Below are 115343 nucleotides of genomic sequence, written 5' to 3'. Positions count from 1 at the left end.
GGCAGGTGGAGCCCTCTTGCAAGCGCTGCGATCCCGCTGATGAACGGACCGTCCAGGGGCTCTGCCACTTCCGCGAGGACGCTGGGCGGTTCGGTGCCGGCGTACAGGCTGGACTCGGGAAGCACCAGCAGGTCGGCGTTATGCAGCGCGGCAGTTTCCATCAGCTGTTGTATCTGCACCAGGTTCCGCTGTGGTTCCCTGCCGGCGCTGAACTGCCCGGACGCAATCCTCACTTCGGCCTCCTGCCACCGTGAACGCCCCCTCACAAAGGTTCGCACAACACGGTCTGCGCGAACAGCCCCGGCGGCACCTCCGCGGCCAGGCTCCCTGCTGACCTGCGCAAACGTCGGGGAACACTTGTCAAAACCTTGACGATTTACCCATGAGTAATTTGAGTTGCCTCCGCCTACTGGACGGCGACCGGGACGGCAACGCCACAACCACGGCCGGCACCTCATCGAACTTCACCATCGCCAGTTCAGTTGCCGGTGACCCGCTCTCCCCCAATGGCCCCATCCAGACCGCTACCTTCACGGTGACGAACCCGGGAACGGGCGTCCAGAAGCTGACCAACGTTGTTGTAACTGTCGCCGGCACTAATGGTGCGGCGTGGACTGCTGTCTCCGGGTGCTCCGCCGATGACTTTGTTGTGGGTAAGCCCAACTTCACCACTACCGGGATCGAAGCTGGTAAGTCGGTAACCGGCACAGTGACGCTTCAGATGGTCGACCGCCCCGGCGTCAACCAGGACGGCTGCAAGGGCGCTGCCGTGCCCCTGCACTTCGCGGCCAGCTGAAGAGGGCAGGAATCACCTTCCTGGAGCAATCCCTCAGCTTCATAGCCCCATGGTCAGCCCGCCTAAACGCTGTCAAGCCCGATTTTCCGGAAGGTCCCCGTGCCCACCAACTCCAGCTCCCCCGAAGCCACCCCCCGGCTTCGGCGGGAGCTGGTTTGGCTTAACGGGGTTTTGCGGGGCGGGGTACTGGCCGTCGTGGTCCTGCTCATTGCCGCTTTCGCAGGCGCTGTTCCAGCATCAGCACACTGGCGGGCTGCTGGATCCGGAAGTACGACGGCGTCAGTCGCCACGCTGCTTCCGCCCACCAACTTTTCGGTCCCGGCGAGCAGCAACTCAAACGTTGCCGTGAGCTGGACCCGGTCCGCCGGCGCTGTGGTCCCGACCGGCTACTACGTCACCCGGATCACCGGTTCCACAGCCGTGGCCGCTTGCGGCTCCAGCCCGGCCGCTCCGATCGCAGGCATGACCTGCACGGACACATCAGTCCCGGAAGGCACGCACAGTTACCAGGTAACGGCCGCGCACCGTTCCTGGACAGCAGCAGGCCCCGTCAGCGGAACCGTAGCGGTGACCAGCCTTCGTGACCTCTCCTTCGACTCGCAGCCGTCCGTTACCGTGACCGCCGGCTCACCGGTCATGTCTTTCAGCGTGCAATTACGGACCATCTTCGGGCTTGAGGTGCGGGAACGCGGAGTCCCGGTCACCATCAGCCTTGGCGCCAATCCGGCTGCCGGGACGCTTTACGGAACGGTAAGCGCCATCACCGATGCGTGGGGCGCAGCCACGTTCAGCGGCCTCTCAATCAACAAGGCGGGTGCGGACTACACGCTGACCGCTTCCAGCCCTGGTTACGCCGGCGCCGCCAGCAGCACGTTCACGGTGGTTCCGGCCGCAGCGAGCAAGCTGATAGTCACCAGCGGCGCCACGCTTACCGGTCCGGCCTCAAGTGCCGCAACCCTTGGCCCGGTGACGCTTCAACGCCAGGACGCTTACGGCAATGCCGTTACTGCCGGAACTTTTAGCGTCTCGCTCGCCACCAGCTCCGCCGGAGCCACCATCTTTGCTGCCACGGCGAACGGTGCGAAGGCCTCCACGGTGACCATCCCCGCCGGGTCCTCGTCGGCGTCGTTCTTTTATGGGGACACCAAAGCCGGCACCGCAACCATCACTGCAGCTTCACTGGGTCTGGCCGCTCCCGCACCGGTCACCGCGACCATCACGGCCGCAGCACCGGGCCGGCTTAAGTTCGACGCCGTTCCAACCGTCGTTTCCAAGAACACACCCATCACCCCGCCGGTGACCGTCCATGTCCTGGACGCCTTCGGCAACCCCGCTGATAGCTCAGCGCAGGTCATGCTCCAGTCCAACTGCAGCATCAAGGGCACGCTCACGCGGGCAGCAGCATCAGGCGCCGCCGCTTTCCCCGACCTCGAAATCGCCGGAAAAGCTTCTGGCTGCGTCCTGACGGCCAGTAGCGGTACGCTCGCCACGGACACCAGCAACCCCTTCAACGCGGACTAGCAACGCAGACTAGGATCGCTAAGACCAGGCGGAAGAAGGACTGTATGACCGGCGCCGGCAGGCAGGAACAAGGACCCTCCGGCGAAAGCGGGCCGCCGGACCTGCAGCACCCCCGCTTCGCCCGCGCCTACGCCCGGGCCGTGGAGGAGATGAACCGCCGCGGCGGCACGGAACACCGCCGAACCATCCTTGCAGGCCTGAGCGGGACCGTCATCGAAATCGGTGCCGGTAACGGCTCGGCCTTCGCCCTTTACCCGGAAGCGGTCACCCAGGTCCTGGCCATCGAACCGGACGACTATCTCCGCAACCTCGCCCAGGCCAGCGCGGCCTCCGCACGGGTGCCCATAACGGTTCTGGCCGGCGCCGCCGAACAGATTCCCGCGGAGGATGCCAGCGCGGACGCGGTGGTGGCCAGCCTCGTCCTGTGCAGCGTGCCAAACCAGGCCACTGCCCTCGCTGAAATCCGCCGGGTCCTGCGCCCCGGAGGGACGCTCGCCTTTTACGAGCACGTCCGGTCCGGCAACGGCCTCCTGGCCGCAGCCGAAGACCTGCTCACCCCGGCCTGGCAGCGGATGGCCGGCGGCTGCCATCCCAACCGGGACACGCTCCGGGCCATCACCGCGGCGGGATTCACGGTGCAGTCCAGCCGGCGGTTCGGCTTCTCGGCAGGTCCGTTGGCCCCTCCCGTCGCGCACATCCTGGGCACAGCCACCAGTCCCGGCCCCGGCGACGCTTGACGGCCTGCGCGCTCATAAATTCCACGAGACCCCTCCGGCAAGCGACTGCCTAGGAGGCCGGGGAACCGGCCCGGCGCAGCCGGTGCGGCGGGTGCAGGTCGATGATCGGCAGGTGCCCGTCGGTGCGGATGGCGTCGCCGCCGCCGTTGCGGTGGTGGTAGCCGCTGGAGTAGTGGAGGATCACGTGCACGGACTCAACCGCGTTGGCCGAGCGAAGGGTCTCAATGATGAAGTCGCGTTCCTCGTCCGTACGGTCGGCGATCTTGTGCGTGATCTGGAACGTGAACAGGGAAAGGCCGACGCTTCGGTCGTAGGTCCCTGCCCCCACCCAGTCCACCGCCAGCCCGCCGGGCAGCATCCAGCCGGCCGGGCACTTCCAGAACCGGACGTGGTGGCGCTTGCGGGGATTCCCGTCGATTTCCCGCTGGAACGCAAGGTCCTGCTTGTTGCCGAACACATACAGCGAGCTGACCGGGGCCTGCGGGTAGCTGCGCCCCAGGACAGTCGAGGTCAGGGTCCGCCAGGCGGTGGCCGGGGTAATGGGATCGGCTTCCACCCAACCCGCCTTCCGCATCGCCTGGCGAAGCTCCTCCTCGGGCCCCACTACGGCGAGGTTCACGGGGTCGCCCAGTACGCCGTCGCCCGTCCTGGTCCGCCCGATGAAGTAGTCCGGTATGTACAGGCTGCTGAGGATCTTGTGGATGCGCGGCAGCAGCGCGTAGGCCAGGATCAGCCAGACCGGCAGGAACACCCACGCCTGCTCCGGTCCGCGCGAAAGCCGTGCGAGCAGGAAGTAGTAGACAGCCCAGCCCACGGCAATGGTCACCACGAGGTAGAGCAGCCGCTGCAGGACAGCGAGGACGGTGGCCCACCTGCTTTGCCGGCGCTCCACCGCGCTGCTGGAACGCGAGTGGTCCGGCTCTTCCGGAAGGGCCCGCTTTCGGCCGGCGTCGCCAGTGGACGTCACAGTGCTTCTCCTTTCGGTCGCCAACCCACTGACCAGCCTAAAAGGTGCAGCCGGAAGCCTGCACCTCCCGCCGGCGGGATCAACGGAAACCCGGTTCACGCCGGAAGGTTCAATTGCTCCACGATGATCCGCGACGTTTCAGAATGCCCCAGGATCCGAAAGTGCCCGGCCGTGGGCAGCTCGATGTTGGTGGCACCCGGCAGGACACTGCCCTCGGGAATATGCGGATCGAACGGCCCGTAGATGGAGGTGATGCGGCTGTTGATGGTTTCCTCACGGGCCAGCTGGAGGGTCAGCGCGTTGCGCGGGGAAAAGATCCGCAGGCTGGGCAGCAGCATGTACTTGGCGTAACGCGACCCGGAAAACGGGGTGCACACCGCGATCATCCGCTCAATCCGGTGCTCCGGATCCAGGTTCAGCATCGCGTACTTTCCGATGAGCCCGCCTTTGCTGTGCGCCACGATGGCAGCGTCCCGCAGGCCCGCCTCCTCCAGGTGCTGAGCCACGAGCCTGGCGGCAGCGGGGACGTCCAGGCTGTTCCGCTGCAGCACGGTTACGACGTGGACGGGATGGCCGGCGTCGTGGATGCACTGGATGAGGGGCAGCATAAACTGCCAGTTTTCATACACGCCGGGGATGATCACTACGGGTGCCCGGTGGCCTTGGTGGAAGGAGCCGGGCTGCACGCGGGAGAGGACGCCGCGTACCTGCCAGACGCCGGCATAGAGATAGTCCTGCAGCCACCACATGCCTTTTTGCAGCCCGCTGATTCGAGTGGGCGTGCCCGTTTCACTCATCTGTTGAGGATAGCGCCCCGTCAGTAGTTCCGCCGGTGCTTGAGCCGGGGAATCACGACGGCGAACACGGCCGCCGCCGCGAACCCCAGTACGCCCGTGGCTGAGATCCCGGCGCCAAGGGTTGCCAGGGCCGTCACCGCGGAGAGCAGGACAGGCCCGCCGGTGGAGCCGGCGTCAGCCATGAACCGCCAAAGCCCCAGGAACTGGCCGCGGCCCCGGTCCGGGGAGAAGTCCGCGCCCAGCGTCATCACCAGCCCGGAACTGATCCCGTTGCCGAACCCGATCAACAGTGCCGCCAGCAGAAGCCCAACAAAGGACCCCGTGAGCGGAATCAGCAGCAGCGCGGTGCCCATCAGCAGGGTGGACGGGACGGCAACAAACTGGCGGCCTTTCCGGTCCATGAGCTTGCCGGCCGGATAAAACACCAGCATGTCGATGGCCCCGGAGAGCCCGTAAATCAGGGAGGCCGACGTCGCGTCCATGCCCAGGTGGTCGGCCCACAGCGGGATGACCACCTGGCGGGACGAGCGCAGCGCGCTGAGCAGCAGGATCCCGACGCCCACGCTCAGGAAGACGCCGGCGTGGGAAACCGCCACACTGCGGAGGGTGGGCTCCGGGCCGGCACTCCCGCCGTCGTGCGTATCCGCCAACTCGAGGTCCGGGATGGTGAGGGACAGCAGCGCTGCGGCGGCCATCGCCACTACACCCACCCAGTACGCCCCGCCGATGCCGGAAAACTGCATCACGGCCGCGCCCAGGAAGGGGCCAATGAACACGCCAATCCGGTTCACACCGCCCAGCGTGGAAAGCGCCCGCGCCCTGAAGGCCACGGGAACGGCCTCGGTAAGATACTTTTGCCGCGCCAGTCCGAACACCGCGCCGGACATTCCGACGACGGCCATCGCAGCCGCGAGCAGCCACAGTCCGTTGGGGACCAGGGAGGACAACCCGGCTGCGGCCAGCGCCAGCCCCGCCGCCGTGGCGGCGCCCACGATGGCCCAGCGTTCGCCGAATTTGAGGGTCACCAGCGATGCGGGCAGGTTGAAAGACCACGAGCCCAGCCCGATCAGCGTGACGATCAGTGCCGCGACGGCAACGGAGGCACCAAGGTCGCGGGCGCTGAGCGCCACTACCGGAAGGATTGCTCCCGTCCCGATTCCGTACAGCAGAGTGGGACCGAAAGCGGCCACCGCGATGGCACGCAGGCTGAAGGGCTGGGAGTCGTCCGGGGAAGTCATCAGATTTATCCTAGGGTGGCCTGCTGCGGGGAAATGAAAGGCAAACATTTGGGGGTCACAAAACCCTTGCGAAGGACTACCGTTTGCCTTATGGGGTGCTGATTCGCGCCCACTGCCAAAGGGGAGGTTTTTCCATGGGTGAAGTGTGGATCCGTACGCTCGGCAACGGGCTGGTCCGGGCAGACAGGGTCACCGAAATTTCAACAACCCGGGGATCCCTCCATGAGGACCAGGGGTATTCGCTCAAGGTCATCGTGGACGGTAAAGGCCATGCCCTGATTGACGACGGCGACCTTCAGGGAACCTTGGCCGAGCGGCTCGAATACGCGCGGCACCTTGAGGACGCGCTCTTGCTCGCCATGGATGAGGCGCGGGAGAGGGACACCTCCGTGGTCATCTCCTATGAGCCGGAGCGTGAGCGCTGGTCGTCGGCTCCGGTGTCGGCGTTAACCGGAAGACTTCCTGAAGCGGTGGGCTGAGCCCATTTGGTCGGGTAGCTCGACGGCGGCGCGTGGCGGCTTGAGCGGCCGGTACTTCCAGGCTGCCTGCACCGTTCACCGTGCTGCACCCCAACGCGTCACAGGATTAGCATGAACATTCGCTGTAATAAATACGTAACTGTTGCGTGGGTCACATTCGCCCCTTACTCTGGATAAGGCTTAAGAAACAGGCCATAGCAAGAAGCTGCAGCGTCGCAGCCAATGCCGGGGAAGGCTTTACAACTTGAATTCCAAGCTCAACATCGTTGTCCGTGTAGACCTCGACCACGCCAAGGCTCTGGTGATTGCAAAGGGGCATATCACCGTCCACAGCGTGAACGCGCTTTATGTAGTAGTTAAGCGGGCCAATTCCTTGAAGGAAGGCCTTGACCTGAAGCTGGACATCAGCCACGCAAGGGTTGATGAAGAAGCCCTGGAGATGCTCCATACGGCTTCCGAAACGCATCACCTGCCAGCCAGGATCGATCCGCAGCAGGCACCTTGTACCATCAGCGTCCTGGCACCGCGCCGGGAGCACGCACCCGCAAGGCGCGCACTGATCGCGGCCTAAAAGCTTTGCAGGCAAGGCACCCGAAGCGCCCACCATCGGGCCAGGATGCCAGCCCCAGACATTTTCTTCCTGATTTTCCACAAACTTTGAGTGCAGCTGTATCCGAATAGACGGGTAGCTGCACTCTTAGTTTGCGGGAACGCTTCAAGCGGAGACCGGTTCACCGCCCCCGTGTGCGTCCAGCCATTCCTTGAGGAGCGGGGCGGGCAGCGGGCGGGCGAAGTGGTATCCCTGGGCGAGGTCACAGCCCATGGCCTTGAGCGCCCGAACCTGGCCGGAGGTTTCCACCCCTTCGGCCACGGCCCGGATACCTACCGCGTGCGCCAGGTCGATGCAGCTGCCCACAATGGCGGAATCACCGGAATCCGACCCCAGGCCGTTGATAAATGACCTGTCGATTTTCAGTTCGTCGATGGGAAACTTCTTCAGGTACGTCAGGCTCGAGTAGCCCGTACCGAAGTCGTCAACAGCCAGGCCTACGCCCAGTTGCTTAAGGGCCTTGAGTGATTCGAGGGCGGTGGCGGGGTCCGCCATAAGGGCCGTCTCGGTAATTTCCAGCAGCAGGAGTGCGGGGTCGATGTTCCGGAGCCGGAGGCCGGCTTCCACCATCGGAACCAGTTCGGGATCATTGAGCTGGCGGGCGGAGAGATTGACGGCGAACTCAAGGCCGGCGCCGCGGGGGCCCTCCCGGCGCCAATGGTCGGCCTGTTTGAGCGTTTCGCCCAGGACCCACGCGCCCAGCTGCCGCACCAGTCCGGATTCCTCGGCCATCGTGATGAACTCCGAAGGCGGCAGCAGTCCACGGGTGGGGTGCTGCCACCTGACCAACGCCTCCACGCCCCGGGTGCGCCCGGTGCGGAGGTCTATCTGGGGCTGGTAGTGAACCCGAAGGGCCCCTTGCCTGATTCCACGCCGGAGCTCGCCCAGCGCGCGGAGCCGGTCCACCGTGGGATCCGTCTCCGCGGGCTCATGCAGTTCCCAGCGGCTGCGCCCCAGTTCCTTGGCCCGGTACATGGCGATATCGGCGCGGCGGATGAGGTCTTCAAGGGTTTCCCCGTCATCCGCAGCCGCGGCCACTCCAATGCTTGCGGACGTGACGATTTCCAGTCCTTCAATCTGCATCGGTGCCTTGAGGACATCCAGGAGACCGGCAGCGAGCGCAGTGGCTTCCGCCGGGTTGGCAAAGGCACCCACCACAACGAACTCGTCGCCGGAAAGCCGGGCCACGGTGTGTGTTCCTGCAGCCAATGACGTCAGGCGCTGCGCGACGGAGACCAACAGCTCGTCCCCCGCGGCGTGCCCCAGGCTGTCGTTGACGGCCTTGAAATGGTCGAGGTCCAGAAACAGGACCGCCAGCCTGCGGGTTCCGGCGGTGCCGCCGGCGGGAAGTTGGTCCAGCCCCACCTTCAGCCCCGCCCTGTTGGGCAGTCCGGTGAGCGCGTCGTGCAGCGCGAGGCGGTGCAGTTCCTTTTCCGCCTCGGCACGCCGGGCCTCGGATTCTTCCGCGGAGCGAAGGGCCGCCACCAGCTCCCTCTCGTACATCCGGCGTTCGTGGGCGCTGAAGATGATCACCCGGACGACGGCGGGCTCCCCGCCGGAAGCCGGGGAACGTGACGCCGAGAGCAGCGCCGCCCGGCGCTGGCCGTCGGCGCCGATGATTTCGACAGCTATTTCCGACACGGCGCCGGTGATTCCCAGCTTTGGAATGCAGTGGGTTGAGTACAGGATCTGGTCACCCACCGGCATCAGGGACTGCAGGTTGGACCCGAGAAGGTGGGCCCGGCTGTACCCCGCCCAGCTCACGAAGGTGTCGTTGACCGCGGTGATGCGGCCGCCGTCGTCCGTCAGCAGGTAGCCGCACGGCGCCTGGTTGAACAGCGCCTCGAAGCCGCCCGGGTCCGAGGTGCCTGTCACGGGCGGGAAGCGAGATAGTGCAGGATGGCGCCGGCTGTAGCCTCCGGTGCGCTGACGTGCGGGCAGTGGCCCGTGGCCTGCAGGTGCACCAGGGAACTGCGTTCCAGGTGCTCGTGCACGTAGGTTCCTACCCCCAGCGGCGCGAGCAGATCATTGGAACACTGCAGGATCAGGCTGTCCGTTGGCACCTTTTCCAGCAGGCCGCGTGTATCTGAAAGGAAGGTGACGCGGGCAAGGTGCCGGGCGATGGAGGGATTCGTCCGGCAGAAGCTGCTCCGGAGTTCCTCGGAGAGTTCCGGAGTCTCCGGATTGGCCATGGCCATCGGAGCCAGCGCTTCAGCCCAGGCGAAATAGTTGCTGTCCAGGGAGGCGAGCAGGCCCTCGATGTCCTCCTGCGAGAACCCGCCCACGTAGCCCTCCGCAGGGTCATTGGTGTAGCGCGGGGACGGGGCCACCAGGATCAGCCGGGAGAACCGCTCCGGGTCCCGCGCTGCAGCAATCACCGCAATCATCGCGCTGACGCTGTCCTGGTCGCACCCGTAACTATGGGCAAACATCATCACCGGCCCGTCAGCCCGCCCGGACGCCGTGACGTTGTTCCGCCGGATCACCGTGGAAACCGCTGCGGTTGCTGCTTCGACCATGTTTGCTGCCCTCTGCCCAGGGTGACCTTGTCCTGCATCAGATACTAACGGCGGGGGGACGCGGAATCCTAGGACCAACTGAGCAACATTAGGGCACGCAACAGTTCCGTAATTCATGTGATGCTGATCACTTAAAGCGCTTTCCCGCTTCTACCTTAGGTTTGCCTACCCTACAGTTCCTCGGGTGGGCATCTTTCCCCAAGGCCCACCAGGACCCCGGTCCGCCCCACTCTTCCCCAGAAAGCAGTGCCTCAATGAAGATTCGCAACAGCGCACTGGCGGGCATCGCACTCGCCGCCAGCGCCGCACTCAGCCTGTCGGCCTGCGCCGGCCCGGCCACGCCAGCCGCCACTGGTTCATCCTCCGCGTCCGCCTCCGCTGAAGCAGTTTCGGGTGAAATCACTGTTTACAACGCCCAGCACGAAAGCCTGACCAAGGAATGGATCGATGCCTTCACGGCGGAGACCGGCGTCAAGGTGACCATGCGGCAGGGTTCGGACACGGAACTGTCCAACCAGATCATTCAGGAAGGCGCGGCATCCCCCGCTGACGTCTTCCTCACCGAGAACTCCCCCGCAATGACGCAGGTGGAGAACGCGGATCTTTTCGCTGACGTGGACACAGCCACCACCGAGCAGGTGCCTGAGGAATTCCGGCCCTCCACCGGCAAGTGGACCGGCATCGCTGCCCGCTCCACGGTCCTGGTCTACGACAAGGCCAAGCTGACCGAGGACCAACTGCCCAAGTCCATGCTGGATCTTGCCAACCCCGAGTGGAAGGGCAAGTGGGCAGCTTCGCCGTCCGGCGCGGACTTCCAGGCCATCGTCTCTGCGCTTCTCGAGCTCAAGGGCGAGGCTGCCACCAAAGAGTGGCTGGCGGGCATGAAGGAAAACTTCAAGGCCTACAAGGGCAACAGCACCGCCATGAAGGCAGTCAACGCCGGTGAAGTGGATGCCGCGCTGATTTACCACTACTACTACTACGGCGACCAGGCCAAGACCGGCGAGAACTCCAAGAACGTCACCCCGTACTACTTCAAAAACCAGGATCCAGGCGCTTTCGTCTCCGTTTCGGGCGGCGGTGTGCTGAAGACTTCCAAGAATGAGGCGGCAGCGCAGGCATTCCTGAAGTTCATCACCGGCAAGAAGGGCCAGGAAGTCCTGAAGGAGGGCACCTCCTTCGAGTACGCCATCGCTTCTGATGTCCCCGCCAACGAGAAGCTGGTTCCGATCGCTGACCTGCAGGCTCCCACTGTGGACCCGGCGAAGCTGAACTCCGAGAAGGTCACCGAGCTGATGACCACGGCAGGACTCCTCTAATTTCGTGACTCCTGATCTATCGGCTCCCCCTCACGGGAGCTCGACGACGGCGGGCCGGGGCAGCAGCCCCCGCCCGCCTTTCGGCGTTTCAGCAGTGTCCATCCTGGCGGTGCTGATCGCCCTCTTTTCCCTCGTGCCCCTGGGGTACGTGGTGTACATGACGGTGGCCACCGGGTGGGACACCGCCATCGAACTCATCTTCCGGCCGCGTGTGCTCGAACTGCTGCTGAACACCCTCCTGTTGACGGCCTTCACCGTCCCGCTCTGCCTTCTCCTCGGCGTGGCAGGCGCCTGGCTGGTTGAACGGACCGGCCTGCGCGGGGCCAGGATCTGGGCTGTCCTGCTGGCCGCCCCGCTGGCAATACCCGCGTTCGTGAACAGCTACGGCTGGGTTTCGGCCGTCCCTTCCCTCGGCGGGCTGGGTTCCGGAGTACTCATCGCCACGCTCTCCTATTTCCCGCTGGTGTACATTCCCGCCTCCGCCACGCTGAGCCGGCTGGATCCGGCCATTGAACAGTCGGCAGCGGCGCTGGGGCTGGGCGCCTGGCGGACATTCTTCCGGGTAGTGCTCCCCCAGCTTCGGATCGCCATGACGGGCGGGGCCCTCCTGGTGGCGCTTCACCTGCTGGCCGAATACGGTGCGTTCGCGATGATCCGCTTCGACACTTTCACCACCGCAATCATGGTCCAGTACCAGTCCACGTTCAACGGCGCTGCCGGGAACATGCTCGCCAGCGTCCTGGTGTTCTTCTGCCTCCTCCTGCTGCTGGCCGAAGTACGGAGCCGCGGGACGGCCAGGTACGCCCGCATCGGTTCGGGCGCCCAGGCGAAGGCCCTGCGGCTGCCGTTGCGTTCCTATCAGGTCCCGGCCCAGCTCTTCCTGCTGGCACTCACGGCTTTGGCCTTCGGGCTTCCCCTGTTCTTCGTGCTGCGCTGGACCGTGGCGGGAGGGACAGACATCTGGGCTGCGGACGAATTCCTGCCCGCCCTGCTGACTACCCTCGGCTACGGCCTGACGGGAGCCTTGGCCACCACCGTGGTGGCATTTCCCCTTGCCTACCTTGCAGTCCGCCACCCCGGCTGGTTCAGCAAATCCCTGGAGCTCTCCAACTACGTCACCAGTTCTCTGCCGGGAATTGTGGTGGGCCTGGCCTTTGTTACTGTCAGCATCCGGCTGGTTCCCGGGATCTACCAAACGGCCGGGGTGCTGGTGGCGGCCTATGTCCTGCTGTTCCTCCCCCGGGCCCTGGTGAACCTGCGGGCGGGGCTGGCCCAGGCGCCCAAGGAACTCGACGAGGCCGCACAGGCACTCGGTAAGCCGCCGCTGCTCTCCTTCATCCGGGTCACCCTGCGGCTGACGGCACCCGCGGCAGCAGGCGGAGCGGCCCTCGTATTCCTCGCCATCGCCAACGAACTCACGGCCACCCTGCTCCTGTCCCCCAACGGAACCCGTACGCTGGCCACCGAGTTCTGGAGCAAGAGCAGCGAGATCGACTATGCGGGAGCGGCCCCCTATGCGCTCCTGATGATCCTGCTCTCCGCCCCCATGACCTACCTCCTTTTCCAGCAGTCCAAGAAAGTAGCCGGCCAGTGACCGAACAATCCCCTCCCCGGCTGCCGGAACCGCGGATCGCCCCGTCGGTGGCACCGTCCACCAACAGCCACCTGGAGATCACGGAAGTCACGCGCAATTTCGGCACTCAGGCCGTCCTGAAGGGCGTTAACCTCTCCGTCGCCAAGGGCGGAACCACGGCCATCGTTGGCCCCTCCGGCTCCGGCAAAACCACCCTGCTGCGGCTGATTGCGGGGTTTGAGCAGCCGGCAACCGGCAACATCTCGCTCAACGGGAAAAAAGTGGCGGGCGATGGGGCGTGGGTTCCCGCGCATAAACGGCATATTGGGTACGTGGCCCAGGACGGCGCCCTCTTCCCGCACCTCACTGTGGCCAAAAACGTGGCCTTCGGACTGGACCAGGCCAACCTTGCCGGCGGACGGCGGGGCGTGGCGGACCGGGTCCGCGAACTCCTCGAGATGGTCTCGCTTGATCCGGACATGGCAAAGAGGCGCCCTCATCAGCTCTCCGGTGGCCAGCAGCAGCGTGTGGCCCTGGCCCGGGCCCTTGCCCGCGAACCGGAACTGATGCTCCTGGACGAGCCATTCTCCGCGCTGGATGCCGGCCTCCGCGTAGCCACCCGCAGGGCTGTGGCCAAGGTCCTGAACCAAGCGGGCGTCACCACCATCCTGGTGACGCACGACCAGGCGGAAGCACTTTCCTTCGCCGATCAGGTAGCGGTGATGCGCGGCGGGAAACTGGCGCAGATCGGCAACCCGTTTGTGGTGTACACCCGCCCCGCAGACCGTGCCACCGCCGAGTTCCTCGGTGATGCCGTGATCCTGGACGCCTGGATGGAAGGTTCCCTGGCAACGTGTTCCCTGGGCGGCATCCCTGTCCGCCGTCCGCCGGCCCAAGGCCGGGTTCAGCTGATGCTTCGGCCCGAACAAATCCGGATCGCCGAGGACGGCCCCATCCGCGGAGTAGTGGTGGAGACGGACTATTTCGGCCCTGAAACCACCGTGCGGCTCAAGCTTGCGGTTCCGCCCGAACTGGCCAGCCGCGCCGACCACCGCTATCCGGGCGGCGGCGAGATCATTACCATCCGGCACTGGAACGCCTCCCTGGCCCGGCCGGGAATGGAGCTTTGCCTGCGTGTGGTGGGCGAAGGCGTGGCTTTCCCCTCCGACTCCTGACGGGCCGGAGGGGGCCATCTCAGCGGTTCCAGTGAAACAGGACTTCAGTCCCTGCGCACCTGGCTCGTGGCCATTCCCCCGCGGCTGGATTCGGCCCTTACGGATGTGACCTGTTGACGCGGGCCAGGCTTGGCCTGCAGGGACCAACTGCCAAGGGAGTTGATGGAGACGGTGCCCAGCAGGGTTTCAGCACGTCCGGGCGTGATGTCATAGACCTTCACCGAAGCTGAACCGGACGGGACGGCCCCGCCGATCCTGGAGGTTCCCGCGAACTCCATGTCCTTATTCAGGCGGTGCCGCGCGGTGGTGATGGTGAGGACCTCTGCCTGCGCCGTCGGTGTTGCTGTCGCCGTCGGCTCTGCCGGGGCAGTGGTGGCCGCATTCGTTGGTTCGGCAGTCGCTGTTGCGCTGGTGGTTGGTTCAGGAGTTTCCGGTGTGGGCGCGTCCGAGGGTTCGTCCACCGGTTCCTCCACCCGTGCAACCTGGTCAATCGGATGCGGCCGCGAGGCCTCGATGGGATGGTTGGGGTCGGCTTCGTTCGGGTCGATGCCCACGCTGAACTGGGCCATCATGTCGTGATCCTCATGGGGGAGGTTGTGGCAGTGGATCATGTACCGGCCACGGTGGTGCTCAAACTTCATGAGCAGCCGCACTGTCTCGCCTTCGCCGACGTACACCACGTCCTTGGGCCCGCGTTCGTAGTTGAAGGGTGCCCTCCCGTTGCGGCTGAGGATCTGGAAGTCCACGAGGTGGATGTGCACCGGATGGAACCATCCCCCGGAGCTGTTCTCGATGGTCCAGATCTCCACATCGTCCAGATCCGGATCCGCCAGGACTTTCCGGTAGCCGCTCTCGACCACTTCGTCCCACGTCATGCCGCCGAAGGTCCAGATATCGTTGTCCCGCTTCACGCGCATGTGCCGGTTCTTCACGGACTGGGAGGGCGTCAGGCTCATCGGGGTGCTCGGTGTGAGCAGTGTCGGCATCACCTTTGCGGCCGGTCCGGACGTATCCACCGGTTCATCCGTCACGTCAAAGGCCATGACCCTGCCGGTGTTGTCGTAGTCCACATTGTTGTCATTGGACAAGTTGCGCAGTTCCACCCGTTTTCCAGCGGGGTACTTGGAGAAGTCGATGAGGACTTCGTAGCGCTCCGCACCGCTGTGGCGCCATGATGTTACCTGCTGGGCAGCAGGCATCAGGCCGCCGTCCGTGGCGACCATGGTCACGGGGTCCCCGGTGCTGAGGGAGAAACGGTAGGAGCGCGAGATTGAAGCATTGAGGATCCGGAAGCGGTAGATCCGCCGCTGGACCTTCATGACCGGCCAAGGGGCGCCGTTCACCAGGATGACATCACCCCACAGGCCGGAGTGGGTGTTGTCGTCATAGGCCAGGGAGCCGTTGGCGGCGAACATGGCGTCGGAAACGGTCAAGGGCACGTCGAACTTGCCTTGGGGAAGCAGGCTTCGTTCAACGTTGTCGTGCAGGTGATAGTGGCCCGCCAGTCCGGAATAGACACTTTGCGAAGTGTTGTGGACAGCATGGTCGTGGTACCAGAGAGTCCGGGCCGGCTGGAAATTGGGGTACTCGTAGTCCTTGCAGTAGCCGAGCCCGGTCAGATCGTTGGCATACCCGTCGAACTGCGGCAGTGAGGCTGAACCGTGCAGGTGGGTGGACGTATCGAGCCGGTACCCCCACTGCGGATGGAGCAGCGGCAGCACGTTGTCCATCATCAAGGTGATGCGTTCGCCTTGGTCCACCTTGATGGTTGGTCCAGGGAATGTCCCGTTATAGCCAAGGATGGGCGTGCTCAGCCCGGGAACGATATTCGCCGAGCTGAGTTTCTGCTGGATGCGGTAGTGGTGCCTTGTGGAGCCGTCGGCGTCCACAGTGGTTTGGTGCGGCCGAAGGACCTCAGGGATAGTCAAAGCCCGCTGGTAGGGCTTGGGCATGTTGCGGGGATCCAAGCGGCTCGCGGACTTGGCGTCGACCGATTGCAACGGGACGGCAAGCCCAAAGGCGCCGATGATTCCGATACCACCTATTTGCATTGCCTGCCGGCGTGAAATGGACATGCCTAAAGAGTGGAGGAACCACGGTGCGAAAAAGTTGGGGAAATCTGGGGACCCGTGATGCCAAGGATTTCCCAAGCGGCCCACGCCAAGCTGGCATGACATAAGAGGCCGGGTCGCTGTGCGAACACGACCGGGGCCGGTGAAGCGGCGGAAGGGGCGCGATGTCGCTGGGAACTCGGGTAATGGCCACGCTGGTGCTGCTGGCGGCGGGGCTGCTGTCGCTGGTCTGGGCCTACGTCTACGGCGGCGGCGCGGACACAGGCCTATTGGACCGGGCAGGCCCGGCCGTGACCTGGGGACTGCCTGCCGCGAAGTTGGTGTTCAACCTCGCCAGTGCCGGCACCATCGGCGCGCTGGTCCTGGCAGCCTTCGCACTCCCCCACCGGGGCTCCGCTTATGAACGGGCTCTTCGGCTGGCCGGATGGTGGGCCGTTGTTTGGGCCGGGGCCGCCGCGGTCCACACGTCCGCAAGCTTCCTGCTCCTGGCCAACAGGGCGCCTACGGCCGCATTTGATGCAGCCTTTTGGACCTACCTGGCCACGATTGATGCTGGCCGCGCAGGTGCCCTCAGCGTCCTGATCGCCGGAGCCGTGGCTTTTTCGTGCTTTAGGCTCAGGAGCCCGCGCCTTCTTGCCGTCACCGCCGTCGCGGCTTTCTTAGGGCTGGTGCCGCTGGTCATGAAATCCCATGCGGCCGGCGGCACCGACCACGCGGATAGCACCACCGCCCTGTTTGTGCACGCGGGCTCCGCAGCGGTGTGGCTGGGCGGTCTGCTGGCACTGGTGGTGCTGCGCCCGGTGCTGCCGGCGGGTCGGCTTGGTGTGACGGTGCGGAGGTACTCCACGTTGGCGTTGATCAGCTTCATCGCCCTTGTGGTTTCCGGGTTCCTGGGGGCACTCACGAGAATCAGTACGGTCGAGGCCCTGCTGAGCCCCTACGGCGTCATCGTCCTGGCCAAGGCCGGAGTCTTCATCATCCTCGGGTTGTTCGGGGCGCTGCACCGGCGCTGGTCGCTGGGCCGGATTGATAAGGACCCGGCTCGGGGTGGCAGGCACTTCGCCGCGCTCGCCGTCGTCGAACTCGCAGTGATGGGTGCCGCTTCAGGGATGGCCGCCGCACTGGCGCGGACAGAACCGCCGCCGGCCGCCGGGTCCGGAAAGACGTCCGCCGGGGACCTCGCCGCCGGGCTGCCTGAGCCCGGCCTCTGGGAATACCTTTCCGGCTGGGCCCCCGACCCGTTGTGGAGCCTGGCCTGCGGTTTCGCCGTCTTCGCGTACCTGGCCGGGGCGCGGCGGGTCCGGGCAGGGGGCCGGGCTTGGCCCGCCCATCGCACTGTGCTGTGGCTGGCGGGGATAGCGGTCCTGTTCGTTGTCACCAACGGTGGCGTGCACCTCTACCAGGGCTACCTGTTTAACGCCCACGTCCTGACCCAGATGGTACTCACCGCCGTCGTGCCGTTGCTGATCGTCCCGGCCGCGCCGCTGACCATGGCCCAACTGGCCATCAGGCCCAGAACGGACGGCAGCATGGGGATCAAGGAATTCCTGGAACGCTCGGCGCAACCGCTCCTGGCAGCACTGCGCAGGGATCCGGTCCTGACCATATTTATCCTCGCTGCATCACTCCTCGTCACCTACTACACCCCCCTGCTCGAGTGGGCAGCAGTGGGACAAATCGGATACAACTCCATGACGCTGCTCGCCCTGCTGAGCGGCTCTCTTGCCACCGCCGCACTTACCGGCGCCCCGGATGCCGGCACCCGCAGCGTGGCCCGTCAGCGGATGCCCGTCCTGGCCGGAATAGCCGCCGTCTACGCTTTCGGCGGCTGGAAACTGACGGAGCAGGCACCGGCTATGGAATTGCCCTGGTACATCTCCGTCGGCCATCCTTGGGGTCTGTCAGCGGCTGCGGCCGCGGAGCTGGGCGGGCCCATCATGTGGTCCATCGCAGCCGTATCACTCGCCATCACGGCCACCATGGCCGGCAACCGCCGCGGCCAGGGTCCACGGAACCAGCATGTAAGGCACACGGCCGGCGCAGCCCGGGTACCTGCGGGTTGAGTGCACCGGTGCTGCGCCTCAGGCGTCCTCTTCTGGTGACCGGAGCCGTTTGGTTGCTTGCGGCCGGTGCGCATGTCCTCGGTGGAGGCACGCTTCCGGCTGCGGAGACCTCGACGGCGCTGATCGCGCTGCTCCTGCTGGCCGTCATGGTGGTCCTGCGCCGCCGGATATCCATGGCGGGAATGGCCGCCGTCGTTGGAATCGGGCAGGTACTGCTTCACCAGGCCCTGAGCCTCCTTTCCCAGGAGACCCCCTGCGCGGCCTCGGCCCACGGTACCCCGCAGCATGCCGCCCCTGCGGTCGCGTGCCCGATCGATGCCCACGAAGCCCTCATGCACGCGGACCCGGGGACCGCCATGCCGGTGGCGCATGTTCTGGCGGCCGCTGTAACTGCAACCCTATTAGGCAGGGCAGAAGCAGCCCTTTGCCGGCTCGTCGATTGGTTTCGCCCCCTGACGCGGGCCCTCCATCCCGCCACCATTTCTTTGTCCGGCCTGCCCCGTAGTGCATGCGGATCCGGGCCAGTAGCTACTCCCTGGCGAAACCACCGTGCTGACGGCATTCGGGGGCCGCCGGTGCAGTGCGTTCCTTTCACCTCGCCTCTCTGAGAGCACAGGCAGGTCAAAGGAAAGCTGCAGCCGCCAAGCCACACTCCGCTGCCCGCCGGCTCTTTCGACCCGCGGGCGGCCCCAGCAAAGGACTTTTCCCATGAAGACCAGGACCCCGAATTCCCTCAAAGCAGCAGCCATTGGGGTAGCCACAGCCACTCTTATGACCTTTGGCCCCGGCGCGGCCACCGCCCACGTGACCGTCACACCGGACGCGCCCGCCGAAGGCGCCTCCACGCAAGTTACCTTCAGGGTGCCCAGCGAATCGCAGACTGCAACAACCACGAAAATCACCGTGGCTTTGCCAACAGCTACACCGTTCACATCGGTCCGGGTGAAGCCTGTTCCCGGTTGGACCGCCGAGGTGGCCAGGGGAACGCTGCCCCAGCCGGTGACCGTTGACGGCGCCACCGTAACCGAGGCGGCCTTGTCCGTATCCTGGACCGCCAGGGACGCAGCAAGTCAGTTGACAATCGACCAATACCAGATGTTCTCCGTGTATGTCGGGCGCCTTCCGAAAGCCGGCACCACCGTCATGCTGCCGGTGGCGCAGTCCTACTCCGACGGCAGTGTCCGGACGTGGGATGATCCGGTGGTGGAGGGCCAGGGCGAACCCGAGGACCCCGCCCCATCCTTTGTGACAACTGCCGCCACGTCGGCAGAACATGGCCACGCCGCCACCGCTGCTGCAAACCAGGCCACTGAAACAGTAGCCTCAGTGTCCTCGGACGCGTCCACTCCCGGACTGGTCTGGGCGGCGTTGGCGGCCGGGCTGGTCGGACTCGCCGCAGGTATCGCCGGGTTCTTCCGCTCGGTCCGAACCAGGAAGAGCTGATTGCCTGGCCCCGGCCCGGCGTTGTCCCGTCAATCGCGGGAAGCGAGGGCCTCCTGACCGGGATGAGCATAATCGCCACGCCGGTACCGGAGGCCCCCGCCCCGTAATTCACGCCAAACTGTTTACATTCTCGTAGTGGGCTACACCTGGATAGCACTTGGTACGGGTGGCTTTCGCCGGGAGGATGTGGCAGCGTGCCTGCCGGCAAAGCTGGCGGCGGGCGCGGCCGCGCCGAAGGTGGCCGTCACGGAAGTTCCGGCCCCTGGTGTGGAGCGGACGTCAAAAGTGCCCCCGGCCTGCTGGATCGTGTCCCGCAGGATTCTCAGGCCAAGATGGCCTTCCGTGCGCGGCTCCCCCGGGTCGAAGCCCACACCGTCGTCAGACACTGTGATCTGGGTGCGCTGGCCGGCCTGCCAGACCCGAATATCAACCGACTGCGCTGCGGAATGCTTGCCCACATTGACCAAGGCTTCGCGTGCCACCCGGTACAGCAGGACAGCCCGGTCCCGGTCCAGCACCAGCTTGTCCGGAATCTCAACAGTAAGGTGAATTCCCCGTTCCACAAGGGGCGCCTCCAGCCTCACTAGGGACGCCTTGAGCCCCAGCTCTTCGAGGTCGGGCGGATAAAGTTCGCTGGTCATGGCGCGCAGGGTGCGGATGTTGTTTTGGAGCATCGTCCGTGCATTCGTAAATACAGGCTGCAGCTCCAACGGGCCGCGGCGTTCCTCCGATTCCAAGGCATACGCCAGTCCGGACAGGTCCTGGATCACCTCGTCGTGGAGTTCGCCGGCGATCTGGCGGCGCTCCTGGTCCGAGGCCTCGATGGCACACCGCAGCGATGCGTTGCGTGCCGCCTGATGGAACTGCATCCTCCTGGCCAGGCGGACGGCCGGAACCAGTTGCGTCAACTGGAGGACCGCCAATGACAGCGCCATGGGCGGCACCATCCCCATCAGGACTGCCTGCTGTTCACGGCGGACTCCGTCCCCGGAAGTGTAGGTTTCGAAAATCATCGGGGCTCCGCTGTGGGAGGCGGAGCGGGCATAGACTTCCACAAGTTCGCCGGAGTCCGCCTCAAACTCGTTTTCTTCCCCGGTCTGGGATTCAAAGGTAGCCGTGGCCGGACCGCCTTCAAGGAGTTCGCGTGCCCATTCCTCCTGCTCGAAATCCTGCCCGATCAGCGATTTGATATCCGAGTAGACCACGCGGCCGTGCTCGTCCCATACCTTGATCCTGGTCACACCGCTCTCAGCCAGCCACGGCGCAAGCCGCTGGTCGAGCAGTTCCAGCGCCGCAGGGTCCCGAGCAAGAAGCTGGTCAGTTATCAGCGGCCCAACCACGTTATCGGCGAGGCGCTGGGTGATGTCCCTGGCATTGGCCAAGGCGTGCCGTTCCGCTTCGGCCTGGACCCAGAAGGAAACGGGAACTGCAACCAGGACCAGGGCGGCGAAACCGGCAGTGAGAAAACGGGCAACAGCTGCCCTGACCTCGCGCCGCTCGGCGTCCTCACGGCTGATGTTCGCGGCCGGGGCGGGCTCCCCCGCAAAGAATCTGCGCACAGTGAGGCTGCCCGGTCAATTTCCCGCAGGTCCCGGTGCAGGCGAGACGGCGCTCCCCCACCTCGCCACCAGGGACGGGTTCACAATCATGTTGCCGGGGTGGGCGTGCCGCAGGGTGTCCAGCATGACTCCCAGGGCACCGTCCTTGGGGAGGAATCCGCAGATACCCATTCGGGCGGCCTCACGCAGCGCTTCCTGGGACGGGTTGCCTGTCAGCATCACAATCCGGGTTTCCGGTGCTTCGGAAAGAATGCACTCGGCAGCCTTGAGCCCTGAGCCGTCAGGGAGGTACAGGTCCATGATGACGACGTCGGGCCGGAGGTCCTGGAACAGGGTCACCGCAGTTGCAACGGACTTCGCCGCTCCTACACTTTGCAGGTCCGGCTCGCGGTCCAGCGCCCCGGCCAAAAGGTCGGAAAACGTGGTGTGGTCATCAACGATCAGGATTCGCAGGCGCCCCGTTTCCTGGGTGGCCACCCTGGCCACGGGACGGCTCTCGGTGACCACCTGGATGGGGCCAATGGGCTCCGCCGGCCGGGATGTTGCCGCAGTGCTCCTGAGGAGCCTGGTTTGTGCTTCCCTCAGCCCGGGCCCCGGGGCGCAGCCCAATTCCTGGTCCAGGGTTCTGCGGCAGCGCTCATAGGCCCGCAAGGCCTCAGTATTCTCGCCGTTCTGCTCAAGCCCAAGAACCAACGCGGTCCATGCCCGTTCGTTAAGTGGATCCTCTTTGACGGCTTCACCGCCCCAGGCAATGGCCTTGCCGGCTTCCCCCACGGCGAGCGCGGTTTCCGCAGCCGCAACGCGGGCCAGGCCCACCTGCGCTGCATGCGCGGCCCGCTCCTCCTCCGCCCAGGCGGGCAGCAGTTCGTCCCCGAGCAGCGGAGCTGAGGCCAGGTCGAGTGCTTCCGTCAACAGTGCGAGCGCCGTGCGGGGCTCCGCCTGGCCGGCCATTTTGGTCAGTGTCTCGAAGCGGTCCAGGTCCAGTTCGACCAGTGACCGGTCGATGGCGTAGCCCCCAGTGACGGTGCGCAGGGGACCCGTTCGTCCGGTGCCGGGCTGCAGGTGGCGCCGAAGGACACTGACATAACTTTCAAGGGTGGGCAGTGCAACGGCCGGGTGGTTGCCGCCCCACAGCAGGTCCATCAGCCGGGTCTTGGAAACTGCCGAGCCAAAATTCATCAGCAGAATTTCGAGGACCTGGCGGGGCTTGGGCCCACCAAGATCGTTGGCGCTCAGCTCTGTATCGCCGCGGCGGATGGTCAACGGGCCGAATACTGAAATTTGAAGCGCCGGTGTCTGCGGCGATACTTCGGGAACAAGGCCTTCCTGGCCGGTGTTGTTCGGCAGTTCCAAAGTAATCACGGTGATTCCCCCAGGTTGTTCGGTGGTGCGTGGTTCTCATTGAAGGGGGAGGGCAACAGGCGAACAACAGTGTTGATTACTCACTTCTGGAAGCGCCCGGTACTTGGTTCCATGGCGTATACGCAGAGTTTATTGGTCGAAGACCGAACACAACCTTTGGCTAAGCAGCGCTCCTGACACGTTTTCGCTGGTGAACCAAAGAATCGGTACCCGGTGCAAAACATTGGGAAAACCCTAGGTATCCCGGCGTATGAGGTTATTCCATTGCCGAAGATTTCCCCAAGCCGGCCTACCTAACTTGTAAGGAAACAAGTAGAGCTCGTGTGCAGGCGGCGAATGTGACGGGAACAAAATGACATCGCGGACGGCGAAGATCCACAAATTCTCCGTCAGTTTGCCCATGGGGAAACTGAGCCAGGGCTGGCATGGAGTACGTGCGGAACTGCGCACTGTCCGCGTTCGCGTACTCGCCACAGTCCTGGCTTTCCTGGCGGCCGGACTGCTGGTCACGGGAATCACCACCCTCGCCCTCGACCTTCGCAACCTCAACAGCCGTGTCAACGCAGAGCTCCTGCTTCACCCCGCGCGGCTCCAGGCCATTGTGGAGCAGGGCGTTCCGGGCCGAGGGCCGTTTACCTCGCTTGACGGGCTTTTCACCGTCTTCCTTCAGGGTGACGCCCCGGGCAGGTACGAATCGGTGATGGCCACCGTCAACGGCGGCAAGACCTTCCTGCCGGCCGGAGAGCAGCCAAGTGATCTTGCTACTCCCCAACTGCTTGAAACCGTGCAGGCCGAGCACATTGAGAACAGCACGGTACTCCGCGACGTGGCGCTGGACGGGCGGACCGTGCGCCTGGCCATCACCTCAGTATCACTGGGCGACGGCGGCGCCACGGGGTTGCTGGTGGCAGCAGATGAAATCGGGCGGCAGCGTGAGCAGATGATTGGGTCCTTCGGCACGTTCGCAGCGGCGTCGCTGGCCACTCTGCTGCTGGCCGGGGCCGTGGGGTTCACGGTAACGGGCCGTCTCTTTGTTCCTGTGCGGCGCCTGCGCCAGGCCACCGGGTCCATCACCTTTGAGGACTTGAGTACCCGGGTGCCGGTCCCCTCCGGTGACGACGACGTGTCGCAGCTTGCATCTGACTTCAACCGCATGCTGGACCGGCTGGAAGCAGGTATCGCGGACCAACGCCAGTTCGTGGATGACGCCAGCCACGAACTCCGAACACCGCTGACGATCATTGGCGGCCATCTTCAGCTGCTGCAGGCAGGAGACCCGAAGGACGTCAGCGAGACCCAGGTGCTGCTCCTGGAGGAACTGGACCGGATGCAGTCCCTCGTCGATGAGCTCCTGCTGCTGGCCCGAAGCGGCCGCCCGGACTTCGTCCGATTGGACTGGATCGACGCCGATTCCTTCCTTGAAGCGGCCATGGACAGGATCAGGGTCCTGGCGGATCGCCGGTGGCAGATCGAAAGCATGCCTGGCGGCCAGTTTCGTGCCGACCGCAACCGTCTGACCCAGGCGGTGGAGCAGCTGGCAGCCAACGCAGTGCAGTCCACGCGCCGGCATGACGTTATCTCCCTTGGCGCAGCGTGGACCGGCACCGCCGGCGGCACCGCACCGCCCGGTCATCAGGAGCCGTCCCTTGGTGTTTTCGAAATCTGGGTTGCCGACTCGGGTTGCGGAATCAGCCCCGCGGACCAGGAACGGATCTTCGAGCGTTTTGCCAGGGCAGGGGTCTCACGGGGCAAGGAAGGGTCAGGCCTGGGACTGCCGATCGTCAAGGCTATCGCCGAAGCACACAGCGGAACACTTCGGGTGATGTCGCGGGTCGATGAAGGCAGCCGCTTCGTGCTCTCACTCCCAGGAGGAACCGCATGACACGGATATTGATCGCCGACGACGAGCCACGGATCGCCAGCTTCATCACCAAGGGCCTCACTGCGGCCGGTTTCACCACGTCAGTTGTGGGGGACGGCATCCGGGCCCTGGACTACGGCAGTTCAGGCGAGTTTGACCTCCTCATTCTGGACATCGGCATGCCCAGGATGGACGGGCTCGCCGTGCTGTCGGCCTTGCGAGCCATGAAGTGCACTGTTCCGGTGATTGTCCTGACGGCCAAGGATTCGCTTCAGGACACCCTCGCAGCGCTCGACGGCGGTGCGGACGACTACATGACCAAACCGTTCCGGTTCGAGGAGCTGCTCTCGCGGATCCGCCTGCGGCTCAGGGATAGCCCCGGGGTCCAAGCGGCACCGGAGCCTGCCGCCGGCGACGTCAGCCTGGACGTTGACCTTCGCAGTGCCAGGGTCCACGGCCGTAGCGTGCCCTTGTCCGCCCGCGAGTTCGCCATGGCCCGGGCCTTCGTGGAGAACGAAGGCCGGCTGCTGAGCCGCGAACAGCTGCTGAGCCGGGTGTGGGGATACGACTTTGACGGGTCCTCCAATGTAGTGGATGTCTATGTGGGATACCTGCGCAACAAGCTTGGCCCCGAAAGATTCTTGTCTGTTCGGGGTGCCGGGTACCGCTTTGTGGCCGCCCCTGCTGCCCCCTCCCAGCCTCACTCCGGTTAATGAGAGGTCTCTCATAAAAGTCTCACCCCCCTCTCACCGGGCCCGGGCAGAGTGGGAACACAAACCAAGAAAGGTGATCCGATGAAGAATTATTGGTACCTCCCCATCGCAGCTGTAGTAGGTGCTACGAGCCTTACGGTCTGGGGCCAGGCCAACGCCGGCCCGCCCCCTGAAGTCACTCCCGGCGTAGTGGTGACGGCCGATGTGACGCCCGGCCCCGCCACAACGGAGGACCCGGCCGAGCTGGTTCCCACGCCAACCCCCACCGCCAGCATCACCGCGATCCCCGACCACGCAGCCCCGCAAACCCAGCTGGTCACCGCAGAACCACAGACCTACGCACCGGTACCAACGGGCGGACCCACCCACGATCAGTTCGATGACAAGGGCGGACTCCGGAGCGACAACGTTTCAGACGACCCGCCCGGCGACGACAAGGGCGGACTCCGAAGCGACAGCGTTTCAGACGACCCGCCCGGCGATGACAAAGGCGGGCTCAGGGACGACCACGTGTCGGATGACGCGCCAGGGGACGACAAGGGAGGCCTGAGGGATGATGGCATCTCCGACGACGCTCCCGGCGACGATAAAGGCGGCGACCGGTAGCACCTGACTATCCCCACCAAGGTTTTCCCTAGGACGCCCCTGCAGCATTGCCTTGTTTCGCCGACTCTACTGGGGAGTTGGCCCCACAGGGGGAGCAGATTGCAGGATGAAGGCTTCATCGCGTAAACCAACACAAAAAAACAGCACTCGCCCACGCCTCCGGTTCCTGGCCGCATCGGGGGCGGTGGCGTTGGCCGCATCCATGGGCTTGCCACCCATCGCCGCCAATGCCGTGCAGGCTCCGGTGGGCGCCGGTTTCACTGTGACGCCGGCGGACTTGTCCTTCATCCTGAAGCAGATCAAGATTGCCGAAGCGCACGTAGCCAACACCACGTCAGAAACCGGTCCTTGCGGGGCCCTTGTGGGAACCGGCCCCAACCAGCTTGCCAGTCCCCTGCTGTCCCACGGGCTGCGTACGGTTGACGGAAGCTGCAACAACCTTCAGCCGGGCCAGGAGACCTTTGGGGCATCGGACCAGGTGTTCCCAAGGCTTGGGTCCAAGTCCTTCGGCGCCGCCGAGAGCGGGTCCTTCGGCGGACCGCCCATGGCCACGAGCTACACCCAGAAATCGGGAAGCGTCTTCGATTCCCGGCCGCGCATCATCAGCAACCTGATCGCCGATCAAACGTCCACCAACCCGGCGGCTGTCGCCGCAGCCGGCTTCCCGGCACGGACGCAGGGCAACGAGGGCGTGGTGCCCTGCACCACGGACCCGGATCCTGAGGCAACTCCCCCGGTCGCAGCTGTGCCGGACGGCTGCGTCCCCTCGCACAACACGCTGTTCATTCCCAACGTCACTACCGACGTCGGACTTTCACCGCCCTACAACTCCCTGTTTACCCTCTTCGGGCAGTTCTTTGACCACGGCATCGACCAGACCGTCAAGGGCGGCGGCACGGTCTACGTACCGCTCAAGGCCGATGACCCGCTGATCGCAGGACCGGACCACATCTTCGGCAACGCCGATGACCTCAATCCGCGAATGCGCTTTATGGTCCTTACCCGTGGCCAGAACCAGCCCGGCGCGGACGGCAAAGTGGGCACCGCTGACGATGTCCAGGATGCCCTGAACACCAATTCGCCGTGGGTTGACCAGAGCCAGACCTACTCGTCGCACTCCTCCCACCAAGTGTTCCTGCGTGAATACGCCAACAACCCTGCCGGCCGGCCCGTATCAACCGGCAAGATGTTGGGCGGCCCCGAGGGCACGCCCACGGCGGGTGGCATGGCCACCTGGGCTGACACCAAAAAGCAGGCACGGGAGCTGCTGGGCATACAGCTGCTGGACAAGGACGTCCTGAACGTCCCGATGCTGGCCGCTGACGCCTACGGGAAGTTCATTCCCGGGCCAAAGAACGGGCTCCCGCAGTTTGTTACGAAGTCCGGGCTGGTGGAGGCGGACCGCACCGCGAACGAGGGTCGGGGAACCCTCGTTCCCCAGGACGTGCTGTACTTCAGTACTCCGTTCCTGACGGACATCGCGCACAACGCCGACCCGTCACCGCAGGACGCCGACCACAACCCCGCCACACCGCCGGCCGCCCCGGCCCCTGACGCGGACAAGACCGCCTCCGCCGATTTCATGAGCCAGGTCCCCGGCACGTACGACGACGAGATGCTGAACGCGCACTTCATTGCCGGCGACGGCAGGGTTAACGAGAACATCGGGTTGACCGCCATCCACCAGGTCTTCCACTCCGAGCATGACCGCATGGTGGCTGACATCAAGCGGGTCCTCGGCAACGACACCTCGGCAAGGGGTGTTGCCGCCCTGGCCGAGTGGAAACTGGCCGAAGGCGCAGACGGGTGGAACGGCGAACGGCTCTTCCAGGCCGCACGGTTCGTCACGGAGATGGAATACCAGCACCTGGTGTTTGAGGAGTTCGCACGGAAGATCCAACCCGCCCTCAACATCTTCGAGCCCTTCGCCTTCGCCCAGACGGACATCAATCCGGCGGTCAGCGCTGAATTCGCCCACGCCGTGTACCGCTTTGGCCACTCGATGCTCACGGAAACCATTTCCCGGCGCAATGAGGACAGCCCGGGAGCCGACAACGTGTTCGGAACGTCCGACGACGTCCGGGGCTCCCAGAACGACATCTCCCTCCTGGAAGGGTTCCTCAATCCGCCCGCCTACACCGACGGCGGCACCGCCGGAGCACTGACGCCGAAGGAAGCTGCGGGCAGCATCATCATGGGAATGTCGGACCAGGTGGGCAGCGAACTGGACGAGTTCGTCACTGATACGCTGCGCAACAAGCTGCTGGGACTGCCTATGGACCTGGCCGCGATCAACCTGACGCGTGCCCGGTCGGAAGGCCTGCCCACGCTGAACAACCTGCGCCGGGAAATCCACAACGCCACCAACGATGGCCAGCTCAAGCCGTACACCAACTGGATCGACTTCGGCGAAAACATCAAGCACCCGAAGTCCCTGATCAATTTTGTGGCCGCCTACGGCAAGCACCCCTCCATCCTGGGAGCCACCACGCTGGAGGCCAAGCGCACAGCTGCGCGGCTGATCGTGAGCCCCGATGCCCTGGCCGGGGAGGTTGCCCGCGAGGACGCCGTGGCGTTCATGAACAGCACCGACGCCTGGGCCAACAACGGAACCTCATCCATAACAGGACTCGATGACATCGACCTGTGGATGGGCGGCCTGGCCGAACGCACCAACCTCTTCGGCGGGCTCCTTGGCAGCACCTTCAACTACGTCTTCGAGAGCCAGATGACCGATCTGCAAAACGGTGACCGGCTCTACTACCTGGCGCGCACGCCCGGCATGAACCTGATGGCTCAGCTCGAAGGCAACTCCTTCGCGGAGATGATGATGCGCAATACCAACGCCCAGGCACTGAAGGCCGACGCCTTCGCTACGGCTGACTGCAAGTTCGAGCTGAAGAACCTCAACGGAACGGCACAGGGCTTCGCGTCCGCCGGCAACGCCGTCGCGGACGATCCTGCCTCGGAATGCAACGAGTCAGCGTTGCTGATCCGGATGCCGGACGGCACCATCAAGTACCGGGCATCCAACTCGGTGGACCCGGCCGGCATCAACGGCCAGGCCGTGTACAACGGGTCCGTCAACACCGACCGCATCCATGGCGGCGTGGACAACGACACCATGTGGGGCGGCCCGGGCAACGATGTCATCGAAGGCAATGACGGCGCTGACACCGTCCTGGGCGGCGACGGCAACGACATCATCACCGACTCGGCCGGAGACGACATCCTGAAGGGCGGGCCGGACAACGACGCGATCGACGGCGGCCCGGGCCTGGACCTCCTCCTCGGCGGCGACGGAAAGGACTTCATCAACGGCGGCGCAAACTCGAACGAGACCTTCTCCGGTGAAGATGACGACTTTGTGATCGCCGGTGAAGGGCTGGACGCCGTGTTCGGCGGTGGCGGAAACGACTGGGCGGAAGGGGGCGACGGCCCCGACCTGCTGATCGGCGACTCGAGCAACCTGTTCTTCCTGGATGACTCGCAGAAGCCCGGCAACGATGTCCTGGTGGGCCAGGGCGGCGACGACGACTACGACATGGAAGGCGGGGACGACGTCGGCATTGCCGGACCAGGCGTGGAGAAAGTGGCGGGCGCTTCCGGCTACGACTGGGAAATCGGCGCCTACGATCCCCAGCCGCAGGACGCCGACCTGGAACTTCCGATCGAACCGCTGGACATCCTCCAAGTGGGCGTCCGCGACAGGTTCAACGAAGTCGAGGCGCTCTCCGGTGGTCCGTTCGACGACAAGCTCCGGGGCGACGACATCATCCCCAAGGAAATGGGTGGCGGAGGCTTCATCGGCTGCGATGTCCTGGACCAGGCCGGCGTGGACCGCATCGCGGGACTCAACCAGCTCATCACGTCGCTGCCTACTCCCCTTGCCGACGTCGTCAATGCCTCGGCGTCCAAGGAATGCCCCGTGCTGACCGGCCCCCAGGTGTGGGGCGAAGGCAACATCCTGCTGGGCGGCGGCGGCAACGACCTCCTTGAAGGCCGTGGCGGCGATGACATCATCGACGGCGACCGTTACCTCAACGTCCGGCTGAGCGTCCGCACAGATCCCAACAACGCGGCCACTGAGATCGGCAGCGCCACGGGAATGAACGCCCAGTACCAGCGCACTTCCGACGGTGCGCTCACGGGCCCGACGCTCCAGCAGGCGGTGTTCGCCGGCAGCATCGATCCCGGAAACATCGTTATTGTCCGCGAAATCCTGGCATCCTCCGAAGGAACCGACACCGCGGCCTTCTCGGACTTCGAGTCCAACTACACCATCACCACAACCGGCGGAGACGGCACCATGGGCTCTCCTGGCTCTGTCACCACCGTCCAGCACATCAGCGGCGAGGATGGCACGGACACCCTCCGCAACATCGAACAGCTCGTCTTCGGCGACGGAACCGGCGGTGTCGACGACGACGGTGAGGATGAGGTTGAGGACGGCGTTGACGAGGTTGAAGACGACGTCGACGAGGTTGACGAGGTTGACGAGGGTGCTGACGAGGGTGAAGGCACCGACGGCGGCGCCAACGACGGGGTCGACGAAGTCATCCCGGGCGATGGCGAAGTCATTGTGATTGTGAACCCGACACCGGACACACAGCCCGCTCCGGGCACTACCCCGGTGGATCCCGCACCCGGGAACCAGGCACCGGTGGACCAGGCACCCGGGAACCAGGCACCAGTGGATCAGGCACCCGGGAACCAGGCACCCGTGGACCAGACACCCGTGGACCAGACGCCGGTGGACCAGACGCCTGCCAACCCCGCACCCGGGAACCAGGCACCTGTGGACCAGACGCCCGCCAACCCCGCACCTGTAGCCCCGGCCGAGGTGCCGGTCTCTGTACCGGTGACCGGAGGCTTCTTTGTCCGGACCGTCGACTCCACAGGGGCGCAGTTTGGTGACATCGTGACGGCGGAACCCGGTGCCACGAGAATAGTGGTTCGTGGGTTGGAGAACGGTGCGGCTTACCGGTTCCAGGTTGCCCCAGCCGACGGCGGAAGCGAACCCCAGTTCTCCGAACTGAGCGGACCTGTTGTCCCCGGTGTCATGGAAGACGAGCCCCGCGCCTTCGACCAGGACCCGGCGGTGCGGTCCGAGGCAGGGCCCGTGGCGGATCAACCGCTGGCACAGGTACCTGGCGTGGCACCTTTCGGTGGGGCCCTCGGAACCGCCACGGCGGTCAGCTTGGCAGCACTGGCCCAGTACCTTGTGACGGAACCCGGCACAGCGGTCCTTGCCATCACGACAGGTGGCCTGCTGGCTGCCTGCGGGCTGCTGGCGTTCAAACTGTACCGTTCCCGGGCTAACGCCAGGAAAGCACTGTTAGCCGAGGCCAGGACTACCACCAAGGCCTGAGTGGCGCGGGAGCACGCCCCAGCGTGATGCCACAGCAAAGGGTGGCCTACCCCCGTAAGGGGTGTAGGCCACCCTTTGGCTTTATGCCGAACACAACGCCAACTTGGCTACGCTAGTCCCGGTTCGCCCCGTTTTTCCAAGTCCGCCAGCGGCAGCGGCGGACTTCACTCATCAGCCGGCTTCGTTCCGAGGGTAAGGGCAATCGCTGGCTTCGCCTCTGGCTGGCACCCGGCGCAGCATGCTTCGCCCCGCCACGCGTTGATGCCTTCGCGGACGGCTATGCCGGCGATAGCGAGGGCAGCTCCGGCGTCCGCCCACCACCAGCCCAGCGTACTGTTCAGGACCAAGCCAACCAGCAGGACGGCCGACAGGTAGGTGCAAAGCAGTGTCTGCTTCGAGTCAGCTACCGCTGTGCGGGAGCCGAGTTCACGGCCGGCCCGCCGCTGTGCCCATGACAGGACGGGCATCACCACCAGGCTCAAGGCCGCGATGACGATTCCGGGGGTCGAATGCTGCGCCTCTCCGCCGCCGCTGAGGGAACGGATTGCGTCCGCGGTGACGAACGCCGCGAGGGCAAAGAAGGAAATGGCGATGATCCGCAGCGTCATCTGCTCGCGCCGTTCAGGGTCCTTGGCCGAAAACTGCCAGGACAACGCCAGCGCCGAGGCCACTTCAATGACGGAATCCAACCCAAAACCGATCAACGCCGAGGAATCAGCGACACCTCCGGCCCAGAGCGCCACCACGGCTTCAATGACGTTATAGGTGATGGTGGCGGCGGCGAACAGGCGGATCCTGCGGGACAGGACCGCCCGGCGCTGCTGCGTGGGGGTCTGCAGCACGGCCGTCATGCCACGCACGTCCCGTCCGGCGCGCAGCAGGCCGGGTCGACGGCAAGGACCACACCGAGCAGATCCCTGATCGCATGGCCCAACCGGGCATCGGCGAGTTCGTACCGGGTGCGTCGTCCATCCGCCACGGCAACCACCAGGCCACAACCCCGCAGACACGTCAGGTGGTTGGACATGCTCTGCCGGGAAACACCCAGGGCCTCGGCCAGATCCGAAGGGTAGGACGCGGCGTCGGCCAGGGTTAAAAGGATCCGCGCCCGGGTCGGATCAGAGACCGCATAACCGAAACGGGCCAGGACCGGTGCCTGCGTGAGCATTTCCATGCTCCGACGGTACATGCGCCTGTGTATTCATTCAATTCTGAACGGAGACCCTTCCGGGAGCCTGGAGCCTATTTCCGGTCCGTCAGCAGGGTGCCCTGGATCGCCGTCAACGGCACTGCTCCGAAGTCCCTGGAGTCGATGGAGACGCCGCGGTTATCCCCAAGCACAAAGACGCTTCCGGCGGGCACCTTCTCGGGCCCAAAGTATGTTCCGTCGATGCGGCTGTGGTCGATGAAGGGCTCCGGAACCGCTACGTCGTCGACGTACAGCTCCGCGTCGCGAATGGCAACGGTCTGCCCCTCCCGCGCGACGACCCGCTTGATGGCTGTGTGGCCGTCAGCGGGGCTGGTGAAAGCAACCACTGCGCCATTCTGAATCCAGCCTGCCGCCGCGGCCGGTTTGAACAGGAGCACCACGGTGCCCGTTGGAATGATCGGTTCCATGCTGTCCGATGACACGGTGAAAGGTTCCACCAGCCACGCGCGGACGGCCAGAATAACCACGACAGGAATCAGCCCTACCGCCAGGGTGCGGGGCCAGCGTCCTTTCATGAGCCGGTCCCCGTCCGGGTGGTGCCGCCGGGCCTGGAGCATCATGTTGTGGTCCTCGTGCGGCGGGGTGTGCGCTCTGAGGCCGCGAGCAACACAACCTGACGGGGTGAAATTGCCATAGTCGGTCTCCTTGGTGGGATGTCCCGACTGTGCCTTAAAGAGCTTGTGGATTCCCTGCACTGTTCCCCAATCCTTCAAGACGTCCGGGAAAGCCGAAATTTGCGGGAATCTTGAGGAACTCTTGACCCTACCTGCCGCAGCCCTTGAGCCAGGCAAGGCACAGTATTCCGTGTAAGGCCGGAAGCGCAACGCAAGTTGCAACCGGGACTGGGACCCAGTAAGCCAAGGCCTTCATTGGGGGAAACAGAGTCTCAGGGCTTGGCGGTGTCGAGAAGCCGGCACCGCCAAGCAGAGCTCCTGCCCATTCAAATCGTCGGGCCCTCCACGGCCCAAGTAGTGGACCGCCGGAAAACTGAGTACTCCCTACTCGTGATCTCCAAATCCCGGCCCCGTAACGTCCTGCATAGTGTCGCAGACGGCACTCTTTCAGGTTCGACTGTCAGGGGGGGCAGGTTATGGGGACGAATCTTCGCGTGTGGAAAGCGCACCATCAGACTGGGGCCGATGGCGGAGGCGGCGGTACAGCGTGGTTCCGCAAACAGTCATCGGCCCCGACAACGACCGGGCCTCTCCTTGATTTTCGGGCCGGCAGTGACCAGGATTCCCTGGACCTGCTGGCCTTTGCTGCTGTGGCAGCCCTGCCTGATTCCGGAGCCGTCCTGGACTGCGCGGTTATTTTTCCACGGCCCGGGCAGGCGTTCCTGGCATCAGGCACCAGTGATCGCGCCGTCAGCCTTGCTCGGCAGGACTACGAATGCGGGGACGGACCAGTTTCCCACGCACTCAGCGGGGAATCAGCAGTAGTCATCGCCAACAGCTACACGAGGCATCCCCACTGGCCCACGTACTGGGAACACTTAGCGGAGGCCGGTTACCGTTCCCTGGTGTCGTACCCGCTTGCCCTGGAACCGGGAAGGCTCTCGGCGCTGACGTTCGTGTCCGACCGGGACGGCGTCTTCACGCCGGCAACACTCGCCCACCTGGAGGAATTCGCTCCACTGGCGGCCAGCAGCTTCCTGATGGCCGCCGAACTCAGAACCGCCCGGACCACAGTGGATAATCTGCGGTCGGCCATGCAGGGCCGGACCTCCATCGACGTAGCTTGCGGGGTCATCATGGGTCAAAACCGGTGCTCCTACCAGGAGGCGTTCCAAATCCTCGCCAACGCCTCAAGCCACAGGAACGTCAAGGCACGGGTGGTCGCCGAGAACATTTTGAGCGCCCTGCCGGGCGGACCTCCCACCACGCATTTCAAGGGTTAGAGCGGCCTCCTGGCGGAAGGACAGCAATGACGCAGTACGACGGCCATACCCTGCCGCTCCTGGACAGTACGGTGCTGGACAGGTTGCGGTTGGAACTGGACTACGACGAGGGAGTCTGGAAGGTATTCATTCAGGACTTCGTTGCACATCTCCCCTCCAGGATGGAAAGGCTCCGGCTGGCCCTCACCACGGGTGATGCTGTCACCGCAAAAGATGCCGTGCTTAGCCTAAAGACCTCAAGCCAAATGGTGGGCGCGGAGCGGCTGGCGGACGTCGCCCTCGATCTGGAGTGGTCCCTGCGGATCCAGCCGGGCGACGGCGATCCGTCAGTTGTCCTGCCCAAGCTTGCGGCGACGCGTTTGGCGGGTGTCAGGCAATGCGCGCAGCAGACGGCGTTCGTCCTGAAAAGGCACCTGCTTCAGGCCTCACGCCGGGTTCAGGTACCGGGCCTACAGGACTCCGCCGGACCGTAGCGAAGCCAGGCGGGCAAGGCTGCGATGAAGGCATCCCGGACCGCCGGGGTGTTGGTCACCGTCCAATCCACCCTGCCCCCGGCTTCTTCCTCTTCCCTGTCCCACTCGAACCAGTTGATCATCTTGAGCTGGGGGAACCGTGCGGCCGTGGCTGGAGCGAAGAGCTGGTTCCACCAGGCCTGCTTGATGGCCAACTCCCCCTCCCCGCCGGCAGCCGGGGCGAAAAGGGCAGCCGTCTCGGGGATGGCCACCGGCTTGCCGTGCACCTCCCCGTACACCTCGTAGAAGTCAGGCAGCTGGGTGTCATCGCCGTTGGCACCGGAGTAGTTGCCGGTGAGTTGGTCAGCGAACTTGTTCGGCTCGGGAAGCTCGTTTTCACCCCAGGGGTACTCGCCGCCCCAGTGGTAGAGCGACATGCCCACCCAGTCCACGGCGTCATCGCCCGGATAGTAGGGGGCATAGGCGTCGTCGCTCATGGTCAGGGCACCATCCGCGTCGGTATCCAAAGAAGTGAAGTCGGCAGTTCCGGGTTGGGCTTCATACTGGCCGCCCCCGAGCTGGTAGCCGCCACCGTAGTTCGGTGCCCACATCATCGCTGAACCGGGAGCAAGGGTGTGGACGGCGCCCGCGAGGGTCCGGAAGGCTTCGATGTAACGGGCGGGCTGCTGGGACCAGGGATACCAGGAGCCGTTCATTTGGGGGCCGAAGCGCACCACCACAGGGACGCCGTCGCCATTGAACTCAGCGAGGTCTCTTGCCAACGCTTCGGCGGACTCGGCAGTAACCTCTGACAGTCCGTTGGCAGGCTCCAGGGTCAGCAGCATCATCTGCCCGTTGGCACGGATCTGCACGACGGCGCGCCGCAGCTCAGTCTTTTCCTCCTCTGTGTAAGGAAACCCAGTGAAGGACACGCTGACGGCGGGCTTGTGCTTCAGGTCGAAGGCGTAGCGCTCCAGGGACTTGGCCCGCCAGTCCAGGTTCACGCCGAACAAGGCACCCGTGGTTGGCGCCATTGCCGACCGGTCCATAACCTGGCAGGCCCGTGCAGTTGGCAAGGATTCCCGGTTCTGCACCTGGTCGCGTTCAGCAAAGTTGCTGTAGAGGCTGGCACCACCCACTCCCGCCACAATCAAAGCTATGAATCCCACGAGAACCACAACCCTGCGTGTTCCCGTTGAAACCCCTTGGTTGTTCTCCTTTGGTGTCCCTACTGACATGCGCGCACATTACGCTCTCACGTTCCCTTCCTGCAACGGGCACACGCGGGTACTCTGGAGGAATCAGCGGCCTGCTTAGTCTGAGGGGTTTGCCTGGGCTCGTGCAGGAGGGCTGGTTGCTCCACATGCCTGCTGGACCAGCGTCAACGGTTCGGATGGCTTCCTCATTGGAACTGCCATGAAACCTGCAACAGATCAGCCCGGCATTCCTCCGGCCGGCCGGCCCCGCCGCACGTTCGGCGTTGAAGAGGAATTCCTGCTCGTCGATCCGACCACAGGCCAACCTGTGCCCGTGGCCGAACAGGCGTTGCGGCACGCCGTAAGGAATCCAAGAACCGGGCAGGGACCAGCGCTGGCTCTGGAGGTCAAACAAGAGCAGCTCGAGGTTGTTGGTCCTGTTTGTTCCACCCTGCAGCAGATGACCGAGGCCATCCGGCAGGGCCGGGCCATGGCCGATACAGCCGCCCGGGCAGTTGGTGCAAGAGCGGCGGCGCTGGCTACCAGCCCCTTGGCCGCCACCCCCACACTGGTGCCGGAAAGGCGTTACCTGAACATGGCGGCCCGGTTCCACCTGACCTTCAGGGAACAGTTGACCTGCGGCTTCCACGTCCATGTCCATGTGACCTCAGGAGACGAAGGAGTGGCGGTCCTGGACCGTATCCGCGTTTGGTTGCCGGTGCTGCTGGCGCTGAGTGCGAACTCCCCGTTCTGGCAGGGAACCAACAGCGGTTACGCAAGTTTCCGCTACCAGGCGTGGAGCCGATGGCCGACGGCGGGACCTTGCGAACAGTTCGGATCCTTGCAGGAATACCGCCGCCACGTGCAGGATTTGCTGGCCACCGGCGTGCTCCTGGACGAAGGCATGGTGTATTTTGATGCGCGGCTGTCCCGCAATCACCCCACCGTTGAGGTGCGCATCGCTGACGTCTGCATGGAGGCGGAACACGCCGCAGTTCTTGCGGCCATCGTGCGGGCACTGGTGGAACGGGCCGCCCAGGAATGGCGGGCCGGAATTCCGGCGCCCCGCCTGCCGGCCGCGCAACTGCGCCTGGCGGGCTGGATGGCCAGCGAAGCCGGCGTCGACGGCAACCTCCTGCATCCCCTGCGGAACTCGCCTTGCCCTGCGACGGAGGCCGTGCAGGACCTACTGGCACATATCCGGCCCGTCCTGGCCAGCTTCGGGGACGAGGACCAGGTCACGCTGGGACTCGCCCACATCCTGGCCTCCGGTAACGGCGCCCGCAGGCAACGCGAGGCGATGGTCAACAGCCAGAGCCTGACCGCGGTGGTAATGGACGGCGTCGAACGCACTCATGCAGCAGCCGCAACCCCACACCGCCGTTCGCGGCACCTCTACGCCACGTGACGCCGATGAGTGGAAGGCTAAGGCAATGTGTGCTGGGATGAAAGCACTAAGCAGCTGGTCCACCAAGGGCCAAGACGCTGGGAATGGAGCCGTACATGGACACTGAGTTGCCGCTGGCCGACGAGCTGGCCGCGGTTATAGCGCGGTTTTCCAACGTCCTCCTGACTGAGGAGACCGTTTCCAGCGCGCTGAAGCTCATCACCGAGGCTGCAGTCCTGGCCGTAAATGACGCTGCTGGAGCAGGCGTATCCCTCTTGGATGCGAGCGGCAACCGCAGCAGCGCCGCTTCGACGAGCCCGATCGTGGCACAGGCGGATGCCCTTCAATATGAGCTTGGACAGGGCCCCTGCATCAGCGCCTGGGCGTCGGGATCCCCGGTGGACATTGCAGACGTGCGCACCGACCTGCGCTGGCCTGAATGGGGCATGGCAGCAGGCGATCTGGGTTTACGGTCGTGCGTCAGCGTCCCCCTTCTTTCCGGGGATCTCGCTTTCGGAGCCATCAAGATTTACTGGGACAAACCGAAGGCAGCTTCGCACCGGCTGACCCGGCTCCTGGAACTGTTAGCAGCCCAGGCGTCGATCTTCCTGGTCAACGTGCAGGCACGGGAACGGGCCCAAATGCTGAGCGATCAGCTCAAGTCGACCCTGGCGCAACGCGATGCCATCAGCACCGCCAAGGGGATCGTCATGGCGAGCCTCGGCATGGGCAGCCATAACGCAATGCTGCACCTGATGACTCGGGCACTGAACGAGAACAAAACCATGCAGGAAGTGGCTGAAGAAATCCTCGAGTCCACGCCGGGACTTGATTCATGACCGGGGGTGAAGGATGGCCCTCCCTGGGGACGAGGACGAACAGCGCCAAGGATTCCGGCTAGCATTCGAGGCTGCACCATTTACCCTTGAGCAGATCTGGATGAAGTACTTCGGAATTGGCGGAAGAGCCGGCTTGACCGAAATCCAGGCCTACGTGCACGGTGCCATGAGTCTTCCTCCGATTGAGAGGGATATGCTGGCGCACGCTCTGAACGAGTCCCTGAACAGCCTTGGTGTCAATGGGCGCCGTGCCGGCTACAGCCAAGCCATCTTCCTCCAATCAGGCGAGGGTGAGCTCCAGTCGGACCAGGACGAGAGGGACGCAAGCTAAGGGCCTCGCATCTTCATACCGCAGCCCCTCAAGAATGTTCAGTACTCATGGGTGCCGCGCCGTGGCAACGGCGTACGCTGGGGAAACCAACTTTTCCAGGGCCTGACCCGTCGTGGGGTCGAAGGGTGTAACTGATGAAAGCATTAGTCGGGGCAATCGTTGCCGTCGCCATAGTCCTCCTCATTGTGGGCCTGGCCGTCGAAACGCTGGGCTTCCTCCTGGGGGTGGCCCCGGTGCTGCTGATCGTGGCTGTGGTCCTGCTGCTCCTGAGCCGGTTCAGGGGACGCCGCATCCCCCGCTGACAGTCACATCGAAGGGCGGTCAGTTTGGGGCCGTTTGGGTCCGCTGAAGGTTCGTGGCTCCCCGGTCGAAGTGGGTTTGCGGCTCCTCACCGGAAGCACCGATCACAATTTCGACGGCGAGATCGCGGAGTTTTTGGTTCCGGGTGCTGGAAGCCTTGGTCAGGATCCTCATGGCTTCGCTTTGACTACACCGATTCTGGGCAATGACGATCCCGCAGGCGAGGTCGATGGCCGTCCGGCTTTTCATGGCCGATTCCATGTCCTGGGCGACCCCTTGAATGGTCGCGACCTTCACGGCCAGCCGCACCGCATGGCCGGCGATCTCAGCGAACCCCGCGGCGTCGCGGACCGTGGCCTCGCTGAAGACGCCGGCGTGGGACGCGAAGAAATTCAACGCAGCAGACGCCTCTTCGTTCAGTTCCATCGGGACGCCAAGGGACGTGAAGCATCCGTGGTCCATCAACTGCTTTTGGTACTCCGGCCAGCGCGGGTCACTGCGCGTATCTCCCAGCAGCACTGGGGACTTCGTCCGCAGTGCGCTCATACAAGGACCTGGGCCGGCCTGCTGCTCGATCCTGTCCAGATCCATCGCCCGGTCGCTGCTGCCGCCTACGGTGACAGAAGCCCGATGACGTCTCAACGTCACTCCGCACTCCACCGCAGTCCCCGCGCTGCGACTGATCGTTGCAGCGGCTACATCGGCGAGGCTACCAAGGAACTCCGCGACGGAATCCGTACCGATAATGAGGTCCTGGAGCTGGACGAGCAGCTCTTGTTCAGGGGAAGTGGCCATATCTCAACCTAGATCAATGCCAGCATGGCGACAACAGCGTGCACGCTGGCCACGTGGTCGCCCATGCCGCCTAAGTGCCGGGCACACGCGCTTTCCCATAATCCTCCATGGCCCAGGCCAGGATCTTCAGATCAAAGGCGTCCAGGACGAGGAGCCCGTGAAGGTAGGCGTCAAATTCCTCCAGCCGCGCCTCGCCGCCATTTGCCCTATACCAGACCCATAAAAGACAGAGTGACGAATGATCATCGCGGACCAAAAACTGCGCCTGCGGCCGTGGATCCTGCATTGGAAAACCCTTGCTACTGCCGCCGGCACCAGCGCAAGGCAGGCAGTAATTAAATACCCCCGAACTCGAAGCAGGCAGATGACGGGTGAACTCCCGAGCACCTTGGTTTCGCGAATCCGAGCCGTGGGCTCGACCGGTTTTTCGCTCTCCTCCTGCCATCATGGCGCCTTGGTGCGAAATAGCCAGCCCGGCTGTTGATCTCAAGACTGAACGGCGGCGGGCACGGATTCGAATACAAGTACTTATCGCCCATATTCCCTGAAAGCACGTGGTCAGCAGGCCCGGAAACGAGTAATCCGTGCTGGCGTCCTCGCGCCTACACTTAGCCATGGACATGCTCCCGGCGGTAATCCTGATTATCGGTGTGGCTTTCGCCTGGGTGGGCCTGACGGTTTTTGTGCTCCTCAGGTTGCGGCGCCGCAGGAGCGGCTCATCGGTGGTAGCTTCCGCTTCCACTCCCGCTGACGCCGGCACCACCCACGCGCACAGGCCTTGGCGCCGCCTGCGCCCTGTTACTGGCCAGGCCCCAGCCCGACGGCGCAGAATGACTGTTAGGAGGGTCCGCGGGTAAAGGCTTCCCGCGGACGTGGAGCCGGAAGCGGGCTACCTGGATGGCTTACACGCCGCCCGGATGTTCGGCCAGCAAATCGGCCAGGGTCTCCAGGTTTGCGCGCACGGTGCGGGCATGGGCCTTCTGCACCAGCGGATCTGCAAGTTTGCCAAAGAATCCACCCATGCCGCTGTCAACCTCAACGCGGTAGGTGAGGCGTGTTCCCCCGGCCTCTGGTTCCAGGACGTTGCTGATAGTGAAGTCGAACTTGCCTTCAATGGAGCGGATGACCGACTGCTTTGGTGGGTCAAAGTGGACGTTCTCAGTCACCCAGTCAAACTGCCTGCCCAAAACTTTGCTGGTTCCCCTGGAGCGCGTGCCAACTCCGACCGGACCGTCACCCACCTGTTCAGCCTGGATAACGGAAGAGTCCCAAACAGGGATGTTCTCCGTCCTGATGAGGAACTGGAAAACCTCCTCTGGCGGACGGTTGATTAAGACGCTTTCTTCTATGACAGGCATTCTTACCACTCCTTCGATAGGCAACCGCACTACGTCCGTGCGTCTATATGGCTCTGGGCAATCGCTGCGAGTGTCCGGAGTACCTGCTGATCAGATGGCGGAAAGGCGCGGGGTTTTTGGTCGATGATGCACAGCGTTCCGATATTCCAGCCGCGTGGCCCGTGCAAGGGATAGCCGGCGTAGAAGCGGATGTGCGGCTCCCCCACGACGAGTGGATTGGAGGCGAATCGGGCATCGGTACGTGTGTCGTTGATGATCAGCATCGAATTTTGTTCCACCGTTGCCGTGCAGAGTGCGATCTGCCTCGGAGTTTCGTCGCGGAGTGGCCCGAAGACAGACTTGAAGTACTGGGCATCTTCGGCGATCAGCGACAATGATGCAGCCCCCACATCAAAGTACTTCCTGGTGGCAGTCACAATGCGATCAAATGCTTCCTCCGCCCCGCTGTCAAGCAGGTTCGTCTCATGCAGTGACTTCAGGCGTTCTCCCTCTGCCTGCTCAGGGGTGAGCAGGAACTTACCGGCAGCTCCCAGGGCGGACAATGACTGCTCACGGGGCCTCCTCCGGTCAGCCGGGTGCTGCTGCCTGGGTCCTCCCCCATGAATGACCGGCGAAAGAGCCTGCTGCCGTCCCGCTGTTTGTCCTTCACTTCCCTTGCCGGCACCACGGCCCCGCTCAAGTTTGCGCCAGGCCATGCCACCATGAAGGTAAGCATCCAATTCGAACTCCGACCACTGGGATTTGCCCGAGCTGCCAGGGAGTAGTTTCCGGGGATCCATACCGATCGTGGCAGCGAGCTCAAGCCGCCGCCGCACCTCGTCATCCACGCCGTCCATCTCCAACCGACTCGCCGAACCAAGCATTCCGCAGCTGCAGGAACCCGTTCATAAGGGTACTTACTACTTTGCCTTGATGGCTACCTCTCCGCCCAAACGGCAGGGCGCCCTTCTTCGGAAACTGCCAATCGAGCCCTGGCCACTTCGTCCGCCTCTACAGGATTAGGATTTCTTTCATGAAGATTGCCGTTGCAGGGGGAACCGGTACCGTCGGGCGCCACGTCGTCGAGACAGCGAAAGAACGCGGGCACGACGTCGTCAGCCTGAGCCGTTCGGAGGGGGTGGACCTCGTGAACGGCCGCGGCCTGGACCAGGCGCTCGAAGGCGTGGAAACCGTCATCGACGTCTCGGGGGTCAATACCACCTCCACCAAGAAAGCCGTGGACTTCTTCACCAATGCCACGCAGAACCTGCTGGCGGCGGAGAAGAAGGCGGGCGTGCGGCACCACGTGGCGCTCTCCATTGTGGGCATCGACAAAGCCACCTCGGGTCTCTACGCCGGGAAGCTGGTGCAGGAGGATGAAGTCAGGCACGGGGGCCTTCCCTGGTCCCTCCTCCGGTCCACGCAGTTCCACGAGTTCGTGCCCATGGTGGTGAAGGCCGCCTCGGCCGGCCCAGTGGTGCTGGTCCCGAAGATGTTCACGCAGCCGGTGGCTGCCCGGGAGGTAGCGGCTGCCCTGGTCACCGCCGCAGAGGCAGGGCCCAAGGGCCGCCTTCCCGATCTCGGCGGGCCCCGCGGTGAACAATTGGTGGACCTTGTCCGTGCCTACCTGAAGAAGACCGGCAAGCGGAAACGGATCGTTCAAGTGCCTGTTCCGGGCCCGATGGGTACAGCGATGCGCAAGGGCAAGCTGATTCCCAAGGCGGGTGCCGCCGTCGGACGGCAAACGTTCCTTGAGTGGCTGGAAACGCAGCCAAACAGGTAGTCCCCGGGAGGCACCCGGCGAATTTCAACTGCTGCTGTGGCGCTCACCGGTTCCGTCGGGGTTCAATTCGATTGTGCCGCCATGGTGGCTTCTGCACAGCGGGGTCCCGTCCACGCGGCCAACAACGGCAGGGCCGCTGCCCTTGCCGCCGTGGAGCAGGATCTCCACGACGGCCCGCTGGCCCAGGCGGTGGACGCAGGGGATCCGGTTGTAGTGGAGTCCGACGGCGGTACTTCCCTGCGGTGGCAGGCTTACCGGCGCCGGTTCCTCGACGCCGGTTATGGCGAGGTCCTTGCCGTTCCGGTCCGGCTGGACGCGGGCATGTCCTGCGCTCTGGCCTTCTTCGCCCCCCCGGACATCCGGTTTGCACCGGAGGCGGTCAGCCATGCCGCCTGGTTCGCAGGAGTGGGAAGTGGCAGAGGGCATCCTCAGGAACCCGCCGAGCGGGGCACCGGGAACGCGGTTCGTGATCTGAGCGGGCGGTTCACGCCGGTATCCGAGACTAGCCTGTAGTGCCCCCTACACTGACGGCATGGAAGTTATGGTCGGTGAAGTGCCAGTGCATTATGCCGAACACGGCCGCGGCACACCTGTCCTCGCCCTGCACGGGGCGGGTGTGGATCATCGCGAACTGGCCGGCGCCCTTGAACCGGCATTCCTGGATGCTCCCGGTTTTCGCCGCCTCTACCCGGACCTTCCGGGCATGGGCCGCACCCCTGCACCCGGGACGATCACGGGCAACGATGACGTCCTGGATTTGATGCTCGGGTTTATCGACCGCACCCTTGGCGAGGAACCGTTCCTGGTTGTCGGACACTCCTACGGCGGATACCTCGCCCGCGCGATTGCCGGCCTGAGAACCCAACAGGCCGTAGGGCTGGCGCTGATCTGCCCGGTTGGAGCGCAAACACGTGACGTTCCCCCGCACGAGGTCCTGATCTCCTCGGCCGATCCGGCAGGCGGACTGGACCCGGACCTCGAGGCAACCTACCGCGATTACTTCGTTGTCCAGACCGCTGAAACCCTGCACCGGTTCCGGGAGCACGTTGCTCCGGCAATCACGCTCGTCGACGAGCCCGGCCTGGCGCGGATCTTTTCGCGCTGGAAGCTCAGGGACCGGCCGGAAGCTGCGAAAGCCTATCCTCATCCGGTGCTGATCCTTGCAGGGCGGCAGGATGCCAGCGCCGGGTACAAGGGCCCATGGGAGTTGATGGAGCACTATCCCCGGGCCACCTTCGCCACACTCGACCGCGCCGGCCATGCGCTGATCCACGAGCAGCCCGGCCTCGTACAGGCACTTTTTACTGAATGGCTGTCGCGGGTCGGTGAGCACCCAGGCTAGGTTTGCATTCCGACCACCCGCGGCGGCCTGGGTGTGTCGAGGTGTGCCTGGAGGGCGTAGGCAGTCTGTCCGGCACGCTGCTGGATCCGGTGCAGGTAGTCCACTGCGAGCCGGGGCAGGGCGACAGCTGGGTCGGCGATCCGGATACCTTCGCGCTGGGACACCTCGAGGTCGAGTGCCAGTGCGGCGAGGCGTTCGGCACCGATCATCTGGCTGGCCGTCTTGAGGCTGAGGACCGCATCCATGGCGCCTGCTGCATCCCCGGTAGTCAACGCCATCCGCAGCTTCTCGATCCTCAGAGGCAGGGCGGCGATGAAGTTCTGCACAAACACCCGCCAGACTTCGTACTCCCGAAGATCCTCGCGCAACCTCTCCAGCACCACATGGTCAAGGAGGGGCCGGGTGGGGCCTCCGGCGCTTGTCAAGGGTGACGTTCCGGCGGGTTCGGGGCGGCTCGCCTTGTGCAGTGGAGTGGTGGTAGTGGTCATGCCTGGACAGTACGGAGTGGATATTGGGGGAACCCTGCGGCCGCACCTTGGGGTTTCCTAACGTCATCCAAAGGTCTCCTGTTTGGCCCTGACGCCGGCGCTCCTGATACTCTGGCTGCTCGCTTGCTGTCCAGCGCAGGGCATCAAGTTCGGCTGCTGTAGCCCAATGGCGGACCACTTCACCCTGTTGAGAGAGCCCTACGGCGCAACCATAGTTTGACCAGTTCCTACCCGAACTACCTGCCGTCCTGGCGAACTACCAGTCCGTGGTTTAAGCGGATCCCTCAGATATTGAATCGCTGCCCCGTGCTTCCATCCGAACACCAGATAGACCGAAGGAAACCCAGAGCATGACCAACACCACCACGCCCAATGACGGACGTCCCGGCCCGCTCGGCATCGAGGATCTTGACCTCACCCCGGCCGGCCTGGCCGATGCCCCCGCAAACGAGCAGGACCGCGACAGCATCGTGCACATCGGCAACAGCTAAAATCCTGCTGTTTGCCATACCCATAGGTTCAGCCCGAACAAAGGGAAAGCCCCTCCTAGGAGGGGCTTTCTTCGTAGTGGTCAATGGTCATCTGGTATAGGTCAGCGGTGATGCACTCCCCCTTCCCGGACGCCCCCGAGCGTCCATCCGGACTATGACAAGAAAAAACTTTAGTGAGCGGCGCCATGCCCGTAAAGGGGTTGTGCTGTAGAAATTTTCAGCCGGGGAGGAAGTAGCCGGAGACGTCCGCCACCAGATGGGTCCTGCCTGGTGAGCGGTTATAGAGGAGTACCTTCCGGAACTGCCCGACCGGAACCAGCACCGAGTTCGGCACGATCTGGCCGGCGCGGAAGTTCACGTTGGAGGAGTCGGGCCGCACTGGTTGCATGGGGTAGGCGGTGATGTAGCCGTGTGCGTCCGCGTGGGCCACCGTCAGGTTGAACACAATGGCGGAAGCATCAACAGGAACCCCGTGTTCCCCGGTCGCCTGGAAGGATGCGGCGGTGTCCGGGGCGGCTGGGTAGCCGTCGCGGGTGTCCAGGAAACGCGTGGGTGCAATGGGTTGGAAGGTGCCGCCGGCAATTGGAGTACCTGGCAGGTAATAGCCGGAAATATCGGCCACCAGATGCGTGGCCCCGTCGGAACGGTTGAACAGCGCCACTTTTCCATCCGTTCCCACTGGAACCGTCACGGAGTTCGGAACGATCTGGTTGGTCCGGAAATTAACGTTGGACGCGTTGGGTTTGTTCGTTCTGGAGGCAAATGCCGTGATGAAGCCGTGGGTTTCGGCTCCCGCGACTGTCAGGTTCATCACGACGGCGGAGACGTTTGCCGGGAGGCCGTGAGCGCCGCCCACCTGGACGGTGAGCGTGGAGTCCCGGCCTACCGCGGTGGAGTTCCTGGTGTCCAGGAAGCGCTTTGGTGTTATTGCCTTGAAGGCTCCGGCCGCCGTCGGGGTTCCGGGCAGGTAGTAGCCCGAGACATCCGCCAGAAGATGGGTTGCCCCTTCGGACCGGTTGTAGAGCGTCACTTTTCCGTCGGCGCCCACCGGAACGGTGACAGCATTGGCCACGATTTCGCCCGCGTTGAAGTTCAGGTTCGAGGCGTCGGGACGGGTGGTGCCGGAGGCGTAGGCAGTGACGAAGCCGTGGGAACGGGCCTCGGCAACGGTCATGTTGAATACCACTGCCGAGACCTGGGCCGGGATCCCGGGTTGTCCTGCAACCTGGAAGGAGACCGTGGAATCACGGCCCACCGGCGGTCCGCTGCGTGTATCCAAGGCCCGGAATGGCGTGACGGGGATGAGCGAGCCCGGCACCGGCGCAAAGGTGGTGGCGAACGTGAGCGACCACTGGGACTGCGCCCCTGCCGCCATGGTGTATCCGGGCTGTGCCCTCGCCGAGACCGTGACGTGGCCGGAACCGGGGTGCGCTCCTGCCGCCACCACAGCACCCCCGGACAGGTATTCAACGCCCTTGGTGGCCGGAACCGTGAAGGTGTCCTGAGCCGTGCCGTCGTTGTCGGAGAACGTGACGGCGTCGGGCATTACCGTGTTGGCGGGCAGATCTGCCCCGGACAGGTTGAGTGCCGTGGTTGCATCAAGCAGCCCTGCGCCGCAGCCTTCGCCACAGGCTACGGCCATGGGACGCGCGGTAGCCTTCAGCCGCTTCTCCACCATGTCCGGAGTGTAGGTTGTGCCCACCTCGGACATCAGCAGCGCGGCAACGCCGGCCACGTGCGGTGCGGCCATCGAGGTGCCCTGCAGGTGCTCGTAATATTCTCCATCCAGCGGTACGGTCACTCCGTAGTTGGACGTGGAATAGATGCCGGACGAAAGGCCAGCGGAGGTGTCGCCACCGGGTGCCGTGATGTCCACGGCGGCACCGTAGTTGGAATACGGGGCGCGGGCGCCGTTGCGGCCGGCCGCTGCAACGGTGATGACGTTCTGGCAGTTTGCCGGGCTCATCTCTGCAGCAGGGCGGCCAGAGTTGCCGGCGGCCACCACTACTGCGGCCCCTGCGTTGTACGCGAAGTTGATCGCGTTTTGCTGGGTGATGGAGCAGGCGGCGGGACCGCCCAGGCTCAGGTTGATGACATGTGCGCGGTTGGGGTTGAGGGGTACTCCCGGCACTTGGCCGCCGGCGGCCCAGATGATCGAATCCGAAACGTCAGAGGCGTACCCGCCGCATAACCCGATAGCCCTGACGGGAAGGATTTTCGCTTCGGGGGCAACCCCGGTGATGCCGTTGCCGTTATTGCCGATGGCAGCGATGGTTCCGGCCACGTGGGTGCCGTGCCAGGAAGAGATCCCCTCGGGCTCGCCCTCACCGCACTGGCCCGCCGCTGTCCAGTCCCCCTCGTCCTGCGGGTTGGCGTCCCGCCCGTCCCCGTCCCGTGCCCCGGCTGCGTCGGACATCATGTCGTAGCCCGGCAGCACTTTGCCGCTCAGCTCAGAGTGATCGGTGATTCCAGTGTCCACGATGGCCACTACAGTGCCCTGGCCGCGGTTGACGTCCCAGGCTCCCGGGGCGCGGATGCCTGCCGGTTCCTCCCATAGGCCCCATTGGACCTGGTAGCTGTCATCATTCGGGGTGGCGGTGGGATGCATCATGACATCAGGCTCGGCGTACTCCACGTCCGGGTTCGCACGGAGCGAGGCCAGGAATGTTCTGGACTCGGCTTCCGCCAGCCGTTTGCTGGTCTTCACCACCTGCGCTCCGGCGGCGGTGCTCCTGATGTTCCGGGCCGCTGCCCCCACCTTGCCCGCTGCTGCCGTGGCTGCCTGCGCCGTGGTCGCGGCTTCTGGGGCTATTCCCGGACGGCTCTTGGTTTTCACGATGAACTGGTCAGTGGCAGCAGCGGCGGCGGGTACCTGAAGGGCGCGGGGTGTGGCCTTCCTGGTCTCCGCGTCGTCGGCTTGCGCCGGGAGTGCCTGAAGGCTGGGGGTGGCCAGGACGGCGGCCAACGCCATCCCGAGGGTGGTCAACGGACGGACACGCAGGAGCTTGGTCAAGGCAGGGACATCCTCAGGACGGGCGCCGCCCTTACAGATGGGCCGGACGCGGTCAGCCGGGAATCACCAGCCGACCCCCCGGACTGATTCTAGCCAGAGGAAAGCCCATCCCGGAACGCTGGAGGAGATCTAATTCGAATCCTTGGAAAAACCTTCGCCAAAGGCGTGCTTCGGGTGATGACAGCCAGAAGCCGCAGCTCCAAGGGAGTGCGGCTTCTGGGAGAACCGTTGGAGTGAAGGGGCCGGCAGTGCGCTGGCCCCTCACCACCGGATCAGTTGGGAAGGAAGTAGCCCGAGACGTCCGCCAGCAGGTGGGTGGATTCTGCGGACCTGTTGAAGAGGTTGACACGGCCGTCCGCTCCTACCGGAACCGTCACTGAGTTGGGCACGATCTGACCGGTGCTGAAGTTCAGGTTCGAAACAGCGGGCCGGGTGGTCCCGGAGGCGTGGGCGGTGATGTACCCGAAGGAGTCCGCTTGTGCCACCGTCAGGTTGAAGACCACAGCCGCAGCGTTAACGGGGATCCCGTTGGCGCCTCCCACCGCGAAGGAGATCGTGGAATCCCTCCCTGCCGGGGAAGCAGTATCCCGGGTGTCGAGGAACCTCTTGGGTGTAACCGCCTGGAACGTTCCCGCCGCCGTCGGAGTCCCGGGCAGGTAGTAGCCCGACACATCCACCACGAGATGCGTGTTACCGGAGGACCGGTTGAACAAGGTCACCGTCCCGTCAGCTCCTACCGGCACGGTAGCCGCGTTCGGGATGATCTGCCCGGCCTTGAAGTTCACTGTGGACGAATTGGGCAGGTCCGCACCCGTGGGGTAAGCGGAGACGAAACCAAAGGAACGTGCCTCCGCGACCGTCAGGTTCAACACGACGGCCGACACACTGTCGGGTAGCCCGTACGCGCCTGCCACCTGGAAAGTCGTGGTCGAATCGGGACCAACCGGCTCGCCGCTCCTGGTGTCCAGGAACCTGGTGGGGGCGAGGGCCGCAAACGCGCCCGCCGCCGCCGGAGTCCCCCGCAGGTAGTACCCCGAAACGTCCGCCAGCAGATGCGTGGCTCCGTCGGACCGGTTGAAGAGAGTTACTTTACCGTCAGCACCCACAGGCACGGTGACTGCATTCGCAACGATCTGGCCGGCATCAAAGTTCAGGTTGGATGCAGTCGGCTTGTCCGTCTGGGAGGCATAAGCCGTGACGAACCCGTGCTTCTTCGCCTCCGCCACTGTCATGTTGAAGACCACGGCAGACACTTCGCCGGGAATCCCGTTCACCCCCGCAACCTGGAATGAAACGCTCGAGTCCGGCCCAACAGCAGCACTGTCACGGGTATCCAGCGCCCGGAACGGTGTCACCGGAATCAACGAGCCGGGCACAGTCGCAACCTCTCCGCGTGCCGGGCAGCCGCCCATGCCGGGGCCGCCAACCTCGCGGAACTCGGAGATGGTCAGGCCCTGCCGGTTGTCGGCGGCGTCCTGCTCCTCCCAGGCCATGGCGCGGGCACCGGCGGCGTTGGCGGCAATCTGGGCCGTCGCGGCATCTTGGAAGACGTAGGTTGCGGTGAAGGTGTTCGGCCCGTCGAGGTCGAATTGCAGGCGGGAGGAGTAGCCGTCATCGGCCGTCAGCGGTCCGGGGAGTGCACGGATGTCACGGCGGCCTATAGAGGTGTCCTTGAGGGCGGGCTCCACGATGCGTTGTTCCATCTGGTCCCTGTTGACCCCTGCAGCGACGTGGCCCTTCACGGTCACGGTGTTTCCGTTGAGGATTGAGTCGGCAGTGACGTAGGTGTCCTGGACCGTGGTGGCCCCTGCCTCGGTGGCCCCGAACCTGATGGATACAACGTCTCCGGGTTTGATGTCCGGGGTGACATTCAGCCCGGTGCCTGCGCCCCAGCACACTCCGCCAGGGTGGTTGATTTCAAACGCGACGTCCCCTGCCGCGACAACACTCTGGGCGGAACCCACCACTCCGCCACCGCGGGTAACCTCAACGGTGGCGGTCTCGCCGATTCTGTCCTGGTAGCCCTCGATCGTGATGAAGTCACGATCGGGGAACACCACCAGGTTGTCCGGGAATGCCGGAACGGCCGCGTTCGCGGTGGGAATGGCTAGCAGGGATGTGGTGCAGAGCACGGTAGCAACCGTGGCAATAATTCCAGCCCTGCCATGCCTGGAGACGCAAAGTTTCGCGCCCCCTGTTTCGTACAATTGCCTATTCATGACAACCTCACTGATCCTGAGTCCTAGCGTATGGCTATACGCATGGGCACAAGCTAGGCCTGCCACCTTGGGAAATGCTCGTCAATGGGCCTCTGAACAGGGCGAACCCGGGCCGCCTTCTCCTAGGAATTTGCAGGAACTGGCGTGAGGGGCTGAGGGCAGGTGCCTGGGGCACAGGAAGGGCTGCCGGTCCTGCCCAGGTGCCGCAGCCGCGGTCCTTATTCCGTCAGGCCGGCCCAGGCCTCCAGGAACCGCTCGGCAAGGTAAGCGTGGCCGGCGGTGTTGGGGTGGGCGCCGTCGGAGTTGAAGTCCGGGCTGTTGGCACTCGTAAACCAGCCTGCCTCGGCTGCGTCGATAAAGGGAGCGTTGGCAGCTGCGGCCCCGGCCCGGACGGCGCCGTTCACACCGCGCAGTTCCTCGGCAAGGGGCTGGGGAGCCGACGGTCCCAGCACTACCACCTGAACCCCTGGCCAGAACCTGCGGGCCGCCTCGATGGTCTGCGCCGTGGCGGTTTCAACTTCTTCCGGATTGGGGACCAGGGCATCATTCTGTCCGCCTTGAAGGATGAGGACGTTGGGCACGAAGGCGGGATCGGCAGCGATGTCACGCAACCGGACTTCGTACTCACTGCCCAACTCATCCTGGGCCCCGCCGCCCCAAGCGAACCCTGTTCCGGACACGCCGTCGATGTTGGTGGGGTAGCCGAGCTCCCCGGCAACGAGGTAAGCCCAGCCCTGGTCCTCCCGCTCTGCACCAACACCGGCAGTGTACGAATCGCCAACGATCAGGAGGACAGGCTCGGCAGGCAGTTCGAGGCGCGGCTGCTGCGCCGTTGCAGAGGCCGTGGGTGTGGGAGATACCGTAGCGGTGGGTGTGGCCGCCTGCGGACTGGCTGGCGCGGGGACGGCTTCGCCTGGGCCGCGTGGTCCCATCAGGGCGATGGCTGCCACCCCGAAGGCGGCCACTGCCAGCACAAAAAGTGCAGCGTACTGGATCCACTCCCGTTTGCTAATGCTGGGGCGCCTGCCGTCTCGGGTCACCGGCACATCTTACCGGCCCTTTTCGTCGCAACCGTGAGCAAGGCGTACGACGGCGGCACGCACCGCCGTCGTATGCCTCACTTGCGGCCGTGGCTGGAGCATGGCGCGACGTTTGACCGCCTACCCAAAAGATCAGGATCAAGGACCGTTCACTTGCCGAAGTGCGCCGTCGGGGCGCCCCCAGGCAGGGACTCAAGAATGCCTTCGGCTACTTGGCGGACTTTGACGTTTCTGTGGCTGGATGCCTTGGCCAGAATGGCGAAGGCATCCTGGTATGAGCATCGGTTTTGGGCCATGATGACGCCGCAGGCGGTGCTGATGGAGGTCCTGCCGTCCAGTGCGGCCTGCAGGTTTTTCGCCGTCGCCACCGCCGCCTGAACCCGGAGGGCCGATGTCAGGCTGCGGGAGGCGACGTCAGCAATCTGCGTACCCCGCCTGATGGCCTGTGGGCTGAAGACATGGGGTTCAGTTGCGAAGTAGGTCAAGACACACCGTGCGCCTGCTTCCAGCTGGATCGGGATGGAAAGGGCACCATGACATCCCCCGGCCAGCAGCAGCCTCTGGTAGGCGGGCCACCGGACATCCCTGCTTGCATCGCTGAGGGATATGGGTATCCGGCCACGCATGGCCTCGGTGGCGGGCCCCGTTCCGCTCTTGGTTTCCAGCCCCGCGGAACGGAGGGCAGCCTCATTGTTTGCTACGGTCAGCGGAGCGTGGCCTGTTTGCAAAAGAGTTGCGGCGCACCCCACCGCCGATCCGGTGAAAGAACTCATGGCTGCCGCTGCTATTTCTGTCATTCGACGCAGCGATGCCAAACTCGAAATACCGTCGCCTCCGAGGTCAAAAAGTACCCCGGACTCATCTCCCCAAAGATCAGTCATGCCTAGCAATCTACAGGTCTTTCGGCAAGCCTCCTTCTTAATCCAGTTCTGGCAGGGTATGAGGGCCGGCTGGGAGGCGATTTAGCGCGTGGCTTGAAGACCGCGAAACCAATGGGTAGCCTGACCCACAGTGAATCCAAACGCTGGGGGGGGCGAAAGTCATGCATTCAGGGGCGCGAAAAAAGTCGAAAACGGGCTCGGGAAGCAGCGCCAGGCAGCAAGGATCCGGGCCTAGTAAGGCAGCTGACACTGCCGGCCCGTCCCGTTTCAAAGTCACCGACTGGCCGGACGAGGCCGTGCCCGCCTCAGCGCAGGAGCCGGAGGCTGGGACTTCCGCCGGCACTGCATCCGGAGCAAGCAGCAGCGGGTCCAGCCCATCGTTGGGGTTCAAGGACTTTGTCTGGCCGGAAAGCAGCGGGCAGTGACAGCGGCGTCCAGCCAGCGGGACGCTCTCGCGCAGAGGCTCCGCGACCTACTGGCCTCCTACCAAAACGTGCGTGAAGTGCGCATGTTCGGCGGCTTGTCCTTCATGGTGGACGACCGTATGGCTGTAGCCGCCGGCCGCGACGGGGACCTGCTCGTACGCACCGATCCGGCAAGCTACGACGACCTGCTCAAGCGAGGCGGAGAACCGGCTTACATGGGGAAGGACCGTCCGATGGGGCCCGGATGGCTCAGAGTGCAGCACGAACGGGTCCAAGACGATGCGGATCTTGAATATTGGCTTAAGGTCGGCATCGACTCCCGCAACGCGTCGAACTGAAGGGTTCGGCTGCCCAGCTAATGCGTGTGCCCGATATGAGGGCGGCGGTTTTGTAGGGACGCCCTTCCTGTAACGCAGTAGTAACGGCTGAGGTGTTCTGCTGTCCCCAGCCAGCAGACCAGAGCAATTCACTGGCCTAGAACTTCAGCATTGGACATGCCGTGACTCAGTTCCTGCCGATCATTTATGTGCGCGGGTTTGCCGGTGGCACGCAAGCAATCGACAAGGCTGCCGACGACCCGTTCTACGGGTTCAACGAAGGTTCCACCCATGTCCGGATCGGCGCCCACGGCAATCCCCACTTCTATCAGTTCGAGTCCCCGCTGCTGAGGCTCATGATTGACTACAAGTACGAGTTGAAGGTCGACGGGAACCAACAGCGTCTCCTTCAGGAGGCCGCCAGCGGAACGTTGCCGGCGCGAACCATATGGGTGTACCGCTTCTACGATTCCAGCGCCTCCACTTTCGGGAAGCCTCCCACCCCTTATCGGATCGAAGAGGCTGCCAAGGGGTTGGCTGACTACATTTCCCAGGTCCTGGACAAAACCAGGGATGCGGACCAGGTCTATCTCGTGGCCCATTCGATGGGAGGATTGGTTTGCAGGTCCGCCATCCAACGGTTCATGTACCAGCCGAACAGGACACCCACCCCGGATCAGATCATTGCTGGCGCGGGTTCGGTCCATGATCCTTCTGACCGTGCAGCCCCATCACGTCGCCAGTCGGCGCTTCGAAGGCTTCTATCGTGGATCCTGCCCGGCGCGGAGGCTCAGCACGAGCCGGGGGCAGGCACTAAGGCTAAGCCCCCGAATCCTGCCCGCAGAAAAGGACACCAACCCGGCAGCGCACCAGGGGCTTTCCCGGTCTCCAAGGTGGTTACCTACGGAACACCACACGGTGGAATTGATATCGACCTCGGCGGATCGGTCGGTGACTGGGTGATGGAGACTTTCGGGCCCAACGGCTCAGACATCTTCAAAGAGCCCCGCATGCGTGAGTATCTTTGTCCCGAAGGAATGGAATCCTTCGAACCCCAAGGCGGCTGGGATTCCCGTGTCCCATATTTCAGTGCGCTGCCCGCTGAGCGGTTCCTGTCGCTCGTGGGGACAAACCCCGGCGACTATGACGTGGCCCTGGGCTGGTCTTCCCGTGCTGTTGGGGTCAAGAGTGATGGACTCGTCCAGATCCGAAACGCCTACGTGAAGGGATCCAACAGGGCATATATCCACCGTTCCCACTCCGGACGCTATGGTCTTGTGAATTCTGAAGAGGGCTACCAGAATCTTCAACGGTTTCTCTTCGGCAACATCAAGATAGTTCTTAATTTCTCGGGCCTCGACCTGGACACCTCCAATGAGACAGTGTGGCAAGCAGATGTCGCGCTGGCCATCCGCAAAGTTCCTGTACTCATGCATTACCAGTCCGCACGCACCCACTGCCCTGTGGTCCTAAGTGAGGAGAACCGGGACGCACCACTTAACCCGGTGCCACTGGTGACCGCCTTCCTGCTGCCGAAACCGACAGCGGGGCCGCGACGGTACACGCTGGATCTGCGGGTCTTTGCCGTTCGCGAAGAGGGCGGGTTTCTTTCCTTCGGCTCCCATTTTGAACAAGTGGCTGACTGGCAGGACACCCTGCTGATGGATGTCTACACCGAGCCTGACGGGACCGTCCAGAAAGCCCTCTACCAGTGGAATTCGACGATTGAGGGACCGATCGCTGAGGCCGGGCCGCTGAAGAAGCAGCTCTCCTGGGCCAAGGCACCCGAACACACCAAGATGGCACCGAATTGGGCCGCCAGGATAGATTTCCCCCCGGTGGCCTCCAAGATCCTGGGGAAAAAGGCCCACCTCGACATGAGGATCGCCCCATGGGAGTAGAGACCGGCCCCGCACACCTCAGGCCGGCCCATGCCGCTGACCAATCGAAGGGAGAGGAATCATGAAGAAACCTTCGCCTGCCCACGCTCACACCCGGACGGTTTTTGCGGGGCGATTGGCGGCGCTGGCCGTGGTTCTCGCCGGGCTGGTGGCGGGCTCCCTGGCTGCCCCGGCCGCCGCACATGACTCCGAACCGCTGGACTACGTCGCCTTCGGCGATTCCTACACCTCGGGCATCGGCGCGCCGGATGTCAGCACGTCCCCGCTCTATCCGGCTGCTCCGCAACCCTGCTTCCAGGCATCGCCAGGCTATGTGAACAGGCTGGACATGCGGGATGACGTCGAGCTCAGGGCCAACGCCGCCTGCTCCGGCTGGACCGCTGTTATGGTGCCCCTCCAGGTCCAGGTGGCGTCGGCTGCCGGCCTGCTGAGCGCAGAAACGGACCTGGTCACCATCACCGCCGGCGGCAACGACGTCAAGTTTTCGGAGGTGCTGCAAGCCTGCCTGTTGCAGTCCTTGATGGAGTGCAGAGCTGCAGTCGACGCCGGCGAAGCCGTTGCCAAGACCGAGGTCCTCCCGGCCCTCACCAACGCCTACGCAGCCATCCGGGCCAAGGCACCCAACGCAAAGATTGTGGCGCTGGGGTACCCGTACCTCTTCTCCCCCGGGTTCCGGGACAACCGCTTCATCACGGACGAAGCGGCCACAGTCTTCAACAAGGGCACGGATACCCTGAACAAGGTCATTAGGGACGCAGCCGGGAAGTCACCCGGAACCGTCTATGTCGACGTCACCGACGAGTTCGCCCGGCACGGCGTCGGCTCGCCCCATCCCTGGCTCGTTTTCAACCCGGACGACCCGTTGAGCGGGGCGGCCTTCCACCCGACGGCCGAGGGCTACGCCAAGGGCTATTACCGCGCCGTGGTTCGCGAAGCGGGAATCAGGGCGCTCCGGGACTGAAACCTAAAAGCAATGACACTTCAAAAGCCGCAAACTGACATCAGCGGGCCGAGCGGGACCGCAGCGTTGGGACACCGTCCCCAGCCAAGTCATCGCAGTACATTTCGCGGCCCGCCATCGCCATCGTCAGTGCCAGGGTTGTCCCGGTAACCAGCGGTCCGGAGCCGAATTGGAAGGGCCCGTCCGTCGCTTCCAGGCGAAGACCCTTCACCGCGGAATGGCTGTTCACAGCGAAATCCCGGGCGGCGTAGAACTCCGCCACCTCGGTAACGGCATCGGCTGCCGGGGTTCGTTGAAGCCCGAGGGGCCGGCGGATGTCCTGGCTGTGCACAACAACTTCGCCCAGCCACGCCGCGGTGTGTTTTGAGGGCGCCTTGGTGCTTCCAACGACGTTCCGGAACCGGCTCAATGTTTCGCCGGGGTTGGCCCCGCGCTGTTCCTCCAAGCGGCGCTGGTTGTGGAGATCGGCGTCGAACCGCGCCGCGAGAATGCTTCCAATCCACCGGAACGAACCGATGCTCGCAGCTGCGCTCAAGTGAGCGACCACCTCTTCCACCACCCACCGCCCGCACAGTGACGGTGCACCCCACTGCTCTGCAGTCAGACCGGCCAGGTCTTCGGCCAGTGCCGCCCTTTCAGCATGCACTGCCGCCCAGGGGTCCCCGCTGTTCATTGGCTTCACGGCTACATTCAATCACTGCTATCAGCTTCGCCCGGCCTCGGTGCGGATACAGCAGGTGCTCATCCTTCGGCCCCGAACCCCGGACCGAGAAGGGTTAGGCAACCGTGACCTTCGGGGCGTTCCTTCGCCGCGAAACACGCATTACTGTCAGGTGCACCATCCGGGACACGACGGAAGAGGCACGATGAGCATCGACATCGAGATTGGTAGCAGCCTCAGCAACGAGGACGCCGCGCACTTTGCAGCCAAGACGGAAGCAATCACCACAGCGATGCAACAGGTACAGGCACAGCACGCGGCATACAGCTGGGTCTGGACAGACGAGATCCGCTGCCGGGGATGCAATGCCAGCCTGGACATACCGATCCTCGCCAGTACAAACGCCAACGCGGACAAGGCTTTACAAGCACATCAGTCCGCCCAGCTCGATGCGCTCTTGGCTGCTGGCGGCGGGGGCGATCCGTTAGCGGCGCCATAGGCGAAGCGCGTACGACGGCGGCACGCGCCGCCGTCGTATGCCTCCCATTTCCGGCGCTGGCGTTTTAGTCCATCGACGCCGACCTGCACGTAGCCCCGCGGCTCGCTGGGGCGGCCACATATTGACTATCGATAGAAAAAGCTGAACTATGGGGGCATGTCTATCGTAAGTCGATTGGTCCTCCCGCTTCGGGTCCTCCTTGTTATGGTCTTCCTCGGGCTGCTGGTCGCCCAGGTCATGTCGTTCCCGGGCGAATTTCTCTTCACCACCGAGGAGGGGCCGGAAATGGATCCCTGGCGATGGCCCCTGCTGTTGTTCTTCGAACTGGAAGCCCTGTGCCTGCAGGTTGTCATCGTGTGCATCTGGCGGTTGCTGACCCTGGTCCAGCGCGACCGGATCTTCACCACTGCCTCGCTGCGGTGGGTGGACGCGATCGTGTGGGCATTCGTGGTGGCGTGGCTGCTGCTGGCGGTCATGGCCGGTTCCCTCATCGCGTACATCTACTTCGCCCCGGAGCTGCGTGACCCCGGGACCCCTGCACTGTTGATCGGCATCACGCTGATCGGTGCCGTGCTGGTCCTGCTGATCGTGGTGATGCGGGATCTGCTCCGGCAGGCCACGTCGCTGCGGGCCGACATGGACGAGGTGATCTGATGGCGATCGTGGTGCGTATCGACGTCGAACTGGCCAAGCGCAAGATGAGTGTCGGGGAGTTCGCCGAGCGGGTGGGGATTACACCGGCCAATGTGGCGGTGCTGAAGAACGGCCGCGCCAAGGCGGTCCGCTTCAGCACCCTGGACGCGATGTGCCGTGTCCTGGACTGTCAGGTGGGCGACCTGCTCGAGTGGGTCGACGACGCCGCCGCCGGTGACTGGACGGAAGACCCGTGAGCTGGTTGACCTCGTTCCTCGTCGTGGCGCTCGGCGCAACACTCTTTGTGCTCGGCGGAGCCGATGATTCCCCGGGCCTGCAGGGCATCGGGGCGGTGCTTGTGGCCGGCGCAGCCACTCTCCGCGTGAGGGACATGCGCAGGGACCGCCGTCGATAAGGCGCCGAACCCTTGGTGACCGCGGCTCGCCCCGCTCCCACCCCTGAACGGAAGGCGCTACCGACGTTCGCCGGAGAACAAAACCGAGGCAACGCCCCGTGCGGCTTCCCGCGGATCGGCCGGCAGGCCGGGAGGCAGACTGCTGCTCAGCCAGAGCGTGGCGAAGCCGTGGACCAGGGACCAGGCTGCCAGCGCTGCCTTCTGTTCCGACGCGTCTGATTCCGAGGCAGCGAACGGCGCCACCCCTTGATGGAGGGACTCCCCCGCGCGCACCTTCGCATCAATCAATTCCGGGTCCTCGGCCCGGTATAGCTCCGGCCGGAACATCACGGCGAAGTGGGCGGGATGCCCGACGGCGAAGCCGACATAAGCTACGCCCACCTCCAGGAAGTCGCCGGTCTGCCGTTGCGCCTCAGCCAGCGCGTCCGCCAGGAGCCCAAAACCCTGCACCGCCACGGCCGTTAAGAGACCTGCCTTGTCGCCGAAATGGTGGGCAGGAGCGGCATGGGACACCCCGGCCCGCCTGGCCAGATCCCGCAGGCTCAGCGCTGAGGGTCCGGACTCCGCGATGGCTTCGAGGGCAGCACTGATGATCGTCGCCGGAAGGTTCTTGTGGTGGTAGGTCCCCTGAGTGCTCATGGTCCCAGCCTAACGCCAATCTAGCCATTGACAAGTTTCTGGTTCTGAGTAATCTAGTCAGTGTCAAGATTATGTCGATGCACCTGGAAGGAAGCATCATGGCACCCCTCATTACCCTCCTGGCCGCCACCCTCCTACTGCGCGCTGCCGGCGCTGCCGGCATCAGGGGGCTGCGGTCCTGGCACACCAGCCTGCGCGGCGGGCTGGCGGCAATGTTTGTTATCACGGGGACGGCACACTTCAACCACATGCGCGGCGACCTGGTCGCCATGGTGCCGCCCGCCCTGCCCTACCCGGAACTGCTTGTCACACTGACGGGCGTGCTGGAACTGCTGGGGGCCGCCGGCCTGCTCCACCGCCGGACGGCGCCGTGGGCAGCCGCCGGACTGGCCCTGCTGATGGTGGCCATGTTCCCGGCGAACGTCTACGCCGCACTGGCCGGCCTCACGCTCAACGGGGCTCCGGCCACCGCGCTCCTGCCGCGGACGCTGATGCAGCTGGTTTTCATCGCCGCCGCGATTGCAGTGGCACTTCCCTACATCAGGACTCTGAACCGCAACCGCTCAGCAACTAACCGCCTGCCACTGCGGGCCGGGAAACCACAAGGCCTCCACCACTGAGGCACGAACCGGGACGGCGTCCACCATCGGAAACCTTCCGGTGGTGGACGCCGTCTCAGTCCGCGGGTCAGTACATCTAGTGCTCCCGGCGGGTCTCCTGGAGCCGCTTGATGAACCAGCGCGACTGCTCTGGCCCATAGGGCAGAACCGGGATGGCCTTGGTGGCATCGGAGGGGGCCTCGCGGATGGAACGCTGGGCCTGGCGTACCGCCGTGGTCATGGTGTTCGCCATGGTCTTGACGAACTGGTCGCTGCACGGCTTCCCGTGCCCGGGGATCAGGAACTCGTAGCGGTGGCGAAGCGCTGAGATGTGCCGGAGCGCGTCCGCCCAGTCTTCCGGGTAGGAGTCTTCGAAGGATGGGTGGGCGCCCTGCTCCACGAGGTCACCCACGAACAGGGTGGTGGGGGTGCCCACCAGCAGGTCGCCGTCGGTATGGCCGCGGCCCAGGTGGAACAGGGTGACGGTCAGCCCGCCCAGGTCGACCAGCACCGGCTGGTCCTTGACGATGGCGTTGGGGACCACGAGTTCCACGTTCCGGCCTTCGCCGGTGGACATCTCCGGTTCCAGTGTCCCCACAAAGCGGCGCTGGAGGTCCCCGCGTTCATCGATTTCCCTGGCGCAGTTCTGGTGGGCCCAGAATTCGGTGACGCCCGCTGCCGCGAACACCGCGTTGCCGAAAAAGTGGTCGTAATGGGCATGGGTATTGACGACGACGAGCGGCAGCTGGATCTTCTGCCGCACGGCGTCCAGGATTTCCTGCCCCTGCCGGGGCCCGCAGCCGGTATCGATCACCATGGCCCGTTCGGATCCGACGATCAGTCCGGTGTTCAGCAGCGATCCTTCGGTGACCAGCACATAGTTCTCCGCGCCGACTTCAAGCCATTCCGACATTGTTTCTCTGTACCTCCGGCAAAGCAGTGTTCATTCGTCTGGCCCCCGATTCTACCCACGCCTTCGTGGTCGAGCCTTGCGAAACCCGGAAAAGCGCACGAACCCGGCTGCTGGAACCGGCCTGTTGGTGGCCCTGACAAGCAGGACCTGGAGGTCCAGTAACGCGGCAGTAACGCCTGGGGTGTGGACTACCATAAGTTGCAGCAGCCCAACAGCAGTTCCGTACTCGTGTACAGGAGGGGCCATGCCACATTCATGGCCGAACCTTCTCTTCCGCCTGTTGACCACGGGCGTATCTTCCGCGGCTGGAGCAGCGGCAAGCGCTGCAGCCGTGGCGAATCCAATTCTTGGGGCAGCGGCCAGTGCAGCTGCCCAGCAACTGGCCGAACAGTTGCTGAAACAGTTCCTGCCGGCACAGCAGGAAGCCGTGCAAAAGATGGAACTGCTGCAAAGGGACATCCACTCGCTGGCCGGTGATATTGGTACTCGTGTGCGGTCCCTGCAGGAGGGACCGTGGCGGGCTGCACGGCTGCACATGGAAGATGCGGCGCTTCATCCGGACAGGGCAGCCGAGGAACTCCAGGCAGCAAGAGGGCTGCTTTATGAGGCCTGGGGTGCTGCCACCGACCCAGCCCAGCGTTCATTCGCGTCACAGGAGCTAAGCGGCGTTTACGCGTTCCTGGGGCATCATGATGATTCAATTCGATGGCTGGAACGGTCACTTCCGGATAGCGACTTGGCCGTTGCTGCGGCTATCAAGACTTTTCTGTTGTCCGTTGATCAATTGCCGGATAAAGCGCCGTCCCGGGCGGGTGCCAACGAATTCATCGAAATAAATTTGAGGCTCAGGCGTGTCTTTGCACCCGCTGAGAAAATTGTGCCCGCGGTACGGGGGCTTGCGGAAGCCTGTTATGACGCACTCGACCTGCGGAAGCGGGCAACAGCTGTAGGTGCGGGCAGACCATGGCCCTTGGCGGGCAGCAGGGTGGAGCTCTGCCGCACCGGCGAGATCTTATTCAGTGCACCCGGAGAAGGTGCCGCTGTAGACCTTCAGGAATACGGCGGCCAAGCACTCGATCCAGGGGTCCGTGCCATGCTCCGCGCAATACAAACAATGCAGTTTTCCATCTCGGACGGCCCCTGGTTGAAGCGCGCCGGCCGGACATATGTGGTGGGATCATCTCCGGAACTAGGGGAATGGCAGCCTGACCTTGCGATCCAACTGGCCCCCCGGCCAAGATCCAGCAGCACCTTATCGTCAACAGTTTGGACCTTGCAGCGAAGCACCCAGGAGGGCGTCATCCAAGTGCTGGATGACGGGAACGCGGAGATCAGGTATTTCTTTGTTCCCGACGATACTGGGGCCATCATCTGGGAACCGGGAACCCGCCACGCAAAGGTGTATGCGCCTTCGTCCTTTTATAAACCGTCCGCCATGTTTGCTCCCGCCGCGGATGTTTGGGGCAATGCTTGAGAAAAGGGTGATCAACCGGAAAAAGGGGGGCAAATGGCGATACAAAGCCTTGAGGAGGGATAAGTAACAGGCTTAAAGTAATTTAACGGACAAAGCTGTCCTGGCAGCGAGGTTTTTAATGTCTTCGCATTCCGATGAAAAGCCATCAGGGCTATTCACCCTCATCTACTGCGCGCCGGCCGTTCGCGAACCGTACTGGTCAATGTCCGGCTGCCGAATTTACTGACCCACCCCGCCTTTTCCCAATGGGAGGCTCCCCATGCTGCACAGGCGAAACAGCACCATCCTGGCAGGAATTCTCGCCATTACTTCACTGACGGCGGCTGCGAGCCCGACGCCGACACCGTCTCCCTCCCTCAACAGCGGAACAGAGGGAGCAAAGGCAGCCTTGGTCCGGATTGAGCTTGTGGCTCAGTCCGAGATCGCGCACGTCAACAGCTCCTCGGGACGGGCGGAAATTGCGCGTGGAAGGTCCGAAGTACCGCTGGGAGCCTCCACGGGCGTCCTGGTGTCGGCAGACGGGATAATAGCCACCACCTGGGAAAACCTCGCGCTTGACGAAGGTGCGGTTGCCGTCCAAAGTGCCAACGATCTTTTTTCCAATGTGATCCGTGTACCCATTGTGGGTAATGACGGTAATGCCCTGCGGCGCGGCTCAACTCCAGACCAGTTCTGGGCGCCGCACTTGCAGCATTGCTATGACCTGGTGGACCATTGCATCCTCTTCAAGGTTCCCCAATACAGGATCAGGACCTACACGTCAGAGCCCGGCAGTGTTTGGGCCGAGCTTATCAACAAGCCGTCTGCACCCCACGACGTTGCCTTGCTGCAAATCGCTGGCGGCGGTGGAGCACCAACCGCTGCTCTGGCTCCGCCGGCTGCCGTACCGGGTGAAGGAAACACGATGCTGGGCTTCGTCAGCCAGCCGACATCCGCGGATCCCGCCGAGCTTCCGGTGAAGGTCGACATGGCCGCAGGCCGCATCGGGTCGGAACACGCCTTGGGGGCATTATTGAACGCGGGCGCCTCCGGAGGGCCGGTCATCGATAAGGGCACCGGCCACATCCTGGGCTTAGCGGGCCCGCTCCAACCTGACGGACAGGCGGTATTTACACCCGTTACTGCCATTCAGGCTGCCATGGCTGACGCCGGCGTGGAGCCTTCGCTGTCCAGGTTCGATGTTGTATTCCGCCGGGGTATCGACAACCTCGCCGCAGGCAACCAAGGTGGATCAGCGGTAAGCGCCCTCGAGGAATCGCTCACATACTACGACTCGAAGTTGGCGGCCGACCGCCTTGAAGAAGCCCGTGCAACGGGAACCCACAACGCCGGGCCTGCTGCTGAGGCTTCCTCTTCCGACTCTGCCAGCTCATTTCCAACCGCGCTCCTTGCCACGCTTGCGGGGATCATTCTCCTGGGTGGCATCCTGGCCGTCGTGGCCTCCCGCCGTCGCAAGGCTGCGATGGTTTCAAGCAGCCACGTGTCCAATCCCGACGGCGGGGCGCGCCACGGGTCCGGGACGAACATGACGGCGCCAGGTGCCCGCGCCGCCCATCCGCCTGGCGACAAAGGGCAGGCGGCCGGCGCTCCACCATTTGGAAGCGACCGCCAGCAGGCGCACCCGCCCGGGGAGGGCCGCGACGCGTCCGCTTCGGATCCCACCAGGGCAGCAGGTCCTTTTGCCCTGCGTGCTGCCCACCAGCAACAGTCGGCCGGCGGACAGTCCCAGGCGTCCTGCCCCCACTGCGGTGAGCCGGTGCAGCCAGGAGCACGGTTCTGTACGGGCTGCGGGCAGCCATTGGGGTGAACCTGGTGGAGCACCTGCAGACTGATCTCGCGCCGGGAGAGAACTTCGCTGGTTACAGGGTGGAGTCCTTCATAGCACGCGGCGGCATGGGAGTTGTCTACAGGGCGCTCGACGTACAACTCGGGCGCCCTGTCGCGCTCAAACTCCTGGCCCCCGAACTTTCCTCCCATGAGAAGTTCCGTCAACGCTTCGTCCGCGAGTCCAAGCTGGCTGCCTCGGTTGACCACCCCAACATCCTTCCCATCTACGCCGCCGGTGAATGGTCCGGCGTCCTGTACATAGCCATGCGCTTCGTGCACGGCACGGACCTCAAAGCAGAACTTGACCAACGGGGCGTCCTTCCCCTGCCCGAGGCACTGCGGATTCTGGCCGACACCGCCGCGGCCCTGGACGCAGCCCACAAGGCCGGGCTGGTGCACAGGGACGTCAAACCCGGCAACATCCTGCTGTCCAACAACACCGAGGGACGGCGGCACATTTACCTCACCGATTTCGGCCTTACGAAGCGCGCCACGTCCGCTACCGGAGTCACCACCGTTGGCCACTTTCTGGGCACCTTGGATTACGTAGCTCCTGAGCAGATCCGGGGCCAGGACATCGATGGCCGTGCAGATGTGTACGCCTTGGCCTGCGTTGCCTACACCCTCCTTGCAGGGCACCCTCCTTTCGATCACGACGACGACTCCGCCCAGCTCTGGGCGCACATGGTCGAGGACCCACCATTCCTGCGCCGCGAGCGGCCGGAGTTCCCTGAATCCGTCGAGCGGGCCATCCGGGCAGGAATGGCAAAACAACCGGATGACCGCCCGCCCTCCTGCGGGGCGCTCATCGAGATGATGTCAGAGCCGGCCGTCCCGGGTCCCCGCCTCCGCCTGCCAACCGGCAAGAAGCAAGCCGCGCCTGTGGCGGCCGAAGTGCAGCGCTCCCCTGCCACCTTTGAAACTGCCCCCGCCTCCGAAACAGGAGGCGGATCCACCGCTGACCATCACCGGCATCGCCTGAACAAGAGAGGCAGGAGGCTCATCACATGGCTGGCCGCGGCGTTAAGCGCAGCCGCCCTGCTCGCGGCCGGGCTGCTGCTCCCGCCGCTCTTGACTGAAGACGGCCGGCAGACATTCCGGGAAGAGGGCATTCCTTACACTCTGGAAATCCCGAACAGCTGGACGCCCAGAACCCGCGAAGCAGGCAACAGTACCGTCAGCGTTATGGCCGGTACCGACCTCACAGCCCTGTTCGCCGATGAAGCAAATGCTCCAGCAGAGGCAGCCCGCGCCGCGGCCGACCCGGAGAATGTGGTCGGCCTGGCCATCTACCACCAGCCTGCTCGGCTGGCCGGGCAAAACGCGGCCGCCAGGGTTGCCATTGCCGAAGCACTCCTGCCGGGGCGCGACGCGCGTCTGGTCGACCGGGGGCAAGCAACTGTAGGGCAGGTCAAGGCCCAGGCCATGGAAGGGAGCATGCCCCTGTCCCCCGCAGTCACCCTCCAGGTCCGCGTCTACGTCCTCGAGACCGAGCCTGTCCAGCTGCTGGTCTTTTTCGCACTTCCATCGCTGTTCGAGCAGCGGACTGCAGTCTTCGACGAGGTAGCCGCTTCACTCCGCACAAGTTAGTTGGTTTGCCATGCCGGAACCTCTGCAATTGTCGACGGGAGAGAACCTCGTCATCCACTCGGACGGGCGCGACTGGAGCTTTGCGCCGTCGGCAACAGTCCGGGTAGGAAGGGATGCAGGAGCCGACGTGCATCTGGATGACGACCGGATCAGCCGCAGGCACCTCAAAATAGCGCACACGGATGGGCTCTGGTGGGTGGCCGATGAGGCCAGTCATAACGGCACCTGGGTGGTAGGCCATGACCGGGTCTTGGACGAGCCAATGCCGCTCCCGCCTGGAGGGCTCCGCCTGCGCCTGGGCCACGTGGACGGACCAGAGCTGCTCCTGGAGACCGTTTCCGTTAAAGCGCCACCCGAAGCGCGAGTGCTGACTATCGGGCGGTCACGTTCGTGCGACATCACACTGGATGACCCGCTGGTCTCACACCGCCACGCCCTGATCGAAACCGGGGAACTCGCCGTCGTACGGGACACTGGAAGCTCCAACGGGACGTTCCTCAACGGCCATCGGGTTCAAGGTGCTGTGCCGCTCTCGGCCGGAGACCTCATCGGGGTGGGCAACACTACCCTGACCTGGGATGGTTCGCGCGTGGTCACACCGCAGCCCCAACGTCCTGTGTTCAGTGCCCGCCATCTTGAGGTCACCACCAAAGCCGGCGCGCACTTGATCGATGACCTGTCGTTCACCGTTCCCGCAGGTTCGCTGGTGGCGGTCATAGGACCCTCCGGAGCCGGCAAGTCCACCCTCCTGGGAGCCCTGACCGGCCTGCGCCCCGCCACCCGCGGGAGGGTCACATGGAACGGCCGGGACCTCTATTCGGAGTACGACCAGCTCCGGTTCCTGGTGGGGCTTGTGCCGCAGGAGGACATCCTGCACCGCCAGTTGACGGTACGCCGCGCGCTCCAGTTCGCAGCCCGGCTGCGCCTCCCGCCGGACACCAGCAAGGGAGAACGCGACGACCGGATCAACCAGGTAGTTGCCGAGGTGGATCTCACTAAACACATTGATCAGCGGATCGATTCGCTCTCAGACGGGCAGCGCAAACGGACTTCAATTGCCCTTGAACTGCTGACGGCACCGCAACTAATCTTCCTGGACGAACCCACATCGGGGCTGGATCCGGCCCTGGATGTGCAGGTCATGCGGAGCCTGCGTTCACTGGCCGCAGCCGGACGCGTCATCTTCGTCGTCACCCACAGCGTCCTGGCCCTGAATGAGTGCGACCGGGCCCTGGTACTCGCCCGCGGCGGGCGGGTGGCCTTCTTCGGACCGTTGTCAGGCCTGCTCCCTTTCTTCAATGTGAAGGACTACCCGGCCGTCTTCGCTGCGCTCGAGGATCAAACCTGGGTGGGCAGGTACTCCCGGTCCCCCGCCCGTGAGGCATACGGAGGGGGGACGGCGGTGTCCGTGGTGCCGGTTCCGGCAGCGGATTCGCCCCCACCGCCGCGGGAGAAACCGCTGCGTCAACTCTCGACGCTGATTCGGCGCGACGCAGCAGTGCTTGCAGCCGACCGGCTTTTCATTGCGCTCCTCCTGGGCATTCCGGCGGTGCTCGCTTTACTGGCCCATGCCTTTCCCGGCGGCGCCGGGCTGTCCGTGCGGGCGGCCCAAGGGGAGTATCTCCAGGTCCAGCACAGGTTGATCGTCCTGGTGGTAGGTGCCGCGCTGATGGGTGCAACCCTTTCCATCCGGGAGTTGGTTGCGGAGCGCCCGATCTATCACCGGGAGCATGCCGTGGGGCTGTCGCCCTGGGCCTACCTGCTCAGCAAGGTGCTGGTGCTTGGCCTGCCTGTCGCTGTGCAGTGCTTCCTGTTCACGATGCTTGCACTGCTCGGTCAGCCCGGACCGGACCAGGCCCTGGTGCTCGGCAACGGGGTGCTGGAGATCGCCGTGGCGGTGGCCGCCGTCGGGTTCACCATGACCGTCGCAGGGCTGGCCGTTTCCGCAGCAGTCGCGTCAACGGATCAGGCCATGCCTGCCCTCGTAGCGCTGGTCATGTCACAGTTGGTCCTGTGCGGCGGGTTGTTCTCCATCGCCGGCCGCGCCGTGATCGAGCAAGTGTCCTGGTTCCTGCCGGCCCGCTTTGGGTACGCCGCCACGGCCGCCACCGCCGGGCTCCAGCGGTCTCCTTCGCCGATCAAGGATCAACTCTTCGAGCCAACCGCCCAGCAGTGGTTCCTGGATATGGGGTTGCTCGGCGTTCAGTCGTTGCTGTTCGCCGTGTTGGCAGCGTGGGCGCTGCACAACTCCACTAAACGAAACAGGCGCCGGGGACGCATCTGATGCTCCACCCTGTCCGCGGGCGGCCTTCCAGGAGGGGGTTAAAAACAGTACGACGGCGGCAATCGCCGCCGTCATACTTGCTGGCTGTGAAGGCAGAACCTATCCGGCGAGGAAGTAGCCGGAAACGTCCGCCAGCAGGTGCGTTGCTCCTGATGACCTGTTGAACAGGTTGACCCTGCCGTCGCTGCCCACGGGGACAGTCACCAGGTTCGGCACAATCTGCCGCGCATCGAAGTTCACGTTGGAGGCGTTCGGCCGGTCCGTGCCCGACGCGTGCGCGGTGATGAAGCCGAAGGATCGGGCGTCGGCCACTGTGAGGTTGAAGACGACCGCGGAGGCGTCCGCCGCAACACCATATGCGCCGCCTACCTGGAACGAAACCGAACCATCGGCCCGGGCCGGCACAGAATCACGCGTGTCAAGGAAGCGTGTGGGTGCCACCGCCTTGAAGGTTCCGGCCGCCGTCGGCGTCCCGGCCAGGTAGTAGCCCGCTACGTCCGCCAGCAGGTGGGTGGCGCCCGCGGACCGGTTGAACAGTGTCACCTTTCCGTCCTCCCCCACCGGCACAGTGACCGCGTTGGGGATGATCTGTCCCTTGTCGAAGTTCACGTTCGAAGCGTTGGGGCGGGCAGCTCGTGACGGGTAGGCAGTGATGAAGCCGAACGACCTGGCCTCCGCCACCGTCAGGTTCAGGACCACGGCCGAGACCTTGGACGGTATGCCGTTGACCCCGGCCATCTGGAACGAAACTTCCCCGTCCGGGCTGACAGCCGCGCTGTTCCTCGTGTCCAGGAAACGCGTCGGTGCCATGGAGGCGAAGGCACCTGCCGCCGTCGGCGTCCCCGGAAGGTAGTAGCCCGAGACGTCAGCGAGCAGGTGCGTGGCCCCCGCGGACCGGTTGAACAGCGTTACCTTGCCGTCCGTGCCCACCGGTACAGTCACCGAGTTGGCAACAATCTGGCCGGCGTCAAAGTTCAGGTTGGAAGCGTCAGGACGCTGCGAGCCGGACGCGTAGGCAGTCACAAAGCCATACGACTTCGCCTCCGCAACAGTCATGTTGAACACCACGGCCGAAACACCCTTCGGCACTCCGCCCACGCCGGCCACCTGGAAAGAGACCGTGGAATCGGCGGCGACCATAGCGCCGTTCCGGGTATCGAGCGCACGGAACGGCGTCACCGGCATCATGGAACCGGGCACCGCGGGGTGCTTGGCGGAGAACGAGTGCGACCACTCTGTTGCTGCTCCCGCTGCCAGGACATAGTCAGCCGTGGCACGCGCCTTCACCGTCACCGTTCCCGAGCCGGGATAGCTCCCCGCGGCAATGACTTTATCGCCGGCAAGGTATTCAACACCTTCAGTCGCGGGGACTGTGTAGGTGTCCTCTGCGGTGCCGTCCTTGTCGGTGAAGACGACGGCGGCAGGCACCGCCGTGTACGGCGTTGCCTTGAACGCGTGGGTCCACTCAGAGGTAGCGCCCGGGGCCAAGACATGGTCCGTCGTGGCGCGGGCTTTCACCGTCACCGTTCCCGAACCCGGGTACGTCCCTGCAGCAGTGACCGTTTCTCCCACCAGGTACTCGATGCCTTCCATGGCCGGAACGGTGAACATATCCTCGGCGGTGCCGTCCTTATCAGAGAAGACGACGGCGGCCGGCGTCACCTGATACGGCGTCGCCTTGAACGCGTGGGTCCACTCAGCGGTAGCGCCTTCAGCGAAGACATGTTCCGTCGTGGCGCGTGCTTTCACCGTCACCGTCCCCAACCCCGGATACGTCCCGGCGGCAGTCACCTTGTCACCGACCAGGTACTCAACACCCTCCTTTGAAGGCACTGTAAAGGTGTCTTCTGCGGTGCCGTCCTTATCGGTAAATACGACGGCGGCCGGCGTCACCTCGTACGGCGTCGCCTTGAACGCGTGAGACCACTCAACGGTTGCACCGGCCGCCAGCACATAATCCGTGACAGCACGGGCCTTCACCGTCACCGTTCCCGAACCCGGATACGTCCCCGCCGCCTTGACGGCGTCCCCGACCAAGTACTCGATACCTTCAGTCGCCGGAACGGTGAACGTGTCCTCCGCAGTGCCGTCGTTGTCATTGAAGACGACGGCGGCAGGCGTCACCTTGTATGGCGTCGCCTTGAACGCGTGCGACCACTCAGCCGTTGCACCGGCCGTGAGCACATAATCCGCGACAGCATGGGCCTTCACCGTCACCGTTCCGGATCCCGGATACGTCCCCGCCGCCTTGACGGCGTCACCGACCAAGTAGTCAATACCTTCCGTTGCCGGAACGGTGAACGTGTCCTCCGCCGTGCCGTCGTTGTCATTGAAGACGACGGCGGCCGGCGTCACCTTGTACGGTGTGGCCTTGAAGGCATACGGCCATTCCGCCGCTGCTCCTGCCGCCAGAACATAGTCAGTGATGGCACGCGCCTTGACTGCCACCGGCCCCAAACCGGGATGAATCCCGGCGGCGATGACTTTATCGTCGACCAGGTACTCAACACCCTCCGTCACGGGAACAGTGAACGTATCCTCTGCGGTGCCGTCCTTATCGGTGAATACGACGGCAGCCGGCGTCACCTGATACGGCGTCGCCTTGAACACATGAGACCACTCAGCCGTTGCACCAGCAGGCAGCACATAATCCGATTCTGCACGGGCTGTCATCGTAACCGTTCCCAACCCCGGATACGTGCCCGCCGCCTTGACGACGTCCCCGATCAAGTACTCGATACCGTCCGCGGCTGGCACCGTGTAGGTGTCCTCAGCAGTGCCATCCTTATCAGTGAAGACGACGGCGCCAGGCGTCACCTCGTACGGCGTTGCCTTGAAGGCATGCGACCAGTCCGCCGCTGCTCCTGCTGCCACGACATAGCCAGCGATGGCACGCGCCTTCACAGTAACCGTTCCCGCCGCAGGATACGTCCCCGCGGAAGTCACCTTATCGCCGACCAGGTACTCAACGCCCTGGGTTGTAGGAACGGTGAAGGTGTCCACCGCGGTACCGTCCTTGTCCGAGAACACCACAGCAGCCGGGTTCACCTGGAAGGGCGTGGCCTTGAACGAGTGCGACCACTCCGCCGCAGCACCAGCAACCAGCACATAATCAGTCGTGGCACGCGCCTTCACGGTCACCGTCCCCAAACCGGGATGGATCCCGGCGACGATGACTTTTTCGCCGACCAGGTATTCAACACCCTCCGTCGCCGCAACAGTGAAGGTGTCCCCGGCCGTGCCATCCTCGTCGGTGAATACGACGGCGGCCGGGGTCACCTGGTACGGCGTCGCCTTGAACGCATGCGACCATTCCGCCGCTGCTCCTGCTGCCAGGACATAGTCAGTGCTGGCACGCGCCTTCACCGTCACTGTTCCCAAACCCGGATGGATCCCGGCGGCGATGACTTTGTCGTCGACCAGATACTCAACACCGTCCGTCGCCGGCACCGTAAAAATGTCCTCCGCAGCACCGTCGTTGTCATTGACAACGACGGCGGCCGGGGTCACCTTGTAAGGCGTGGCCTTAAACGCATGCGACCATTCCGCCGCTGAGCCTGCCGCCAGAACATAGTCAGTGATGGCACGCGCCCTCACAGTCACTGTTCCCGCCGCAGGATACGTCCCGGCGGAAGTCACCTTATCGCCGACCAGGTAGTCAACGCCCTGGGTTGCCTGAACGGTAAAGGTGTCCTCCGCCGTGCCGTCGTTGTCATTGAAGACGACGGCGGCCGGCGTCACCTTGTACGGTGTGGCCTTGAAGGCATACGGCCATTCCGCCGCTGCTCCTGCCGCCAGAACATAGTCAGTGATGGCACGCGCCTTGACTGCCACCGGCCCCAAACCGGGATGAATCCCGGCGGCGATGACTTTATCGTCGACCAGGTACTCAACACCCTCCGTCACGGGAACAGTGAACGTATCCTCTGCGGTGCCGTCCTTATCGGTGAATACGACGGCAGCCGGCGTCACCTGATACGGCGTCGCCTCGAAGGCATTCGACCACTCCGCCACGGCGCCAGCAACCAGCACATAATCAGTCTTGGCACGCGCCTTCACGGTCACGGTCCCCAAACCGGGATAGATCCCGGCGGCGATGACTTTATCGTCGACCAGGTACTCAACACCCTCCGTCACGGGAACAATGAACCTGTCCTCTGCGGTGCCGTCCTTATCGGTAAATACGGCGGCAGCCGGCGTCACCTGATACGGCGTCGCCTTGAAGCCATGTGACCACTCTGCGACAGCACCAGCAACCAGCGCATAATCAGTCGTGGCACGCGCCTTCACGGTCACAGTCGCCAAACCGGGATAGATCCCGGCGGCGATGACTTTGTCGTCGACCAGGTACTCAACACCCTCCGTCGTCGGTACCGTGTACGTGTCGTCAGCGGTGCCGTCCTTGTCTGAGAACACCACGGCCGCCGGGCCTACCTGGAACGGCGTTGCTTCGAACGCATGCGACCACTCCGCCACAGCGCCAACTGAGAGAACGTAGTCCCCTTTTGCGCGGGCTGTCACCGTCACGGAACCGGAACCGGGGTACGTTCCAGCGGCGATTACCTTATCGCCGATCAGATACTCAATACCCTCAGTCACCGGAACCGTGTACGCGTCCTCGGCTGTGCCATCCGAGTCGGTAAACGTTACAGAAGTTGGCGAGACCGTCTGAACGCCCACGTGGAAGTTGGCTGCGGGAAAATCAACAGTTATCGGTCTCGGATCCTTTACACCCTCAGGGCTCTTACGCACGGACCCATCCTGCTCATAGTTCACATACGACGCTGTCGCCTGCAACTCAACCCGTAGAAGGACCAAAGAACCCGCAGTCCATGACTCATTCACCACAGCACTAGCCGTACCTGACAACGCGCCACTGCCACTCGCGTACGAATTCGCGTAATGGTAGCGGCCAAGCGCGTCCCTGAACGTAAGCGTCACTCGCTCCACAGGCGTATCAGCAACCTCCCACTCAAAGGCCACTGAATCGCCCACCTGGAGGACATCACCTGAAACCCGCTGAAACGAAACCAACGACGGAGGAACCGACGAATCAAAAGAGTTCTCTACGGAGAAGTTGGCTGCGGGAAAATCAACAGTTATCGGTCTCGGGTCCTTGACACCCTCAGGGCTCTTACGCACGGACCCATCCTGCTCATAGTTCACATACGACGCTGTCGCCTGCAACTCAACCCGTAGAAGGACCAAAGAACCCGCAGTCCATGACTCATTCACCACAGCACTAGCCGTACCTGACAACGCGCCACTGCCACTCCCGTACGAATTCGCGTAATGGTAGCGGCCAAGCGCGTCCCTGAACGTAAGCGTCACTCGCTCCACAGGCGTATCAGCAACCTCCCACTCAAAGGCCACTGAATCGCCCACCTGGAGGACATCACCTGAAACCCGCTGAAACGAAACCAACGACGGAGGAACCGACGAATCAAAAGAGTTCTCTACGGAGAAGTTGGCTGCGGGAAAATCAACAGTTATCGGTCTCGGATCCTTTACACCCTCAGGGCTCTTACGCACGGACCCATCCTGCTCATAGTTCACATACGACGCTGTCGCCTGCAACTCAACCCGTAGAAGGACCAAAGAACCCGCAGTCCATGACTCATTCACCACAGCACTAGCCGTACCTGACAACGCGCCACTGCCACTCCCGTACGAATTCGCGTAATGGTAGCGGCCAAGCGCGTCCCTGAACGTAAGCGTCACTCGCTCCACAGGCGTATCAGCAACCTCCCACTCAAAGGCCACTGAATCGCCCACCTGGAGGACATCACCTGAAACCCGCTGAAACGAAACCAACGACGGAGGAACCGCCATGTCGAGAGAACCCGCCTCGTATGTGTGGGCCCACTCGGTAACGGTGGACGGTGCAAATGCGAATCCCGCTTTCGGCCGTGCCATGACCGAAATGGTGCCCTTGCCGGGATAGATTCCTCCAGCGACAACTGCATTCCCAATCAAGTACTCAACGCCATCCAGCTCTGGAATGATGTAAGTATCTTTCGCTTCCCCTAGTGGATCTGAGAAGACCACGTCAGGCGGCACTATTACCGAAGCCGAACTGTTTGTCACCGTTACCTGCGGCCGATTTAATGACTCGAAGGCCGTAGAGGCGGAGTCATTACCAACAGCGTCATCAAGGATCATCACCCGGGGTGACCAACTACCCCCAGTCGCCGCCTGAGGAAGCACAAGACTCCCCGTAAAGACACCATCTAGAACAGAACCCTCGCTCAGCCTCAACGATGAGTAAAAGTACTGATCTGATACGTCGCTCTCCAGGTAGACAAAAACGGAGTCCACGCCAGACAAATCATCAGTAACACGCGCCGTGAACGACACTGTTTGCGGACCAGCAGTGACGTCCACTAGCTGAGGCGACAGCGAAAACTCCCGCAACACAGGAGCCGTGACGTCCGGTGCTGACGAAATTACATCGAGCCGGGGAATTGCGATGGCCTCGAGAGCCGTAGAGGCGGAGTCATTACCAACAGCGTCATCAAGGATCATCACCCGGGGTGACCAACTACCCCCAGTCGCCGCCTGAGGAAGCACAAGACTCCCCGTAAAGACACCATCTAGAACAGAACCCTCGCTCAGCCTCAACGATGAGTAAAAGTACTGATCTGATACGTCGCTCTCCAGGTAGACAAAAACGGAGTCCACGCCAGACAAATCATCAGTAACACGCGCCGTGAACGACACTCTTTGCGGACCAGCAGTAACATCCACCAGCCGTGGCGACAGCGAAAACTCCCGCAACACAGGAGCCGTGACGTCCGGTGCTGACGAAATTACATCGAGCCGGGGAATTGCGATGGCCTCGAGAGCCGTAGAGGCGGAGTCATTACCAACAGCGTCATCAAGGATCATCACCCGGGGTGACCAACTACCCCCAGTCGCCGCCTGAGGAAGCACAAGACTCCCCGTAAAGACACCATCTAGAACAGAACCCTCGCTCAGCCTCAACGATGAGTAAAAGTACTGATCTGATACGTCGCTCTCCAGGTAGACAAAAACGGAGTCCACGCCAGACAAATCATCAGTAACACGCGCCGTGAACGACACTGTTTGCGGACCAGCAGTGACGTCCACCAGCCGTGGCGACAGCGAAAACTCCCGCAACACAGGAGCCGTGACGTCCGGACCTTCCGCGGATAAGGAAGGTGAAGCCCCCGTAAACATGACTAAGGCGATAAGAACTAATGACAAAGCTGCGGATAAAAGCGAAGGCCGCTTGGACGTAACACTGTAGATCCCCACATAACGCGGGCACCGGCCCGCAAAAACGGAATCTGCTCAACGCAGACTTCCAGATCATAGCCCGCAGGAAGGTATAGGTTGTACAACCAGGTCTGGCAGCCGCCCATCTGGGCGACTCTTATGTCGCCCCTAGGCGAATCCCCGATTCAGATCAAGATTTGAATCGACACTCTCGTTACCAGGAACCCCATCGGAGACCGGAGAACCTGTCTTCAGCAACACGCTGGAATGAACCTAAAGGGTTTCAACCGATGTTCGTGTCGTCCTGCGAAGCCTGAGGTACCAGGCAGCGGCACCCGAATCCAGCCCTTCGGGACGTTTGCATCTCGGCTAGGAGGCTGTGAGTTTTCGATGGCATCCGCTACGAAGCGGAGGGCCGGCGGTTGTGCCGCCGGCGCAAACGTGGTGGTCGAAGATAGCGTCAGCTCGGTGTCTTTCCGGACAGCCAGCACGCCGCTCACCAGCAGCGCTTGCCGATGTTCCGGCAGATGACGAGGATGGCCACTTACGGTGGCAGATCGCTGCGGACCTGTCCCATGTCGAACAATCCGTATCTTCTTCAGCATGATGGCGGCGCCACTGTTGAGGTTTTTGTGGCCTGCCTTGCCCTCGGCCGCTCTCGTGGTCGTATGCTCGCCGCCGGGTTCTACTCTCTGGTTCCGGAGGCGAAGTCACGATTAAAGGCTAGACAGTCTCACGCGAGGCGGAATGCTCTTCGCCCAATCCAGGATAATCGTCGACAGGTCCATGAATTCCTGAGCATCGGCGGTTACCGCTGACCATTCCGGAGTTTCCGATGCTGCAGCCGCAGTCTCACGACTTTCGGACCAGACTTCACCCAGGCCCGCGTACGCTGCCTCGCACAGTCCGGCTGTACACCCGAATTCTGAACGTATGCCTTTACGCCTGGTACGACCAGCACCAATGGGAGATGACGCGTGGGCTAGCGCTCAACAGCTTCGTTCTCATTCAGCCCTCCTGGCCCTCCAAGTCGTCAACCGGTTAATCTTGTGAGCCTTTGTAGTGGAAAAGTGCCCTAAGTGGACCCTCCAGCTAACAATGCACGGTGGGGACGTCCAGAGAAACAGCCGCGGAACGTTCTGCCTGTGCTCAAGCGAAAGCGGTAGTGGTTGGCTGTGACAGATTTGGATGGCCCCGGTAGGACGGATATATCTGGCCCCACTTCATGACTCGCCGGGCACCTTGTGACGGTTATTTGTGGCCCCACCTTCAACGTTGGATTCATCAGTGGATGGATGCGGCGGAAGGTTGGTCTGGATGGAGTCGAGAGTGGAGTTGTTCGCGCGGATCCGAAGGGACGCCCGGGTTGAGGGCCTGTCGGTTCGTGCGTTGGCCGCCCGGTACGGAGTCCACAGAAGAACTGTGAGGCAGGCACTGGATTCAGCTGCCCCTCCGGAGCGCAAACAGAGACAAGGGGTGTCCTGGAGGCTGGAGCCGTTCAAGGGCGCGATCGACGCGATGCTGATCGAGGATACAACGGCTCCGCGGAAGCAGCGTCATACCGCACGAAGGATTTTGGCCCGGCTCATTGAAGAGCACGGTGCGCAGGAGCTCTCGTATTCCACGGTGCGTGATTACGTAAGGGTCCGTCGGGCCCAGGTTGATGTGGAGGCCGGACGCCGCGTTGAGATGTTTGTTCCTCAGGAACACGCGCCGGGCGCCGAAGCCGAGGTGGACTTCGGCGAGGTCTATGTCGTGCTGAACGGGGTGAAGACGAAGTGCCACATGTTCATCTTCCGGCTGTCGCATTCGGGCAGAGCCATTCACCGGATTTACCCGACTCAGGCCCAGGAAGCCTTTCTCGAGGGCCACATCGAGGCCTTCAACGTTCTTGGCGGCATCCCGACTAAACACATCCGATACGACAATCTCACCAGCGCGGTCACCGCTGTGGTGTTCGGGCAAGGCCGGCAGCGCCATGAGAACGACCGGTGGGTGTTGTTCCGTTCGTTCTACGGCTTCGATCCCTTTTATTGCCAGCCTGGCATCGCAGGCGCCCATGAAAAGGGCGGAGTTGAAGGCGAGGTGGGCTGGTTCCGGCGCAACAGACTCTCGCCCATGCCAGTCGTTGGTTCCCTGGATGAGCTCAATGACCGCATCCGGGGATGGGAAGCCCAGGACGATCACCGGCGGATCAATGACAGGATCCGCACCATCGGTCAGGACTTCGAGATTGAACGGCCGTTCTTGGCCTCGTTGCCGGCGGGGGAATTTGATCCAGGTCTGGTGCTAACACCCCGAGTTGATAGGTCTTCGATGGTCACGGTCCGGATGGTGAAGTACTCCGTCCCGGCCCGGCTCATCGGCCGGAGGGTCCGGGTCTCGTTGCGGGCGTCCGAGCTCGTGGTCTTCGACGGCCGCACCGTGGCCGCCAGGCATCAGCGGGTCGCTGCCCGGTCCGGGCAATCGGTCCAGTTGGATCACTATCTCGAAGTACTCAAGACCAAACCCGGCGCCCTTCCCGGCTCCACTGCTTTGGCCAGGGCGCGGGAGTCTGGTGCGTTCACCAGCGCGCATGAGACCTTCTGGGCTGCCTCTCGCCGGGTCAACGGTGACGCCGAGGGGACCCGTGAACTCATCGACGTCCTGCTGCTGCACCGCTCGATGGACGCAGGAGACATCCATGCAGGCATCACTGCGGCGCTGGGGGTGGGTGCTGTCAGTGCCGACGTCGTCGCGGTCGAAGCCCGCAGACACGCCGCGGCATCTTCATGGGGTGGGGCCAGTTCCGACTGTCATCCCGGTGCTCACGGCGAATTGAAAGTGCAACGGGTTGTCAGTCTCACCCAGCGCCGGCTGATGGACCCCGCCGCCGTCATTGCCGGGCTCCCGCCTGACGCCCGGCCCCTGCCCTCGGTCAGTGCCTATGACGAGCTGCTGGCCAAACGTTCCGAACACCCTGCAGGAACCGCGTCGAAGGAGAACATCTCATGAGCCCCACCGCACCGACGACCACCATCACCCCGACTCTGCGCCGGCGCCGCGGCCTGACCGAACAGGCAGCGGTTGCCGCCGTGGACCAGGCCTGCCGCCGGCTGCGCTTGCCCACCATCCGTGGGGTTCTGGACGAAGCCCTCACCGTCGCCGGGAAGGAACAACTCTCCTACCAGGGATTTCTGGCCGAGCTGTTGCTGGCGGAGTGCGACGACCGGGACCGGCGCTCGTCCATCCGCCGTGTGAAAGCTGCGAACTTTCCCCGGGATAAGTGGCTCGGGGACTTTGATTTCGATGCAAACCCGAACATCAACCCCGCCACCATCCACACTTTGGCCACCGGGGAATGGATCCGCAAAGGACAACCCCTCTGCCTGATTGGGGACTCCGGAACCGGCAAATCCCACCTGCTCATCGGACTCGGTACTGCCGCCGCGGAGAAGGGTTATCGGGTTAAGTACACCCTCGCTACCCGGCTCGTAAACGAACTCGTCGAAGCCGCCGATGAAAAGGTCCTGGCCAAGACCATCGCCCGCTACGGCCGCGTGGACCTGCTTTGCATCGACGAGCTTGGCTACATGGAACTGGACCGCCGAGGCGCCGAACTCCTGTTCCAGGTCCTGACCGAACGAGAGGAGAAGAATTCCATCGCAATCGCATCGAACGAGTCATTCTCCGGCTGGACCAAAACTTTCAGCGACCCACGCCTGTGCGCCGCGATCGTGGACCGGCTGACCTTCAATGGCACGATCATCGAAACCGGCACGGACTCCTACCGGCTCGCCCACACCATCGCCCAACAGAGCGCGAGCTAATCGGTCGATCATGGTTACGACCGTCCTGGGGAAAGTATGGGCACTCGACACTGCGGCAGATGTTCAGCGTTTAGCAATAACTGACAGACTGGACCAATGACCGATCACGAAGTGTTGAGTGCTGCACTAAAGCGCGCAGATGCCCTGGCGCGACGTGACGGAGAAACGCTAAGTCGGCATTTGCACCCCAAGTTTTGCTGGACACCCCATAAAGGAGACCAGTTCAATCGGGATACGTACCTTCGGTCCAACATAGAAGGCCAGAACACGTGGCACGCCCAAACCCTTGAGCAGGCGGATATCACGGTGATCGGGGACATGGCAGTTCTTACGTGCCTCGTCACCGACGACGTAACAACGATGGGCAGCCAAAACCAATAGCGCATGTCGAAGTTGCTGCACTGGTTTTCGCTGGATAACTGTAGCGGCCCCGCCTACGTGTTCTGGAGTTTGGACGACTGCCTGATCGTGAGCCGAACCGTCATTGGCACAACTGCAAAACCAACGAAAACTCTCTCGAACGTTGCGCTCCGCCCCGACGCGCTACCGCTTCGCTCTCGCGCTGCCGTGACGTGCTCTCGTTCTCACGCCGACGCAACGCACACACTCGCAACGTTTCACACACTCGGCTGCATCGCGTCGCGGCGACCCGTGTTGCTATTCGCTAGTATGTGCATTCGAACTCGTACCGATGACCACCCGGTCCAACGCTCGTCATCGTGAACGTCCCAGGGTTCTTGCGCTCAGGATTGCGGAATGGAACGGATGGCGTCGCTCCAGTTGAACTATCGAAATCCCATGCGTCAACTACTCGGCCGTTGACGACGGTCGCTCCCGGCCCCGGAATCGCACCATCTTGTGCACTGCAACCGTAATCACCGTCCTTCAGTGGAACGCCAGGCTGGCCTGCCGCGAACCAACCGAACACGCACGTGCCAATGATCCCCGCGAGAATGAACCAATTGGTGGAGTTCAGGTGCCACGGGAGTTTGACACTCGTGGATTGGGACACAGTCGTACACCCTTCGTCGTGCTCGATGCCTGCGAAACCCGAAGGGCGCAAGATTTCCTCAGGTGAGTATGCTACAGCCATGACGAACTCGGCTAACTCGAAGTCAACGCCGCGAAAGACAGCGTGGAACACGTACTATCCGTGGGCGCTGGCCCTGTACCTTATCGTGAGCGTCTCCTTGCTCATCCTCATCGTTGTGAGTTGGCTCCCCGCGCCCGAGCTTTCTGGCGTTCCTGCCTCACCCCCGCTCATTCCCGGACTTCTCGGGCTGTTTTTCTTCTTCATGGCCGGTCGGCAGATCTATCTGCGCGGCGAGTCGCAACCCTGACCAGTACGCATCGCGGCTGCAAATTTACGCGTAGGACGACGTGGATGACATCTGAGCGATCTTCACGCCTCGTACGTGTGATCCGTCGTCCTCGATACCGCTCGTCTTAGAACGTCAGCCAACGTCGCACGCAATCGTGCTCGCCCTGCTGTGATCGTGCTTGCGTCCAAGCCCTCGAACGCCTTTATTGTCATTGTGTTCTTGCGTTTCTTGAATGAGATGGATGGCAAGATGCGGACATCAGGTCACGGGTCAGGCTGACCAGCTAGGGGGAGCGGTACGCTACGGGAAACGCCATCGTGAGGAGCACCATGTCGAACATCGAGGAGCTGCGGGCCTGGGCCGAGGGGAACTACGCGCTGGAGGCCGCCACTGAGTTGCTGATCCGCGGGTACCGCGGACGCTACGCGCAGTCTGGGAACACCTGGGTCAAGAACCGGAATGGGCGCACCTGGATCGACTTCAAAGACATGGCGAGCTCGATGGCATCCTCGCTTGGAGGCGAGAAACGGTTCCTGCTCCTGGTCGCCTCGATCGGGACGGACGCACCTGCGGTCTTGGGCGACTTGGTGTCAGGACTCAACAGAGAACTTCTCGACCTGGTGCTGGCGGCTATCGCCCACGCCGGCGGCAGTCATGGCCAGTCCACCGAACTCGGCAGCCTGTATCCGTGGCCGGAGGAGCTGTACAGCCTCTAGCTCAGCAGGTCGGCGGCTACGCCACTTTCCAGAGACATCTCAGTCTCTCGTCAGGGTCGTCGCTCGGCGGGATTCAATACCGCATGCCTATGACGCAAGTATGGGTTCATGAAGAAGAGGGCTGGCTGCTTGTCGCCGGACATGCAGGTCCGCTTCTCTAACCAACACGTGTCGGGGATCCGCTACCTGCATCTCCTATGGCTCAGTGACTCCGCTGGTTCGTCCAGGAACAGAGCTTGAGGACTTTTGGTGGGGCCAGACATAACCGTCCTGCCGGGGCCAAAAAGGATTGACATAGTCAAGTGGTGCGGACAGAAACCCGGTGCGGGACTTTTCTCCTGCCCAGGAAGCAGACGCAGTGATGGAGGCATGGATACGACGGCGGTCGCGGCCGCCGTCGTATCCTTACCCTTCCCGCGGTAGGCCCGGCATCACTGAGAAGGCTTGCGACAGACAAGAACAGCTGAGACAGCGTTCGAGTTGAATTCACCATCAACTGAGAGAGGGTTCCGGAAAGGCGACATCAAGTGCGAGAGGGTTCCGGAAAAACCCACATCGAGTGAGAGAGGGTTTCGGAAAAACCGACATCGAGTGAGAGAGCGTCGGGGGGTGGGGGTTGGGGGTTAGAGGTCGGCTAGGAGGTTGTTGGGGTTTTCGATGGCGTCCGCTACGAAGCGGAGGAAGCCGGCTGCCGTTCCGCCGTCGCAGACGCGGTGGTCGAAGGTGAGCGTCAGCTCGGTGACTTTCCGGACGGCCAGTTCGGCGTTAACCACCCAGGGCTTGTCGATGATCCGGCCCACGCCGAGGATGGCCACCTCGGGGTGGTTGATAATCGCTGCGGACCCGTCCACGCCGAACACTCCATAGTTGTTGAGCGTGAACGTGCCGCTGCCGAGCTCCGTCGGGGTGGCCTTGCCCTGGCGCGCGACGTCGGTCAGCCGGCGGATCTCCGCGTCCAGCTCCCGAGCCGTCAGCTTTTCCGCCGCGCGGACCGACGGCACCACGAGCCCGCGGTCGGTCTGGGCGGCAATTCCGAGGTTGATCCCGTCGAACGAGACGATCTCCTGTGACCCGTCGGACGCGGTTTCGATTCGGGTATTCAGCTCCGGATACTTCTTTAGCCCGGCTGTGACAAAACGGGCAATGAACGCAAGCAGGCCGGGCACTTCGGAGCCGCCCGCTTTGAGTTCCTGGCGGAGCTCCACGAGCGCGGTGGCATCGACGTCCACCCAGACAGTCGCCTCAGGGATTTCGGAACGGCTGCGCGCCATGTTGGCGGCAACGGCTTTGCGCACTCCCATGACCGGAGTCCGGGCTGAGATGGCCAGGCCGGTGCGGGCGTCAGTGTTAGCAGCTTTTCCGTTAGTGGTTTCGAGAGGCTCCACCACGGACTTCGGTTCTGCCACAGGAGCGGGCTCGACCACAGGAGTGCTGATGGCCTTCTCCACGTCCCGGCGCATGATCAGGCCGCCCTCCCCGGAGCCGGGGAGCTCTCCGAGGTCGACGCCGTGCTCCCGGGCCATCCGCCGCACCAGCGGGGAGATCACCGCACCCAGCTTGCCGGGGACCCGGGTGCGCAGGAGCGAAAGGTCCACGTCGGCATCCGCCGCGGGGCCGCCGTCGGCCGCCCCGTCCTCCAAGGGAAGGGTGCCGACCGACCCGGCCCCGGAAACAACAGTTGACTTCCGCGCCCGCGTCCGGCGGGCGACGCCGTGCCCACCCGGGGTGCCGTACCCAATGAGCACGTTGCCGGATCCGGCCTTTTCCTCTTCGCGGTAAGCCTCAGCTTCGGGATGGGTTTCCTCAGCCTCATCCACCGGCTCCCCCAGCTCGGTCTCGGCAGGTTCCACCTCAGGCTCGGCCGGCTCCGCCACGGGAGCAGAAGAAGCAGGCCCACCCACCGAAACAGGCGTCACCGAGATCAGCGGCTTCCCAACATCCAGCGTCTCTCCCGGTTGCCCGTGCAGCTCAGCAACAATCCCGGCATAGGGAGAAGGCACCTCAACAGTGGACTTCGCGGTTTCCACCTCGGCAATCGGCTGGTCCACAGAAATGGTGTCCCCCACCGAAACGTGCCACGAAACGAGCTCCGCTTCGGTGAGGCCCTCGCCCAGGTCCGGCAACAAAAACACGCGTGTTTCACTCATGGTCACTTCTCCCACTGAAGGTCGTCAACGGCGTCCAGGATGCGGTCCACGCCGGGCAGGTAGTACTTCTCAAGCTTCGGTGCCGGATACGGAATGTCGAACCCGGTCACGCGGCGGATCGGCGCGGCCAGGTAGTGGAAACAGCGCTCCTGCACCCGCGCCACGATCTCGGAGGACACGGACGCGAAGCCGTGTGCTTCGGCAATCACCACGGCCCGGCCGGTCTTCCGCACCGACTCGCAGACAGTGGCATCGTCGAACGGCACAATGGTGCGCACGTCGATGACCTCCAGCGAGCGCCCTTCCAGGGCTGCGGCCTCGGCAGCGGCGAGGGCGGTGGGGACGGACGGCCCGTAGGCGATCAGCGTGGCGTCGGTGCCGGGACGCGCGACGGCGGCGCGGCCTTCCGTGGTGCGTCCCGCCTGAGCAGCAGCAGTGTGGGCAGAACGCAGCTCACCCAAATCCACCAGGTCCTTGGACCAGTAAAGCTTCTTCGGCTCCATAAACACCACGGGATCGTCCGAGTCGATGGCTTCGCGCAGCATCCGGTACCCATCCGCCACGGTGGCCGGGGTGAACACCTTGAGGCCGGCGGTGTGGGCGTAGTAGGACTCGGAGGAGTCGCAGTGGTGCTCCACTCCCCCGATGCCGCCGCCGTAGGGAACCCGGATCACCAGGGGCAGTTTCACGGCGCCCTTGGTGCGGTTGTGCATCTTGGCCACGTGGCTGATGATCTGCTCGAACGCCGGGTAGGCGAACGCGTCAAACTGCATCTCCATCACGGGGCGCATCCCGTTGATGGCCATGCCCACGGCCATGCCCACAATGCCGGACTCCGCCAGCGGGGTGTCAAAGCAGCGCTGCTCGCCGAACGTCGCGGTAAGTCCGTCGGTGATGCGGAAGACCCCGCCCAGCGTCCCCACGTCCTCGCCGAACACCAGGACGGAAGAATCAGCGTGCATCGCGTCGGCCAGCGCCGTATTCAATGCCTTGGCAAGAGTGACCGGCTGGGGGCCTGCGGCTTCGGCGGAGGCAGCGGCTGAGGCGGCTGCCCGGGCGGTGGCGGCACTGACGTTGCCGTTCGCTTCGGATGAAGTAGTGATGGTGGGGCTCACTTGCCGGCCTCCTCGGTAGATGCTGCTGCGTCGCGGGCGAGTTCGTCGGCGAGCAGGGCGGACTGTTCCTTCAACTGGGGGGTGGGCGCGGAGAAGACGTGGCGGAAGAGCTCCTGCGGGTCCACCGGAACGTCTTCGCTGAGGCCGTCACGCAGCTGTGTGGCAACCGCTTCCGCCTTCTCGCGGATCCGCGCCTCGCCGTCGTCGTCCAATAGTCCCCGGTCCGTCAGGTAGGTGCGCATCCGGTTCACCGGGTCCTTGGCCCGCCACTCGGCAACCTCAGCGCTCTCGCGGTAGCGGGTGTCGTCGTCGGCATTGGTATGCGCCTGCATGCGGTAGGTGTTGGCCTCCACCAGCAGGGGGCCGGAGCCTTCCCTGGCCAGTTTCACGGCCCGGTCCAGGACGGCGAGGAGCGCCACCACGTCGTTGCCGTCCACACGTTCGCCGGCCATGCCGTAGCCCACGGCCTTGTGCGCGAGCGACGGCGCCACGGACTGGTGTGCCAGCGGCACCGAGATGGCGTACTTGTTGTTCTGGACGAAGAAGATGACGGGCAGGTGGAAGACGGCCGCGAAGTTCAGGGCTTCGTGGAAGTCGCCTTCGCTGGTGGCGCCGTCGCCGCACATGGCCAGCACCACGGTGTCCTCACCGCGGAGCTTGGCCGCGTGGGCCACCCCGACGGCGTGCAGCAGCTGCGTGGTCAGCGGGGTGCACTGGATCCCCACTTTGTGCTCGAGGGGGTTGAACCCGCCGTGCCAGTCGCCGCGGAAGATGGTCATCACCTGCACGGGATCAACGCCGCGCGTCATCACGGCCACGGCGTCGCGGTAGGTGGGGAACATCCAGTCGCCGTCGGAGAGGCACAGCGCGGCCGCTACCTGGCAGGCCTCCTGGCCGTGGCTGGACGGGTACACGGCCATGCGGCCCTGCCGGACGAGCGCAGAGTTCTGGTCGTTGACGCGGCGTCCGACGACGAGCTGCTCATACGCTGCCAGCAGTTCCTCATCGCCGGGCAAAGGGTACTCGTGGCCGGGTTCGGTGCCCTGCTCACCTTCGGGCTTGAGCCTGCCGTCCGGGTCCACCATCTCGATCTGGTGCCGGGCCGGGAGCATATAGTCCTCGGCCGTGATGCCGAACTTCTTGGCTGCTTCGGCGAGCGCGTCCTCGGAGGTCGCCTTGCTGATCTGGTCCGGTGCGGTGTGGTTCGCGGAGATCGTCATCGTTCCGTCCTTCTGTTGCCACTATTACTCCCCAGTATCCGCCCGCAGAAGGTTTCGTATCCAGCACCTTGCTGAATCGTGGAGAAGCTGCACGATTCCTGCTTTTTGTGAAGACAAATTGCCAGTGTGAGCCAGGTTACGGACGGGGGCCGTGGACAAATTGGCGGTATAGAACAGCCGCGGTTGCTACGGAGCCGGCGGGGGCGGGTCCGCCGGCACCTCGGAGCGCCAAGGGGTGCGCCATTCGGGAGCATCCCAGGCGTCCATGATGTAGATCCGCTCGTGCGCAACCCGGTCGCCTCTGAATTCCAGGATGCTGACAGTGAACATCCACGGGGCGCCGTCGTAACTGATGAGGTTTCTCCACCACCACGAGGTCGGCACGGTGGGTGACCCGGCGGGTGTGGAACTTCAGTTTCGCCGGGTACCGCCGCCGCCATTCGCGGAAGTTCTCCACGCCTTCGAAACGTTCGCCGGACTGGGGAAACTCGAGCACGGCGTCGTGGCGGTAGATCTCGTGGGCGATGTTTTCGTCCTTGCCTGAATACTTCCAGTGACGCCGCAGGGCCTGCAGCAGATCCGCCTCTTCGAGCATCATCGCCTCCTCGGTCCGGGGACCAAGCGTAACGCCGGGCTCCTTGTGCTGAATAGAGGAAACTCCCCGGGTTGGGGGCTGGCCAGCCCAGGTGCGTGGGGCAGCATTTGGGACTGCGAAAACACTGTGAGTTTGGCGCAGTTTGCGGCGCCGGGAGCGGCACAACGGAGGATAATGGCGAGCAGGCCCTACAGGGAGCAAAACCATGAGCACTAAAAACTTTGGCATGCAGCGCCACCAGGCTGTGCCGAACGGGGTCCACGGCGGCGGCGCCGGACCGTCGATGTCCGCTGCCGCGGAGTTGTTCAAGGCCGTGGCCCATCCGGTCCGGGCGCAGATCCTGGAGCTGCTCACCCACGGCGAGTGCACCATCCCGGAGCTTTGCGAGGGCACGGGGGTGAAGGCGTCCCACCTGTCCCGGCACCTGGGCCAGATGCGCGGTCAGCATCTGATTCAGTGCCTGCGGTCAGGCGGTCACCTTGTCTACCGGCTGGCATATCCGGAAACGGCCGAACTGCTCACCGCAGCCCGGTCCGTACTTCAGGCCAGGACGGCAGCCGCCGTGCATTCCCTCCACCCCACGCCGGAGGAATTGCCGCCGATGGGCCTCTGGGACGATCAGTTCCTTGCCCTGGAGGAATCACTGGTATCGCGTTCGGTGATCGCGGAGGCGTCTCAGGCGATAGCTGCGCGCAGCGGCTGCACTCCGGAGGAAGCAGCAGGACGGCTCATTATGGCGGCGTGCAACCGCAATTGCACCCTGCTGGAAGCTGCCCGGAGCGAACTCCGGGGCGGGTAGGAACAGGGCAACACCTGAGCCCGCAGGGCGTCCAGCGTTTGCCGCTTGGCGGAAGAACCTCTACCGCCGAACTGCGTGAGCACGTAATGGTTCGTCTGTTTTGAAAAACGCCTTGACCTGCCCCTTAGTGAGGGCCAAACTCGAAGGACGGATTGACGAAAACGTCTATCCGTCGAGGTTCGGAAAGTTCGTTTTCCGTTCATCGCAGGGAGAAGGCTCCGCACCAGGTGGCAGGGATATCCTCTATGGGGGCTCCTGGTGCGGCGATGGACGCGGAGGGGACAGCGTGGTCCCCTCCGCCTCTGAATCACTTTCCCAGCCAGCCATTCCTGCGGCTGACGGGGACAACAACCAAGCACCATCCGTCAGGCAGAGGCACGGCGGCATTTCATCCAAGAGAAATGACAAAGGGTGGTATCCGGAATGGGCATTGAGAAACTGTGGGACCGGCTCGAGCCAGAAACGCGGCAATGGCTGATCGATAATCCCGGGTGCAAGATTCTTCCCCGGGCCGTGGTGGCAGCGATTTCGAAGGCCACCGGAGTGGAGTTCGATCAGGACCGGCACGGGGAGACTCTCCTCTCCCCCGCCGACTGTGACTTCATCCGCACCGCAGCGAATCTGGACGACGCCCGCCGCAGTGAGTCCTCGTACCCGCTCTCCTGACGCCTTTTCGTATTCAGCCTGTTCGGTAATCGCATAGTCATGCTCAATTCGCTCTACACTGAGAGACGAATTGTAAGTGTGAGCCGGATTACTGACAGGCCGTGGGCGAATTGGCAACCAGGGATGCCGGGACGGAACCCGTCCCGTTGGACGACATCGACCGCAGGATCATCTCGCAGCTGACCCGGGACGGCCGCATGTCCGTCACTCAGGTGGCCGAGAACGTCCACATCTCGCGTGCGCACGCGTACACACGCATCGCCAGACTTACTGGCGAGGGTGTGCTGTCCAGGTTCACGGCGCTGGTGGACCCGATCAAGGCCGGGCTCCGGTCGTCCGCCTACGTGACCCTGAAGCTGAAGCAGGATGCCTGGCGTGAGCTGCGCGACCAGCTCGGCGCCATCCCCGAGGTGCACCACGTGGCCCTGGTGGGCGGCGACTTCGACGTAATTCTGCTGGTGCGCGCCGTGGACAACATCGATTTGCGGCGGGTGATCTTCGACCAGTTGCAGTCCATGCCGGGGGTGCTTGATACACAGACGTTTCTTGTGTTCGAGGATTTGGATACGCGTTAGTTGGGTCTGCTTGACCCGACCGTCGGGGGCCTAGGGGCATGTGTCGGCTCCTTGATGAAAAACCGTCAGGCCAGCTCAGCTTCAAGTTGTGAGCTCGCTCATTAACGGAAACATATTGTTCACCCGGTGAAGGGAACAATTCGCACTTATCAGGACAAAACGCCGGCACTTCGCGTGTTAGACCTCTTCCTCGGTGGTCATGTACGGAACACCGGCCCACCCGATACAACATCCCCGCTCACGCAATGCCGGATGCACGAACGGCGGTGAGTGTTTCAGTCGCAGGGGCACGCTTCCTAGTTCTTAGATTAACTACCGTCGATTGCGCAATAGTTTGTCCTCTAGTTGACCTGAGGCTAGACCCATTCCAGGCGCCGCTAGAACGGACCCGTTCCCGTCTTGCCCGTGCCCAGCCCATCGAACCCGTACTTGGCGTGCACCGTTTTGTCCTCCTGATCGAGGCGGGACAGCTCCATGGTCGGATCATCACCGACAATATTCTCAACCAAGAATTGTCGGAAGGCTTTAATTAGACGCTCCATGCGGAGACCGTAAGTCGCGGGGTTCACAAAGCAACAGCGTAGGCACTACGCGTTAGGTACCAATAGGACTACTTGAGTTCCCTGGCGGTATCGCCGACTATCGACAGGGGACTTGTCCCTACGGCAGTGAAGTATGAGGTGAGTTCCGGGAGCAAGCCCTTGGCAAAGGTTTTAGCGGTACCCGTCCACGATTGCTGCGGCAATCTCCTTGTAGGCCCGCCGGGTATCGGGCTTCAGCACGTCCAAGGTGACAAGGTCACCGTCCGCCACGCCACGGTCGTGCGGGACAGCTATCAACTCGCGGCAGATGCCTGCGAGGTGTTCCTCGATGGCATCCTTATCCACCCGAGAGGACACCTCGTCCTTGTCCGTGATCACCACGATGGCATTACGGGCGAGGTCCTCGTATCCGTGGCTGGCCAGCCATTGCAGGGTGCTGCGGGCGCGCTTGGCTCCACTGACGGCGTAGCCGGCGGCGATCACGAGATTGTCCGCGGACTGCAGAATCCCGCTCATAGCGTTGTGAGTCACGCCAGTGCCGCAGTCAGTTAGGGCCACGGAATAGTAGGCGGAGATGAGCTTGCGGATCCGCAGGTACTCTTCGGCCGTCAGCGAGTCCGAGACTTCCGGGTCCTGCTCCCCTGCGATGAGGTGCAGCCGGCCAGCGTGGTGCATATAGCGGGCCAGGGCCGTGAGCGAATCGATGGAGTCGATGTTTCGGAGCAGGTCGGTGATGGTGCGCGGACTAGCCTGTTGGTAGATGCCTTCCCCCAAGGCACGCTCCACTAGGTCACCGGAGTCCGGGTTCGCGTCGATAGCGCAGGGCGCGTCGCCGCGGTACTCGGCCAGGGTCAAACCCACGCCCACAGTGGTGGAGGTTTTGCCGATGCCGCCCTTGAGGCTTAGCACGGCGGTGTTGTAGCTGCCCTGCAACTGGCGTGAGATTCGGCGGCCCAGTTCTTCTTCCTGGCGCTGCTTTGCGCCGGGGCCCATGTTCCAGGCCCCGCCGGTCATGTTGAAAATGGCACCGCGAAAACCGCCCACCGGGCGGGGCTTTTGTTCCTTAACAAACAGTCCCGGCGAACTGATGAAGTCCGGCATGGGCTTTTCAGCAATGGTCTCGGCTACCGTCGGCCGTGCCCTGCGGAATGCGGGAGTTTCAGAGGGTGCCTGCGACGGCGGTTCGGATGCTTCCGCTGCAGTGGCCTCTGGGACAGGGCTGATGGAATTCGCCGCGGCAAACTGCCCCGGAGCGGACGCCGGCGCACGGGTGGGAGCCGGGATATGCCCGGCAGGCTTTACTGCGTCGGCTGCCGCAGCCGCCTCCGCCCAGGAGGTCCGGCGCGTCAGCGGCCTACCGGCGTCCGGGTGGTCGGCTGGGCTGGGTGTCAGTGCTGACATGGTTCCTGTCCGGGCATCCGTCAGTTCACCCTCACCGTGACGTAGGTCACGACGTCGGCGCGGCTGCGGCTGCCCTGCATCCTCTGCATGGGCGCGTGAGTTCTGATCCGCCGGATCGGGCATGTATGTCCCCCAAGACGTTTCGGAATACTGTTCTGCATCACTCGTTCAACAGTAAGTCTAGGGGTTTTGCGAATACTGCAGGTCAGATGCGTGTCAAAGCGGCCGACACTACGGCTGCGGTAAGGACCAGAAGAACCGCCAGCGCGGTGTAGCCCTGCCACTTAGGACGGCCTTTATGCGGGTTGATGTCGACATACGGCATGGCTAGCGGCGGTCACCTCGTGTTGCGGAGGAAATGGTGACCCGGACGGCACGACGCTTGAGCCGCAGCATCTGGTACAGGACAAAGAAAGGAACCAGCAGGGTGCCCAACAGCGCGCAGAGCGCAAAGGCGAACTCGGATATAGCCACAACAGCCTCCATCGGTCACAGTGATCCCCATCAGCTATGACCCAACCACGTGACAAACGGAATGACAAGTCACGTCATCACGAGCTCGCGCCGGGAGAGATTAGTCGCGCAGTGCCATCAGCGCGACTGCCACTGATGTCACGGACAGCAGGACATAGGAAAGTAGCCTTATATTTCGCTGCGGCAGCTCCTGGCGTGAGTAATGCGTGTCCTAGGTTCCCCGTATTCACCCAGCCGCGATGTTACAAAACAGAGCCTCAAGGTTTGCTCAAGTTACGTCGAATGTTACGACACTCCCCGCGAGCGTGTCTGGCATGTTTACCCGCCTTCAAGAGCAGACCCCAGAGCCGCGGCCAGGTTGGCGGACCAAGCGAAGCCGCGGACTGAGTTTAGGCCCCATTTCATCGACCATAAGTTCCTCGGCTCGGCGCCGCCTTGCTCAGTGCTCTGGAAAGGCTTCATAAGGCGAGTCAACAAACTAGCGGGACTTTCCGGACCGTAGGGCAGCATGGGAATGGCCCTTGGCGGCGTCGGAGGGGCTTCACGACCGGACTGCTGAGCTCGGCGGATGCGGTTGTCATGGCGTTGGCCATTGTCTTCAGGCGGTATTCAGCGGTCGTTGCAACAATTTATGGTTCGGTCGAAGGTGAAATCAGTCTAGCTAAGTGCTCCGTGGGACTCTGCCAACCCAAGATTTCGCGTGGCCGATGGTTGAGTTCAGCGGCGACCATAACTAGGTGTTCGGGGCTGTGGACGCCCAGGTCTGTTCCTTTCGGGAAGTACTGGCGGAGCAGTGGAGTGGTCCCCGGAAGTTGGACACCCAATTTAGGATCCTTCTTCCAGGAGTAGTCAGATGTACTTGAGAAGCACGTTGAGTCACTCCGATGCAGTGTCTTCTATGGAGTTGTTCGAGCAGGGGCTGACTGCGAAGTCCGTCGCGCTGACTCTTGATTTAGCACCTAACCCTGTCCAAATGTTGTATCAGCGATGGCAGGTACGAGGATCGGGTGCGCTGATGACAAGAGACCGTAAGCAGTACGACATCGAAACCAAGCTTTTGATCGTGCGACGTCATCTTCAGGGCGTGTCCGGACGCGTCCTGGCCAAGGAGTACGACCTTCCCTCTCCCGGCACCGTCACGAACTGGACGAGAATTTACCGGCGAGACGGTGAGGACGGCTTACGCCCGAAGAAACGGGGCCGGCCACCGGTCGATCGCGAGAATCCAGTTCCCGAGGGCGAGGTCGAGCAACTCCGGAGGGAGAACGAGCGGTTGCGTGCGGAGGTGGCGTACCTGGGAAAATTGCGGGCCTTGAGGGCACAGGAACGACGCTGAAAGTTCAAGCGATCAATGACCTCAAGGCCCATCACCGGTTGCCGCTGTTGCTGCATCTGGCAAAGATTCCCCGGTCCACGTTCTACGACCACCGCAACCGGCTTACCCGGCCAGATCGGCACGCGGAACTCAAAGAAGCCATTAGTCAGGTCTTCACGCAGGCGCGAAGCGCTTACGGGCATCGACGCGTCCTGGCCATGCTCCTGCGACAGGGATGGATAGTGTCGAAGAAGACCGTGCTGAAGCTCATGCGCGGGCTCGGATTGCAAAGCCCGGTCCGTCGCCGGCGCAGATACAACTCCTTCCGCGGCGAGGTCGGTAAGGCGGCTGAGAACGTGTTGAACCGCCAGTTCGAAACCGCGGTCAAACACACCAAGTGGGCCACCGACGTCACCGAATTCACGGTGGGCACCTCCAAGGTTTACGTCTCACCGGTCCTTGATCTCCATGACAACCGGATCGTCTCTGTTATGGCAGGTCCGTCTCCGAGCGTCAAAATGGTTACCGATGGCCTTCGCACTGCGATCAGCGGCCTCGCTCCGAACGAGCGACCCCTGGTCCATTCAGATCAGGGGTTTCAGTACCGGCATCCGCTCTGGCAGGACACGCTCCGCGAAGCCGGGCTGACGCAATCGATGTCCCGTAAGGGCACCTGCTTGGATAACGCCACCATGGAAGGGTTCTTCAGCCACCTCAAAGAGGAATGGTTTCGGATCCAGCAACCCAAGACCACCGAGCAGTTCCATACCGGTCTAACCGAGTATCTGCGTTGGTGGAACAGCACCCGAATCCAACGGAGACTCGGCTACCTCAGTCCTGACGAATACCTCGCTCACAACCTCGCCACCGCCTAACGTTTAATTAGGAGTCCAACATTTAGGGACCACTCCAGCAGGCCATTGGTGTTCTCGTTTGAGCCGCGCTGCCAGGGGCTCGCGGGGTCACAGAAGTACACCGGGATAAGTGTCCGCCGCGTGAAACTCTGGTGGCAGGCCATTTCAGTGCCCTGATCCCAGGTCAGTGAACGGCGCAGATGGGCTGGGAGCGGGCTCATCGATTCAGTAAGCCGGTCGCGCAGATTCTCAGCACCGCGGTTCCCTGCCAAGTGCACGAGGATGATAAAGCGCGTGGTTCGTTCGACCAGTGTGGCAATGGCCGAGCGACCGCCCTTCCCAATTATTAAGTCCCCCTCCCAGTGCCCTGGTACTAATCTGCCGATCACTTCCGCGGGCCTGTCCCGGATCATGACCACGTCCGGGAAGCGCTTGGTCCTGTGCTCTTTTCGGCGGCGGGGCCGACGACCGGTCCGCCCGCTGCGCAGCGAGGCGGCCGGGTCCACGGCTAAATCCAGGCTTCCGCGCCCATACAGGGCCTGATAAACAGTCTCAGGCACGACGTGCATCTCGGGTCGCCCCGGGAAATTAGCCCGTAGACGGTTGCTGATCTGGCGTGGGCTCCAGCGTTGCTTCAGATGTTCGCGCACGAACTCCCTCAGCTCCGGGTTTTCGGCGATCTTCCCGGTCCGCTGCCGGCACCGTCTGCGCTCGGCACTGCGCTGAGCGGTCCGCGGACGGTAGTTGCCAGAGGGTTCGTGAATGTTCCGGCGGATCTCCCTGCTCACCGTCGACGGACTACGCCCGAGCTCCCTGGCGATGGCACGGATGCTGCGCCGGGCATGCAGGAGGTCCGCGATCGTGATCCGTTCCGACTCGGAGAGAAACCGGGCGGAGATCACGACCGGCCTCTGATGCGAGATGGGAGCGTACTTCTTGATGTCTCCGGACTTCAGAACAACCGAGTGGCCATGCCGCCAGCGAGTGCCCGAACTACGGCTGATTCCTACGATCCGGCACGCTTCGGAATTGCCCATTCCCTGTTTCATCAGCTGATCATAGTGAGCCCGCGCAGCATTCTTTGGAGGGGCGCCCCGCGACTTTCTTGATCTTTTCATCTCACCCAATTGCAACTCCTAAAAGCTCAGGTGTTGCAACGACGACTGGACGCCAAGCCGTCACAATGGCTCACTTTTCGACCGTCACCGACAAGTAAACGCACTACTCCTTACGGGTGCTGTAGTGTCAGAACCGCCGAGAATTAGCATCATGAACCGTCCCGGGAATCATGCCGCCTGTTTGTTGGCGGCGTCGTCGGGTAACGGGCCGGTTTGTAGATCATAATATGTCTGCTCATATTCCTCTGGCGTCTGGTGATCCAGGGCGGAATGCAGGCGTAACGGATCTTCGGGACGTGCACGCCTCTTGCCAACCAGTCCGCGCCGAGCGCTACGCTAATCCAAAGGGGGGAAATGACGACGAAACCTAAGGACCGTAGCGGGGCGTGGGCCGACTTCGGCACCGGCGTCCTCGCTTGGATCAGCGGCGCAGCGGTGCTCGGCTTTGGCGCATGGTTGCTCTTCGGCCAGCCCGACCTGACTGGGGCGTCTAACGGAGATCGACAGACCCGCACCTCTCAGCGTCCCGTTCAGTATGTTGATGAGGACTACGAGCCCACCGACCAGGAGATCGAAGAGGCGGTACAAGAGTCGCGGGAGAAAGTCTTCGGCAAGGGGTGGTCATGTTTCTACGACCCGACCATGAACGAGAATTGGCACGACGACGTGCGCTGCACTAACGGAGCAAAATCATATCGCCCCATCCTTCTCGCCGACCGGGGGTTTGTGACCGAAGAAGACATGCGCGCGGCCGGTCAAGACTATGAGAACCACCTAAACTCCGGCGTCAAGCCCTAAGAGGTTCCGCCGGTAGGTGAGGTCGTGCTGGATTTAACGGCGCAGGCACAAGCTTTGATAAACACGTGTTTGTCTAGAACCAGTGTTGCCTCGGGAAGCTTGTGCCTGTCGTCCCATCACCCGTCATGAATCCCCTCTGGGCCCAATTCGAGGCCCTGATTCCGCCCGTGATCGACACCCATCCTTTGGGGTGCCACCGGCCCCGGGTGTCGGACCGGGTCGTGTTCGACAAGCTTGTCCAGGTCCTCGTGCTCGGGGTCATGTACGAGAAGATCGCCGATACGTCCTCCCAAGCGAACGCTGTGTAAGGACGGGGGCTAAATCCGCACCGCGGTCAGTTGCCCCTGAAGATCAGCTGTTCTACCTGCTCGGGTTCAATGCTGAGGTCTTGTGCCCATTCGGTCATACAAGCCGTGTACTTGCGGTAGCTGCCGGCGCTGTGCCAGGTAAGCCACAGGGTGAACCGTCCCGGGAATCATTCCGCCTGTTTGTTGGCGGCGTCGTCGGGTAACGGGCCGGTTTGTAGATCATAATTTGTCTGCTCATATTCCTCTGGCGTCTGGTGATCCAGGGCGGAATGCAGGCGTTCGTTGTTGTACCAGTGGACCCACTCGAAGACGATCTCCATCACGTCGGTTTCGGTTTTCAACGGCCCGCTGCGGAACGGTGAATCCTTTGCCACGGCCTCGTTCTTGAAGAGCCCCATCACGGTCTCGGCGGCTGCATTGTCATAGGCGTCACCGACGCTGCCAATGGACGGTTGCAGACCCTCCAGGGCCAGGGTGTCGGTGTAGCGGATCGAGGTGTACTGGCTGCCAGCGTCGGAGTGGTGAATCAGTCCTGCCGGTGCCGGGCGGCCGGTGTGCTGGCGCCGCCACAGGGCCATCCTCAGGCAATGTTCGACGAACGCGGTGCCCTTGACGGTTGAGGTTTCCCAGCCAACGATCGCCCGGGAGTAGAGGTCGATGACCAGGGCGACGTAGACGAATCCGGAGTAGACCGGGACGTAGGTGAAATCAGTCACCCAGATCCGGTTCGGGGCCGGGGCGGTGAAGTCCCTGTTCAGCAGGTCCCCGGCGCGGCGGCCGTCCTTGCCCGGGATGGTGGTGCGGGTCTTGCGGCCTCTGATAAGGCCGTTCATTCCCTCTTCGCGCATGAGCCGGTCCACGGCGTGTTTGGAGGCTTCCGGGAAGCCGTTACGGCGCAGCCACTGCGTCATTTTCCGCCGCCCGTAGATGATCTCGGGCCGGGGGCGTCCCTTCGCGTCGAGGACTTGCAAGGCCCGGAGCGCATTCGTGATGCGGGCGTCTTCGATGGTGCGCAGGGCTGGCAGGCGTTTCTTCCACGCCCGGTAGGTTCGTGCGGCGACCTGCACGCCCTGCTCCCGCAGGACGGCGCAGATCGACTCGACCGCATAACCTTCAGCGCGCATTTCGTCGATGAATCGACAGATCAGCGGCGGCGAGGGTCGAGCTCCCTCGCGAAGAAAATCGAAGCCTGTTTGAGGATCTCATTGGACTCTTTCAAGTCCCTCACCTCAGCCCGGAGCCGCTTGATCTCCTCCAGCTCATCACTGCTGGGCCCGGTCTTCTCACCGGCATCGATCTGGGCCTGGACAACCCACCGGCGCAACGATTCAGCGCCGACCCCGAGCTTCGGCGCCAGTGCCTTGCAAGCAGCATAGACAGACGGGTATTCGGACAACCGATCCATGGTCATGCGCACTGCACGGTCACGGACTTCGGGCGGGAACTGCTTGGGCACAATCACTATCTTTCTCACAGAAGATAGCGGCATCAAACCCGGGACGGTTCATCATGCTCAGCAGAGCTAGTGAGCGCCAGGAACAATTGTGGCAGCAATGCACCTTCGCGCCGTCTGCAATGGTGATGGGCCAAGACCGAAGGCGTGTTTCCAGGGAATTCGACGTGCTCAACCGAGACGCAGTTTGGCCCCGCCTTCGCCCAAATGCGACATAACGACGAGGTGCGCACACAAATAAAAGCTTGACCGGGCCTGCTGCGATATCTCGCCTCGGCATTCGCTGTTCCCTTGGCACCGAAGCGACCAGGGCTGTGATTGTGACCCACCTTCAATGACCCCGGATAAAGCCCTCAGATGTTCATTCCCGGATCGTACCCGTGACTTTGTCTAGTTCCTTGATCTTCCGGGCAGGAACACCGCCGTAGATCGTGTCTGCCTCGCAGTCGGTAGTGACGACTGCGCCGGCAGCGATAATCGTTCCGGAACCAATTGTTACGCCTTGCAGGATGGTTGCGTTGGCCCCAATCCAAGTGCCAGCACCGACAACTATCGGTTTGGCAGTGGACTCACCTGCGCGGCGGCTCGCGTCACCTACTTCGTGGGATGTGGTTACGAACGTAACGCCCATGGCGATATTGCAGTTTGCGCCGATACTGATCGGGGCAGTTGTGTTAAACATACAGCGGTAGTTTATGAAGGCGCCTGAGCCGATAGTCATACGGGAACTTCCGAACCAGACGCCAGGAGAAATCGCACAGGGCTCAACCCGCATACCGTAAGCGCGGAGTGCACGCCAACGTAGTGGGGCCGGGAACAGCGGGGAAGCGATCACCTTATTGAGGACGACGTCACGAAACAGGCTGGGCCACAAAGCTTTGACGTTGTTCACGCTAGGACACCTTTATGCGCTCTAGGAGAAGGTTGGCAATTGCCTTGTGACCAATGTCGTTGGGATGGAAGGTGTCTGAAGTACCGATCCATGTTTCCAGCCCTTCGGGTCCGCGGTGGCCGGCAGCCCCATAAAGGGTGCTGATGTTGGCGTACTTCCCGCCAGCATGCTCGCATTGCTCCTGAATGGCGCGGTTGTAGACATCCATGCTGGTGCCCTCCGACTGCCAGACAGAAGCGCACAGAATCTTCACGTTCGGGGACTCCGCCTGGATCTTCTCCAATAGCCCGGCGTATTGCGAGGCGAAGGCTGTGGGCTCCGTTTTCGCGCCTACGTCATTTGTTCCAAGTTCGACTACTGCCAGGTCGAGGCCAGCGGGCACCTCCACAAGACCGCCAACCGTAGAAAGCGTCGCGTGTGCCTGCTCGCCCCGCGCTTCCTCAATCGGTCCTTTCTGAGCGAGTGACTGTTTCATCAGTTCAGTAAAGGCTCTGTCCTTCGTGCTGGCAAAAAATCCTCCGGTCAGTGAATCGCCGGCGAACAGCACGCGCAGCGGCCGGTCCGCGGGAAATGTAAGCCGAACCAGCTTCGCTTCATCCGCAGCTTCCGCCTGAGCCTGAAGCTTTGCCTTGACCTTGGCCTCATAGGCCTGCGCTTTCACGCTGATATTCGGGTCGCCTTCTAATACGGCTGGTGCACATCCGGTCAGCAAGATAGCAACGGTCAGTGAAAGGATTCCCCCAAGTTTCATGAACCTAATCCTACCGACCAAGAAAGTATGGCTCTGGCTTGATGCCCTAAACCCAGCCTATAACGTCACGACCGATCCTAGCCGGGTTGCCCGCTGCAACGACGTTCGCGGGGATGTCGCAGCTGACTACAGAGCCAGCCCCAATAACCGCGTTGTCTCCGATAGTGACGCCCTTGAGGATGATTGCTCCGGTTCCTATCAAGACGTGGTTGCCGATCTTAATAGGTCGTGTCATCGTGCTTTTTCGGCCGTCAGCATAGGTAAGCTCATGGAAGTCGGAGTCGAGGATCTGGACCAACCAGGAGAACTCGCAATTTTCACCGATACTAAGTCCCGAACGCACGTTAATGCGGGAGCGTGCACCAATCTTGGTCCCGGCACCCACCGTCATCATCGCCGGCGCTTCAGGCGAACCGATCACGGCAACATGCGTCCCCTTTCCGATCACGGTTCCCTCTGCGGCATCCAGCCTGCCGTGCTTGATCGTCACTTTTGTCTCGCGGTCAACGCGGGCAGAAGGGATGCCCAACGCGGAAGCACGCACACGATTTTCAACACCTCGAACTTTTCCCCAGATACTCACCGCTCAAGCCTACGTGCAAGTAGGACCTTGACGGATCATATTGTTTGCTCAGCACGAGATTTGGCGTCTTCCGGGCAGGGTCACAACCACAGCACCTAATTTCACCAGCTTGTGTCGACTAAAAACTTGCCCTGCGCGCAGGTGCCACTCCTTCCCATAGAACTAACTCGTACGCGGACTATTCAGAATCAACCGTGCGCCGGTTAGGGGGAGGAGACCGAAGCGTCGCAGGCATCCTACGGGCGGCACAGTCAAAGGCGCACCATCACAGATGGAGGTTCAAAAACCCCTAAACAACATGCGGGAAACGTTGCCGCCTTGCGACCTCGGTTCCACGGCGCTTGCGGCTTGATCTCAACGGATTACGCGGAATCACTGTGAAACATTCCACGGGTACAATTGGCCTGACACTAAGACGATTACCGCTCTCAGGCCGCGCCTAGAGCAAGCAGACTCTGACACAGGGGGACCCGAGTTTGGACTTACGCGACTATTTGCGCATCCTTCGACGATATTGGATTTTGATCGTCGCGGGCGTGATGGCCGGCATCCTTCTAGGCGGAGGTGTAGCGATCTTGACAAAACCTACCTACACCTCACATACACAACTCTTCGTGGCTATCCAAAATTCCGGTTCTGTTCAGGAACTCCAACAAGGAAATACCTTTAGCCAGGCACGCGTTCAGTCGTATGTCAAGACCGTGACAACGCCTGTAGTGCTTCAGCCCGCAATTGATGCTCTCGGCTTGTCAGTTTCACCGCAAGAATTGGCCGGACGAGTAACCGCCAGCACGGAAGTTAATACGGTACTCATAAACATCTCGGTGTCTGATCAGTCAGCGGTGCAGTCCGCAGCGATCGCCCAAGCAGTGGCAACGAGCCTCGTGCAGGCAGTTGATACGCTTGAAAAACCGCGTACAGGTGGTACAAGTCCTGTCAGCCTCTCAATCATCACTCCCGCACAAGCCCCCACTCTTCCGTCTGCTCCCAATACTCGCCTCTATATCTTGGTTGGCTTTATTCTAGGTCTCGCATCGGGCGTGTGCGCCGCGGTACTACGAACCACACTTGATAGTCGAGTGCGAGGCGAATCCGACCTTAGAAGAGTCACCGAAGCCCCTATTCTCGGCGGGATTTCTTTTGACCAAGAGGCCAGCAAGAAGCCGCTACTAAACCAAGTAGCACCCCAGAGTCCGCGAGCAGAATCATTCCGGCAGCTTAGAACAAACCTGCAATTTGCGAACGTTTCAGGCCAGGCGAAGACCGTTTTAGTTACGTCCTCATTGCCAGGCGAAGGAAAAAGTACTACCGCAACGAATTTGGCTATCGCACTGTCAGAGGCTGGTCAATCGGTCTGCTTGGTGGACGCCGACCTTCGACGTCCAATGGTTAACGAATACCTTGCGCTGGATCGAAGTGTCGGACTCACAACAGCACTGGTCGGTGGAGCAAGCCTGGATGACGTCCTTCAGCCCTGGGGTGGCGGCAATCTATACGTCCTGGTGTCGGGGCAAATCCCACCGAACCCCAGCGAACTTCTGGGGTCGCACGCGATGGGGCGCTTGATAGCGGAGCTGGAGGTTTCCTTTGACACGATCATCATTGATGCTCCACCACTCCTCCCGGTTACAGACGCCGCCGTTTTGGCCCAACACGTCGGCGGAGTCGTTCTTGTCGTCGGTGTAGAAAAAGTAAAGCAACATGACTTGGAAAAGTCTTTCAAGTCACTTCAGATGGTGGGCTCAAATGTCCTCGGCGTTGTCCTCAATAGACTTCCGATCAAAGGACCAGACGCGTATAGCTACAGCTACTACAGCAGCGATGACAGCCCAATGGGGAGATCTTCTAAAAGAAGTAGTAGTCACGGCATTGAAGGAGACGAACGCAGCAAACAGCAGGACACCCTCAGCCATGCAGCCCGCATGCCAAGCGTGTTCCCGTCCTCGGAGATAACCCGCTCTTGACTAACGACGCTTACAGTTCCAGCGAGTAGACCGAAATCATCTTCCGTCAGTGCACTATTCCAGCTTCTGTGCCCCGTTGCAGTACAAAATTAATAAAAGGGAAAACTCTTGGCTTTCGACAGTTCCTCTGCAGCCGCTGTGGTCGTTCACTACAACAGCGAAAACACTCTCCGGGAAACGCTAGCGAGTCTCGGAAAGTTCTTCGACCGCTCGCACATCATTGTAGTGGACAACTCTTCCTCGCTTAAGAATGAGGGCTTGGATCATACCGCAACTATTGTTGATGACGGTAAAAACCGGGGTTACGCTGGTGGCGTTAATCGCGGATTCGAGTTGATTTCTGAACGACTACCATCAGTTTCAGAAGTCCTGGTGTGCACCCATGAAACCATTTTCCGGGACGATGCGATTCAGCAGCTTTTTACTACCGCCTCCAACTTTGCGGAAGGTCATATCATCGGGCCGAAGCTTGTTACAAAAACGGAAAATGGTGGGCTTAACGTTTGGTCGAACGGAGGACGCATCTCCCTTCCGTTCTTTTACCCCTCCCATGACCGGGGCCCACACCGGGCAGGCCTTCAAGAGGTGGACTGGGTCGATGGAGCAGCGTTCGTTATTGATATAGCAACGTTCAAGCGCATAGGCGGCATACCACAAGAGTTCTTCATGTACATGGAGGACGTCGCTGTAGGCTTGCTGGCAAAGGCGCACGGTGTCCCTGTCCTGACCCAATTGGAGGCATTGGTTGAGCAGAGTGCTAACGGACCAAGCCGGGCGCTAGCAATACGGAACCGCGTGATCCTTGCTGTTCGTTATATGAGTGGCCTTCAAAGCCTCGTTGTCCGCTCGGAGATTCGTGTGCGGCAACTCCTCCATAGTATGCATCCTGGGGTAGCCACCAAAAAGAAAGCTCAAGAAAGTAAGAAGGCAGTGCAGGAGGCGATCAGGATCTGCGAAGCCCTTGACACAGCCAATCAGCCTTTTTGCGGGCCCGCTTATCGCCAAGGGAATCGCCCGCCCGCGTGAAGTGACACAGTTCACCCACGTTCGATGCTGCCAGGACGGCCTGCTGCTTATGGTCTAAGTCGATGGCAGTGCCGCTTGCCCGTCTTTCGCCCTAGCTTCGAGGAACACAATGAGTGACATTGCGATGATTGCCGTTCTCGTAATCGCATCCGCGTGGTCGATACTCCTTTTCTGGAGGAATATCTTCGAGAAAACAATTGCCGCCGCGCTGCTCGTGCTTATCTTCGGAGCTGGCTTCGCGCAAACTGTAATTCCCGTGCGGTTCGTCCTTGCCCTTGCTGCTCTAACGATCATCGTGACTACAACACTCAAGTACAGGGCGACGCTAAGCCGAAAGGTTTTGCGCGTCGTGTCCATAACCAGCACCTCGTGTTTGGTCGCTTACGGGGCGCTGCAAATGTTTGTCCAGCCCGAGATGCTAGATCCACTATTCAGGTATACCGTTCTTTTCCCGTTGATGTTCGTTGCAGGATACGTTGCATGCAACCTCAACTTAGGGGCAGTTCTCTCGAAGCTATATGTACTTACGGGCTTAGCTATGGCTGCACTGGCCGTATTGGAAAGGGTCCAGAACTCTTTTTTCCTCGCCGGGAACTATGAGAACGCCGGGCGTCTAGTTCGCGATGGAGCAATCCGTAGCATCGTCGGGGCTGAGCATCCACTCGTGCTCTCAGTCCTGCTGGTCGCAGCTATACCTCTCGTTCAAGTCACTTTCACAACGTTAGTTCTTCGGACGGGAGCCTTTGTACTGCTTATAGCCGGCATAGTCTCAACTAACAGCCGGGGGGCCCTGGTACTGATCTGCATGTGGTTTGTCATAACTGCGGCTCTGAAGAGCAGAATTTTTGGTCGCGTGCACACGTCTTTACTTCAATTTTTTGCAGCGGCCAGCATTGTCGTTGGGCTGATCTGGATATTAACCGGCTCTGGTTCCGATAGCCTTTCAAGCACATCTGCTGTAGATGCAAGTGCCGAATACAGGTCGTCTCTATACCTCTTCGCAGCACAGTCCCTTGTGGAACAGCCGTGGGGCTGGGGCCTCTCCGGCCTGCCCGTTGGCGTCTATGTCGTCGCCAGCTACTTCGGCAGCCTAGACATTGCAGTGACCATAGACTCTGAAGTCGCGCTGTTAATGTTCGACTTCGGGTGGCTGGGGGTTCTCGGATTCATTGTTATGGCGTCCTTTTTGCTTCGAGCAGGAAGGCTGAGATCACCGCTCGGTCAGGCTGCCCTCCTGCTGAGTGCATCTGGGTTCTACTTGGCGTTGCATTCGTGGTCTGGTCTGGGTTCTGCATGGTTCTTACTCCTGGGACTTTCGGTCAGCTACGGAATTACCAAGCCGAAAAGCGTGCAGGTTGAGGACGACAATCATTCCACGAACGGTGTCGTTGCCAAGAGCGTTATGGATGGCTAGCGACCGTACAGCATTAGCCAATCTGCTCGCTGAACCACGAAAGCTTTCGGACCTGCCAAAAGATACATATAAACTGCGCTAAGAACGAGAAAAAGTGGGCCGATAAGGGCGACACCCCATGTTGGTGTGATCAGATACCCGGCCAACCAACAGCCCCCTGCGATGAGCAGCAAAGCTACAGGAAACCAAATGTCCTTCGTTGCGGACGTTGCATAGTGATGCAGGGCTGGTGCTAATCCCGCCAAACCCACGGTCACTAGACAAGCCGGCAACAACAGCCCCAAGGCGGGTTCAAACGCAGGTCCGAAGAATAACGGAACCAGCGGAACGGCTGCTGTCGATCCAACCACTGCCAAAAGTACCCCGGCCGTAACCGTGACCTGCCACAGGACCCTAGTGCGGGTCCGAACGCGCAGCAGGGGATTTCCTGCATAGGATGACTGTATTAGTGTCTGCACAACTTGATACGCCATTTGGGGAATAAGCGAAACTACTGCGTAAAGGCCAACTGTCTGAACGTTAGTTTGAGCTATGAAGAGCAATGTATCGGCTCGAACAACACCCGCTTCAAGAATTTGTGAGCGCCAGGCACGCCAAGCCCTAGCCAGGAGCTTCCTAAAGGGCTCAACCCGGAGCTCGGTCTCCTGGACTGAGCAGAGCAACCGGCGCACGGGAATAGAGATGCATAGCATCTGTATAACAAGAGAAGCTGCATTAAGAGCGATTACATTCCAAAGGCTAAGAAACCCCAAGGCAAAGAAAACCACGATACCTAGCGTTACCGAAGCCGATGCCGAAAGGTTCGCGGTGCCGTACTGTTTGGTTCTGCCAGCAACGATAAGTATGTTCCCGTCAATGCTCCGGCTGGCGCTCATTCCGGCGAAAGCAAAAAGGGCCCCTGCTGCCAAGGCTTCGTCTACGTCAAGGCCAAGAGAACGTGCAAGGAAGACGCCCGCGCCGGTTGAAAAGGCCACCGCAATCAAGGTGATGCTTCTCCCCCTCCGGCTCCAGCCGTGTGCCTGACCTAGATCCTCTGCGACTGCTTTGCGAGCCAGCAGTCCTAATCCCATGGCACCGACCAAACCGACTATTGAGGCAACTAGCAGGAGGATTGCCAGCTCACCACGCGCGGACGGACCGAGGCTTCGAGCAGTCAAGGGCGCCGTTATGAGTCCCGCCAACACGGGGGCAATGTTTCCCGCAAGGTGTATGACGGCCTTCATCGGCGTCGGTCCGCTTCGTAAACCTGGTGAGTTTTAACCACGACCTGGTGAGTTCCTCGACCGTCGGTAAGACCCGTAAACGTACCTAAGTGCTCGGACCGGTGACTGAAAACTCTGTGAAAGAAGACCGAAGCCGCGATATTCAGGGGTTTGCCAACCTGCCAAGCGCCTACCGAACAGCCGAGCCCACAGAGTGGCGCGTCGTTCGACCTGATAAGGCTGGATCGCACTGATGTGCTTAAGCTCAAGCGGTTCAGCACCAATGATTCCACTTTCCACCGCGGAGAGGATAAAGTCATGCCCGCGCTTTGTCCTAGCTATAAGGGCGCTTACTCCGTCGGAGTTGGTAAAAAGCGGGTAGCCCTTGGCGTCGGTCTTCCAGAAGTCGCCTGCGACTAGATCCGCGCTTTCCCCGACGCCGTCCGGGCACACCTTGCATCTCCACTGCATTGATGGGCCTAATTGCTTTCCCCATGATTCGTCGTATCCGGCTGAGGCTCTTAAACCGTCGACGGTTTCAGCATGGAACTCTCCAGGCCACCCATGTCCTCGGTATCTCATTGTTCTCAGGGGTGAACCTTCGGGAATGCCCAGCTCCGTCAAAAGCCTTTCAGTTGCCTGTTGGCTGGGTACGCCTGCACAAAAGAAAGAAAATATTAACGGCTTTTCCAGTTGAGTGCGCGCATCCATCAACTGTCGAAGTCCAGAGGCCTCGCAAGGCTTACCCACTACAACCGAGGACGGATCAAGCGCATTCGGTTGCCCTGCAACTGATACGGGGGCATATCTGGATCCCGACTGCCGGAGAAAGTCCGAGCCCCTGCCTAGTTCGACAGCGACGCTCTTCTTAGGATTGTCAGCGTCGGCTCCTGCCCCAACAACACGAGCAGCTTGTCCCGACTCAACGGCCCACCTTGATAGGGCTGTTAGTACTCCCCCGCTGCTACCTCGAAAGCGCGTCTCAGGGTCTATCGCCCATGCCTGCCAGCTTGATATCGACCTGCCTAAGGCAGGGTCGGCGTCAGTCTGCTGAGGAACGGAGGGACGACGGACCATCGCTCCAGGGCAACTCGCAGCAAACTCCTTGCTGGCCTCGGCGTCCCGTAAAACCGTCAGTGGTAGACGCCGGATGGGGCGATTGAAACCCGCGTCGTCTAATTCCATAGAAAGCCCTGGGTCAATTAGCGAACAAATTCCACATCCAGAGCAATTTCCGTTATCGACAACCTTCCGAACCAGGCCGTCGAATTCTGCCGACCTCACCCTAGGCGCCATGTCAGACGGTCACCTGACTGCTCAGGTGCGCCACGGCGGTGTCCAACCTTGACTCCGCGTGTTGGCGTACAAGCACTGCCTGCTCCCTCAGGTCGTCTCTGGCTACAAGCTCTAGAACTTTCTGCACGATTTCAAAATCAGTCCGTAGGTCAAGGGTGTATGGCCACCCGATATCCTCAAGAAGCGGGGCAAACTTGCGGGAGTACGCCAATGGGATCGCCGGAACACCGACTGACAGAGCATTGAGGCAAGCATGCATTCGTGAGCCAATGACCACCTTGCTGCCAGCAATAAAGCTTCGAGCTTCCTTCAAATCGCCCGGGATGTAAACGTTTACGCGTCCACCGAACTCGCAAGCCAGCTCCTCTAAAACGGGAATGTCATTGTCGATCGATGGGTTATCCAAAACGTGTGCCAAGAGGGTGACGTTTTCCCCCCTAGCGAGCAGACCATCGATGATTCCACGGGTAAGGGAACGATACTGTTCTTTCGGAAGGTGCGAATCGCTATTCCAAAGAAGTCCTGAGACGTTGAGAGCCACATCGGCTCGGGAGCTCCCCGCTACTGACGTTGGTTGATCAAGGGCGAAAGCCATATCTGTGGCTAAACAGTCAGCCGGGAACCCGATCTTACTCGCAAACTCCATGCTCGTACTGTCCCGCGCCATAACCGTGTGAGCGGCCTTCAAGGAGTGGCGCGCCATCAGCCTGCCCCAAACAGTTTTGAAGGGTCCAATAGTTTGAGGCGCAAATATGATGGGACGATTGGCCTGCTTCGCGACAAACCGGGTATAGGCCATAATTGCTAGACGCTTAGGGCCGTAAATGTCCGTGAAGCTATCACCTGCCCCCGTATCGATTACTGCGTCGTACTGAGACATTTCGGCCCGGAGTTTCGTGCTGCCGGTTAGAAGGCCTTTGAGAACGACCTTGCCGGACAATTGGGTGCCTAGTGGTCCGACTTCAAAGCTTTGGAAATCGACAAACACGTCATCTCCCCACGCTCGTTCGGCTAAAGACGCGGCTCCTTCAGCAAGAACTCGAACCCCCAGATTGCTTGAGGACTCATCGGCCCACAAGACCAGGACACGTTTGACCGCCAAAATGGATTCTCTTCTCTTCTTCTGATTCTTCATCATCATCATTGGAATGGCATATGGAAGTTGAGCTCGTAACTGAGATCACGAGATCTCTGTCCCATGACGCTCGCCGGAACCCCTGCAACGATCGTGTAGGGAGCAACATCCTTGGAAACCACTGCTCCTGCCGCCACGACGGCCCCTTCACCAATTTCAACGTTGGGCAAGATGGTCGCCCGGCTCGCTACGTATGCTCGGTCGGCGATTCGTACTGGCCCGCCCTTCGTACCGAAAGATGAACTGTTTGGATCATGGCCTACAGTAAATATCTGAACGTGCCCGCCGATATTAACGTTGTTGCCGATCTCAAGTCCAAGCCGGCCATCCAGGAAACAGTCATTGCCAACTATTGAATTACGACCAAGCTTGATCCCTTTTGGTGCAAAAAAAGCTAGGCGCCAATGAACGGAAGTATTCTTTCCGATCTGCATGCCCAAAAAGCGTTTGTATACGGCGATTCGAAACACATGCACTGGTACACGACCAGTTATAAATCCTACCCACAGTTTCAAGCCTTGCAAGTATAAGCGCACCATCACTCCTTCGTTCTCAGGCAGGAAGTTCTATTCGATCTATGTGGGAAAGAACTTTCTTTACCGCGTGATTAAACGCTGCCTGGCTAAACTGTTGCTCAAAAAGCGTAGAAGGAGGCACAGGCGGGAAGGCGGGCGGATCGCCTAATAGCGAACTGATATCGCCAATATACTCTGCCCACTCCGGACTGAATCCACTGGCCACATGCGGTGTGCCGAACACAGGGACCCCGTGCGCAATTGCTTCTACTGCCTTTGCCTTGATGCCACCACCATGGTCAATAGGAACAAGGGCGGCATCGATTCCCCGATAGAACTCCGATAGGGCATCAATCCGCCCAAGCACGATTGCATCCACGTCCCAATCTCTGACGGTTTCTGATCCGAAACCGGCAACGACTACCTCGATTCCTCGACTTCGAAATAACTCGCCGTATCGTTTGAAAAAATTACGGAGCGACATGACGTTGGGTGGGTAGGCAAAATTACCAATGAAACCTACCCGGAGTCTTGTCGACTCGCGTTGTGGCTTTTGCGAGCGGATTGCCGTAATAGGCGTTGGAATCCAGGAACCAAACGCTGAACCCGCCACTGACGCTTTCACCTTGTCCTCATACCCTGCATAGACATTCGCGGCTGGGCGTTTAATCAGTTGTCTCTCGCGAGCACCCCAATAGGCGCTCTGCAGTAGCCCCCCGGGGCGGGACAACCATGAAGATCTGCCCATCGTGGCCGAATTCACACTCCATAAGTCCATCCAATCGAATACGAGAGTTCCGGTATCAAGGGTGGACGCAGCGGACTCGAAAACCGCTGGAACTGTGACCACGTTGACGTCAGCGTCGGGCATCTCGGGTAGCGACCCTTTCAGAGGCATCGGAATCAGTCGCTTCTTAATGCTTCGAACCAGACCGTCTTGAGGGCCCGCCATAGGTGCTGGCCGGAGAGGGCAAAGCTGAGTTTCAAACCCGAGATGCGTCAATGCTTCGTACCACGCGAGAGCTCGAAGTCCCCCTCCGTCCTTCGGCATATCCTGCAGGCCGTACCAGTAGACGATATTCGCCTTAACCATTAGTCCTCGTATCAGTACTATCTGTAGTGGTACGCCAAAGGTTCAGAAACCGGAAACGATACGCCGCGATGGAATACGTAGCTTCATAGCTTTTCCTGGCATTCGCACCCATTTGCAGCGCCTGATTCCTATCAACGGACTTGAACACATCCCGGAGTCCTTCAATGCTGCCGATCTTATAGAGATGTCCGTTTCGTCCGTCCTCAACAATATCGAGGACTCCACCCCCACGACTTGCGATGACCCCGCGGCCACGGGCAAAGGCTTCCAATATCACAAGACCGAAGGGTTCAGGACTGTCCGAAGGCAAAACCAAGAAGTCTGCGTCGTCAATATATGGCTCGATGTCAGCTACTTCGCCCACAACGTTGACCGACTGTGGATTTACTAGGTTCGCGACGAGCTGCCGCACGTCCACGGCTGTTCCTAAGGGAGGCGGGCCTCCAAGAATCACCAGCTCTCCGGGGCAGCCTGCTGCGTCCCAGGCTTTCAGAAGCGTAAAGTGTCCCTTCCAAGAATTCCAGCGACTAGCCACAACGAATTTCATTGGACCGGTTGGGGGGACAGGTAGCAGATCCCGGCCTGAATCCCTGTGGGCGTTGACGAGTAAGACCGACCGGCTCCGCACTGATGGGCTGGTGATTGCTTGAAGGGATGCGCTCGAGATGCAAAAAATTTCGGTCGCGAGGCGAGCGAACAACCCCAGGACGACAGCTTCCTTGGGTGACCAGATTTCCTGGACGTGCAGCACAACCCGTTTGACGCCAGCCAAGCGCGCAAGCGGCACGCAAAGAATCATGGCAGACGTCGTGCAATACACAACATCCGGTCTATACTTCCGAATTTGACGAAAAGTGTGCCACATTCGGCCTACAAGTGGCAGCGCACCTCGCGCAGATAGGTATCGTCGCCTAAGTACGGGTAATGGACTCACATCGGCTCGGATTTCCAGAGCACCAAGATGAGTACTGAGGCTGCCGTCATGCGAGGGCAAATCATCTGGCAGGTGGACGACCGCGTGTACCCTGTCCTTCTCTGGAAGCGATTGGAGTATCTCAACAAGGATCTTGTCCGCGCCGTACATCTCATTGGATGAGTGGACAAACATCGTTCGTATCGGCAAGGAATTCATGCCCTGAGTCACCGTGTCCGGATCACTTTGGCCGGCACACCGGCGACGACAGCACCGTCGGGAACGTCCCGTGTCACTACGCTACCAGCAGCGATGACGGCTCCCGACCCAACGGTCACACCGGCAGTAATAGTGGCACCGCTACCGACCCAAGTATCATCACCGATGCGCAGGAACGAGCGGACAACCCCCTGAGACTTTATGGTTTCTGCAGTACTCGCAAAGTCATGGTTCTCAGAAAATAGCCGTACCCCAGGACCCAGCATGACGTCAGAACCGATTCTGATCTCGCCGGAACAACCGACAAAACAACCTGAACCGAAGCTCGATCGATCACCCACCCACAGCCCTACTCCAACATCCCCACCGTAGTAGCTGCTTGGACGAATTTGAACACCACGGCCGATCGACACTTCGGCACCGAAGTTGAGACCGTGAACGGCCAGGCCCTGCACCTCGGCAAAGTCTTCGACAACCAAGCGTCCTGAATGCGAGATTAGCTGAGGGTTTTTGAGGCGAGCCCCACGCCCGATAAAAAGGGGTCCGCTCGATCTTCTGAGTAGGGGCTTAATAGCTGCGCCACGAAGTAGCATCGGAGCTACTTTGATCACCAATTGGGCAGTAGCTACAGCGTTCGCTTTTTCAGGCAACCCCTGGAATCGCCCCGTCTTCATTTAGCTGCCAATTCAAGGTTTGCTTCTCGTATTTGTTTTCTGAGTTCTTGGTCATAGGCCGCGCATACTGCAGCCCATGTATAACCCTGCTGAACCCGTTCTAGCGAGATTTCGGTTAGACGCTTCTGCTCCAACGGGGAGTCCATGACTCCGCGTACTGCTCTCTCGATATCAACTGCATCCGGGCTGCAAAAAACTGCTTCGTTGCCCAATACTTCGCGATTGAAAACGGTATCGCGCGCTATGACTGGGGCACCGTTCGCCATGGCTTGGACCAAGGCTGGATTAGTACCACCTACGCTGTGCCCATGGAAATAGGCACCGCAGTTTCGCCAGAGTGCGAGTAGACGCTGATCATCCGAAACATGACCGAGCCATCGAACATTGGTGTATTCCGCTGCCAGCGCTCGAACGTCATCTTCTATTTGGCCCCCGTAGCCGGACGAGCCAACGATCACCACCTGGTAGTTGCTAGCGAGCTTCTTTGCTGCCTCAATGAACTCCGGAATGGTGTTTTCCGGGACAAAGCGGGCCACTGCGAGAACATAGCGTTCTGGCTGCAGGTCACCTTCGGCGGGACGTTCCGCTCCCGGTTCACCTCCGTACGGGATGAACACACAGGAGCGTCCGAACTCTTCTTGCCATCGGCGGCCAATCTCCTTCGAGTCAGCGATCAGAACAGTTCCAAACCGTGCCGTCATCCGCGCCCCGAGTTTGAAAATGAACTTTGCCAACCGGCCCCACTTGGCACGTTCCCACTCAATACCGTCGACGTTCACGACGGTCGGCACACCGCGAAGGCGAAGAAGGGGCAGCCAGAACCCGTTGGCAACGTTCATAACGAGAGCCACATCCGGCTTCTTCCAAGCGGCGTGTACACATGCTGTGAGACCGTAGGACAAGGTACTAAGGGACTTGTTCTCAACTCCCGGCGTCGTCATAACGTCGACACGTGGGTCCTTGTGCGAGTGCTGCTCCAGATCTGCCGAGCGACCGTAGACAGTCACTTTCCAGGACTGGTCCGCCAAATATGGCGCGAGCTTCCTCACTGCAGTTTCAAATCCACCGTAAAAGCTGGGATAACCCCGTGTTCCAATAACCGCGACTGTCCGACCCACGGAAAACCCCCATTTGTGATGCTTCGAAAGGCTTCTGCGCGAAGCCGCAACCGAGGTTATCATTCAGACGGCCTGGCATGCCTGCGTGAACAAATGCTCTAGAGGTTGCAGAAGGAGCCCCAAGACCGAGGTACTCTGACCTGCGCAGGTGCCACAACGCACAGCAATTCATCACATTGTGTCAGAAAATCCCTGCTGGGGCCCACCATTCTGGATGTCCCACCTTGACCTGCCGCATTGCGATTGCATGGCCATCCGGCTGTACCCTGTCCTCGGGGATCTGCGAGCAGCGCCTGTCCTCGCAGATCTCGCGAAGAGCGATCATGAACATTTCTGGGGGAAGCTGGTGGATTGGCGCAAACGAACGTCTCGGGCCTTGCGAGTCGTTGATGCGTTCGTTGTTATTTGGGCGGTTGCTGGCGCCTACGTTATTAGGTTCGGTCTCGAGCCGGATTTGACCAATCCCGCGTTCGAGGCAGGGTACCTATGGTTTTCAGCAGCCATGTGCGTTGCTTGGTGGCTTATGTTGGAGGCTTGGAACAGTCGTCAAAGCCGGATACTCGGCTCTGGTCCGGATGAATATAAGCGCGTAGCTGCAGCCTCCCTTTGGCTCTTTGGCCTAGTGGCAATTTTCTCGTATGTCTTACGAATCGATACGGCTCGAGGCTATGTCGGCATTGCTTTGCCAGTGGGTCTGACTGGTTTGCTCATGGCACGATGGCTGCTCCGGCAGCACCTGAATGTAACCCGCCAAGGTGGGCAGAGCATGTCTCGTCTGATGTTGCTAGGGGGACCAGGAGCGGTTGCCCATCTCGCCTCTACCCTCGTAGAGGCAAAGCACGCGGGCTACCTGCCGATTGCTGCATACATGCCAGGAGCTGATCAAAGTATCAAGGTCGAACCAGATTCAGGTCTCCCTGTTCTCGGCCACGACAATCAAACAGCATCCATCCTGGAAGCTATAGACGAATGTAAGGCAGATGCTGTTGCAGTGTCGGCCGGCGTGCAGTTGCATCCCCAGACTTTGCGTCACCTGGGGTGGGCACTGGCGTCGCGAAACGTCGGGCTGATTATGGCGCCGGCCCTCACGGATATTGCGGGACCACGCATCCACACGCAGCAAGTTGCAGGGCTCCCGCTTATACATGTCACTACTCCAACCCTCGAAGGCGGGCAACGAGTCGCCAAGCGGTTATTCGATATTTGTGCCGCTGGGATCCTTATCGCGCTCTCATCACCAGTGATGTTAGCCATAGCCGTGGCAATACGAGTGTCAAGTCCCGGTCCTGTCCTTTTCAAGCAAGAACGGGTAGGTATCCGCGGAGCCACTTTCGACATGCTGAAGTTTCGCTCCATGGTGGTTGACGCTGAGAAACGACTCGCTGAACTGGAGCATCGCAACGAAGGCAATGGCGTTCTTTTCAAGATTAAGAATGACCCTCGCATTACGCCCATCGGGAGCTTTTTACGGAAATTCAGCTTGGACGAGCTACCGCAACTCTTCAATGTTTTGGGTGGATCCATGAGCCTTGTCGGTCCTAGACCGCCGCTCCCCAAGGAGGTGGAGGTCTATGAAAAAGACGTTCGACGACGCCTTCTTGTCAAGCCAGGACTAACAGGACTTTGGCAGGTGAGTGGGCGCTCCAATCTGTCTTGGCAGGACTCCGTACGCTTGGATCTCTATTACGTGGAAAATTGGTCCTTGGCAGGCGATGTTGTGATCCTGCTCAAAACGGGCAAAGCGGTCTTCCAAAGCACGGGAGCCTACTGAATGCGCTGTGCAGTACAGCGCAACTGAACTGGGGGAAGGAACACTTCATGACCGACTCAGTCACAAAGACAGAGGCGAACGGCGGTAGGCGACGGACGAGCAGGGCTTCGGGCGGACGCAAGGTTAGTCGACGGCGTCGTCGACTAACCGGTGCAGCTATAGCCTTAACCGTTCTAGGCGCAGGACTCGTTTGCGTTGCAACGGTTGGGGCGACTGCGTCAACGATAAAGTCAGAACTGGACGCCGCCATTCGGCTGGTACCTGCCCTTAAGGATGATCTTGCCGCTAGTAGGTCTTCCGAAGCGGCCGCCTCAGTGGAAAAACTTCGCGTCCACACGAATGCCGCTAAGAAGTCAGCCGAGAACCCGGTCTGGATCTTAGCTTCGTCAGTACCGGGGCTTGGGCAAAACTTTACTGCTGTGTCTGAAGTCGCGCGTTCTGCTGACGACGTTGCCAATCTGGGACTGGCGCCACTTGTTTCAGTCTTCAATAGTTTGGACTGGAACACCCTGCTTCCAAGCGATTCTGGAACCAACCTAGGACCCTTGCAAGAGGCCTCACCCAGTGTCTCTTCAGCCGCTCACGCGGTCCGGCTTTCTGCTGCTCGGCTAGATGGGATCGATGCAACGAAGCTGTTGCCTCAAGTCTCAGAGCCCCTGGCACAAGCCAGAGAACAACTAAAGGACGTGTCCAAGACCTTGGATAGCGCCGCTGACGCTGCCGCTCTTGCACCCCAAATGATGGGTTCTCAGGGCCCGCGAAACTACCTGATGATGATTCAGAACAACGCGGAAGTCAGGGCGACAGGCGGTATACCCGGGGCGCTAGCCGTGCTGTCACTGGACAACGGAAAGCTGACGCTCGGAACGCAGAGCAGTGCTGGCGATTTAGGTGTCATTTCTCCCGTGATTCCAGTGGACAGCGAACAGCACCAGATTTATTCCGGTCGTCTCGGCAAGTTCATGCAGGACGTAAACCTGACCCCGGACTTTCCCACTGCGGCCTCTACTGCCCGATCGATGTGGGAGAGAAAGACAGGTCAGCGAGTTGATGGCGTCGTTTCTATAGATCCCATAGCTCTTAGTTACATACTTGAAGCGACCGGTCCAGTAACCCTCAGCAGCTCGGAACTCACCAGGATCGCTTCCAGCCAACTCCCCCTGGAGTTAACTGGAAGGAATGTTGTCCCGACGCTGCTGTCCGACGTGTATTCGAAGATAGAAGAGCCGCACGTCCAAGACATTTATTTCGCGGGCGTGGCTCAGGAGGTTTTTAAAGCGCTTTCTGACGGCCGGGGCAATGCGACCGCGCTGATCGCTGGCATAGCACGCGCGGTGGACGAGGGGCGCGTCTTGGTGTGGTCGAGCCAACTCAGTGAGCAACAGCTGCTTGCAAACTATCCACTAGGCGGCGGGGTCGCAGGGCCCAGCGTCGCGCCGGCCCAGTTTGGCGTGTACTTCAACGATGGGACTGGGGCGAAGATGGACTACTACGTTAAGCGCACGGCCCAATTGCTGAAGGAGTGCCCCCGCGACGGTTACGAGCAAACCACTGTGCGCGTTACCAGCACCAATACTGCTCCTGCTGATGCTGCTACTTCCCTACCGGCGTATGTAAGCGGCGGTGGGGTCTTCGGAGTGCCGCCGGGCTCCGTGCAGACGAACATCGTGGCCTACGGTCCCGTTCAAGCGAATGTCGAAATGGCGAAGATTGACGGGCTGAAAACTGAGTTTGCGCCTCATCTCCACAGCAGTAGGCCAGTCGGAGTTCTCGCCATTCGACTCGCACCGGGAGAGAGCAAAACGGTCGACTTCACCTTCGGGAAGATAGTTCAACGCACTGAACCTAACCTCGTTGTCACACCCACTGTTCAGGATGTAAAGGATGTGACACTGCCCACAGAAAATGCAAGCTGCAGCTAGGTTAGCGGAACGGCGTGTTAACACTAAGTAAACCGACTTGATTGACATTGCTCACAAAGAGGATCAGGTGGTAACGTCTTCTTTGGGATCATTATCCGTTAGTTCCGCACAGGTCTCGTGTGGAGAGGAACCCTCCTCAAATCGGGTACACAAAAACTTATCGTCTCCGGGGGGACATTCATGAAGAAAACACTCGCAGCACTCGCACTCGCTGGCTCTCTCGCACTTATTGGCTCACCGGCTGTCGCAGCCCAATACCCGGCGCTCCCGCCGAACGCTGCTGTTTCCGACGGCGTAGTGGGTCCGGGTGAAAACTTCGTCTTCCGAGGTCAGGGCTTCCGCGCCGGAGAGCCGCTCATCATTCGCGTAACGCCAGGTCAGCCGCCAGCGGCATCAGGCGCGAATATCGCGGGCGGTAGTTCATTCTCCGCCAAGATCCCGGTGTTCCTGGCACCTCAGGAAATCAGCGCAACCGCTGACGCTCAGGGCTCAGTCTCTCTGCCGCTGGCTATCAATGAGGCAGGCACCTACTCCATCACCGCAACTGGTGTGGATTCAGGCATCACCGTTGGTCCCGTCACGGTAACCGTGGCAGCTTCCCTTGCTAACACCGGTGGCGCTCCCCTTGCTAACACCGGCGGTGGCGCGAGCCTCGCAAACACCGGCGCCGACTCCGGACTGGTCCTCTGGACCCTGGTGGGCGCAGGTGCACTGGCCGCTGGCGCAACCTCTGTAGTTGTTGTTCGCCGCCGTGCCAAGGCCGAGGTAGCTGCTTAGCTCCTTCTCCCAACAAGCACCAAAGTAGGTGGGTGGTCCTCCGGAACGGAGACCACCCACCTACTGCATTTTAAGTCTCATAGGCTCGACTACACCGTATGCCTGCTCAGTGTGTGGTAACTATTAGGGCTGTGGGGAGACATTGCAAAAGACACCAAGAGGGGTGGATTTCTCGATACCACTCCCCCGGCACCAAACTCTTCTCTACGTCTTGCTGACATTACTGATCAACGGCGCTTTAGCCGTAGCAGCATGCGCCCTTCTGCCGACGGCAAGACGAATTTGAAGCACCTTTACAACCGAGGGCTTTGGCAGCTTATCCTGGCCGCGATGCTGGTTCCACTGGCCCTTATAGCGTTCTGGCCCAGTCCTGTGGACCAGCCTGTTCAGGGCCGGTTGACGATCATGCTGCAATTCCTCCAACTGCAGGGATTCCCCAACTGGTTCAATTACAAGTTTCTCGAAGCCACAGCTAACCTTGCGCTGTTCGTTCCTTTCGGATTGGTAAGCGCACTTGCTTTTCCCAACAAAAGTTGGTGGCAAATCGGGGCTCTTGGCCTGCTGACCTCTGGATGCATTGAACTTGGCCAGTTCCTGTTTCTTTACAACCGATTTGCGAGCCCGCTGGATCTCGTGACAAACGCGTTAGGCGCTGTCATCGGAGTTCTCATCGTGGCTAAGACGGCAAAAGC

The 115343-nt window shown here is 62.1% G+C and carries 104 protein-coding genes and 3 pseudogenes (2 of these 107 running past the window's edge); 57 read left to right on the top strand and 50 right to left on the bottom strand.

Annotation, left to right across the window (positions count from 1 at the left end):
• On the bottom strand, nucleotides 1-233 hold the 5' end (the start) of the coding sequence (locus M1D32_RS05440) for a carbon-nitrogen hydrolase family protein (RefSeq protein ID WP_458781314.1). It extends 568 nt beyond the left edge of the window; 233 of the gene's 801 nt are visible here — the first part of the coding sequence; the start codon lies at nucleotides 231-233; its stop codon lies beyond the left edge, outside the window.
• Nucleotides 234-382: 149 nt separating this feature from the next.
• Between M1D32_RS05440 and M1D32_RS05435 the strand changes: the two genes are divergently transcribed.
• From M1D32_RS05435 to M1D32_RS05425, 3 genes are all read left to right on the top strand, one after another.
• Nucleotides 383-796 (top strand): hypothetical protein, encoded by a 414-nt coding sequence (locus tag M1D32_RS05435; protein ID WP_458781313.1) that lies wholly within the window; start codon nucleotides 383-385, stop codon nucleotides 794-796.
• A 99-nt stretch (nucleotides 797-895) separates the two neighbouring features.
• Nucleotides 896-2317: a hypothetical protein gene (locus tag M1D32_RS05430; protein WP_458781312.1), complete on the top strand. Its 1422-nt coding sequence runs from the start codon at nucleotides 896-898 to the stop codon at nucleotides 2315-2317.
• A gap of 44 nt (nucleotides 2318-2361) precedes the next feature.
• Nucleotides 2362-3054, top strand: a complete 693-nt coding sequence (locus M1D32_RS05425) for a class I SAM-dependent methyltransferase (protein WP_458781311.1) — start codon at nucleotides 2362-2364, stop codon at nucleotides 3052-3054.
• A 49-nt stretch (nucleotides 3055-3103) separates the two neighbouring features.
• Here M1D32_RS05425 and M1D32_RS05420 read toward each other — a convergent pair whose 3' ends face one another.
• The 3 genes from M1D32_RS05420 to M1D32_RS05410 all read right to left on the bottom strand — a co-directional run bounded on the left by M1D32_RS05420 (nucleotide 3104) and on the right by M1D32_RS05410 (nucleotide 6056).
• Nucleotides 3104-4021, bottom strand: coding sequence for an LssY C-terminal domain-containing protein (locus M1D32_RS05420; protein WP_458781310.1), 918 nt, complete (start codon nucleotides 4019-4021; stop codon nucleotides 3104-3106).
• Between the two features lie 95 nt (nucleotides 4022-4116).
• Nucleotides 4117-4818 (bottom strand): esterase/lipase family protein, encoded by a 702-nt coding sequence (locus M1D32_RS05415; RefSeq protein ID WP_458781309.1) that lies wholly within the window; start codon nucleotides 4816-4818, stop codon nucleotides 4117-4119.
• A 20-nt stretch (nucleotides 4819-4838) separates the two neighbouring features.
• Nucleotides 4839-6056, bottom strand: coding sequence for an MFS transporter (locus M1D32_RS05410; RefSeq protein WP_458781308.1), 1218 nt, complete (start codon nucleotides 6054-6056; stop codon nucleotides 4839-4841).
• 134 nt (nucleotides 6057-6190) lie between these two features.
• Between M1D32_RS05410 and M1D32_RS05405 the strand changes: the two genes are divergently transcribed.
• Complete coding sequence (locus tag M1D32_RS05405) at nucleotides 6191-6535, top strand: thioredoxin domain-containing protein (protein WP_458781307.1); 345 nt, start codon at nucleotides 6191-6193, stop codon at nucleotides 6533-6535.
• Nucleotides 6536-6779: 244 nt separating this feature from the next.
• Nucleotides 6780-7106 carry a hypothetical protein gene (locus M1D32_RS05400; protein WP_458781306.1) on the top strand — a complete coding sequence of 109 codons (327 nt, stop codon included), beginning with the start codon at nucleotides 6780-6782 and terminating at the stop codon, nucleotides 7104-7106.
• Nucleotides 7107-7250: 144 nt separating this feature from the next.
• Here the strand turns inward: M1D32_RS05400 and M1D32_RS05395 are convergent, their stop codons facing one another.
• Together M1D32_RS05395 and M1D32_RS05390 are read right to left on the bottom strand one after the other, a co-directional pair.
• Nucleotides 7251-9020, bottom strand: coding sequence for a sensor domain-containing protein (locus M1D32_RS05395; protein WP_458781305.1), 1770 nt, complete (start codon nucleotides 9018-9020; stop codon nucleotides 7251-7253).
• Nucleotides 9017-9664, bottom strand: coding sequence for an alpha/beta fold hydrolase (locus M1D32_RS05390; protein WP_458781304.1), 648 nt, complete (start codon nucleotides 9662-9664; stop codon nucleotides 9017-9019). Before M1D32_RS05390 ends, M1D32_RS05395 begins: the two co-directional genes overlap by 4 nt.
• A gap of 254 nt (nucleotides 9665-9918) precedes the next feature.
• On the opposite strand from M1D32_RS05390, the gene M1D32_RS05385 reads away from it, so the two are divergent.
• From M1D32_RS05385 to M1D32_RS05375, 3 genes are read left to right on the top strand one after another with little or no spacing between them, the layout of a single operon-like run.
• Complete coding sequence (locus M1D32_RS05385) at nucleotides 9919-10983, top strand: iron ABC transporter substrate-binding protein (protein WP_458781303.1); 1065 nt, start codon at nucleotides 9919-9921, stop codon at nucleotides 10981-10983.
• A 4-nt stretch (nucleotides 10984-10987) separates the two neighbouring features.
• Nucleotides 10988-12577: an ABC transporter permease gene (locus tag M1D32_RS05380; protein WP_458781302.1), complete on the top strand. Its 1590-nt coding sequence runs from the start codon at nucleotides 10988-10990 to the stop codon at nucleotides 12575-12577.
• Nucleotides 12574-13731: an ABC transporter ATP-binding protein gene (locus M1D32_RS05375; RefSeq protein WP_458781301.1), complete on the top strand. Its 1158-nt coding sequence runs from the start codon at nucleotides 12574-12576 to the stop codon at nucleotides 13729-13731. The genes M1D32_RS05380 and M1D32_RS05375 overlap by 4 nt, the downstream gene beginning before the upstream one ends.
• A gap of 44 nt (nucleotides 13732-13775) precedes the next feature.
• On the opposite strand, the gene M1D32_RS05370 is transcribed toward M1D32_RS05375, so the two are convergent.
• A complete protein-coding gene (locus M1D32_RS05370; RefSeq protein WP_458781300.1) occupies nucleotides 13776-15806 on the bottom strand; it encodes a multicopper oxidase family protein in 2031 nt (676 codons plus the stop codon).
• Nucleotides 15807-15967: 161 nt separating this feature from the next.
• Between M1D32_RS05370 and M1D32_RS05365 the strand changes: the two genes are divergently transcribed.
• The 3 genes from M1D32_RS05365 to M1D32_RS05355 all read left to right on the top strand — a co-directional run bounded on the left by M1D32_RS05365 (nucleotide 15968) and on the right by M1D32_RS05355 (nucleotide 19309).
• The gene (locus M1D32_RS05365; protein ID WP_458781299.1) at nucleotides 15968-17866 is read left to right on the top strand and encodes a cytochrome c oxidase assembly protein; all 1899 of its coding nucleotides are present in this window, start codon (nucleotides 15968-15970) and stop codon (nucleotides 17864-17866) included.
• A 35-nt stretch (nucleotides 17867-17901) separates the two neighbouring features.
• Nucleotides 17902-18474, top strand: coding sequence for a hypothetical protein (locus M1D32_RS05360; RefSeq protein ID WP_458781298.1), 573 nt, complete (start codon nucleotides 17902-17904; stop codon nucleotides 18472-18474).
• A gap of 100 nt (nucleotides 18475-18574) precedes the next feature.
• Nucleotides 18575-19309 (top strand): YcnI family copper-binding membrane protein, encoded by a 735-nt coding sequence (locus tag M1D32_RS05355; RefSeq protein ID WP_458781297.1) that lies wholly within the window; start codon nucleotides 18575-18577, stop codon nucleotides 19307-19309.
• A 140-nt stretch (nucleotides 19310-19449) separates the two neighbouring features.
• Here M1D32_RS05355 and M1D32_RS05350 read toward each other — a convergent pair whose 3' ends face one another.
• A complete protein-coding gene (locus tag M1D32_RS05350) occupies nucleotides 19450-20868 on the bottom strand; it encodes a sensor histidine kinase (protein WP_458781296.1) in 1419 nt (472 codons plus the stop codon).
• A gap of 15 nt (nucleotides 20869-20883) precedes the next feature.
• Nucleotides 20884-22230 (bottom strand): BTAD domain-containing putative transcriptional regulator, encoded by a 1347-nt coding sequence (locus M1D32_RS05345; RefSeq protein ID WP_458781295.1) that lies wholly within the window; start codon nucleotides 22228-22230, stop codon nucleotides 20884-20886.
• A 400-nt stretch (nucleotides 22231-22630) separates the two neighbouring features.
• On the opposite strand from M1D32_RS05345, the gene M1D32_RS05340 reads away from it, so the two are divergent.
• The 4 genes from M1D32_RS05340 to M1D32_RS05325 all read left to right on the top strand — a co-directional run bounded on the left by M1D32_RS05340 (nucleotide 22631) and on the right by M1D32_RS05325 (nucleotide 30781).
• Nucleotides 22631-24112 (top strand): sensor histidine kinase, encoded by a 1482-nt coding sequence (locus M1D32_RS05340; protein WP_458781294.1) that lies wholly within the window; start codon nucleotides 22631-22633, stop codon nucleotides 24110-24112.
• The gene (locus tag M1D32_RS05335; protein ID WP_458781293.1) at nucleotides 24109-24804 is read left to right on the top strand and encodes a response regulator transcription factor; all 696 of its coding nucleotides are present in this window, start codon (nucleotides 24109-24111) and stop codon (nucleotides 24802-24804) included. Before M1D32_RS05340 ends, M1D32_RS05335 begins: the two co-directional genes overlap by 4 nt.
• An 81-nt stretch (nucleotides 24805-24885) precedes the next feature.
• Nucleotides 24886-25410, top strand: coding sequence for a hypothetical protein (locus M1D32_RS05330; protein WP_458781292.1), 525 nt, complete (start codon nucleotides 24886-24888; stop codon nucleotides 25408-25410).
• Nucleotides 25411-25612: 202 nt separating this feature from the next.
• Complete coding sequence (locus tag M1D32_RS05325; RefSeq protein WP_458781291.1) at nucleotides 25613-30781, top strand: peroxidase family protein; 5169 nt, start codon at nucleotides 25613-25615, stop codon at nucleotides 30779-30781.
• Nucleotides 30782-30945: 164 nt separating this feature from the next.
• On the opposite strand, the gene M1D32_RS05320 is transcribed toward M1D32_RS05325, so the two are convergent.
• The 3 genes from M1D32_RS05320 to lepB all read right to left on the bottom strand — a co-directional run bounded on the left by M1D32_RS05320 (nucleotide 30946) and on the right by lepB (nucleotide 32551).
• Nucleotides 30946-31632 carry a cation transporter gene (locus M1D32_RS05320; protein WP_458781290.1) on the bottom strand — a complete coding sequence of 229 codons (687 nt, stop codon included), beginning with the start codon at nucleotides 31630-31632 and terminating at the stop codon, nucleotides 30946-30948.
• Nucleotides 31629-31955: an ArsR/SmtB family transcription factor gene (locus tag M1D32_RS05315; RefSeq protein WP_458781289.1), complete on the bottom strand. Its 327-nt coding sequence runs from the start codon at nucleotides 31953-31955 to the stop codon at nucleotides 31629-31631. The genes M1D32_RS05320 and M1D32_RS05315 overlap by 4 nt, the downstream gene beginning before the upstream one ends.
• Before the next feature lie 68 nt (nucleotides 31956-32023).
• On the bottom strand, nucleotides 32024-32551 hold the full coding sequence (lepB, locus tag M1D32_RS05310) for a signal peptidase I (RefSeq protein ID WP_458781288.1): 528 nt from the start codon (nucleotides 32549-32551) through the stop codon (nucleotides 32024-32026).
• 530 nt (nucleotides 32552-33081) lie between these two features.
• Between lepB and M1D32_RS05305 the strand changes: the two genes are divergently transcribed.
• Complete coding sequence (locus M1D32_RS05305; protein WP_458781287.1) at nucleotides 33082-33888, top strand: GAF and ANTAR domain-containing protein; 807 nt, start codon at nucleotides 33082-33084, stop codon at nucleotides 33886-33888.
• A gap of 26 nt (nucleotides 33889-33914) precedes the next feature.
• Nucleotides 33915-34361 carry an Hpt domain-containing protein gene (locus tag M1D32_RS05300; RefSeq protein WP_458781286.1) on the top strand — a complete coding sequence of 149 codons (447 nt, stop codon included), beginning with the start codon at nucleotides 33915-33917 and terminating at the stop codon, nucleotides 34359-34361.
• Here the strand turns inward: M1D32_RS05300 and M1D32_RS05295 are convergent.
• Complete coding sequence (locus tag M1D32_RS05295) at nucleotides 34325-35578, bottom strand: glycoside hydrolase family 26 protein (protein WP_458781285.1); 1254 nt, start codon at nucleotides 35576-35578, stop codon at nucleotides 34325-34327. The two genes, M1D32_RS05300 and M1D32_RS05295, sit on opposite strands and share 37 nt — an antisense overlap.
• A 178-nt stretch (nucleotides 35579-35756) precedes the next feature.
• On the opposite strand from M1D32_RS05295, the gene M1D32_RS05290 reads away from it, so the two are divergent.
• From M1D32_RS05290 to M1D32_RS05275, 4 genes are all read left to right on the top strand, one after another.
• On the top strand, nucleotides 35757-36944 hold the full coding sequence (locus M1D32_RS05290; protein WP_458781284.1) for a glutamate--cysteine ligase: 1188 nt from the start codon (nucleotides 35757-35759) through the stop codon (nucleotides 36942-36944).
• A gap of 95 nt (nucleotides 36945-37039) precedes the next feature.
• Nucleotides 37040-37762, top strand: coding sequence for a GAF domain-containing protein (locus M1D32_RS05285; protein WP_458781283.1), 723 nt, complete (start codon nucleotides 37040-37042; stop codon nucleotides 37760-37762).
• Between the two features lie 133 nt (nucleotides 37763-37895).
• On the top strand, nucleotides 37896-38093 hold the full coding sequence (locus M1D32_RS05280; protein WP_458781282.1) for a hypothetical protein: 198 nt from the start codon (nucleotides 37896-37898) through the stop codon (nucleotides 38091-38093).
• A 134-nt stretch (nucleotides 38094-38227) separates the two neighbouring features.
• Complete coding sequence (locus M1D32_RS05275) at nucleotides 38228-38395, top strand: hypothetical protein (RefSeq protein WP_458781281.1); 168 nt, start codon at nucleotides 38228-38230, stop codon at nucleotides 38393-38395.
• A gap of 19 nt (nucleotides 38396-38414) precedes the next feature.
• On the opposite strand, the gene M1D32_RS05270 is transcribed toward M1D32_RS05275, so the two are convergent.
• From M1D32_RS05270 to M1D32_RS05255, 4 genes are all read right to left on the bottom strand, one after another.
• Entirely contained in the window at nucleotides 38415-39188 is a 774-nt protein-coding gene (locus tag M1D32_RS05270) for a GAF and ANTAR domain-containing protein (protein ID WP_458781280.1), read from the bottom strand.
• Between the two features lie 70 nt (nucleotides 39189-39258).
• Nucleotides 39259-39474: a hypothetical protein gene (locus tag M1D32_RS05265; RefSeq protein ID WP_458781279.1), complete on the bottom strand. Its 216-nt coding sequence runs from the start codon at nucleotides 39472-39474 to the stop codon at nucleotides 39259-39261.
• Between the two features lie 616 nt (nucleotides 39475-40090).
• Nucleotides 40091-40546 carry an SRPBCC family protein gene (locus M1D32_RS05260; RefSeq protein ID WP_458781278.1) on the bottom strand — a complete coding sequence of 152 codons (456 nt, stop codon included), beginning with the start codon at nucleotides 40544-40546 and terminating at the stop codon, nucleotides 40091-40093.
• 29 nt (nucleotides 40547-40575) lie between these two features.
• The gene (locus M1D32_RS05255) at nucleotides 40576-41382 is read right to left on the bottom strand and encodes a GAF domain-containing protein (RefSeq protein ID WP_458781277.1); all 807 of its coding nucleotides are present in this window, start codon (nucleotides 41380-41382) and stop codon (nucleotides 40576-40578) included.
• Nucleotides 41383-41558: 176 nt separating this feature from the next.
• Here M1D32_RS05255 and M1D32_RS05250 point away from each other — a divergent pair, with 176 nt between their 5' ends.
• A complete protein-coding gene (locus M1D32_RS05250; protein WP_458781276.1) occupies nucleotides 41559-42308 on the top strand; it encodes an SDR family oxidoreductase in 750 nt (249 codons plus the stop codon).
• Nucleotides 42309-42332: 24 nt separating this feature from the next.
• Here the strand turns inward: M1D32_RS05250 and M1D32_RS05245 are convergent, their stop codons facing one another.
• Nucleotides 42333-42695, bottom strand: a complete 363-nt coding sequence (locus M1D32_RS05245; protein ID WP_458781275.1) for a hypothetical protein — start codon at nucleotides 42693-42695, stop codon at nucleotides 42333-42335.
• 145 nt (nucleotides 42696-42840) lie between these two features.
• Between M1D32_RS05245 and M1D32_RS05240 the strand changes: the two genes are divergently transcribed.
• Nucleotides 42841-43650, top strand: coding sequence for an alpha/beta fold hydrolase (locus tag M1D32_RS05240; RefSeq protein WP_458781274.1), 810 nt, complete (start codon nucleotides 42841-42843; stop codon nucleotides 43648-43650).
• Here the strand turns inward: M1D32_RS05240 and M1D32_RS05235 are convergent.
• Nucleotides 43647-44138, bottom strand: a complete 492-nt coding sequence (locus M1D32_RS05235; protein ID WP_458781273.1) for an Hpt domain-containing protein — start codon at nucleotides 44136-44138, stop codon at nucleotides 43647-43649. The two genes, M1D32_RS05240 and M1D32_RS05235, sit on opposite strands and share 4 nt — an antisense overlap.
• Before the next feature lie 350 nt (nucleotides 44139-44488).
• On the opposite strand from M1D32_RS05235, the gene M1D32_RS05230 reads away from it, so the two are divergent.
• Nucleotides 44489-44629 (top strand): hypothetical protein, encoded by a 141-nt coding sequence (locus tag M1D32_RS05230; protein ID WP_458781272.1) that lies wholly within the window; start codon nucleotides 44489-44491, stop codon nucleotides 44627-44629.
• 217 nt (nucleotides 44630-44846) lie between these two features.
• Here M1D32_RS05230 and M1D32_RS05225 read toward each other — a convergent pair whose 3' ends face one another.
• The 4 genes from M1D32_RS05225 to M1D32_RS05210 all read right to left on the bottom strand — a co-directional run bounded on the left by M1D32_RS05225 (nucleotide 44847) and on the right by M1D32_RS05210 (nucleotide 51782).
• Nucleotides 44847-47642: a S8 family peptidase gene (locus M1D32_RS05225; RefSeq protein ID WP_458781271.1), complete on the bottom strand. Its 2796-nt coding sequence runs from the start codon at nucleotides 47640-47642 to the stop codon at nucleotides 44847-44849.
• 272 nt (nucleotides 47643-47914) lie between these two features.
• Nucleotides 47915-49774, bottom strand: a complete 1860-nt coding sequence (locus tag M1D32_RS05220) for a hypothetical protein (protein ID WP_458781270.1) — start codon at nucleotides 49772-49774, stop codon at nucleotides 47915-47917.
• Between the two features lie 305 nt (nucleotides 49775-50079).
• Entirely contained in the window at nucleotides 50080-50901 is an 822-nt protein-coding gene (locus M1D32_RS05215; RefSeq protein WP_458781269.1) for an SGNH/GDSL hydrolase family protein, read from the bottom strand.
• Between the two features lie 149 nt (nucleotides 50902-51050).
• Entirely contained in the window at nucleotides 51051-51782 is a 732-nt protein-coding gene (locus M1D32_RS05210; RefSeq protein WP_458781268.1) for an ANTAR domain-containing protein, read from the bottom strand.
• Nucleotides 51783-52203: 421 nt separating this feature from the next.
• Between M1D32_RS05210 and M1D32_RS05205 the strand changes: the two genes are divergently transcribed.
• From M1D32_RS05205 to M1D32_RS05195, 3 genes are all read left to right on the top strand, one after another.
• Nucleotides 52204-52545 (top strand): TfoX/Sxy family protein, encoded by a 342-nt coding sequence (locus tag M1D32_RS05205; RefSeq protein WP_458781267.1) that lies wholly within the window; start codon nucleotides 52204-52206, stop codon nucleotides 52543-52545.
• 161 nt (nucleotides 52546-52706) lie between these two features.
• Nucleotides 52707-54425 carry an esterase/lipase family protein gene (locus tag M1D32_RS05200; protein ID WP_458781266.1) on the top strand — a complete coding sequence of 573 codons (1719 nt, stop codon included), beginning with the start codon at nucleotides 52707-52709 and terminating at the stop codon, nucleotides 54423-54425.
• A 61-nt stretch (nucleotides 54426-54486) separates the two neighbouring features.
• Nucleotides 54487-55386: an SGNH/GDSL hydrolase family protein gene (locus tag M1D32_RS05195; RefSeq protein ID WP_458781265.1), complete on the top strand. Its 900-nt coding sequence runs from the start codon at nucleotides 54487-54489 to the stop codon at nucleotides 55384-55386.
• A gap of 40 nt (nucleotides 55387-55426) precedes the next feature.
• Here the strand turns inward: M1D32_RS05195 and M1D32_RS05190 are convergent, their stop codons facing one another.
• Complete coding sequence (locus tag M1D32_RS05190; protein WP_458782108.1) at nucleotides 55427-56059, bottom strand: maleylpyruvate isomerase family mycothiol-dependent enzyme; 633 nt, start codon at nucleotides 56057-56059, stop codon at nucleotides 55427-55429.
• A 193-nt stretch (nucleotides 56060-56252) separates the two neighbouring features.
• Here M1D32_RS05190 and M1D32_RS05185 point away from each other — a divergent pair, with 193 nt between their 5' ends.
• The 4 genes from M1D32_RS05185 to M1D32_RS05170 all read left to right on the top strand — a co-directional run bounded on the left by M1D32_RS05185 (nucleotide 56253) and on the right by M1D32_RS05170 (nucleotide 57594).
• Nucleotides 56253-56546: a hypothetical protein gene (locus M1D32_RS05185; protein ID WP_458781264.1), complete on the top strand. Its 294-nt coding sequence runs from the start codon at nucleotides 56253-56255 to the stop codon at nucleotides 56544-56546.
• Nucleotides 56547-56702: 156 nt separating this feature from the next.
• Nucleotides 56703-57200 (top strand): DUF2975 domain-containing protein, encoded by a 498-nt coding sequence (locus M1D32_RS05180; RefSeq protein WP_458781263.1) that lies wholly within the window; start codon nucleotides 56703-56705, stop codon nucleotides 57198-57200.
• Nucleotides 57200-57436 carry a helix-turn-helix domain-containing protein gene (locus M1D32_RS05175; RefSeq protein WP_458781262.1) on the top strand — a complete coding sequence of 79 codons (237 nt, stop codon included), beginning with the start codon at nucleotides 57200-57202 and terminating at the stop codon, nucleotides 57434-57436. The genes M1D32_RS05180 and M1D32_RS05175 overlap by 1 nt, the downstream gene beginning before the upstream one ends.
• Complete coding sequence (locus tag M1D32_RS05170) at nucleotides 57433-57594, top strand: hypothetical protein (protein ID WP_458781261.1); 162 nt, start codon at nucleotides 57433-57435, stop codon at nucleotides 57592-57594. Before M1D32_RS05175 ends, M1D32_RS05170 begins: the two co-directional genes overlap by 4 nt.
• 57 nt (nucleotides 57595-57651) lie before the next feature.
• Here the strand turns inward: M1D32_RS05170 and M1D32_RS05165 are convergent, their stop codons facing one another.
• Nucleotides 57652-58233 carry a TetR/AcrR family transcriptional regulator gene (locus M1D32_RS05165; RefSeq protein ID WP_458781260.1) on the bottom strand — a complete coding sequence of 194 codons (582 nt, stop codon included), beginning with the start codon at nucleotides 58231-58233 and terminating at the stop codon, nucleotides 57652-57654.
• A 98-nt stretch (nucleotides 58234-58331) separates the two neighbouring features.
• On the opposite strand from M1D32_RS05165, the gene M1D32_RS05160 reads away from it, so the two are divergent.
• A complete protein-coding gene (locus M1D32_RS05160) occupies nucleotides 58332-58853 on the top strand; it encodes a DoxX family protein (RefSeq protein ID WP_458781259.1) in 522 nt (173 codons plus the stop codon).
• Between the two features lie 76 nt (nucleotides 58854-58929).
• On the opposite strand, the gene M1D32_RS05155 is transcribed toward M1D32_RS05160, so the two are convergent.
• Nucleotides 58930-59745 carry an MBL fold metallo-hydrolase gene (locus tag M1D32_RS05155; RefSeq protein ID WP_458781258.1) on the bottom strand — a complete coding sequence of 272 codons (816 nt, stop codon included), beginning with the start codon at nucleotides 59743-59745 and terminating at the stop codon, nucleotides 58930-58932.
• Between the two features lie 244 nt (nucleotides 59746-59989).
• Between M1D32_RS05155 and M1D32_RS05150 the strand changes: the two genes are divergently transcribed.
• From M1D32_RS05150 to M1D32_RS05135, 4 genes are all read left to right on the top strand, one after another.
• Nucleotides 59990-61219, top strand: a complete 1230-nt coding sequence (locus tag M1D32_RS05150) for a carbohydrate-binding module family 20 domain-containing protein (protein WP_458781257.1) — start codon at nucleotides 59990-59992, stop codon at nucleotides 61217-61219.
• Nucleotides 61220-61478: 259 nt separating this feature from the next.
• The gene (locus tag M1D32_RS05145) at nucleotides 61479-63026 is read left to right on the top strand and encodes a zinc ribbon domain-containing protein (RefSeq protein ID WP_458781256.1); all 1548 of its coding nucleotides are present in this window, start codon (nucleotides 61479-61481) and stop codon (nucleotides 63024-63026) included.
• A 5-nt stretch (nucleotides 63027-63031) separates the two neighbouring features.
• Nucleotides 63032-64636 carry a serine/threonine-protein kinase gene (locus M1D32_RS05140; protein ID WP_458781255.1) on the top strand — a complete coding sequence of 535 codons (1605 nt, stop codon included), beginning with the start codon at nucleotides 63032-63034 and terminating at the stop codon, nucleotides 64634-64636.
• Between the two features lie 28 nt (nucleotides 64637-64664).
• Nucleotides 64665-66920 carry an FHA domain-containing protein gene (locus M1D32_RS05135; RefSeq protein ID WP_458781254.1) on the top strand — a complete coding sequence of 752 codons (2256 nt, stop codon included), beginning with the start codon at nucleotides 64665-64667 and terminating at the stop codon, nucleotides 66918-66920.
• A 99-nt stretch (nucleotides 66921-67019) separates the two neighbouring features.
• On the opposite strand, the gene M1D32_RS05130 is transcribed toward M1D32_RS05135, so the two are convergent.
• Both M1D32_RS05130 and M1D32_RS05125 read right to left on the bottom strand, forming a co-directional pair.
• Nucleotides 67020-71519: an RHS repeat domain-containing protein gene (locus tag M1D32_RS05130; RefSeq protein ID WP_458781253.1), complete on the bottom strand. Its 4500-nt coding sequence runs from the start codon at nucleotides 71517-71519 to the stop codon at nucleotides 67020-67022.
• Nucleotides 71520-74875: 3356 nt separating this feature from the next.
• Nucleotides 74876-75040: an EthD domain-containing protein gene (locus M1D32_RS05125; RefSeq protein ID WP_458782107.1), complete on the bottom strand. Its 165-nt coding sequence runs from the start codon at nucleotides 75038-75040 to the stop codon at nucleotides 74876-74878.
• A 436-nt stretch (nucleotides 75041-75476) separates the two neighbouring features.
• Between M1D32_RS05125 and istA the strand changes: the two genes are divergently transcribed.
• The 5 genes from istA (at nucleotide 75477) to M1D32_RS05100 (ending at nucleotide 80006) form a co-directional block, all read left to right on the top strand.
• Nucleotides 75477-77153: an IS21 family transposase gene (gene istA / locus M1D32_RS05120; RefSeq protein WP_458781252.1), complete on the top strand. Its 1677-nt coding sequence runs from the start codon at nucleotides 75477-75479 to the stop codon at nucleotides 77151-77153.
• Nucleotides 77150-77968: an IS21-like element helper ATPase IstB gene (istB, locus tag M1D32_RS05115; protein ID WP_305940767.1), complete on the top strand. Its 819-nt coding sequence runs from the start codon at nucleotides 77150-77152 to the stop codon at nucleotides 77966-77968. The genes istA and istB overlap by 4 nt, the downstream gene beginning before the upstream one ends.
• A gap of 96 nt (nucleotides 77969-78064) precedes the next feature.
• Nucleotides 78065-78349 carry a nuclear transport factor 2 family protein gene (locus tag M1D32_RS05110; RefSeq protein WP_458781251.1) on the top strand — a complete coding sequence of 95 codons (285 nt, stop codon included), beginning with the start codon at nucleotides 78065-78067 and terminating at the stop codon, nucleotides 78347-78349.
• A gap of 710 nt (nucleotides 78350-79059) precedes the next feature.
• Entirely contained in the window at nucleotides 79060-79308 is a 249-nt protein-coding gene (locus M1D32_RS05105; RefSeq protein WP_458781250.1) for a hypothetical protein, read from the top strand.
• Between the two features lie 311 nt (nucleotides 79309-79619).
• Nucleotides 79620-80006, top strand: a complete 387-nt coding sequence (locus M1D32_RS05100) for a hypothetical protein (RefSeq protein ID WP_458781249.1) — start codon at nucleotides 79620-79622, stop codon at nucleotides 80004-80006.
• A gap of 623 nt (nucleotides 80007-80629) precedes the next feature.
• Here M1D32_RS05100 and M1D32_RS05095 read toward each other — a convergent pair.
• The 4 genes from M1D32_RS05095 to M1D32_RS05080 form a co-directional block, all read right to left on the bottom strand.
• Entirely contained in the window at nucleotides 80630-82153 is a 1524-nt protein-coding gene (locus tag M1D32_RS05095) for a dihydrolipoamide acetyltransferase family protein (RefSeq protein WP_458781248.1), read from the bottom strand.
• A gap of 2 nt (nucleotides 82154-82155) precedes the next feature.
• On the bottom strand, nucleotides 82156-83268 hold the full coding sequence (locus M1D32_RS05090) for an alpha-ketoacid dehydrogenase subunit beta (RefSeq protein WP_458781247.1): 1113 nt from the start codon (nucleotides 83266-83268) through the stop codon (nucleotides 82156-82158).
• Nucleotides 83265-84488 carry a pyruvate dehydrogenase (acetyl-transferring) E1 component subunit alpha gene (pdhA, locus tag M1D32_RS05085; RefSeq protein WP_458781246.1) on the bottom strand — a complete coding sequence of 408 codons (1224 nt, stop codon included), beginning with the start codon at nucleotides 84486-84488 and terminating at the stop codon, nucleotides 83265-83267. Before pdhA ends, M1D32_RS05090 begins: the two co-directional genes overlap by 4 nt.
• 186 nt (nucleotides 84489-84674) lie before the next feature.
• Nucleotides 84675-84818: a hypothetical protein gene (locus M1D32_RS05080; protein WP_458781245.1), complete on the bottom strand. Its 144-nt coding sequence runs from the start codon at nucleotides 84816-84818 to the stop codon at nucleotides 84675-84677.
• Between the two features lie 22 nt (nucleotides 84819-84840).
• On the opposite strand from M1D32_RS05080, the gene M1D32_RS05075 reads away from it, so the two are divergent.
• The 4 genes from M1D32_RS05075 to M1D32_RS05060 all read left to right on the top strand — a co-directional run bounded on the left by M1D32_RS05075 (nucleotide 84841) and on the right by M1D32_RS05060 (nucleotide 87123).
• Nucleotides 84841-85032 (top strand): hypothetical protein, encoded by a 192-nt coding sequence (locus M1D32_RS05075; RefSeq protein WP_458781244.1) that lies wholly within the window; start codon nucleotides 84841-84843, stop codon nucleotides 85030-85032.
• A gap of 256 nt (nucleotides 85033-85288) precedes the next feature.
• Nucleotides 85289-85882, top strand: coding sequence for a metalloregulator ArsR/SmtB family transcription factor (locus M1D32_RS05070; protein WP_458781243.1), 594 nt, complete (start codon nucleotides 85289-85291; stop codon nucleotides 85880-85882).
• A gap of 423 nt (nucleotides 85883-86305) precedes the next feature.
• Nucleotides 86306-86548, top strand: a complete 243-nt coding sequence (locus M1D32_RS05065; RefSeq protein ID WP_458781242.1) for a hypothetical protein — start codon at nucleotides 86306-86308, stop codon at nucleotides 86546-86548.
• A 110-nt stretch (nucleotides 86549-86658) separates the two neighbouring features.
• Nucleotides 86659-87123, top strand: coding sequence for an Lrp/AsnC family transcriptional regulator (locus M1D32_RS05060; RefSeq protein WP_458782106.1), 465 nt, complete (start codon nucleotides 86659-86661; stop codon nucleotides 87121-87123).
• A 377-nt stretch (nucleotides 87124-87500) separates the two neighbouring features.
• Here the strand turns inward: M1D32_RS05060 and M1D32_RS05055 are convergent, their stop codons facing one another.
• The 4 genes and pseudogenes from M1D32_RS05055 to M1D32_RS05040 form a co-directional block, all read right to left on the bottom strand.
• Nucleotides 87501-87632, bottom strand: coding sequence for a hypothetical protein (locus tag M1D32_RS05055; protein ID WP_458781241.1), 132 nt, complete (start codon nucleotides 87630-87632; stop codon nucleotides 87501-87503).
• Between the two features lie 204 nt (nucleotides 87633-87836).
• On the bottom strand, nucleotides 87837-89066 hold the full coding sequence (locus M1D32_RS05050; RefSeq protein WP_458781240.1) for a MinD/ParA family ATP-binding protein: 1230 nt from the start codon (nucleotides 89064-89066) through the stop codon (nucleotides 87837-87839).
• A 327-nt stretch (nucleotides 89067-89393) separates the two neighbouring features.
• A complete protein-coding gene (locus tag M1D32_RS05045) occupies nucleotides 89394-89540 on the bottom strand; it encodes a hypothetical protein (protein WP_458781239.1) in 147 nt (48 codons plus the stop codon).
• Nucleotides 89541-90169: 629 nt separating this feature from the next.
• Nucleotides 90170-90343, bottom strand: a pseudogene (locus M1D32_RS05040) (IS30 family transposase); the annotation flags it as partial.
• A gap of 95 nt (nucleotides 90344-90438) precedes the next feature.
• Here M1D32_RS05040 and M1D32_RS05035 point away from each other — a divergent pair.
• Complete coding sequence (locus M1D32_RS05035) at nucleotides 90439-90876, top strand: transposase (protein WP_458781238.1); 438 nt, start codon at nucleotides 90439-90441, stop codon at nucleotides 90874-90876.
• Nucleotides 90877-90914: 38 nt separating this feature from the next.
• Nucleotides 90915-91730: an IS3 family transposase gene (locus M1D32_RS05030; protein ID WP_458781237.1), complete on the top strand. Its 816-nt coding sequence runs from the start codon at nucleotides 90915-90917 to the stop codon at nucleotides 91728-91730.
• Nucleotides 91731-91765: 35 nt separating this feature from the next.
• On the opposite strand, the pseudogene M1D32_RS05025 reads toward M1D32_RS05030, so the two are convergent.
• Nucleotides 91766-92758, bottom strand: a pseudogene (locus M1D32_RS05025) (IS30 family transposase); the annotation flags it as partial.
• A 423-nt stretch (nucleotides 92759-93181) separates the two neighbouring features.
• Here M1D32_RS05025 and M1D32_RS05020 point away from each other — a divergent pair.
• Complete coding sequence (locus M1D32_RS05020; protein WP_115787482.1) at nucleotides 93182-93625, top strand: hypothetical protein; 444 nt, start codon at nucleotides 93182-93184, stop codon at nucleotides 93623-93625.
• Between the two features lie 101 nt (nucleotides 93626-93726).
• Nucleotides 93727-93930 (top strand): annotated as a pseudogene (locus M1D32_RS05015) (IS5/IS1182 family transposase); the annotation flags it as partial.
• Between the two features lie 29 nt (nucleotides 93931-93959).
• Here the strand turns inward: M1D32_RS05015 and M1D32_RS05010 are convergent.
• From M1D32_RS05010 to M1D32_RS04990, 5 genes are all read right to left on the bottom strand, one after another.
• The gene (locus M1D32_RS05010) at nucleotides 93960-94031 is read right to left on the bottom strand and encodes a hypothetical protein (RefSeq protein WP_375134963.1); all 72 of its coding nucleotides are present in this window, start codon (nucleotides 94029-94031) and stop codon (nucleotides 93960-93962) included.
• 69 nt (nucleotides 94032-94100) lie between these two features.
• A protein-coding gene (locus tag M1D32_RS05005) for an IS3 family transposase (protein WP_458781236.1) occupies nucleotides 94101-95389 on the bottom strand; the annotation gives its coding sequence in 2 pieces (ribosomal slippage) (nucleotides 94101-95116 and nucleotides 95116-95389; 1290 coding nt in all).
• Between the two features lie 358 nt (nucleotides 95390-95747).
• Complete coding sequence (locus tag M1D32_RS05000) at nucleotides 95748-96068, bottom strand: DapH/DapD/GlmU-related protein (protein ID WP_458781235.1); 321 nt, start codon at nucleotides 96066-96068, stop codon at nucleotides 95748-95750.
• A gap of 211 nt (nucleotides 96069-96279) precedes the next feature.
• The gene (locus M1D32_RS04995; RefSeq protein WP_458781234.1) at nucleotides 96280-97029 is read right to left on the bottom strand and encodes an SGNH/GDSL hydrolase family protein; all 750 of its coding nucleotides are present in this window, start codon (nucleotides 97027-97029) and stop codon (nucleotides 96280-96282) included.
• Nucleotides 97030-97075: 46 nt separating this feature from the next.
• Entirely contained in the window at nucleotides 97076-97612 is a 537-nt protein-coding gene (locus M1D32_RS04990; RefSeq protein WP_458781233.1) for an acyltransferase, read from the bottom strand.
• Between the two features lie 476 nt (nucleotides 97613-98088).
• Between M1D32_RS04990 and M1D32_RS04985 the strand changes: the two genes are divergently transcribed.
• The 3 genes from M1D32_RS04985 (at nucleotide 98089) to M1D32_RS04975 (ending at nucleotide 102016) form a co-directional block, all read left to right on the top strand.
• Nucleotides 98089-99576 (top strand): tyrosine-protein kinase domain-containing protein, encoded by a 1488-nt coding sequence (locus M1D32_RS04985; protein ID WP_458781232.1) that lies wholly within the window; start codon nucleotides 98089-98091, stop codon nucleotides 99574-99576.
• Between the two features lie 108 nt (nucleotides 99577-99684).
• On the top strand, nucleotides 99685-100602 hold the full coding sequence (locus M1D32_RS04980) for a glycosyltransferase family 2 protein (protein ID WP_458781231.1): 918 nt from the start codon (nucleotides 99685-99687) through the stop codon (nucleotides 100600-100602).
• Nucleotides 100603-100711: 109 nt separating this feature from the next.
• Entirely contained in the window at nucleotides 100712-102016 is a 1305-nt protein-coding gene (locus M1D32_RS04975) for a hypothetical protein (protein WP_458781230.1), read from the top strand.
• Here the strand turns inward: M1D32_RS04975 and M1D32_RS04970 are convergent.
• The 6 genes from M1D32_RS04970 to M1D32_RS04945 form a co-directional block, all read right to left on the bottom strand.
• A complete protein-coding gene (locus tag M1D32_RS04970) occupies nucleotides 102013-102990 on the bottom strand; it encodes a hypothetical protein (protein WP_458781229.1) in 978 nt (325 codons plus the stop codon). The two genes, M1D32_RS04975 and M1D32_RS04970, sit on opposite strands and share 4 nt — an antisense overlap.
• Before the next feature lie 282 nt (nucleotides 102991-103272).
• Nucleotides 103273-104295, bottom strand: coding sequence for a Coenzyme F420 hydrogenase/dehydrogenase, beta subunit C-terminal domain (locus M1D32_RS04965; RefSeq protein WP_458782105.1), 1023 nt, complete (start codon nucleotides 104293-104295; stop codon nucleotides 103273-103275).
• Between the two features lie 220 nt (nucleotides 104296-104515).
• Nucleotides 104516-105658 (bottom strand): polysaccharide pyruvyl transferase family protein, encoded by a 1143-nt coding sequence (locus M1D32_RS04960; RefSeq protein ID WP_458781228.1) that lies wholly within the window; start codon nucleotides 105656-105658, stop codon nucleotides 104516-104518.
• The gene (locus M1D32_RS04955; protein WP_458781227.1) at nucleotides 105655-106188 is read right to left on the bottom strand and encodes an acyltransferase; all 534 of its coding nucleotides are present in this window, start codon (nucleotides 106186-106188) and stop codon (nucleotides 105655-105657) included. The genes M1D32_RS04960 and M1D32_RS04955 overlap by 4 nt, the downstream gene beginning before the upstream one ends.
• Before the next feature lie 13 nt (nucleotides 106189-106201).
• A complete protein-coding gene (locus tag M1D32_RS04950; RefSeq protein WP_458781226.1) occupies nucleotides 106202-107257 on the bottom strand; it encodes a glycosyltransferase family 4 protein in 1056 nt (351 codons plus the stop codon).
• Nucleotides 107250-107804: a glycosyltransferase family 4 protein gene (locus tag M1D32_RS04945; protein WP_458781225.1), complete on the bottom strand. Its 555-nt coding sequence runs from the start codon at nucleotides 107802-107804 to the stop codon at nucleotides 107250-107252. The genes M1D32_RS04950 and M1D32_RS04945 overlap by 8 nt, the downstream gene beginning before the upstream one ends.
• A 414-nt stretch (nucleotides 107805-108218) precedes the next feature.
• On the opposite strand from M1D32_RS04945, the gene M1D32_RS04940 reads away from it, so the two are divergent.
• Nucleotides 108219-108353 (top strand): hypothetical protein, encoded by a 135-nt coding sequence (locus tag M1D32_RS04940; RefSeq protein WP_458781224.1) that lies wholly within the window; start codon nucleotides 108219-108221, stop codon nucleotides 108351-108353.
• Between the two features lie 44 nt (nucleotides 108354-108397).
• Here the strand turns inward: M1D32_RS04940 and M1D32_RS04935 are convergent, their stop codons facing one another.
• A complete protein-coding gene (locus tag M1D32_RS04935; protein WP_458781223.1) occupies nucleotides 108398-108868 on the bottom strand; it encodes an acyltransferase in 471 nt (156 codons plus the stop codon).
• Nucleotides 108869-109059: 191 nt separating this feature from the next.
• Nucleotides 109060-110244: a glycosyltransferase gene (locus tag M1D32_RS04930; protein ID WP_458781222.1), complete on the bottom strand. Its 1185-nt coding sequence runs from the start codon at nucleotides 110242-110244 to the stop codon at nucleotides 109060-109062.
• 151 nt (nucleotides 110245-110395) lie between these two features.
• On the opposite strand from M1D32_RS04930, the gene M1D32_RS04925 reads away from it, so the two are divergent.
• The 4 genes from M1D32_RS04925 to M1D32_RS04910 all read left to right on the top strand — a co-directional run.
• Nucleotides 110396-111952: a sugar transferase gene (locus tag M1D32_RS04925; RefSeq protein ID WP_458781221.1), complete on the top strand. Its 1557-nt coding sequence runs from the start codon at nucleotides 110396-110398 to the stop codon at nucleotides 111950-111952.
• Nucleotides 111953-111999: 47 nt separating this feature from the next.
• Nucleotides 112000-113874, top strand: coding sequence for a DUF4012 domain-containing protein (locus M1D32_RS04920; protein ID WP_458781220.1), 1875 nt, complete (start codon nucleotides 112000-112002; stop codon nucleotides 113872-113874).
• Nucleotides 113875-114054: 180 nt separating this feature from the next.
• A complete protein-coding gene (locus M1D32_RS04915) occupies nucleotides 114055-114651 on the top strand; it encodes an LPXTG cell wall anchor domain-containing protein (RefSeq protein ID WP_458781219.1) in 597 nt (198 codons plus the stop codon).
• Nucleotides 114652-114903: 252 nt separating this feature from the next.
• A protein-coding gene (locus M1D32_RS04910; protein ID WP_458781218.1) for a VanZ family protein crosses the window boundary here: on the top strand, nucleotides 114904-115343 show its 5' portion. 37 nt of this gene lie beyond the right edge of the window; only the first 440 of its 477 coding nucleotides appear in the window; its start codon is at nucleotides 114904-114906; its stop codon lies beyond the right edge, outside the window.

It is taken from the genome of Arthrobacter sp. D3-16, from assembly GCF_054408515.1.
Note: the sequence above shows the minus strand (reverse complement) of the source record. Positions and strands in the feature narration are given on the sequence as shown.

Coding starts and splice junctions, on each gene's coding strand:
- M1D32_RS05435 (WP_458781313.1), top strand. CDS start 383: ATGAGTAATTTGAGTTGCCTCCGCCTACTGGACGGCGACCGGGACGGC.
- M1D32_RS05425 (WP_458781311.1), top strand. CDS start 2,362: ATGACCGGCGCCGGCAGGCAGGAACAAGGACCCTCCGGCGAAAGCGGG.
- M1D32_RS05415 (WP_458781309.1), bottom strand. CDS start 4,818: ATGAGTGAAACGGGCACGCCCACTCGAATCAGCGGGCTGCAAAAAGGC.
- M1D32_RS05410 (WP_458781308.1), bottom strand. CDS start 6,056: ATGACTTCCCCGGACGACTCCCAGCCCTTCAGCCTGCGTGCCATCGCG.
- M1D32_RS05405 (WP_458781307.1), top strand. CDS start 6,191: ATGGGTGAAGTGTGGATCCGTACGCTCGGCAACGGGCTGGTCCGGGCA.
- M1D32_RS05390 (WP_458781304.1), bottom strand. CDS start 9,664: ATGGTCGAAGCAGCAACCGCAGCGGTTTCCACGGTGATCCGGCGGAAC.
- M1D32_RS05385 (WP_458781303.1), top strand. CDS start 9,919: ATGAAGATTCGCAACAGCGCACTGGCGGGCATCGCACTCGCCGCCAGC.
- M1D32_RS05370 (WP_458781300.1), bottom strand. CDS start 15,806: ATGTCCATTTCACGCCGGCAGGCAATGCAAATAGGTGGTATCGGAATC.
- M1D32_RS05365 (WP_458781299.1), top strand. CDS start 15,968: ATGTCGCTGGGAACTCGGGTAATGGCCACGCTGGTGCTGCTGGCGGCG.
- M1D32_RS05355 (WP_458781297.1), top strand. CDS start 18,575: ATGAAGACCAGGACCCCGAATTCCCTCAAAGCAGCAGCCATTGGGGTA.
- M1D32_RS05340 (WP_458781294.1), top strand. CDS start 22,631: ATGGGGAAACTGAGCCAGGGCTGGCATGGAGTACGTGCGGAACTGCGC.
- M1D32_RS05335 (WP_458781293.1), top strand. CDS start 24,109: ATGACACGGATATTGATCGCCGACGACGAGCCACGGATCGCCAGCTTC.
- M1D32_RS05330 (WP_458781292.1), top strand. CDS start 24,886: ATGAAGAATTATTGGTACCTCCCCATCGCAGCTGTAGTAGGTGCTACG.
- M1D32_RS05325 (WP_458781291.1), top strand. CDS start 25,613: ATGGGCTTGCCACCCATCGCCGCCAATGCCGTGCAGGCTCCGGTGGGC.
- M1D32_RS05320 (WP_458781290.1), bottom strand. CDS start 31,632: ATGACGGCCGTGCTGCAGACCCCCACGCAGCAGCGCCGGGCGGTCCTG.
- M1D32_RS05315 (WP_458781289.1), bottom strand. CDS start 31,955: ATGGAAATGCTCACGCAGGCACCGGTCCTGGCCCGTTTCGGTTATGCG.
- lepB (WP_458781288.1), bottom strand. CDS start 32,551: ATGATGCTCCAGGCCCGGCGGCACCACCCGGACGGGGACCGGCTCATG.
- M1D32_RS05305 (WP_458781287.1), top strand. CDS start 33,082: ATGGGGACGAATCTTCGCGTGTGGAAAGCGCACCATCAGACTGGGGCC.
- M1D32_RS05300 (WP_458781286.1), top strand. CDS start 33,915: ATGACGCAGTACGACGGCCATACCCTGCCGCTCCTGGACAGTACGGTG.
- M1D32_RS05295 (WP_458781285.1), bottom strand. CDS start 35,578: ATGTCAGTAGGGACACCAAAGGAGAACAACCAAGGGGTTTCAACGGGA.
- M1D32_RS05290 (WP_458781284.1), top strand. CDS start 35,757: ATGAAACCTGCAACAGATCAGCCCGGCATTCCTCCGGCCGGCCGGCCC.
- M1D32_RS05285 (WP_458781283.1), top strand. CDS start 37,040: ATGGACACTGAGTTGCCGCTGGCCGACGAGCTGGCCGCGGTTATAGCG.
- M1D32_RS05275 (WP_458781281.1), top strand. CDS start 38,228: ATGAAAGCATTAGTCGGGGCAATCGTTGCCGTCGCCATAGTCCTCCTC.
- M1D32_RS05270 (WP_458781280.1), bottom strand. CDS start 39,188: ATGGCCACTTCCCCTGAACAAGAGCTGCTCGTCCAGCTCCAGGACCTC.
- M1D32_RS05265 (WP_458781279.1), bottom strand. CDS start 39,474: ATGCAGGATCCACGGCCGCAGGCGCAGTTTTTGGTCCGCGATGATCAT.
- M1D32_RS05260 (WP_458781278.1), bottom strand. CDS start 40,546: ATGCCTGTCATAGAAGAAAGCGTCTTAATCAACCGTCCGCCAGAGGAG.
- M1D32_RS05255 (WP_458781277.1), bottom strand. CDS start 41,382: ATGGACGGCGTGGATGACGAGGTGCGGCGGCGGCTTGAGCTCGCTGCC.
- M1D32_RS05250 (WP_458781276.1), top strand. CDS start 41,559: ATGAAGATTGCCGTTGCAGGGGGAACCGGTACCGTCGGGCGCCACGTC.
- M1D32_RS05245 (WP_458781275.1), bottom strand. CDS start 42,695: ATGGCTGACCGCCTCCGGTGCAAACCGGATGTCCGGGGGGGCGAAGAA.
- M1D32_RS05240 (WP_458781274.1), top strand. CDS start 42,841: ATGGAAGTTATGGTCGGTGAAGTGCCAGTGCATTATGCCGAACACGGC.
- M1D32_RS05235 (WP_458781273.1), bottom strand. CDS start 44,138: ATGACCACTACCACCACTCCACTGCACAAGGCGAGCCGCCCCGAACCC.
- M1D32_RS05230 (WP_458781272.1), top strand. CDS start 44,489: ATGACCAACACCACCACGCCCAATGACGGACGTCCCGGCCCGCTCGGC.
- M1D32_RS05210 (WP_458781268.1), bottom strand. CDS start 51,782: ATGACTGATCTTTGGGGAGATGAGTCCGGGGTACTTTTTGACCTCGGA.
- M1D32_RS05195 (WP_458781265.1), top strand. CDS start 54,487: ATGAAGAAACCTTCGCCTGCCCACGCTCACACCCGGACGGTTTTTGCG.
- M1D32_RS05190 (WP_458782108.1), bottom strand. CDS start 56,059: ATGAACAGCGGGGACCCCTGGGCGGCAGTGCATGCTGAAAGGGCGGCA.
- M1D32_RS05185 (WP_458781264.1), top strand. CDS start 56,253: ATGAGCATCGACATCGAGATTGGTAGCAGCCTCAGCAACGAGGACGCC.
- M1D32_RS05180 (WP_458781263.1), top strand. CDS start 56,703: ATGTCTATCGTAAGTCGATTGGTCCTCCCGCTTCGGGTCCTCCTTGTT.
- M1D32_RS05175 (WP_458781262.1), top strand. CDS start 57,200: ATGGCGATCGTGGTGCGTATCGACGTCGAACTGGCCAAGCGCAAGATG.
- M1D32_RS05165 (WP_458781260.1), bottom strand. CDS start 58,233: ATGAGCACTCAGGGGACCTACCACCACAAGAACCTTCCGGCGACGATC.
- M1D32_RS05160 (WP_458781259.1), top strand. CDS start 58,332: ATGGCACCCCTCATTACCCTCCTGGCCGCCACCCTCCTACTGCGCGCT.
- M1D32_RS05155 (WP_458781258.1), bottom strand. CDS start 59,745: ATGTCGGAATGGCTTGAAGTCGGCGCGGAGAACTATGTGCTGGTCACC.
- M1D32_RS05150 (WP_458781257.1), top strand. CDS start 59,990: ATGCCACATTCATGGCCGAACCTTCTCTTCCGCCTGTTGACCACGGGC.
- M1D32_RS05145 (WP_458781256.1), top strand. CDS start 61,479: ATGCTGCACAGGCGAAACAGCACCATCCTGGCAGGAATTCTCGCCATT.
- istA (WP_458781252.1), top strand. CDS start 75,477: ATGGAGTCGAGAGTGGAGTTGTTCGCGCGGATCCGAAGGGACGCCCGG.
- istB (WP_305940767.1), top strand. CDS start 77,150: ATGAGCCCCACCGCACCGACGACCACCATCACCCCGACTCTGCGCCGG.
- M1D32_RS05110 (WP_458781251.1), top strand. CDS start 78,065: ATGACCGATCACGAAGTGTTGAGTGCTGCACTAAAGCGCGCAGATGCC.
- M1D32_RS05105 (WP_458781250.1), top strand. CDS start 79,060: ATGACGAACTCGGCTAACTCGAAGTCAACGCCGCGAAAGACAGCGTGG.
- M1D32_RS05100 (WP_458781249.1), top strand. CDS start 79,620: ATGTCGAACATCGAGGAGCTGCGGGCCTGGGCCGAGGGGAACTACGCG.
- M1D32_RS05095 (WP_458781248.1), bottom strand. CDS start 82,153: ATGAGTGAAACACGCGTGTTTTTGTTGCCGGACCTGGGCGAGGGCCTC.
- pdhA (WP_458781246.1), bottom strand. CDS start 84,488: ATGACGATCTCCGCGAACCACACCGCACCGGACCAGATCAGCAAGGCG.
- M1D32_RS05080 (WP_458781245.1), bottom strand. CDS start 84,818: ATGTTCACTGTCAGCATCCTGGAATTCAGAGGCGACCGGGTTGCGCAC.
- M1D32_RS05075 (WP_458781244.1), top strand. CDS start 84,841: ATGAGGTTTCTCCACCACCACGAGGTCGGCACGGTGGGTGACCCGGCG.
- M1D32_RS05070 (WP_458781243.1), top strand. CDS start 85,289: ATGAGCACTAAAAACTTTGGCATGCAGCGCCACCAGGCTGTGCCGAAC.
- M1D32_RS05065 (WP_458781242.1), top strand. CDS start 86,306: ATGGGCATTGAGAAACTGTGGGACCGGCTCGAGCCAGAAACGCGGCAA.
- M1D32_RS05050 (WP_458781240.1), bottom strand. CDS start 89,066: ATGTCAGCACTGACACCCAGCCCAGCCGACCACCCGGACGCCGGTAGG.
- M1D32_RS05035 (WP_458781238.1), top strand. CDS start 90,439: ATGGAGTTGTTCGAGCAGGGGCTGACTGCGAAGTCCGTCGCGCTGACT.
- M1D32_RS05020 (WP_115787482.1), top strand. CDS start 93,182: ATGACGACGAAACCTAAGGACCGTAGCGGGGCGTGGGCCGACTTCGGC.
- M1D32_RS05000 (WP_458781235.1), bottom strand. CDS start 96,068: ATGTTTAACACAACTGCCCCGATCAGTATCGGCGCAAACTGCAATATC.
- M1D32_RS04995 (WP_458781234.1), bottom strand. CDS start 97,029: ATGAAACTTGGGGGAATCCTTTCACTGACCGTTGCTATCTTGCTGACC.
- M1D32_RS04975 (WP_458781230.1), top strand. CDS start 100,712: ATGAGTGACATTGCGATGATTGCCGTTCTCGTAATCGCATCCGCGTGG.
- M1D32_RS04965 (WP_458782105.1), bottom strand. CDS start 104,295: ATGGTCCGTCGTCCCTCCGTTCCTCAGCAGACTGACGCCGACCCTGCC.
- M1D32_RS04960 (WP_458781228.1), bottom strand. CDS start 105,658: ATGATGATGATGAAGAATCAGAAGAAGAGAAGAGAATCCATTTTGGCG.
- M1D32_RS04955 (WP_458781227.1), bottom strand. CDS start 106,188: ATGGTGCGCTTATACTTGCAAGGCTTGAAACTGTGGGTAGGATTTATA.
- M1D32_RS04950 (WP_458781226.1), bottom strand. CDS start 107,257: ATGGTTAAGGCGAATATCGTCTACTGGTACGGCCTGCAGGATATGCCG.
- M1D32_RS04945 (WP_458781225.1), bottom strand. CDS start 107,804: ATGAAATTCGTTGTGGCTAGTCGCTGGAATTCTTGGAAGGGACACTTT.
- M1D32_RS04940 (WP_458781224.1), top strand. CDS start 108,219: ATGAGTACTGAGGCTGCCGTCATGCGAGGGCAAATCATCTGGCAGGTG.
- M1D32_RS04930 (WP_458781222.1), bottom strand. CDS start 110,244: ATGATAACCTCGGTTGCGGCTTCGCGCAGAAGCCTTTCGAAGCATCAC.
- M1D32_RS04925 (WP_458781221.1), top strand. CDS start 110,396: ATGTCCCACCTTGACCTGCCGCATTGCGATTGCATGGCCATCCGGCTG.
- M1D32_RS04920 (WP_458781220.1), top strand. CDS start 112,000: ATGACCGACTCAGTCACAAAGACAGAGGCGAACGGCGGTAGGCGACGG.
- M1D32_RS04915 (WP_458781219.1), top strand. CDS start 114,055: ATGAAGAAAACACTCGCAGCACTCGCACTCGCTGGCTCTCTCGCACTT.